The organism is Psychrosphaera haliotis (assembly GCF_039523615.1).
Taxonomy (GTDB): domain Bacteria; phylum Pseudomonadota; class Gammaproteobacteria; order Enterobacterales; family Alteromonadaceae; genus Psychrosphaera; species Psychrosphaera haliotis.
Window position 1 is genome coordinate 1 of the sequence record NZ_BAAAFQ010000001.1, and the last position, 115,343, is coordinate 115,343.

General features: G+C 39.0%; 98 protein-coding genes and 2 rRNA genes (1 of these 100 running past the window's edge). 54 read left to right on the forward strand and 46 right to left on the reverse strand.

Features of this window, described 5'->3' with window-relative positions; translation table 11 throughout:
* Both rrf (ABD009_RS00005) and rrf (ABD009_RS00010) read left to right on the forward strand, forming a co-directional pair.
* A 5S ribosomal RNA gene (gene rrf / locus ABD009_RS00005) occupies positions 1–106 on the forward strand; the annotation flags it as partial.
* A gap of 82 nt (positions 107–188) precedes the next feature.
* A 5S ribosomal RNA gene (gene rrf / locus ABD009_RS00010) occupies positions 189–303 on the forward strand.
* Positions 304–452: 149 nt separating this feature from the next.
* Here rrf (ABD009_RS00010) and sbcB read toward each other — a convergent pair.
* Entirely contained in the window at positions 453–1,886 is a 1,434-nt protein-coding gene (sbcB, locus tag ABD009_RS00015; protein ID WP_343821762.1) for an exodeoxyribonuclease I, read from the reverse strand.
* A gap of 13 nt (positions 1,887–1,899) precedes the next feature.
* Positions 1,900–2,625 carry a LysE family translocator gene (locus ABD009_RS00020; RefSeq protein WP_343821765.1) on the reverse strand — a complete coding sequence of 242 codons (726 nt, stop codon included), beginning with the start codon at positions 2,623–2,625 and terminating at the stop codon, positions 1,900–1,902.
* A gap of 86 nt (positions 2,626–2,711) precedes the next feature.
* Between ABD009_RS00020 and ABD009_RS00025 the strand changes: the two genes are divergently transcribed.
* Entirely contained in the window at positions 2,712–3,143 is a 432-nt protein-coding gene (locus ABD009_RS00025) for a CBS domain-containing protein (protein ID WP_155693590.1), read from the forward strand.
* A gap of 162 nt (positions 3,144–3,305) precedes the next feature.
* Positions 3,306–7,337: an ATP-dependent RNA helicase HrpA gene (gene hrpA, locus ABD009_RS00030; RefSeq protein WP_343821771.1), complete on the forward strand. Its 4,032-nt coding sequence runs from the start codon at positions 3,306–3,308 to the stop codon at positions 7,335–7,337.
* 87 nt (positions 7,338–7,424) lie between these two features.
* On the opposite strand, the gene ABD009_RS00035 is transcribed toward hrpA, so the two are convergent.
* Complete coding sequence (locus ABD009_RS00035; RefSeq protein WP_155693588.1) at positions 7,425–8,180, reverse strand: TIGR04219 family outer membrane beta-barrel protein; 756 nt, start codon at positions 8,178–8,180, stop codon at positions 7,425–7,427.
* Between the two features lie 188 nt (positions 8,181–8,368).
* On the opposite strand from ABD009_RS00035, the gene ABD009_RS00040 reads away from it, so the two are divergent.
* Both ABD009_RS00040 and ABD009_RS00045 read left to right on the forward strand, forming a co-directional pair.
* Positions 8,369–8,746 (forward strand): response regulator, encoded by a 378-nt coding sequence (locus ABD009_RS00040; protein ID WP_155693586.1) that lies wholly within the window; start codon positions 8,369–8,371, stop codon positions 8,744–8,746.
* A gap of 8 nt (positions 8,747–8,754) precedes the next feature.
* Positions 8,755–9,054 carry a PilZ domain-containing protein gene (locus ABD009_RS00045; protein WP_343821776.1) on the forward strand — a complete coding sequence of 100 codons (300 nt, stop codon included), beginning with the start codon at positions 8,755–8,757 and terminating at the stop codon, positions 9,052–9,054.
* Positions 9,055–9,102: 48 nt separating this feature from the next.
* On the opposite strand, the gene cspD is transcribed toward ABD009_RS00045, so the two are convergent.
* The gene (gene cspD, locus ABD009_RS00050; RefSeq protein ID WP_155693582.1) at positions 9,103–9,312 is read right to left on the reverse strand and encodes a cold shock domain-containing protein CspD; all 210 of its coding nucleotides are present in this window, start codon (positions 9,310–9,312) and stop codon (positions 9,103–9,105) included.
* Between the two features lie 189 nt (positions 9,313–9,501).
* Here cspD and clpS point away from each other — a divergent pair, with 189 nt between their 5' ends.
* Together clpS and clpA are read left to right on the forward strand one after the other, a co-directional pair.
* On the forward strand, positions 9,502–9,822 hold the full coding sequence (clpS, locus tag ABD009_RS00055) for an ATP-dependent Clp protease adapter ClpS (RefSeq protein ID WP_343821781.1): 321 nt from the start codon (positions 9,502–9,504) through the stop codon (positions 9,820–9,822).
* A gap of 26 nt (positions 9,823–9,848) precedes the next feature.
* Positions 9,849–12,119 (forward strand): ATP-dependent Clp protease ATP-binding subunit ClpA, encoded by a 2,271-nt coding sequence (gene clpA, locus ABD009_RS00060; protein ID WP_343821784.1) that lies wholly within the window; start codon positions 9,849–9,851, stop codon positions 12,117–12,119.
* Positions 12,120–12,189: 70 nt separating this feature from the next.
* Here clpA and infA read toward each other — a convergent pair whose 3' ends face one another.
* From infA to trxB, 4 genes are all read right to left on the reverse strand, one after another.
* Positions 12,190–12,408, reverse strand: a complete 219-nt coding sequence (gene infA, locus ABD009_RS00065; protein ID WP_105053115.1) for a translation initiation factor IF-1 — start codon at positions 12,406–12,408, stop codon at positions 12,190–12,192.
* A 95-nt stretch (positions 12,409–12,503) separates the two neighbouring features.
* Complete coding sequence (locus ABD009_RS00070) at positions 12,504–13,205, reverse strand: arginyltransferase (RefSeq protein ID WP_343821791.1); 702 nt, start codon at positions 13,203–13,205, stop codon at positions 12,504–12,506.
* 2 nt (positions 13,206–13,207) lie between these two features.
* The gene (aat, locus tag ABD009_RS00075; RefSeq protein ID WP_343821794.1) at positions 13,208–13,945 is read right to left on the reverse strand and encodes a leucyl/phenylalanyl-tRNA--protein transferase; all 738 of its coding nucleotides are present in this window, start codon (positions 13,943–13,945) and stop codon (positions 13,208–13,210) included.
* Positions 13,946–13,990: 45 nt separating this feature from the next.
* Positions 13,991–14,941, reverse strand: coding sequence for a thioredoxin-disulfide reductase (gene trxB / locus ABD009_RS00080; RefSeq protein ID WP_343821795.1), 951 nt, complete (start codon positions 14,939–14,941; stop codon positions 13,991–13,993).
* A gap of 168 nt (positions 14,942–15,109) precedes the next feature.
* Here trxB and ABD009_RS00085 point away from each other — a divergent pair, with 168 nt between their 5' ends.
* Positions 15,110–15,916 (forward strand): hypothetical protein, encoded by an 807-nt coding sequence (locus tag ABD009_RS00085; RefSeq protein WP_343821797.1) that lies wholly within the window; start codon positions 15,110–15,112, stop codon positions 15,914–15,916.
* A gap of 143 nt (positions 15,917–16,059) precedes the next feature.
* On the opposite strand, the gene ald is transcribed toward ABD009_RS00085, so the two are convergent.
* Positions 16,060–17,190, reverse strand: coding sequence for an alanine dehydrogenase (ald, locus tag ABD009_RS00090; RefSeq protein WP_343821799.1), 1,131 nt, complete (start codon positions 17,188–17,190; stop codon positions 16,060–16,062).
* 142 nt (positions 17,191–17,332) lie between these two features.
* Here ald and lrp point away from each other — a divergent pair, with 142 nt between their 5' ends.
* The 7 genes from lrp to ABD009_RS00125 all read left to right on the forward strand — a co-directional run bounded on the left by lrp (position 17,333) and on the right by ABD009_RS00125 (position 24,998).
* Complete coding sequence (lrp, locus tag ABD009_RS00095; protein ID WP_343821802.1) at positions 17,333–17,794, forward strand: leucine-responsive transcriptional regulator Lrp; 462 nt, start codon at positions 17,333–17,335, stop codon at positions 17,792–17,794.
* A gap of 123 nt (positions 17,795–17,917) precedes the next feature.
* Positions 17,918–20,785 carry a DNA translocase FtsK gene (locus tag ABD009_RS00100; protein ID WP_343821803.1) on the forward strand — a complete coding sequence of 956 codons (2,868 nt, stop codon included), beginning with the start codon at positions 17,918–17,920 and terminating at the stop codon, positions 20,783–20,785.
* Positions 20,786–21,472, forward strand: a complete 687-nt coding sequence (gene lolA / locus ABD009_RS00105; protein ID WP_343821806.1) for an outer membrane lipoprotein periplasmic chaperone LolA — start codon at positions 20,786–20,788, stop codon at positions 21,470–21,472. It begins immediately after the preceding gene.
* Positions 21,473–21,579: 107 nt separating this feature from the next.
* A complete protein-coding gene (locus tag ABD009_RS00110) occupies positions 21,580–22,893 on the forward strand; it encodes a replication-associated recombination protein A (protein WP_343822428.1) in 1,314 nt (437 codons plus the stop codon).
* Positions 22,894–22,896: 3 nt separating this feature from the next.
* Positions 22,897–23,271: a fluoride efflux transporter CrcB gene (gene crcB / locus ABD009_RS00115; RefSeq protein ID WP_155693564.1), complete on the forward strand. Its 375-nt coding sequence runs from the start codon at positions 22,897–22,899 to the stop codon at positions 23,269–23,271.
* A 43-nt stretch (positions 23,272–23,314) separates the two neighbouring features.
* A complete protein-coding gene (serS, locus tag ABD009_RS00120) occupies positions 23,315–24,628 on the forward strand; it encodes a serine--tRNA ligase (protein ID WP_343821809.1) in 1,314 nt (437 codons plus the stop codon).
* A gap of 76 nt (positions 24,629–24,704) precedes the next feature.
* Entirely contained in the window at positions 24,705–24,998 is a 294-nt protein-coding gene (locus ABD009_RS00125) for a DUF3301 domain-containing protein (RefSeq protein ID WP_155693561.1), read from the forward strand.
* Between the two features lie 162 nt (positions 24,999–25,160).
* Here ABD009_RS00125 and nadD read toward each other — a convergent pair whose 3' ends face one another.
* The 4 genes from nadD to leuS all read right to left on the reverse strand — a co-directional run bounded on the left by nadD (position 25,161) and on the right by leuS (position 30,023).
* Positions 25,161–25,784: a nicotinate (nicotinamide) nucleotide adenylyltransferase gene (gene nadD / locus ABD009_RS00130; protein ID WP_343821812.1), complete on the reverse strand. Its 624-nt coding sequence runs from the start codon at positions 25,782–25,784 to the stop codon at positions 25,161–25,163.
* A 2-nt stretch (positions 25,785–25,786) separates the two neighbouring features.
* A complete protein-coding gene (holA, locus tag ABD009_RS00135) occupies positions 25,787–26,839 on the reverse strand; it encodes a DNA polymerase III subunit delta (protein ID WP_343821815.1) in 1,053 nt (350 codons plus the stop codon).
* Positions 26,840–26,851: 12 nt separating this feature from the next.
* Positions 26,852–27,334 (reverse strand): LPS-assembly lipoprotein LptE, encoded by a 483-nt coding sequence (locus ABD009_RS00140; RefSeq protein ID WP_343821818.1) that lies wholly within the window; start codon positions 27,332–27,334, stop codon positions 26,852–26,854.
* A 100-nt stretch (positions 27,335–27,434) separates the two neighbouring features.
* Entirely contained in the window at positions 27,435–30,023 is a 2,589-nt protein-coding gene (leuS, locus tag ABD009_RS00145; protein WP_343821821.1) for a leucine--tRNA ligase, read from the reverse strand.
* 272 nt (positions 30,024–30,295) lie between these two features.
* Between leuS and ABD009_RS00150 the strand changes: the two genes are divergently transcribed.
* Complete coding sequence (locus ABD009_RS00150; RefSeq protein ID WP_343821823.1) at positions 30,296–32,728, forward strand: Lon protease family protein; 2,433 nt, start codon at positions 30,296–30,298, stop codon at positions 32,726–32,728.
* Between the two features lie 87 nt (positions 32,729–32,815).
* On the opposite strand, the gene ABD009_RS00155 is transcribed toward ABD009_RS00150, so the two are convergent.
* The 3 genes from ABD009_RS00155 to gloB all read right to left on the reverse strand — a co-directional run bounded on the left by ABD009_RS00155 (position 32,816) and on the right by gloB (position 35,983).
* Positions 32,816–33,421, reverse strand: coding sequence for a hypothetical protein (locus ABD009_RS00155; RefSeq protein WP_343821825.1), 606 nt, complete (start codon positions 33,419–33,421; stop codon positions 32,816–32,818).
* A gap of 55 nt (positions 33,422–33,476) precedes the next feature.
* Complete coding sequence (locus ABD009_RS00160) at positions 33,477–35,105, reverse strand: LysM peptidoglycan-binding domain-containing protein (protein ID WP_343821826.1); 1,629 nt, start codon at positions 35,103–35,105, stop codon at positions 33,477–33,479.
* A 104-nt stretch (positions 35,106–35,209) separates the two neighbouring features.
* Positions 35,210–35,983 (reverse strand): hydroxyacylglutathione hydrolase, encoded by a 774-nt coding sequence (gene gloB, locus ABD009_RS00165; protein ID WP_155693545.1) that lies wholly within the window; start codon positions 35,981–35,983, stop codon positions 35,210–35,212.
* Between the two features lie 69 nt (positions 35,984–36,052).
* On the opposite strand from gloB, the gene ABD009_RS00170 reads away from it, so the two are divergent.
* Positions 36,053–36,802, forward strand: a complete 750-nt coding sequence (locus ABD009_RS00170) for a class I SAM-dependent methyltransferase (RefSeq protein WP_343821830.1) — start codon at positions 36,053–36,055, stop codon at positions 36,800–36,802.
* A 65-nt stretch (positions 36,803–36,867) separates the two neighbouring features.
* Here ABD009_RS00170 and ABD009_RS00175 read toward each other — a convergent pair whose 3' ends face one another.
* Positions 36,868–37,338: an acyl-CoA thioesterase gene (locus ABD009_RS00175; protein WP_155693541.1), complete on the reverse strand. Its 471-nt coding sequence runs from the start codon at positions 37,336–37,338 to the stop codon at positions 36,868–36,870.
* A 236-nt stretch (positions 37,339–37,574) separates the two neighbouring features.
* Between ABD009_RS00175 and ABD009_RS00180 the strand changes: the two genes are divergently transcribed.
* Positions 37,575–38,327, forward strand: coding sequence for an electron transfer flavoprotein subunit beta/FixA family protein (locus ABD009_RS00180; protein ID WP_155693539.1), 753 nt, complete (start codon positions 37,575–37,577; stop codon positions 38,325–38,327).
* On the forward strand, positions 38,324–39,250 hold the full coding sequence (locus tag ABD009_RS00185) for an electron transfer flavoprotein subunit alpha/FixB family protein (RefSeq protein WP_343821835.1): 927 nt from the start codon (positions 38,324–38,326) through the stop codon (positions 39,248–39,250). Before ABD009_RS00180 ends, ABD009_RS00185 begins: the two co-directional genes overlap by 4 nt.
* 21 nt (positions 39,251–39,271) lie before the next feature.
* Here ABD009_RS00185 and ABD009_RS00190 read toward each other — a convergent pair whose 3' ends face one another.
* Both ABD009_RS00190 and ABD009_RS00195 read right to left on the reverse strand, forming a co-directional pair.
* A complete protein-coding gene (locus tag ABD009_RS00190; RefSeq protein WP_343821836.1) occupies positions 39,272–39,724 on the reverse strand; it encodes a GNAT family N-acetyltransferase in 453 nt (150 codons plus the stop codon).
* A complete protein-coding gene (locus tag ABD009_RS00195; RefSeq protein ID WP_343821838.1) occupies positions 39,718–40,479 on the reverse strand; it encodes a hypothetical protein in 762 nt (253 codons plus the stop codon). Before ABD009_RS00195 ends, ABD009_RS00190 begins: the two co-directional genes overlap by 7 nt.
* Positions 40,480–40,682: 203 nt before the next feature.
* On the opposite strand from ABD009_RS00195, the gene cysB reads away from it, so the two are divergent.
* A complete protein-coding gene (gene cysB, locus ABD009_RS00200) occupies positions 40,683–41,657 on the forward strand; it encodes an HTH-type transcriptional regulator CysB (RefSeq protein WP_343821841.1) in 975 nt (324 codons plus the stop codon).
* Between the two features lie 55 nt (positions 41,658–41,712).
* On the opposite strand, the gene ABD009_RS00205 is transcribed toward cysB, so the two are convergent.
* On the reverse strand, positions 41,713–42,936 hold the full coding sequence (locus ABD009_RS00205; protein WP_425543056.1) for a NupC/NupG family nucleoside CNT transporter: 1,224 nt from the start codon (positions 42,934–42,936) through the stop codon (positions 41,713–41,715).
* A 290-nt stretch (positions 42,937–43,226) separates the two neighbouring features.
* Between ABD009_RS00205 and ABD009_RS00210 the strand changes: the two genes are divergently transcribed.
* A complete protein-coding gene (locus ABD009_RS00210; RefSeq protein ID WP_343821844.1) occupies positions 43,227–45,494 on the forward strand; it encodes a TonB-dependent receptor in 2,268 nt (755 codons plus the stop codon).
* A gap of 96 nt (positions 45,495–45,590) precedes the next feature.
* Here the strand turns inward: ABD009_RS00210 and pyk are convergent, their stop codons facing one another.
* Together pyk and ABD009_RS00220 are read right to left on the reverse strand one after the other, a co-directional pair.
* On the reverse strand, positions 45,591–47,027 hold the full coding sequence (pyk, locus tag ABD009_RS00215) for a pyruvate kinase (protein ID WP_343821846.1): 1,437 nt from the start codon (positions 47,025–47,027) through the stop codon (positions 45,591–45,593).
* A gap of 310 nt (positions 47,028–47,337) precedes the next feature.
* Positions 47,338–48,186, reverse strand: coding sequence for a MurR/RpiR family transcriptional regulator (locus ABD009_RS00220; RefSeq protein ID WP_155693520.1), 849 nt, complete (start codon positions 48,184–48,186; stop codon positions 47,338–47,340).
* Between the two features lie 288 nt (positions 48,187–48,474).
* Between ABD009_RS00220 and zwf the strand changes: the two genes are divergently transcribed.
* From zwf to ABD009_RS00245, 5 genes are read left to right on the forward strand one after another with little or no spacing between them, the layout of a single operon-like run.
* On the forward strand, positions 48,475–49,944 hold the full coding sequence (gene zwf / locus ABD009_RS00225; protein WP_343821849.1) for a glucose-6-phosphate dehydrogenase: 1,470 nt from the start codon (positions 48,475–48,477) through the stop codon (positions 49,942–49,944).
* On the forward strand, positions 49,945–50,643 hold the full coding sequence (pgl, locus tag ABD009_RS00230) for a 6-phosphogluconolactonase (protein ID WP_343821852.1): 699 nt from the start codon (positions 49,945–49,947) through the stop codon (positions 50,641–50,643).
* A gap of 16 nt (positions 50,644–50,659) precedes the next feature.
* Positions 50,660–52,477 (forward strand): phosphogluconate dehydratase, encoded by a 1,818-nt coding sequence (edd, locus tag ABD009_RS00235; RefSeq protein WP_343821855.1) that lies wholly within the window; start codon positions 50,660–50,662, stop codon positions 52,475–52,477.
* A 7-nt stretch (positions 52,478–52,484) separates the two neighbouring features.
* On the forward strand, positions 52,485–53,438 hold the full coding sequence (locus ABD009_RS00240) for a glucokinase (protein WP_343821857.1): 954 nt from the start codon (positions 52,485–52,487) through the stop codon (positions 53,436–53,438).
* A 38-nt stretch (positions 53,439–53,476) separates the two neighbouring features.
* A complete protein-coding gene (locus ABD009_RS00245) occupies positions 53,477–54,118 on the forward strand; it encodes a bifunctional 4-hydroxy-2-oxoglutarate aldolase/2-dehydro-3-deoxy-phosphogluconate aldolase (protein WP_343821860.1) in 642 nt (213 codons plus the stop codon).
* A 68-nt stretch (positions 54,119–54,186) separates the two neighbouring features.
* Here the strand turns inward: ABD009_RS00245 and ABD009_RS00250 are convergent, their stop codons facing one another.
* Positions 54,187–55,062, reverse strand: a complete 876-nt coding sequence (locus tag ABD009_RS00250) for a D-hexose-6-phosphate mutarotase (RefSeq protein WP_343821862.1) — start codon at positions 55,060–55,062, stop codon at positions 54,187–54,189.
* A 121-nt stretch (positions 55,063–55,183) separates the two neighbouring features.
* The gene (gap, locus tag ABD009_RS00255; RefSeq protein ID WP_343821864.1) at positions 55,184–56,197 is read right to left on the reverse strand and encodes a type I glyceraldehyde-3-phosphate dehydrogenase; all 1,014 of its coding nucleotides are present in this window, start codon (positions 56,195–56,197) and stop codon (positions 55,184–55,186) included.
* A 227-nt stretch (positions 56,198–56,424) separates the two neighbouring features.
* Between gap and malQ the strand changes: the two genes are divergently transcribed.
* The 5 genes from malQ to ABD009_RS00280 all read left to right on the forward strand — a co-directional run bounded on the left by malQ (position 56,425) and on the right by ABD009_RS00280 (position 65,964).
* Positions 56,425–58,626, forward strand: coding sequence for a 4-alpha-glucanotransferase (malQ, locus tag ABD009_RS00260; RefSeq protein WP_343821867.1), 2,202 nt, complete (start codon positions 56,425–56,427; stop codon positions 58,624–58,626).
* A 76-nt stretch (positions 58,627–58,702) separates the two neighbouring features.
* On the forward strand, positions 58,703–60,919 hold the full coding sequence (glgB, locus tag ABD009_RS00265) for a 1,4-alpha-glucan branching protein GlgB (RefSeq protein ID WP_343821870.1): 2,217 nt from the start codon (positions 58,703–58,705) through the stop codon (positions 60,917–60,919).
* Positions 60,916–62,982, forward strand: coding sequence for a glycogen debranching protein GlgX (glgX, locus tag ABD009_RS00270; RefSeq protein WP_343821872.1), 2,067 nt, complete (start codon positions 60,916–60,918; stop codon positions 62,980–62,982). The genes glgB and glgX overlap by 4 nt, the downstream gene beginning before the upstream one ends.
* A 122-nt stretch (positions 62,983–63,104) precedes the next feature.
* Positions 63,105–64,631, forward strand: a complete 1,527-nt coding sequence (gndA, locus tag ABD009_RS00275) for an NADP-dependent phosphogluconate dehydrogenase (protein WP_343821874.1) — start codon at positions 63,105–63,107, stop codon at positions 64,629–64,631.
* A gap of 232 nt (positions 64,632–64,863) precedes the next feature.
* A complete protein-coding gene (locus ABD009_RS00280) occupies positions 64,864–65,964 on the forward strand; it encodes an NF038122 family metalloprotease (protein ID WP_343821877.1) in 1,101 nt (366 codons plus the stop codon).
* Positions 65,965–66,081: 117 nt separating this feature from the next.
* On the opposite strand, the gene ABD009_RS00285 is transcribed toward ABD009_RS00280, so the two are convergent.
* The 3 genes from ABD009_RS00285 to ABD009_RS00295 are packed head-to-tail and all read right to left on the reverse strand — an operon-like array spanning position 66,082 to position 71,424.
* Entirely contained in the window at positions 66,082–67,092 is a 1,011-nt protein-coding gene (locus ABD009_RS00285) for a zinc-binding dehydrogenase (RefSeq protein ID WP_343821879.1), read from the reverse strand.
* Between the two features lie 5 nt (positions 67,093–67,097).
* Complete coding sequence (locus tag ABD009_RS00290) at positions 67,098–70,241, reverse strand: efflux RND transporter permease subunit (RefSeq protein WP_343821881.1); 3,144 nt, start codon at positions 70,239–70,241, stop codon at positions 67,098–67,100.
* A 1-nt stretch (position 70,242) separates the two neighbouring features.
* Positions 70,243–71,424 (reverse strand): efflux RND transporter periplasmic adaptor subunit, encoded by a 1,182-nt coding sequence (locus ABD009_RS00295; RefSeq protein WP_343821882.1) that lies wholly within the window; start codon positions 71,422–71,424, stop codon positions 70,243–70,245.
* A gap of 102 nt (positions 71,425–71,526) precedes the next feature.
* Here ABD009_RS00295 and ABD009_RS00300 point away from each other — a divergent pair, with 102 nt between their 5' ends.
* The 3 genes from ABD009_RS00300 to ABD009_RS00310 all read left to right on the forward strand — a co-directional run bounded on the left by ABD009_RS00300 (position 71,527) and on the right by ABD009_RS00310 (position 74,577).
* Positions 71,527–72,498 (forward strand): LysR family transcriptional regulator, encoded by a 972-nt coding sequence (locus tag ABD009_RS00300; RefSeq protein WP_343821885.1) that lies wholly within the window; start codon positions 71,527–71,529, stop codon positions 72,496–72,498.
* 22 nt (positions 72,499–72,520) lie between these two features.
* On the forward strand, positions 72,521–72,910 hold the full coding sequence (msrB, locus tag ABD009_RS00305; protein WP_343821888.1) for a peptide-methionine (R)-S-oxide reductase MsrB: 390 nt from the start codon (positions 72,521–72,523) through the stop codon (positions 72,908–72,910).
* Between the two features lie 224 nt (positions 72,911–73,134).
* On the forward strand, positions 73,135–74,577 hold the full coding sequence (locus ABD009_RS00310; RefSeq protein ID WP_343821891.1) for a glyceraldehyde-3-phosphate dehydrogenase: 1,443 nt from the start codon (positions 73,135–73,137) through the stop codon (positions 74,575–74,577).
* Positions 74,578–74,657: 80 nt separating this feature from the next.
* On the opposite strand, the gene ABD009_RS00315 is transcribed toward ABD009_RS00310, so the two are convergent.
* Positions 74,658–75,788: an RNA polymerase sigma factor gene (locus tag ABD009_RS00315; RefSeq protein ID WP_343821894.1), complete on the reverse strand. Its 1,131-nt coding sequence runs from the start codon at positions 75,786–75,788 to the stop codon at positions 74,658–74,660.
* The gene (locus tag ABD009_RS00320; RefSeq protein WP_343821897.1) at positions 75,788–76,759 is read right to left on the reverse strand and encodes an alpha/beta fold hydrolase; all 972 of its coding nucleotides are present in this window, start codon (positions 76,757–76,759) and stop codon (positions 75,788–75,790) included. The genes ABD009_RS00315 and ABD009_RS00320 overlap by 1 nt, the downstream gene beginning before the upstream one ends.
* 137 nt (positions 76,760–76,896) lie before the next feature.
* Between ABD009_RS00320 and ABD009_RS00325 the strand changes: the two genes are divergently transcribed.
* From ABD009_RS00325 to ABD009_RS00350, 6 genes are all read left to right on the forward strand, one after another.
* Positions 76,897–77,388, forward strand: coding sequence for a TlpA family protein disulfide reductase (locus tag ABD009_RS00325; RefSeq protein ID WP_343821900.1), 492 nt, complete (start codon positions 76,897–76,899; stop codon positions 77,386–77,388).
* Between the two features lie 94 nt (positions 77,389–77,482).
* Complete coding sequence (locus ABD009_RS00330) at positions 77,483–78,610, forward strand: M14 family metallopeptidase (RefSeq protein WP_343821903.1); 1,128 nt, start codon at positions 77,483–77,485, stop codon at positions 78,608–78,610.
* A gap of 113 nt (positions 78,611–78,723) precedes the next feature.
* Positions 78,724–80,397 (forward strand): alanine/glycine:cation symporter family protein, encoded by a 1,674-nt coding sequence (locus tag ABD009_RS00335; protein ID WP_343821906.1) that lies wholly within the window; start codon positions 78,724–78,726, stop codon positions 80,395–80,397.
* Positions 80,398–80,550: 153 nt separating this feature from the next.
* Entirely contained in the window at positions 80,551–80,880 is a 330-nt protein-coding gene (locus ABD009_RS00340; protein ID WP_343821908.1) for a zinc ribbon domain-containing protein, read from the forward strand.
* An 11-nt stretch (positions 80,881–80,891) separates the two neighbouring features.
* Positions 80,892–81,173 carry a YeaC family protein gene (locus tag ABD009_RS00345; RefSeq protein ID WP_155693485.1) on the forward strand — a complete coding sequence of 94 codons (282 nt, stop codon included), beginning with the start codon at positions 80,892–80,894 and terminating at the stop codon, positions 81,171–81,173.
* A complete protein-coding gene (locus ABD009_RS00350) occupies positions 81,163–83,928 on the forward strand; it encodes a DUF349 domain-containing protein (protein WP_343821913.1) in 2,766 nt (921 codons plus the stop codon). The genes ABD009_RS00345 and ABD009_RS00350 overlap by 11 nt, the downstream gene beginning before the upstream one ends.
* Before the next feature lie 135 nt (positions 83,929–84,063).
* Here the strand turns inward: ABD009_RS00350 and ansA are convergent, their stop codons facing one another.
* Together ansA and sppA are read right to left on the reverse strand one after the other, a co-directional pair.
* Entirely contained in the window at positions 84,064–85,074 is a 1,011-nt protein-coding gene (gene ansA / locus ABD009_RS00355; RefSeq protein ID WP_343822430.1) for an asparaginase, read from the reverse strand.
* Positions 85,074–86,954, reverse strand: coding sequence for a signal peptide peptidase SppA (gene sppA / locus ABD009_RS00360; RefSeq protein ID WP_343821916.1), 1,881 nt, complete (start codon positions 86,952–86,954; stop codon positions 85,074–85,076). The genes ansA and sppA overlap by 1 nt, the downstream gene beginning before the upstream one ends.
* A 155-nt stretch (positions 86,955–87,109) precedes the next feature.
* Between sppA and ABD009_RS00365 the strand changes: the two genes are divergently transcribed.
* Both ABD009_RS00365 and ABD009_RS00370 read left to right on the forward strand, forming a co-directional pair.
* Positions 87,110–89,125 (forward strand): oxidoreductase, encoded by a 2,016-nt coding sequence (locus ABD009_RS00365; protein ID WP_343821919.1) that lies wholly within the window; start codon positions 87,110–87,112, stop codon positions 89,123–89,125.
* 1 nt (position 89,126) lies between these two features.
* Entirely contained in the window at positions 89,127–89,633 is a 507-nt protein-coding gene (locus ABD009_RS00370; RefSeq protein WP_155693477.1) for an RNA methyltransferase, read from the forward strand.
* On the opposite strand, the gene pssA is transcribed toward ABD009_RS00370, so the two are convergent.
* Genes pssA through asnS form a run of 5 tightly spaced genes read right to left on the reverse strand, consistent with a single transcriptional unit; the run spans position 89,634 to position 93,950 of the window.
* Positions 89,634–90,971, reverse strand: coding sequence for a CDP-diacylglycerol--serine O-phosphatidyltransferase (gene pssA / locus ABD009_RS00375; RefSeq protein ID WP_343821924.1), 1,338 nt, complete (start codon positions 90,969–90,971; stop codon positions 89,634–89,636).
* On the reverse strand, positions 90,968–91,699 hold the full coding sequence (gene pepE / locus ABD009_RS00380; RefSeq protein WP_343822431.1) for a dipeptidase PepE: 732 nt from the start codon (positions 91,697–91,699) through the stop codon (positions 90,968–90,970). The genes pssA and pepE overlap by 4 nt, the downstream gene beginning before the upstream one ends.
* Positions 91,696–92,061, reverse strand: coding sequence for a response regulator (locus tag ABD009_RS00385; RefSeq protein ID WP_343821927.1), 366 nt, complete (start codon positions 92,059–92,061; stop codon positions 91,696–91,698). Before ABD009_RS00385 ends, pepE begins: the two co-directional genes overlap by 4 nt.
* Before the next feature lie 9 nt (positions 92,062–92,070).
* Positions 92,071–92,499: a DUF3010 family protein gene (locus ABD009_RS00390; RefSeq protein WP_343821930.1), complete on the reverse strand. Its 429-nt coding sequence runs from the start codon at positions 92,497–92,499 to the stop codon at positions 92,071–92,073.
* Between the two features lie 53 nt (positions 92,500–92,552).
* Positions 92,553–93,950, reverse strand: a complete 1,398-nt coding sequence (asnS, locus tag ABD009_RS00395) for an asparagine--tRNA ligase (RefSeq protein WP_155693471.1) — start codon at positions 93,948–93,950, stop codon at positions 92,553–92,555.
* A gap of 157 nt (positions 93,951–94,107) precedes the next feature.
* Between asnS and ABD009_RS00400 the strand changes: the two genes are divergently transcribed.
* Positions 94,108–94,458 carry a hypothetical protein gene (locus ABD009_RS00400; RefSeq protein ID WP_155693470.1) on the forward strand — a complete coding sequence of 117 codons (351 nt, stop codon included), beginning with the start codon at positions 94,108–94,110 and terminating at the stop codon, positions 94,456–94,458.
* 100 nt (positions 94,459–94,558) lie between these two features.
* On the forward strand, positions 94,559–95,050 hold the full coding sequence (locus ABD009_RS00405; protein ID WP_343821934.1) for an AAA family ATPase: 492 nt from the start codon (positions 94,559–94,561) through the stop codon (positions 95,048–95,050).
* Here ABD009_RS00405 and bioA read toward each other — a convergent pair.
* On the reverse strand, positions 95,012–96,310 hold the full coding sequence (gene bioA / locus ABD009_RS00410) for an adenosylmethionine--8-amino-7-oxononanoate transaminase (RefSeq protein WP_343821937.1): 1,299 nt from the start codon (positions 96,308–96,310) through the stop codon (positions 95,012–95,014). The genes ABD009_RS00405 and bioA overlap by 39 nt on opposite strands.
* A gap of 124 nt (positions 96,311–96,434) precedes the next feature.
* On the opposite strand from bioA, the gene bioB reads away from it, so the two are divergent.
* From bioB to bioD, 4 genes are read left to right on the forward strand one after another with little or no spacing between them, the layout of a single operon-like run.
* Positions 96,435–97,481, forward strand: a complete 1,047-nt coding sequence (gene bioB / locus ABD009_RS00415; protein WP_155693466.1) for a biotin synthase BioB — start codon at positions 96,435–96,437, stop codon at positions 97,479–97,481.
* 5 nt (positions 97,482–97,486) lie between these two features.
* Positions 97,487–98,815, forward strand: a complete 1,329-nt coding sequence (locus ABD009_RS00420) for an aminotransferase class I/II-fold pyridoxal phosphate-dependent enzyme (protein ID WP_343821940.1) — start codon at positions 97,487–97,489, stop codon at positions 98,813–98,815.
* Positions 98,808–99,659, forward strand: coding sequence for a methyltransferase domain-containing protein (locus ABD009_RS00425; RefSeq protein WP_343821942.1), 852 nt, complete (start codon positions 98,808–98,810; stop codon positions 99,657–99,659). The genes ABD009_RS00420 and ABD009_RS00425 overlap by 8 nt, the downstream gene beginning before the upstream one ends.
* A gap of 35 nt (positions 99,660–99,694) precedes the next feature.
* A complete protein-coding gene (gene bioD, locus ABD009_RS00430) occupies positions 99,695–100,393 on the forward strand; it encodes a dethiobiotin synthase (protein ID WP_343821945.1) in 699 nt (232 codons plus the stop codon).
* Between the two features lie 28 nt (positions 100,394–100,421).
* Here the strand turns inward: bioD and ABD009_RS00435 are convergent, their stop codons facing one another.
* From ABD009_RS00435 to ABD009_RS00470, 8 genes are all read right to left on the reverse strand, one after another.
* Positions 100,422–100,598, reverse strand: a complete 177-nt coding sequence (locus tag ABD009_RS00435) for a DUF2897 family protein (RefSeq protein WP_155693458.1) — start codon at positions 100,596–100,598, stop codon at positions 100,422–100,424.
* A gap of 52 nt (positions 100,599–100,650) precedes the next feature.
* Entirely contained in the window at positions 100,651–101,322 is a 672-nt protein-coding gene (locus ABD009_RS00440; RefSeq protein WP_343821949.1) for a M15 family metallopeptidase, read from the reverse strand.
* Positions 101,319–102,455, reverse strand: a complete 1,137-nt coding sequence (gene dapE, locus ABD009_RS00445) for a succinyl-diaminopimelate desuccinylase (protein WP_343821951.1) — start codon at positions 102,453–102,455, stop codon at positions 101,319–101,321. The genes ABD009_RS00440 and dapE overlap by 4 nt, the downstream gene beginning before the upstream one ends.
* Positions 102,456–102,460: 5 nt before the next feature.
* A complete protein-coding gene (locus tag ABD009_RS00450) occupies positions 102,461–102,817 on the reverse strand; it encodes an ArsC family reductase (protein WP_155693452.1) in 357 nt (118 codons plus the stop codon).
* Positions 102,818–102,832: 15 nt separating this feature from the next.
* Positions 102,833–103,339 carry a PTS glucose transporter subunit IIA gene (locus ABD009_RS00455; protein ID WP_343821954.1) on the reverse strand — a complete coding sequence of 169 codons (507 nt, stop codon included), beginning with the start codon at positions 103,337–103,339 and terminating at the stop codon, positions 102,833–102,835.
* 23 nt (positions 103,340–103,362) lie between these two features.
* On the reverse strand, positions 103,363–103,749 hold the full coding sequence (locus ABD009_RS00460) for an ACT domain-containing protein (RefSeq protein WP_343821955.1): 387 nt from the start codon (positions 103,747–103,749) through the stop codon (positions 103,363–103,365).
* A 217-nt stretch (positions 103,750–103,966) separates the two neighbouring features.
* Positions 103,967–106,105 carry a phosphate acetyltransferase gene (gene pta, locus ABD009_RS00465; RefSeq protein WP_343821958.1) on the reverse strand — a complete coding sequence of 713 codons (2,139 nt, stop codon included), beginning with the start codon at positions 106,103–106,105 and terminating at the stop codon, positions 103,967–103,969.
* On the reverse strand, positions 106,105–107,322 hold the full coding sequence (locus ABD009_RS00470; protein WP_343821961.1) for an acetate kinase: 1,218 nt from the start codon (positions 107,320–107,322) through the stop codon (positions 106,105–106,107). Before ABD009_RS00470 ends, pta begins: the two co-directional genes overlap by 1 nt.
* A 134-nt stretch (positions 107,323–107,456) precedes the next feature.
* Here ABD009_RS00470 and ABD009_RS00475 point away from each other — a divergent pair, with 134 nt between their 5' ends.
* On the forward strand, positions 107,457–107,945 hold the full coding sequence (locus ABD009_RS00475; protein ID WP_343821963.1) for a DUF412 family protein: 489 nt from the start codon (positions 107,457–107,459) through the stop codon (positions 107,943–107,945).
* A 43-nt stretch (positions 107,946–107,988) separates the two neighbouring features.
* Here ABD009_RS00475 and xthA read toward each other — a convergent pair whose 3' ends face one another.
* The gene (xthA, locus tag ABD009_RS00480) at positions 107,989–108,807 is read right to left on the reverse strand and encodes an exodeoxyribonuclease III (RefSeq protein WP_343821966.1); all 819 of its coding nucleotides are present in this window, start codon (positions 108,805–108,807) and stop codon (positions 107,989–107,991) included.
* 139 nt (positions 108,808–108,946) lie between these two features.
* On the opposite strand from xthA, the gene ABD009_RS00485 reads away from it, so the two are divergent.
* The 4 genes from ABD009_RS00485 to recB form a co-directional block, all read left to right on the forward strand.
* Positions 108,947–109,261 carry a DUF6122 family protein gene (locus ABD009_RS00485; RefSeq protein ID WP_343822432.1) on the forward strand — a complete coding sequence of 105 codons (315 nt, stop codon included), beginning with the start codon at positions 108,947–108,949 and terminating at the stop codon, positions 109,259–109,261.
* Between the two features lie 157 nt (positions 109,262–109,418).
* Positions 109,419–109,745, forward strand: coding sequence for a hypothetical protein (locus ABD009_RS00490; protein ID WP_155693442.1), 327 nt, complete (start codon positions 109,419–109,421; stop codon positions 109,743–109,745).
* A gap of 22 nt (positions 109,746–109,767) precedes the next feature.
* Positions 109,768–113,307 (forward strand): exodeoxyribonuclease V subunit gamma, encoded by a 3,540-nt coding sequence (recC, locus tag ABD009_RS00495; RefSeq protein ID WP_343822433.1) that lies wholly within the window; start codon positions 109,768–109,770, stop codon positions 113,305–113,307.
* Positions 113,304–115,343 carry the 5' portion of an exodeoxyribonuclease V subunit beta gene (gene recB / locus ABD009_RS00500; RefSeq protein WP_343821968.1) on the forward strand. It continues 1,701 nt past the right edge of the window, so only the first 2,040 of its 3,741 coding nucleotides appear in the window; it begins with the start codon at positions 113,304–113,306; its stop codon lies beyond the right edge, outside the window. The genes recC and recB overlap by 4 nt, the downstream gene beginning before the upstream one ends.

Here is a 115,343-nt window from a genome sequence, read left to right on the forward strand (position 1 = left end):
AATAGCGCTGTGGACCCACCTGATTCCATTTCGAACTCAGAAGTGAAACGCAGCTGCGGCGATGGTAGTGTAGCATTTGCTATGCGAGAGTAGCTCACCGCCAGGCTCCCATACTAACCCCTTGCACATGGTGCGAGGGGTTTTATTTTGCTCTAATTTAGGCTTCAGCCCGAGCAAACAAGTTTATACTTGATGGCAATAGCGTTGTGGACCCACCTGATTCCATTTCGAACTCAGAAGTGAAACGCAACTGCGGCGATGGTAGTGTAGCATTTGCTATGCGAGAGTAGCTCACCGTCAAGTTCCCATAAAAAAAGCCCGCACTTGTGCGGGCTTTTTGCTTTTCAGGTCCTTTATATTTCCATCATCTCTATAGTTACTTTTAGTATTAAGAGCATTTTAATTATTAATAAACACACCTTAGAAAAGGTGTGTTTATTCGTAATATGCAACTATATTGACTGCACATATAAATATAACTCTTTCAAAATGGCCATGTTCTTTTCATTACCATCTTGTTTCATTGCACAAGACTCCAAAGCCAATTGAAATTCATCCATAGTAAGGTTTGGTTTATCTACGCCATGCATAAGTTTGTCAGTTCGGTATTGTTGCCACCAAGCTGAATCGGCTTGGGACAACATAGACGTAAAGTAACGAGCTTTATACAAACGCCACAATTGATTTAATTTTTGATCTTCAAAATTAACATTTAGTTTCCACTGTTCTGAAATAGAATGTTGATGGATCGTTTTTTTCTGGTGTTGGTCTGCTGTAGAGGTAAAACCTTCATATAAACGATATTCAGGGTTAGTCTCTGGTTCATATTCTTTTTCAAAGGTAAAAACATCATTTAGCGCAATTAACAGCTCAGGGTTAGCTTTTAATGTAGCTAGGTTTTTTAAACACGCTTCTCTATCTATCCCTAGCCTTTCAGCATTTTCAGGAAGAAGTGTTTTTGCAGGAGCTAAAACAGGGCACTTATTTAATTGAACCGTTTTTAAACCAATACGTTCTTCGCCATTAAGATCAACGGTTTTAGTGTACATTTTAGTTGCTAACTCTTCTGAGCCTAAACCAATTAACGGAGATGGGTCTTTGGTTAAATCATAAACAATGATCGAATTCTTATTTTTAGGATGAAAACCTATTGGTGCTATCCACGAAGTACAGCCTTGCCAAGCTGAAAACATACCAGATGTGTGTACTAATGGAGTTAAGCTATATACATCTATAAGTTCATTAAGCTTATTTTTATCTCTGTGCTCAAATAAAAAGTTATAAAGTTTCGGCTGTTTGTTCTTTATTAATTTCGCTAGCTCTATAGTTGCTATCACGTCAGAGAGAGCATCATGTGCAGAGCCATGTTCAATATTGTTTGCTTTAGTTAGAAGCTCAAGGCGAAAACTAGGTTTTCCCTCTGCATCTACAGGCCAATTAATTCCCTCTGGTCGTAATGCATAACATGCTCTGACCATATCAAGAATGTCCCAACGCGAATTATTATTTTGCCAACCGTAGGCGTATGGGTCATAGAAGTTTCGGTAAAGGCCATACCTGATCATCTCATCGTCAAAACGTATATTGTTATAACCAATACAAGTGGTATTTGGCTTTGCGATTTCGTTGTGAATCAGTTTAAAAAATTCAGGTTCAATTAAACCTTTTTGAAGTGTTTGCTGTGGAGTGATACCTGTAATTAAAGCAGCCTCTGGATGAGGTAAGTAATCATTCGGGATTTGGCAATACTCAACAAGTGGCTCGCCAATAATATTCAAGTCTAAGTCGGTGCGAATACCAGCAAATTGACTCGGTTTGTCTTTTTTAGGGCTTGTGCCCCAAGACTCAAAATCATACCAGTAAATAGTGGGTTCTATAGTAGACATATTAATCCGTAAACTAACGCCAAATTACGCTATTGGCAGCAATTAAAATAAAGATCAAAGCCTGGGTTCGTAATAACCAAACTTTAATTGTAGGGCTTGCAGTTAAACGACGCTTAGCTTGAATCGCTATCGAGACTACAAATAAATACCAAAATAAATCTATAAAAAATACTGTACTCAATAAAATAGATGCCAATGCAATAGTCATATTTTCGCTTGGTATGAATTGAGAAAAAAGAGCTAGAAAGAAAAATGCGAGCTTCGGGTTTAAGAAACCAATTAGAAAGGCTTCCGCTATAGCGCTCTTATAAGAGCCAGCCTGGTTATTTGTCGTATTCATTTCAGCATTAGACGTATGTTCGAATACTTCTGGCCTATCTATATTTAGCTTCTGGGCCGAAATAAGTATATTGACCGCTATGTACAATAAATAAAGTGCGCCTAAAATAATCAGAGTATTTGCTACAACCGGAAAAGCAACAAATAATTTAGACAGGCCTAAAATAGTACCTAGCGCGTATAAAAAAATAGCGAAGGCATGAGCAACGCTAGCCAATCTTCCTGCTACTGCATTTGTTTTGTATGTATGGCCTAAAATTACCGCTAAACTTGGTCCTGGTGTCGCTGCTCCTAAAAAACAGACTAATGCTAAGGACAACCACTCATATAAATTCATACTGACTCCTTTAAAATGGGATTTTCCCACAGAAACCAGCGCATATATAGTAAATACAGGCAAAAAATCTTCTAAAAGTATCAGAAAAACAACGCAAAATTCGAAAAAAGTTCTAGCATTATAAGTGTAATGCAATTTGAGGATCACAAATGGAATCAGTCAAAGTTAAAGACCATATGAATCACCGACCTGTTTGGTTTAAAGGTACTGAAACGGTAGTTGAAGCCGTTGAAAAACTACTTCAGTCAAAAAGTTCTGGAGGTGCTGTAGTAAATGAAAATAAACAAGTGGTTGGATTTCTATCTGAGCAAGACTGTCTCAAAGCCATGTTGTCTTCTACTTATCATAGTGGCGAAGCTTCTAAATGTGTTGCAGAAGTGATGTCAACAGAAACACAGCTAGTTAAGCCTTATGATAGTATCTTGGCTGTAGCGGAAGACATGCTTATAAACAAACCAAGGGTTTATCCAGTGGTGGATGACGATGGTCATCTTGTCGGAAGTTTAACCCGTACGTTAATTCTCAGCGCTTTAGATAAACATTTACATTCTATTTATGAAAAAGGTTCTCACTTTGTTTAGTGAGTCTACAAATAATGAAATAGAGAGACGTAAACAAATCAGTAGACGCTCTGTCTATCCCACTGAAAGCCTAAATTAGTTGGTACTGAATATGCTTTTTGGATTTGATTATCAATGTTAGAATTGAATTAATTTCCAGTAGTTAGATATTTTAGGCTTTTTGTGCAATCAAATCATTCACCAATTCTAAATGGCGTATTGCGCCAAGATTTCTTCAAATTAAAGTCTCGGCTACGTTCGTTAACAAAAGTTACAGACGAAAATAAAAAGAAGAATATTCAAGAGTCTATAACAGCAGCAATAGCAAAATCTCAGCAACTGCGCGATAAAAAAGAATCAAATATTCCAGCAATAAACTACCCTGAACAATTGCCCGTTAGTCAGAAAAAAGATGACATCAAAGAGGCAATTCTAAATAACCAAGTCGTTATTATTGCGGGTGAAACCGGGTCAGGTAAAACGACACAAATTCCCAAAATGTGTCTAGAACTAGGCCGGGGAATAGAAGGCAAGATTGGCCATACACAACCAAGACGATTAGCGGCTAGAAGTGTTGCTAATCGACTTTCTGATGAACTTGAAAGTGAACTAGGACAAGCGGTAGGTTACAAAGTTAGGTTTAATGACCAAGTGTCTGAGCACAGTTATATTAAGCTGATGACCGACGGCGTACTATTAGCCGAATTACAGCATGACAGGTATCTAAACCAATACGACACCTTAATTATTGATGAAGCTCATGAACGTAGTTTAAATATCGATTTTATTTTAGGTTTATTAAAAGAACTTTTACCAAAGCGTCCAGATTTAAAAGTTATAATTACATCAGCAACCATCGATCCTGAAAGATTTAGTAAGCATTTCTTTGACGCACCTATTATTTCGGTAAGCGGTAGAACCTTTCCAGTAGAAGTTAGATACCGGCCTTCAGAAGACGTAAGCATAGCGAGTGAATTAGCCGAAAAGTATCAAGATAGTGAACAAATCAACGCAATATTTGCAGCTGTTGAAGAGCTTGATAACGAAGCTCCAGGCGACATTCTATTGTTTATGAATGGTGAGCGAGAGATAAGAGATACTGCAGATGCACTCGTTAAGCGCAACTTTAGACAAACTGAAGTTTTACCCTTATTTGCAAGGCTTTCCGCAGCTGAACAAAATCGTATATTTGCACCACATTCCAAAAGAAGGATTGTTTTAGCGACTAACGTTGCAGAAACTTCTTTAACAGTTCCTGGCATTAAGTATGTTATTGATACTGGTACCGCTAGAATATCTAGGTACAGCTATAAAACAAAAGTACAGCGTTTACCTATAGAGGCTATTTCACAAGCCAGTGCCAATCAGCGTAAAGGACGATGTGGGCGAACAGAGCCTGGTATTTGTATCAGGCTATATAGCGAAGAAGACTTTGAATCTAGGCCGGAATTTACAGCACCTGAAATACTCAGAACTAATCTCGCGTCTGTAATTCTACAAATGTTGTCTTTGGATTTAGGCGATATTGAGTCTTTTCCATTTATACAGCAGCCTGATAGTCGGTTTATCTCCGATGGTATGCGACTATTAGAAGAGCTTGGTGCAGTTAAAAAAGGGATTGGTCAGTCAAAGTCACCTAGAAGTAAAAAACGTAAACCAATGACCATTCAGTTAACTCGTCTAGGTCAACAACTGAGCCGAGTACCTCTAGATCCTAGGCTTGCGGCTATGGTATTAAACGCTCAAAGTACTAACGCATTGCATGAAGTTGTTATTATAGCCACCGGCTTGAGTATACAAGATCCTAGAGAGCGTCCGTCTGAATTTAAACAAAAATCTGATGAAAGCCATGCTCGCTTCAAAGACAAAGAGTCGGATTTTGTGTCATTTTTGAATTTATGGGATTACCTCATTGCCTTGCAGGATTTAGATTCTAAATCTCAATTTAGAAAAAGGTGTAAACAAGAGTTTATAAGCTACCTAAGAGTAAGAGAGTGGCAGGATCTTGTATTTCAAATTGAGTCCACCTTGTCAGATTTAGGTATAAAGCTACCAACAAAAATGTCTAAATCTAATACTCAAGAACTAGAAGAAGAATTCATAGATAATCCTACTATGGAGAGAAATTATCGTGCCATTCACGTTCCAATTCTCACAGGGCTGTTAGGTCACATAGGCCAAAAACTAATTCGAGAAGAGAAAAAGCCTACCGATAAGAAGCCAAAAGCGCTTGGTTATCAAGGCGCAAGAAATACTAACTTTCATGTCTTTCCTGGCTCAAATTTATTTAAAAACACGCCTAAATGGATCATGGCCGCTGAACTCGTAGAGACATCTAAGCTCTATGCTCGCTATGCCGCCAAGATTGAACCTGACTGGATATCACCTTTAGCTCAACATTTGGTCTCAAGGACTCATGCAGAGCCATACTGGGATAAGAAGCAAGGCTGTGTCATGGCTTATGAAACACAAACCTTATTCGGTTTAACCATTGTAGCTAGGAAGCGTGTTAATTTTAGCAAAATTGATGCTGAACAAAGTCAGCATTTATTTATTCAGCAAGCGCTCGTTTATGGGGACCTTGGTAAACAACTACCATTTTTGACTAAGAATTTAGCGTTAATTGAAAGTATTAAAGAAATTGAAAACAAAACACGTCGCCGTGATGTGCTTCAAGACGAGCCTGAACTCGTTGAGTTTTATAAACAGCGTTTACCAGTCGCAGTTAACAACAGAGCTGAATTAGAAAAATGGCTTAAAATTAATAATACTGAATTACTAGAAGCAAAATTCAGTGACTTTTCTGTGACAGAAGACGGTAGCAAACTAGTTAAAAAATTCCCCGACTTTTGGCGTCAAGATGCATTAACTCTTCCAATTGAGTATGACTTTGAACCTGGTCAAGAATATGCAGATGGCGTTTCAGTTAGAATACCTCTAGCGTTACTTAATCAAGTACAAGTAAAAGGTTTTGATTGGGGGATTGTGCCCTATAGACATGAGTTGTTGGTCTCTTTGATCAAGTCGTTACCAAAAACATTGAGAAGGAATTTTGTTCCAGCACCTAATTTTGCCGATGCGATTTTACAAAGATTTGAAGAAAAAGCGGTGGATACCAATGAGCCGCTAATAGATGCAGTATCGCTTGGCTTGTTTCGAATGACAGGCGTAAAAATCGATAAAGATGCGTGGCAGTTAAACTCGATAGCGCCTCACTTAAAAATAAACTTTAGAGTAGTAGGGGAGTCCGGCCAAGTATTAGCTCAAGGCTTTGATTTATTAGAGTTGCAAAGTCAACTGCAAGGCAAAATAAAAGAAAGCCTGAAAAAAGCGGTGGATGACGATATTGAGCAAAAAAATGTAGAAGATTGGACCTTTGGTGAATTACCGATTAATTACGTTAAAAAACAAGCTGGATTTGAAGTGAAAGCATATCCGGCATTAGTAGTTCAAGACAATAAAATAAATGTTGAATTACTTGATAATGCAGAAAAAGCAGAGCACGAGCACTTAAAAGGGGTGGTTGCACTACTAATTAAAACACTACCTTCGCCGATTAAACATTTACAGAAAAAACTGCCTAACAAATCTAAGTTAGTTTTATATTTTAATCCTTTTGGCCAAATAGAAGCATTGATAAAAGACTGTGTTAAAACGGCTATTGAACAACAAGTTAAAAGCAAGCCGCCTAGAAACGAAGCTGAGTTCTTTCATTTACAAGAATCAATTGGCGTACAACTAAATGATTTGGTGTTTGATATAACTCAGAAAGTGGAAAAAGTTTTATTTATTGGACACCAAATTGCGAAAAAGCTGAAAGGGAAAGTATCACTAGATATGATTCAAGCTAATGCTTACATCAAAGCGCATTTGGAATCGTTGATATACAAAGACTTTGTAAGTGAAGTTGGTTATGAAAAATTAGATGACTTACTTCGATATGTAAAAGCCCTAGAAATAAGGCATGAAAAGCTAAAGTCGGATGCAGGAAAAGATAGACAAATTCAGATTGAATTAGACAAGGTTTATGAGAGTTATGATGGGCTGCTTAAACGGTTACCAAAAGGTTTCCCAATTCCAGTAGATGTAGAAGAAATATACTGGATGATAGAAGAGCTTAGAGTTTCTCTATTTGCACAGCAGTTGGGAACAAAATACCCAATATCGGCTAAAAGAGTTAAACAAGCTATAAATGAAGTGTTAAAAGCACTGTAGGTTTATAAGCCATATTTAGCACTGGTCAGTCATCGTGATAAAAAAAAAGGAAGCTTATGCTTCCTTTTTTTTATCGTGTTCTTTGTTTTAGAAGTGCAAAGACACACCAACAAATGCACCAGACATATCAATGTCGGCCATTAAATCATCTTCATCACCGTCAAAGTCCGTAGGATCTATATCAAGTTGAAATGAGCGGTAACCCGCTTCTAAATTAACATCTAAAAGTGGAATCATTGGTAAGGTGTAACGTAAAACAATTTGATAGTCAGTGTGGTTTGTATCACCGTAACCAACATAATTTGCTTCACCCATTAAGGCTAAACCGGTAAATGGTAATTCTGCACCTACTCTTGCAAACAACATTGGTACTGGAGCATCAAGTTCCGCGATTGCATCACCAATTTGCACAAAACCGTCAAATTTACGTACGTTAAGACCAAAATCCACGGTAGCAATTGGTAAAGGTAGGCCCCAGTATAGTGTGTAATCAGTATGAGTTAAGTCAGCTGCAGTATCTTGGCGGCCATTACCTGTAGTATCACCACCAAAGTTGTAGTTGTTGTCTAGCTGAGCAAAGCCCGTAGTATCTAGTGAAGTCTGTTTAATTTGAATATTCGGAATTAATGGAATTGGATGCTCAAACGCAGCCCATATTACATTATTCGTATTGTCATCAAAATTTAGGTCATCTTGTAGGTCTAAGCTGCTAGGGTTTGCAGACACAACACCTTCATATGTTGTATTCCAAGCATAAGCACCAGCCCATACATCTACAAGTGGAGCAGCTGAAACATTAGCTGAAGCCAATGCAAGTCCTAAAGCTGTAATTATTTTTTTCATTTTCCATTCCTAGGTTCAGACGATTGTCATGTCTCTATTTTCAATGGTTAGATAGTATAAAGTCAATTGTTAGATTAATTAATATTAACTAATACTAGATTTTTTTTTGATACTTGGTATTTTGGACATTGAGTTTATATAACACTGGTCTGCTAGTCAGATTGAACTTTTGTTATTTTGGGTGCTGAATGCATAAAATAAATGTTTTGCTGGTTGACGATGAATATTTCAATTTTGAAATGTTAGACATTACTTTGGGTGATTCATTTAATATATCTTACGCAAAATCAGGTCAATCCGCATTATCAAAAGTAGTATCTGACAAACCAGATGTATTGTTGCTTGATGTTTGTATGCCTGGTTTAGATGGTTATGACACGTGTCGATTGATAAAGAACACGCCAGAGACATCCAAAATACCAATTATAATGCTGTCTGGTTTAGAGAATACGGAAGATAAATCAGAGGCGTTTAAAAGTGGCTGTGATGATTATGTTACCAAGCCATTTGAGATAGAAGAGTTAAAAGAAAAGCTAATAACGTTTGCAAATCTAAATAAAGGATAGGAGGCTGCATGATTCGATATGATGATAATCGTAATTTTTTCCGAATGATGGTTAATACGAGTATAGAAGTAGAAATCACAGATGCAGATGCAGGAAGAAAGGTTGACGCGGTTTGTAGAGACTTAAGTGCAACTGGTATGGCTATTGAAACTGACGAGCATATTGAACCTGGGACAAACATTGTTTGTCGGGTTGACGGTACAAGCAATAACTTGCCTGCGCTTCACGCAAAAGCAACCGTGGTAAGATGTAATCAAGAGGATTCTGGCGCCTTTATGATAGGCGTAGAAATCAACGAACAACTTTGAATAAATGAAGTCCCGAAAAGCTAGACTTTTAGGGACTTTACAAATTCATTACTTTTCATCAAGTTTTATGTTGGTTGCATGCAGACCCTTAGGTCCTTCACTCAAATCAAACTCGACCTCTTGGCCTGCTTTCAGAGTTTTATAACCGTCCATAGTTATTGTTGAAAAGTGCGCAAAGATATCTTCTTCTTTGCCATCTTCACGAATAAATCCAAAACCTTTAGCGTTGTTGAACCATTTGACTTTGCCGACTGCCATACTTCTACTTCCTTATTTAGAATTAAACCAGTGATTAATCATTCCGTGAACAACTGGCTCACGTTTAATCAATGACTGTAGATAAATTAGTCAATTAAACTGATTTTTACAAGTACGAATTGTTAAATGTTATAAAAGTTTTTATATATACTAAATAAATAAGCAAATTTAATGGAGCAAAAGGGGCGTATGCCAAAATTAAGTAACAATGATCACAATTCTGATTTTGTAAAGGAAGCATCTAAGTCTAAACTTAAAAGACCACCAATGTACAAGGTGATCTTGAATAATGATGATTACACCCCCATGGACTTTGTAGTGGAAGTTTTACTGAAGTTTTTTGCGATGGATCTAGAAAAAGCCAATCATATAATGTTTCGTGTCCACAAAGAGGGTAAGGCTGTTGTTGGTACATATTCGTCAGAAATTGCTGAAACAAAAGTTGCACAAGTGAACCAGTATTCCAGAGCGAGTCAGCATCCGTTGTTATGTACAATGGAGCAAGAATAATCGTTAACATAAATAAGTAGGTGAATATGTTAAATAAAGCATTAGAAGTAACATTGAACGAAGCGTTCAGGTACGCCAAAATAAATCGCCACGAGTTTATGACAGTTGAGCACCTGCTAATGGCGCTGCTTGATAATCAAGATGCCAAAGTCGCATTAGAAGCCTGTTCAGCGGATCTAGATAAAATTCGATTAGAACTTACAGAATTTATAGCACAAACCACGCCGTATTTAGCCGAAGATGTTGATGCAGAAGAGCAAGATACGCAACCTACGTTGGGCTTCCAACGTGTATTACAACGGGCCGTATTCCACGTACAATCTTCAGGTCAGCAGGAAGTGTCAGGTGCAAATGTACTTGTCGCTATCTTTAGTGAACAAGAATCTCATGCTGTATATGTATTAAAAAGTTTTGATATCAGTCGACTAGATATTGTGAACTACATATCTCATGGCGTTGATAACGAAGGTAGTGAAGAGGACTCTGAGAGTGCCGAAGGAAACGAAGAGTCCAGTGCAGATAGTGAGAGCAGCTTAGATAGCTTATGCACAAACCTAAATGAGACGGCAAAAGCAGGCGGCATAGACCCTCTAATTGGCAGAGAGCAAGAGCTTGAGCGTTGTGTTCAAATATTATGTCGACGCAAAAAGAACAACCCACTTTTAATTGGTGAGGCAGGCGTTGGTAAAACTGCAATTGCTGAGGGTTTAGCTTATCAAATAGTTAATGGTCAAGTACCAGACGTAATAGCAGATGCCACCGTTTATTCATTAGACATGGGCGCATTGTTAGCAGGTACAAAGTACCGTGGCGATTTTGAAAAGCGTTTGAAAGGGCTCTTAAAGCAGCTACAAGCAAAAGAGCACGCAATACTATTCATTGATGAGATACATACAATAATCGGCGCCGGTGCAGCCTCTGGCGGCGTAATGGATGCATCTAACTTATTAAAACCATTATTGTCAGCTGGCAAATTACGCTGCATGGGTTCCACCACATATGGCGAATACCGAAATATATTTGAGAAAGATAAAGCTTTAGTAAGGCGTTTCCAGAAAATAGACGTGTTAGAGCCTAGTATTGAAGATACCACTAAGATTTTAATAGGCTTAAAAGATAAATACGAAAAGCATCATGGTGTTAAATACACAAATGCGGCACTTCGTTCGGCGGCTGAGCTATCAGCAAGGTATATTAATGAACGTCATCTACCTGACAAGGCGATTGACGTAATAGATGAAGCTGGTGCAAATCAGAAGGTACTGCCTAAGTCTAAACGTAAAAAACAAATCAACGTTTCAGTCATTGAGCAAATCATTGCCAAAATTGCACGTATTCCTGAAAAGTCTGTATCGCAATCAGATAAAGATGTTCTGAAAAATGTAGACAGGGACCTTAAACTAGCCGTATTTGGTCAGGACAAGGCGGTTGACTCACTTACATCAGCTATTAGGCTTGCAAGAGCTGGGCTTGGTAATGAAAATAAACCAGTAGGTAGTTTCTTATTCGCTGGCCCAACGGGTGTAGGTAAAACAGAGGTTACAAAACAGCTAAGTAAAGTATTGGGTATTGAGTTAGTTCGTTTTGACATGTCTGAATACATGGAGCCGCATGCCGTGAGCCGATTAATAGGCGCGCCTCCTGGTTATGTTGGTTTTGATCAAGGCGGCTTATTAACGGATGCTGTTTTAAAACATCCTCATTGTGTTGTTTTACTAGATGAAATTGAAAAAGCTCATTCAGATGTCTTTAATGTACTACTGCAAGTTATGGATCATGGTACGTTGACGGATAACAATGGTCGTAAAGCTGATTTCCGAAACGTTATTTTGGTTATGACGACTAACGCAGGTGTCCAAGAGACCACGAGAAAGTCTATCGGTTTTGCGCAGCAAGATAATAGTACTGATGCCATGGTTGAGATTAATAGAGTATTCTCACCTGAATTTAGAAACAGGCTTGATGACATAGTTTGGTTTAACCATTTAGATAAAAAAGTCATCGAAAGAGTGGTTGATAAGTTTATTGTTGAGTTGCAATCACAGTTAGATGCAAAACAAGTGGAGTTAAATGTAACAGATGAAGCTCGTCATTGGTTTGCTGAAAATGGCTATGACAAGGATATGGGCGCAAGACCTATGTCTCGTTTGATACAAGATAAGCTTAGAAAGCCGTTAGCGAATGAAGTTTTATTTGGTGATTTAGCTGAAGGCGGGAAAGTCGCTATAAGCGTAAAAGACAAAGAACTTTCTTTTGAATTTACAAGCAAAGCGAAATTAGTAAAAGAGCCGAGTTAAAAACGACTAGGCATAAAAAAACCGAGCAATGCTCGGTTTTTTAATATCCAACTCTAAATAAACTTAATTATTAACGAGCTCGGAATGTAATACGACCTTTTGATAAGTCATATGGTGTCATTTCAACAGTAACTTTGTCACCTGTTAAAATTCTAATGTAGTGCTTACGCATCTTTCCGGAAATGTGTGCTGTCACAACGTGACCATTTTCTAATTCAACACGGAACATAGTATTAGGCAGGGTATCTAAGATAGTACCTTGCATTTCAATAACGTCTTCTTTCGCCATTAAGCGTATAACCTCTGGGATTTCGTTAAGCGTATAAAAATAAGCGCAGATTTTGCCCAAAAAGCTCCATAAAGTAAAGGTAATATCACAATTAATTATAAGCTTTTTACTTCAACCCAATTTGTGTCGTGTAACACTTGGAAAGGTTTGAAGTTTGTTTTGTAGTTCATCTTAGCGCAAGCTTGAATATAATAGCCTAAGTAAAGCCATTGTTTATGTAACACTGATGCATAATCAATTTGTTTTAATACAATCAATGTTCCAAGAGAGTACTTGTCGTAGTCTGGGTCAAAAAAAGTATAAACCGCAGATAGCGCATCATTCGTCTCATCACCTATGCCTACCGCAATGATTTTGTCTCCATCATAAACTTCAACAAAATAAGGGGTTAGCCAATCACAATTAGTAAAACTATCTAATTGAGACGGTTCAGCGGGGTACATTGTACCATCTTCGTGCCTTTTATTAATGTATTTTTCAAAAAGTGGGTAATAGTTTTCAGATACCACATGGGAAATCCTTACATCAAAGTTTTTACACTTGTTTATTAACCGCTTTTGACTTTTTGAAGGTTGAAAAGAGTGTGTTGCTACTCTAATAGATTTACATTCGTTACAGTCATCGCAATGTGGTTTATAAGCCATACTTTCAGACCTGCGAAAGCCATTGGATTGTAAAATGCTATAAATCTCTGGGGATAATGGCAACTCGTCGGCATAAAAAAGCAATCTTTCTTGATGGTCAGGGAGATAGCTACAAGGAAATGTTTTTGAGAGAGCGAACTTTAATGAAGGCATTATTAATCTTTAAAATTTAAAAACGAGGCATTAGATGCCTGTTCTTCTAATAAGTTTGGAGACAGATTTTGCGCGCTAGCTGTGTTAAGCCTATCGATAAACCAACGTCTGGACACTGTTTTGGCTCCCATACTCATTAAATATGGATTAGCTATTTGACAATCTATAATCGCGTGCTTAATTGGAGCTAACATTTCCGCTAATCTAAGCAGTGCCACTTTAGAAGCATTTGGTTCTCTAGAAAACATAGACTCGCCACAGAAACAACTACCGATTAAAACACCGTATAAGCCACCAACTAAAACCTTTTTGTTATCTTTGTTTTGCCAAATTTCAATAGAATGTGCAACACCCGCTTTGTGCAATTCGGAATATGCGCGGATCATTTCTGGGAAAATCCAGGTGCCATCATCAGCCCTCGGCGCAGAACACTGCCGAATAACCTCTTCAAAAGATTGGTTCATGGTGATTTGATAGTCACAGCGCTTTAAGAACTTTTTTAACGACTTATTCACTCTTATTTGCGTAGGTTCAATTACTGCTCGAGGATCAGGAGACCACCACAATAGAGGCTCGCCCTCACTATACCAAGGAAAAATACCACTTTTATATGCGCTATGAAGCCGGTCAACTGATAAATCTCCACCTACTGCTAAAAGGCCGCCTGGCTCATCAAGAGCTTGTTGTACCGGCGGAAACCAGTTTTTGTCATCGGTTAAATAAGAAAGTGATTTAGTCATATATTAACAATAGTAAAAAGGGAGCAATATGCTCCCTAAATTTACTTACTTAGCGTCTAAGTATCGTTCAGCGTCCAATGCTGCCATACAGCCTGTACCTGCTGATGTTATTGCTTGGCGGTAAATATGGTCGCACACATCACCAGCAGCAAATACACCTTCAACACTGGTTTGTGTTGCGTTGCCGTCTAAGCCACTGTTGATTTTGATATAGCCATTATTCATGTTTAATTTGCCTTCAAACATGCCTGTGTTTGGTTTATGGCCGATGGCAATGAATACACCCATTACATCTAAATCTTCTTTGTTATCAGATTTTGTATCTTGAAGACGAACACCTGTAACACCCATGTCATCACCTAATACTTCATCTAAAGTACGATCGGTATGAAGGATGATGTTTCCGCTTTCAACTTTATCCATTAAACGTTTAATTAAAATCTTTTCCGCTCTAAAGGTATCTCGTCTGTGGACTAAGTGAACTTCTGATGCAATATTTGATAAATATAGTGCTTCTTCAACCGCGGTATTACCTCCGCCTACAACCGCTACTTTTTGATTTCTGTAAAAGAAACCATCGCAAGTAGCGCATGCAGAAACACCTTTACCCATAAATGCCTGTTCTGAATCAAGGCCTAAGTACTGAGCGGATGCGCCAGTACAAATAATTAATGCATCACAAGTATATGAGCTTGAGTCGCCTTTGAGCGTGTATGGTTTTTTAGAAAAATCAACTTCATTGATATGATCAAATAAAATTTCTGTTTCAAATTTTTCCGCGTGCTCTTTCATACGGTCCATTAATACAGGGCCCGTTAAGTCATTTGCATCGCCAGGCCAGTTTTCAACTTCAGTAGTCGTTGTTAATTGACCACCTTGTTGCAAGCCGGTAATTAAAACCGGTTTCAAATTTGCTCGTGCAGCATAAACCGCTGCCGTGTATCCAGCTGGCCCAGAACCTAAAATAATCAAATTGTGATGTTGTACAGCGCTCATGAAGTAACTCCGAAAAATAATATATAAACGTAATGGGGCAAATTTTATATGACATCAAGGTTAAATGTGAATTTAAATATAAAAAATAATAAAAACCTGCAAGTGTTGGTTTAAATTTGAGCAATTATGCATTAATCTCAATCAACGATTTAAATTTTGGTTATATGGATGTTAAAAAAAACTGCCCTTGTTAGTCTCTTAATATTCAGTTGCTTGTCCACCGCACAGGTAAGTGAAGCTTTATATTCATCTTCAAAAAATAACGCGGATGCTAACAACGAGTTAGAGCTTGTTGTTGGTGTTGAAGATGTTGCCTATTTCCCTTTGTTCGATTTTTTTACTGGCTCACCAACCTTTACCACTGAGCTTCTAGATGAGTTTGCATCACAAAACAACTATAAATTTATATATTACCCTATGCCTGTTAAACGCTTTGGCATGTGGTTATTTGAAAAAGACATCGATTTAAAATTCCCAGATAATTCCAGATGGAATGAATCAGAAGAGATCAATAAGTTAGCTAAAGATAAATTAACATATAGTGATACCGTACTTAATTTAGTGGCGGGCACAATAACGGTAGACCCAAGTGTTGATGATACCCAAGATATTAAAGTTCTAGGAACGTTATTGGGCTTTTTTCCGACATTGTGGATTGAGCATATTAGCAATAATTCAGTTAAGCTCTACGAAACCTCTTCTACGTTAATGTTGCTTCAGCAATTGGTTAGGGGACAACTTGATGCTGTGAACCTTGAGCCAAATGTAGTTAACCATTATTTAAGAAAGTTAAATAAACCTAGAGTAACCATTAATAAAAACTTCAAATATGAAATTTATTCCTATCACTTATCTACTCGACAACACCCAAGAGTGATTGCACAGTTCAATGAGTTTTTAAAAAATAATAAAAGCTTTGTTGAAGGTCTTAAGAAAAAATACCAAATCCTCGACCCTGAAGAGTATATTCGTTAACAGCTTAGTTATATTAAATGGTTAGTTACATTAAATGGGTAGATAACCTTTCCGATAGCGGCAGTAAGCGTCAATCGAACCCAAAGACAATAAAAAGCCAGCATAAGCTGGCTTCTCAAATGAATAACTAATTAAACGATACGTTACATTGCAAGCGCCGCTGTCGCGTCCATGTACTCTAAGTTTAGTTCTTCGCCCAATGCATCAACAACGGCTTTATAAGTCACTTTGCCTTTATGAACGTTCAAACCTGCTAGTAGATTTTTATCATCCAACATCGCTTTGGCCGGACCTTTGTTAGCCAATGCTAAACCAAATGGTAAAGTAGCATTGTTTAGGGCAATCGTAGATGTACGTGCTACACCACCAGGCATGTTTGCAACACAATAGTGAACAACATCGTCAATCACATAAGTTGGATCTTGGTGTGTAGTGGCTTTTGAAGTTTCAAAACAGCCGCCTTGGTCAATCGCAACGTCAACCAAAACAGATCCTGGTTTCATGTTTTTAATATGCTCTTTTGTAATTAACTTAGGTGCTGCTGCACCTGGAATTAATACAGCGCCAACAACTAAGTCAGCTTTTGCTGTGTAATCGTCCAAAGCATCAACAGTAGAATATACTGTTTTAACCGTACCACGGAAAATATCGTCTAATTGACGAAGGCGAGGTAATGAACGATCAAGAATAGTTACGTCAGCACCCATACCAACAGCCATTTTAGCTGCGTTTGTACCAACAACTCCACCACCAACAACAACTACTTTTGCTGGAGCTACACCAGGTACACCACCTAATAATGTGCCGCTACCGCCTTGTGCTTTTTCTAAATGATGCGCACCAGCTTGAATAGACATACGTCCAGCAACTTCACTCATAGGAGCTAGTAAAGGTAAACCGCCTGCATTATCAGTAACTGTTTCGTAGGCAATACAGGTAGCGCCAGATGCTACTAATAGTTCAGTTTGCGTTGGATCCGGAGCAAGGTGAAGGTAAGTATAAAGAGTTTGACCTTCACGAAGCATTTTACACTCGTTTGGTTGTGGCTCTTTTACTTTTACAATCATGTCAGCAGTCGCAAAAATCTCTTCTGCTGTATTAATGATTTCAGCACCGGCGTTAATATAGTCTTCGTTATAAAAACCAATTGACGCGCCTGCGTTTGTTTCAATAATTACTTTATGTCCATGGGCAACAAACTCTTTTGCAGCCGCTGGAGTCAAACCTACACGGTACTCGTGATTTTTAATCTCTTTAGGAACACCAACAATCATCTTATTTACCTTTTCTATTAGTAGATAGTTTGTCTATCAAATTTTGGCGACATTATATGGATGTAATATCAAAATTAATGACTGTTATTTCACTAAATACAGGATATTATTCTGATACATATTGTGCTGCCGAGATATTTAAATGCTGGATAGAATAGATAAGAAGATATTAGTCGAACTTCAAAAAAATGGTCGAATATCCAATATAGATTTGAGCAAAAAGATTGGACTTAGCCCAACCCCTTGTTTAGAAAGAGTAAGAAGATTAGAAAAGAAGGGCGTCATTGAAGGTTATCAAGCGGTTGTTAATGCTGAGGCTGTTGGTGCCAACATGCTTGTGTTTGTGGAAATTACTTTAGAAAAAACCGCACAAGACGTGTTTAGCGACTTTTCTAAAGCGGTAGAAACCTTCGACGAAATTTTAGAATGTCATTTAGTGTCAGGCAGTTTTGATTACCTGTTAAAGACCAGAGTTAAAAATATGTCTTCGTATCGTAAATTACTCGGCGATACGTTATTAAAATTACCAAGCGTGAGTGCGTCTAGAACCTATGTGGTAATGGAAGAAGTAAAGGCAAACAAGCCAATGCCTATATATATTTAACAATGAAAAATAACACTTTTTAGAATAAAAACGCGATGAAAAAGTGTGAATAATTTGATAGATTAGACAGGCTCTTATCAATAACACTTTTCAATAATAACAAAGAGCCTGGAGAAGTAAGTTTTGACTGACCAACAACCGTCTTTTTTGAATGGATTTCAACGCCTTTTAGAAGTTGGCCTTATCGTGATGGGTGCAATTTCCATCTATATTTTAATTACCTTGTTTTCCTATGACCCGGCTGACCCAAGTTGGACAAAAACCGGTAATTACGAATTTATTAAAAACGCTGGTGGCGCATTTGGTGCGTGGCTTTCAGATATTTTGCTGTTTACCTTTGGTTGGTTAGCGTTTTTTGTTCCGGTAATATTGTCGGTGATCGGTTGGTTATTTTTCCGTAAGTTTCACGACTTGGTGGAAGTTGACTATTTAGCGTTAGGTTTAAGGCTAATTGGCTTTGTACTGTTTATTGTCGGTTTCTCAGCCATCTGTAGCATGAACTTTGACGATGTGTATTACTACTCATCAGGCGGTATTATTGGCGATGTAATTTCATTCTTACTTTCTCCATTACTTGGCTTCACTGGGGCAACATTACTGTTTTTAGTTGCCGTAATGGTCGGCTTTACGCTAATGACTGGCATTTCGTGGCTTCAAGTTATCGACGGAATTGGCAAATATAGTTGGTTAGGCGGTGAAAAAGCGCTTGCACTTGCTAAGTCCATGTTGGGTTTAACAGACCAAGCAGCAAACACAAGAACAAACACAAGAACAAACACAAGAACAAACAATGACTCTGCAGAGCTGCAATCTAAAGTATCTACAAACTCAGATAATAATCAGATTGATGATGCTACCACTACCACTACCACGGCCACGGCCACTAAAGCAGATCCGTTAGACAAAAAACGTGATGACTCTCTATTAGCTAATTTTTTCTCAGCAGCAGACTCTGCCAATAAGCACTCAGAAGAGCACCAAACCACAGCGCAAAAGAGTTCGAAACAAGACTCTCAGCCAAATTTATCGACAGCATCAAATTCGAGAGCGGAGATTACATCTCAACAAAGTGAGGTAGTGCCTGAATCAACACTATCTTCCACCTCTAAATCAATACCTAACATGTTAAAGAAGGTGTTTGATAAATCATCTAAGCCTGCACCAACAGCAGAGCGAACAGATAACACCGACAATCAGCGAAAGGACGTTTCATTTGATGATGATATGCCTTTTGAATTTGGTGATGAGCCTATGTCAGCAAGCAAAGCAGATGATGATATTGAAAGCTCTGATATTGAAGGCATAGACACACCAATGAGCTATAGCTCTATTGATGATGATTTGTCGGACGATGATATATTGGGCGCACTAGAAGGAATGCAGACACATAATGATACGCCAGTACGTGATACGAATGCATCTCAACAAACTGCTGGTGTTATAGTTCCACCACCTCAAGAAGAGAAACCACCAATTACTTTGCCTTCGCTGGAATTATTAGATCGCCCAGACAAAGTGGAAAATCCAGTTTCACAAGAAGAGCTTGAAGCTGTGTCGCGACTTGTTGAAGCAAAATTATTGGACTTCAACATACAAGCAGAAGTTGTAGGTGTTTATCCTGGCCCTGTTATTACAAGGTTCGAACTTGATTTAGCGCCAGGCATTAAGGTGAGCAAAATTTCAGGTCTTTCTAAAGATTTGGCTCGTTCTTTATCGGCAATGAGTGTTCGAGTAGTTGAAGTTATTCCTGGTAAGTCATATATCGGTTTAGAGATACCAAACAAGCATCGTCAGATAGTTAGGCTGTCTGAGGTAATGAGCAGTGATGTATTTGATAAGGCATCTTCACCATTAACTATGGTTCTTGGAAAAGACATAGGTGGCAAGGCAGTTGTTGTTGATTTAGCAAAAATGCCTCACTTGTTAGTAGCAGGTACAACCGGCTCAGGTAAGTCTGTTGGTGTGAACACTATGATTTTAAGTTTGCTTTATAAATCAACGCCGGAAGAAGTTCGTTTAATCATGATAGATCCAAAAATGCTGGAACTTTCTGTCTACGAAGGAATCCCACACTTATTATCAGAAGTTGTTACTGATATGAAAGAAGCCGCTAATGCATTGAGATGGTGTGTAGGCGAAATGGAACGTCGATACAAACTAATGTCGTCGTTAGGGGTAAGAAACCTTAAAGGCTATAACGCAAAAATAGATCAAGCTAGACAAGATGGTAAGCCAATTAGAGATCCATTGTGGCGCAGCACGGACAACATGCTTGAGATGCCTCCGGAACTAGATAGATTACCAGCCATCGTTGTAGTGATTGATGAGTTTGCTGACATGATGATGATTGTTGGCAAAAAAGTAGAAGAGTTAATTGCGAGAATCGCGCAAAAGGCGAGGGCGGCGGGAATACATTTAGTATTGGCGACACAAAGACCATCAGTTGATGTTATTACAGGTCTTATAAAGGCGAATATACCAACAAGAATGGCGTTCCAAGTATCTTCGAAAATTGACTCTCGTACTATTTTGGATCAGCAAGGGGCCGAGAATCTTTTAGGTATGGGTGACATGTTGTACTTACCGCCAGGTTCAGGAGTTCCAACAAGGGTACACGGAGCATTTGTGGATGATCATGAGGTTCACGCCGTTGTTAATGACTGGAAATCAAAAGCAAAACCAAACTACATAAAAGAAATACTAGAAGGTGAGATGACAGACGAGAACATGTTGCCAGGCGAAGCGGCTGAAATGGCTGAAGGTGAAGAAGCGGATCCTGTATTTGATGAAGCCGTTGCTTTTGTTACCGAAACTCGCAAGGTATCTATTTCTAGTATTCAAAGAAAGTTAAGAATTGGCTATAACCGCTCTGCACGAATTGTAGAGCAAATGGAATCAATGGGCATTGTCAGTCGAGCAGCCAATAATGGTACTCGTGAAGTATTAGCGCCACCGCCAGTGAAAGGCGAAGACCAACAGGAATTACTATAAATGATTAGAATAATCGGGGCGGCAACAATGATTGTGGCCATGAGTTTTGGTAATGCGGTATACGCAAATACCAACGATACGACCCAAGCTGTAAATGAAGTTTCAGCTGCATCATTAGAGCTACAAAATAAATTAAACGTGTTTGATGGTTATCAAGCAAACTTTAAGCAAGTAGTTACGGACATTGAGGCAAATATTATCCATCAAGCCGATGGTAAGTTAGTTTTTAAACAGCCAGGAAAGTTCATTTGGGAAGTAACCGCACCAGAAGAAGAACTGCTTATATCTAATGGACAATATGTGTGGTGGTATAACCCTTTTGTTGAGCAAGTTAGTATATTTGACGTTCAACAAGCCGTAACACAAACACCTTTTGCATTATTAGTTTCTAAAGACCCTTCAATTTGGAAGCAGTTCAGCATTAGCAAAGAAAACAATATTTACGTGATAACGCCGGTAGATTTATCACAGGCACAAGTTATCAAGCTTACGCTTACAATTATCGATAATGATTTAGAGAAAATAGTCATTACAAGTCGAAGTCAGCAAGTGAGTGAATATACTTTGAGTAATCAATCTAAATTTAAACCGCAGGAAGACATGTTTGAATTTGAGATGCCAGCGGGCATTGATGTTGATGATCAACGTTCAAAAGCTGAGGTTATTGACGGTAATGTTTCATATTAAACTTGGGTTAGTCACTTTAGTTAAAATCAGTACCCTTATTAGAAGGTAACGTTGTGAGCGGACAAAATTCACTAGGCTTTGACATAGACACTGACAACGGCGTTGCAATGAACCAAAATCATGGTCCTTTAGCGTCGCGGTTACGTCCAACCAATTTGACAGAATATGTAGGGCAACGCCATTTAGTCTCTGAGGGTAAAGCCATTTGGAAAATGGTTGAAGCAGGTCATTGCCACTCAATGATATTGTGGGGACCTCCAGGTACTGGCAAAACGACACTAGCAGAGATAATTGCTAAAGCCGCCAACGCCGATGTAGAAAAACTGTCTGCGATCAGTGCTGGTGTTAAAGATATTCGTATGACCATTGAGCGCGCTGAACACAGGCGACAGCAAAGCGGTAAAAAAACTGTCTTGTTTGTTGATGAAGTTCATCGCTTTAATAAAAGTCAGCAAGATGCGTTTTTACCCTATATTGAAGATGGTACCGTTACTTTTATTGGTGCCACAACTGAAAATCCTTCGTTTGAACTTAATAACGCTATTTTGTCTAGAGCGAGAGTCTATGTATTAAAGCATATCGAAGAAGACGACTTACAGTTGTTAATTGACAGAGCTTTAAAAGATAAGGACAAAGGTTTAGGAAAGTTAAACCTACACGTCACGCCTGAAAATAGAAAGTTGCTTATTAACCTGTGCAGCGGAGATGGCCGAAGACTGTTAAATTTCTTGGAAATATCAGCGGACCTTGTTGAAAATGATGGTGTTATTACAGCAGAAATTATTGAGCAAGCTACCGGTAACCAAATGGCGACGTTTGATAAGGGCGGTGATCATTTTTACGATTTAATAAGTGCCTTTCATAAGTCGGTTCGCGGTTCTAACCCAGATGGTGCTTTGTATTGGTACGCTAGAATATTAGCTGGTGGAGGAGATCCACTATATGTTGCCAGACGTTTACTTGCCATCGCGTCAGAAGATATTGGTAATGCAGACCCTAGAGCATTGCAAATAGGACTTAATGCCTGGGATGTATATCATCGTGTTGGCCCTGCAGAAGGTGAACGCGCCATCGCGCAGGCAGCCATATTTATGGCGACAGCCGCTAAAAGCAATGCAACCTACGTCGCGTTTAAAGCGGCCAAAGCACTAGCCAAAGAGTCAGGTAATGTTGCTGTGCCAAATCATTTGGTGAATGCGCCTACTGATTTAATGAAGAATATGGGCAAAGGGGATAGCTACCGATACGCACATGATGAAGACAATGCATATGCTGCGGGTGAGACGTATTTACCAGAGGAATTAGCCGGCGTAGAACTATATCAACCGACTAATCGTGGTTTAGAACAAAAAATATCTGAGAAACTAGATTATTTGAAGTCTCTAGATGCTGCATCTAACAATAAGAGGGAGCTTGATTAGTGTATGCATAATATTGTTTTTGTTGCCATTGGTGGAGCAATTGGCGCGTCAATGCGCTTCGGTATAAACGGACTTGTAATGGGTTGGCTAGGGAAAGGTTTTCCGTACGGCACATTAGTTGTGAATGTGATTGGATCATTTTTTATGGGGCTCTTATTTAGCCTTTTAGAACATGGTATAGTTTCGGATATTGCTTGGCGCTCATTTTTGAGTATCGGCTTATTTGGTGCTTTTACAACGTTCTCAACGTTTTCACTAGATACATTATTATTGTTGCAACAAGGCTTTTGGCAAAAGGCTGTGCTCAATATAATGCTTAATGTTTTTGTATGTATTGCAGCCGCGTGGATAGGTATGCAGATAGTCGCGTCAAAATAAACGAATTTGAATATTAGAATTTATAAATAGGTAAAATAAAGACATGTTAGATCCAAAGTTTCTCAGAAATGAAATTCAAGAAACAGCAGCCCGTTTGGCTACTCGTGGTTTTAAGTTAGATGTAGCGCGTTTAGAGGAATTAGAAACTCGACGTAAAAACCTACAGACAGCAACGCAAGAGTTGCAAAATGAGCGTAATGCAAAGTCCAAAAATATTGGCCAAGCAAAAGCACGTGGTGAAGATATTAAACCACTTTTAGATAGTGTTGCTGATTTAGGCGATAAACTAGACGCTGCTAAGTCTGAGTTACAAGTGTTGCTTAATGAAATTGATAGCATCGCGTTAGCAATTCCAAATTTACCAGCTGATGACGTACCAAGTGGCGCATCGGAAGATGATAATGTTGAAGTACTAAAATGGGGCGAGCCAAAATCGTTTGATTTTGAACCTAAAGATCATGTTGATTTAGGCGAGTCGTTAGCAAACGGTTTAGACTTTGCAATGGGCACAAAACTCAGCGGCGCAAGATTTACCGTAATGCGTGGCAAAATAGCACGCATGAACCGTGCATTATCTCAGTTTATGTTAGATCAACACACAGAAGAGCATGGTTATACAGAAACTTATGTACCTTATCTTGTAAACAATGAAAGCTTGCAGGGCACAGGTCAATTACCAAAGTTTGCGGAAGACTTGTTCCATACTCAGCCATTAACTGGTCAGTCTGATAATTTAGACGAGCAAGATGCACGTAAATTATCATTAATACCGACAGCAGAAGTACCGTTAACAAACTTCGCTAGAGATGTAATTTATGATGAGTCTGAGTTGCCAGTTAAATTAACTGCCCATACACCATGTTTCCGCTCTGAAGCTGGCTCTTATGGCCGAGATACACGTGGTCTAATTCGTCAGCACCAGTTTGACAAGGTAGAGTTAGTTCAAATAGTAAAACCTGAAGATTCAGCGCAAGCACTAGAAGAGTTGACGGGTCATGCAGAAACTATTCTTCAAAAATTAGAATTACCATACCGAAAAGTAGTACTTTGTACTGGAGACATGGGATTTGGTGCCACTAAGACTTATGATTTAGAAGTATGGTTGCCGGCACAAAATACTTATCGCGAAATATCCTCGTGTAGCAGCATGGGGGATTTCCAGTCTCGCCGTATGCAAGCTCGTTACCGTGCAAAAGGCGCTAAAAAACCTGACTTAGTTCATACATTAAACGGTTCAGGTTTAGCGGTTGGTAGAACATTAGTAGCAGTTCTTGAAAACTACCAAAATGAAGATGGTAGTATTACGGTTCCAGCTGCTCTAGTTCCATATATGGGTGGTATAACAAAGATAGGCTAGTAAGCCTGCTTTAGTTTATTAATATGTTTAGTAGAAGCGTGGTTACTGTAATCACGCTTTTTTATTGGAGATTAAGGTGTTCGATTTACAAACTGTTTGGTTGTTAATGCTGGTGGCTGGTGTTTTTGCTTTGTTTTGGCAGAGCAGAAAAATTGCTGAACGAGCAAGAGTTGTTGGAACGCAATATTGTAAAACGCATCATTTACAGTTGTTGTCTATCGCCATGTCAGATTGGAGTGTTTCAGTTAAAACAGGCTTAAAATTTACAGTTATGTTCGACTTAAATTACAGTGCCGATGGCTTAAGCGCTAAAAAAGGGGAGATACAGATTGTGAATGGTAAAGTTGAACAAATTAGTCACTGGTCATAGCTCGTATCCAAATTTATTAACCGAATAAACAATAACTGGAAAACCAAAAACCAATTATTAAATAATAATTAAATCAGCTAACAAACCGATCTAACTAAAGTTTTGATTTTATTATCGAATTCCCTTTTGTGAGCTTTTTGAAGTACAAGGGTAGTGTCTGGGCTATTCAGAGCACTCTATAACATAGCGTTTTGTAGACTCAGGCAAAAACGCTTCAATAGTTTCAATAGGTGCTTTTCCATTAATCACTTCTCTAATCATAGTTGATGACACTGGTACATCTTCACAACTAATAGTAAATACTCGACGACCTATTTGCTCGGTAATTTCTGGTGCCAAGTTTGAATCGTTCAAATTGAATCCAGGCCTGGTCATGACAACTAAGTAACAATTTTCTAATATTTCCTGCCACTTATACCATTGAGTAAAGCTCAATAACGAGTCAAGCCCCATTAAAAAACCAAGGTCATTATCGGGATATACAGTTTTAAAATGTAGGATTGTTTTTAATGAGTAAGATGGCTCTATGCTTCCCAACTCAAAGTCACTCACTTTTACTGGGAAAGGGAAGTTCGTCTCTCTGATAGCATCTACAGTCATATTCAATCTTTGCGTAGCACTGAGCTTAGGCGCCTTTTTATGAGGCGGAATATGGCAAGGAATGTAAAGGAGTTCTTTTATCGAGATGCTTTTTTTAAGGCTAATAACAGGCTTAATATGACCAAAGTGAATGGGGTTAAACGTTCCTCCGTATAACAGGACTAAGGGATTGTTTAAAAGTACCATTGTTATGCAATTTCACTATTAAACGGCATTTCAAACGAGCTTAGTGTTTCATAGCCATTTAACAGCAAGCAGATATGCGCAAACAACGTATAAGGGCAGTTAATAGCATAAAACTTTAACGCTTTATCAATATCAGATAACTGACTTAGCGCCTGATTAACTAAAGTAGGGTTTAATCTTTGGGCAACATTTAAGTAAGTGTTTTGTTTGTTTTTCCAAACTCTTGCAGAGTCAAAAATCTCTTGAGTGCTTTCTGAAAATATTTTCGCATTTTGTAATTTAGCTATTAAGTTCAAGTCCTTGGCCAAAGACCATAAGATAATATTAGGCTCAAAGTCTTCTAGCTTGAGTCGACCTAAAATGGATAAACACTGCTCTGGTTTATTACCCCAAATTGCATCGGTAAGCTGAAATACCGTAAACCTCGATTGATCGGATACCTGTTGCTCTAATATTTCAAGTGTTAACGTTGGTGAATTAGGATGAGATAACTTTAGTTTATCTAACTCCTGGGAGCAGGCTAACAGGTTTCCTGCAGTAAAGGCCAATAAAAAAGATTGAGCATCAGGTGTTAAGTTTAAACCTTTAACCGTCAATTGTTGTTGTAACCAACGCTGCAAATGCGGGCCTTCTATTTCATAAATTGGAATATAACAACCAACACTAGAAAGTGACTTAAACCAGGCTGATTTTGTTTGTGCAGCCTCTAACTTTGAGCCAAAAATAACTAATACGGTATCGTCACCTAGACTTTCAGATACTCGCTTTAAAGTATCCGATCCAGTTTTTCCGATTTTGTTTGATGTAAGTTCAAGCTCAATTAATTTAGTACTTGAGAATAGTGACATTGATTGAGTGTGTTCAATTAGATCATCCCATTCAAATTGGTCATCATCAGCGAGGCGAATAAACTCTTCAAAACCGAGGTGTTTAGCTTTTGACTTGATTAAATCTCTAGCCTCATTTGTTTGAAAGGGTTCGTCTCCAAAAATTAGATAGCAACTAGCTAAACCTTTTTTTAACTCTTGAGGTAATTGATTCGCATATATCTTCACAAGGCGCTGCTCTTACTTAATCATTATAAGCTGAGATAAGATCCGATCACTGGCAATAACTCTTAACTCTGAAAGTATTAGAGCTCGCTCTCTTTCTTTCGCTAACGCATTGTTTGGATCGTCTTGAAACTCTCTACTTAACTCAACTGTAAAGCGTTGAGGCTTTTTGTTTGGTAAGGTTACTTGATAACTGGCAAGGTATATAAGTTCGTATTCAGCAACTTGGCCATTTGGAAACAAAGATAATGTGCGTCGTTGAAATGATTCTGGTAGCACATTTAATTGAGCTTTATTGTCACTCAATGAATCTAAAATAACGACTTGGTTTTGTCTTAATCGCTTTTCAAGTTGGGTGCGAAGCGGACTAAAACGCTTGTCGGAAGTTACATATATCGATTTAAGAGAGTCGGGCAGGTAATATTGACCTTTAAGCTTAAATCCACAAGCTGTAATCAAAGACGACACTAAAAGTAGAGAAAATAGCTTAAATTTCATAACAGTCCATTACATATTTTGTTTAATTAGCTTACACAAACACTCACTAAGTAAGAGGAGAAGGCGACAGTAATCTGAACGCCTTCTTTCTAACTAATGATTAATTGGCAACAATGTTAAGTAATTTACCTTTTACAAAAATTACTTTACGAATTGTCTTGCCGTCTGTGAATTTCTTAACATTCTCTTCTTCTTGACCTGCGGTTTTGATGAAGTCTTCTGTTGCATCAGCAGCCACAGTAATTTTTGAACGAACCTTGCCGTTAACTTGAATAACAATTAACTTTTCATCTTCAACCATTGCAGATTCATCGGCTACTGGCCACTGAGCTTGTTCAACGTTATCACCGTTGCCAAGCGATGCCCAAAGTTCGTGACAAACGTGAGGCGTTATTGGCGTTAGCATAATGACAACTGCTTTGACTGCTTCATACATTACGGCTTTGTCTAAATCTGTAACTAACGGCGCTTTGTTAAGCTTATTCGTTAATTCCATAATAGCGGCAATGGCCGTATTGAATGTATTTCTGCGATCCAAGTCATCGGTGACTTTTGCAATTGTTTTGTGCAACTCTCTACGCAATGATTTTTGGTCGCTATTCAATTCAGTGACAGAGAATTCTTTAACAAGACCGCCATCAATCACGTCTTGCGTTAGTTTCCATACACGTTTAATGAAACGATGTGCGCCATCAACGCCAGAGTCAGACCATTCTAATGTTTGCTCAGGAGGGGCAGTAAACATCATAAATAAACGAACAGTATCAGCTCCCAATGTTTGGATTACAGACTCTGGGTCAATACCGTTGTTCTTAGACTTAGACATTTTTGACATGCCAGAAGAGATAACAGGCTGGCCGTCTTCTCTATGCCATGCTTTTGTTACGCGGCCTTTGTCGTCACGCTCAACGTCAATATCGGTAGGCGAGAACCAAACTTTACCGCCATTGCTGTCTTCACGGTAATATGTTTCTGCTAATACCATTCCCTGACATAATAACTTCTTAAACGGCTCATCAGACTCAACGAGGCCTACATCACGCATTAACTTATGGAAAAAACGTGCGTATAAAAGATGAAGAATAGCGTGTTCAATACCACCAATATATTGATCCACTGGTAACCAGTAATTAGCCTGAGTAGGGTCTAACATTTGATCATCAGACTGAGGTGAGCAGTAACGTGCGTAGTACCAAGACGATTCCATAAAGGTATCAAATGTATCGGTTTCACGTGTAGCAGGCATGCCATTTATTACTGTTTTAGCCCATTCAGGATCTGACTTAATAGGTGAAGCAGCGCCATCCATAACAACATCTTCAGGCAATACAACTGGAAGATCTTGCTCTGGAACAGGAACTGATGTGCCATCTTCCAATGTAGCCATAGGAATTGGAGCTCCCCAATAACGTTGACGAGAAACGCCCCAGTCACGTAAGCGATAATTAACCGTTTTCTTGCCCGCACCATTTTTTTCTAACAAGGCAACAATTTTTTCAAAAGCTGCATCAAACTCTAATCCGTCAAATTCGCCAGAGTTGATGAGTGACCCGCGCTCTGTAAACGCAGATTCCTTTAAGTTTGCTACATGGTCTTGATCAATTGGTGCAATAACTTGTTGGATTGGTAAGTTATACTTAGTAGCAAATTCCCAGTCACGTTGGTCATGACCAGGAACAGACATTACCGCACCTGTACCGTAGTTCATTAATACAAAGTTAGCTGCCCATACAGGCACGATTTCACCTGTTAATGGATGTACCGCGCGAATACCCGTATCAACGCCAAGTTTATCCATCGTTGCCATGTCGGCTTCAGCCACTGACTGGCTCTTACACTCTTCTACAAATTCAGCTAGCTTGCTATTTGTTTTAGCGGCTTCTAAAGCCATAGGATGTTGAGCTGCAACAGCAAGGTAAGTGACACCATACAAAGTGTCTGGGCGAGTAGTATAAACTTCAATTTTGCTCTCTGAACCGTCAACTTTAAAAGATACTTCTGCACCTTCCGAGCGACCTATCCAGTTTTTTTGCATCGCTTTTACTTGTTCTGGCCAACCTTCTAGCGCATCTAAGTCACTAATTAACTCTTCAGCGTAGTCAGTGATCTTGATGAACCATTGTGGGATTTCTTTTTGTTCTACTAGGGCACCTGAACGCCAACCACGACCGTCAATAACTTGCTCATTTGCAAGTACCGTTTGGTCAACTGGATCCCAGTTAACGGTTGCCGTTTTTTTATACACTAGGCCTTTTTCGTACAATTTAGTGAAAAACCATTGTTCCCAGCGGTAATACTCTGGGGTACAGGTTGCGAACTCTCTATCCCAGTCATAACCAAAACCAAGACTAGTTAATTGGTTTTTCATGTAATCAATGTTTTCGTAGGTCCACTTTGCTGGTGCCGTTTTATTATTAATGGCAGCATTCTCAGCTGGTAAACCAAATGCATCCCAACCCATTGGCTGCATTACATTTTTGCCTTGAAGGCGCTGGAAACGAGAAATTACATCACCAATGGTGTAGTTTCTTACGTGTCCCATATGCAGACGACCACTTGGATATGGCAACATTGATAAACAATAAAACTTCTCTTTATCGCTATCTTCAGTAACTTTAAATGTTTGATTCTCTTGCCAAAGTTTTTGAACTTTTTGCTCAATGTCGCGGTGGTTATATTCAGCTTGCATGGACTGCTCTCAGTAAAAGGTAAACGCAATGGCCTTAATAAAAGGCTATGTTACGAAAGTAACTTTGAAGCTTTTTTAAACGCTTCAAAACACTATGAAATTATTTTAAAAATTAGTCGCTAAGGATAACTAATTCAGCAACAAGCAACAAGCAACTTAGTGGAAATTATAGACGCTTCGGCAATTATTTTTGATGTTAATTAAGCAATGCGTTTTTTGGGATTTCCATATAGACTTAAGGTATTAAAAGTATTTATAAAATAATTGGATTTATGATCAAAAATAAAACGTTTCGTTTAGCAGCTGATTCGCTTTCTCCTAGCTTTGAAAGCGATAAAATAAATAAGATATTAGCGTCTGATATAAACGCTGAAGTTAACTTTATAGGCCAAGAACGAGCTAAACAAGCGTTAGAATTTGGTTTAGACATGTCCATGAAAGGCTACAATTTATTTGTGATGGGCGAACCTGCAACAGGTCGACACACGCTTATAAATGATCACATTAAAACCGTAGCAAAAGACAAACAAACGCCAAGTGAGTGGTGTTACGTAAATAACTTCGAGGATAATCGCTCACCTAGTGTTATTCGTTTATCTCCCGGTGATGGTAAAAAGCTCAAAACCGAAATTGAAACACTGATTGATGTTATTTTAGACACGTTCCCGGCAGCCTTTGATAACCCATCTTTTCAACGTAAATGGCGTAACATCGACAAGCATTTTAATAAAAAGTATCAAGACGCAATTGATTTTGTTGAGCAAAAAGCGCAGGCACAAAACGTACTGCTTTTTGAAGAAAAGGGCACAGTCAGTTTTGCTCCGGTAGTCAATGAAAAACCACTAAATGATACTGAGTTTAGCCAGCTAGAAGAAACTACAAAGCTTCAATTTTACAAAGTAATTGATGATTTAGAAAACGTCTTATCTGAGACATTACTAGAGCTACCGCAATGGAAGCGAGAAATGTTTGAAGCTAGGCGTACATTAACAAAACAAACGATAGAAAATGCGCTTAAACCGATTTTAAAAGACGTGGAGCATAAGTACGCCGCTGAGATTGGTGTTGTAAAGTTTGTGCGAGACATGCGTGAAACTTTGGTGGAAATAATTGAAGAGTATTTGTCGTCAGAAGCTGAAACTGAGCAAGACAAAGATCGTGATGAAATTGATGTTAAAAAAGTATTAGAAGAGCAGCTTTTACCAAACAGTATTACAAAACAAGAGCCACACAATGGCGCCCCTATTATTTACGAAGCTAACCCTACGTTTCAAAATGTATTTGGAAAAATTGAATACAGCTCAGTGCAAGGTTCGGTTTATACAAGTTACCAAATGGTTAGAGCGGGGGCATTACACAAAGCAAACGGCGGATATTTACTTATTGAAGCGGACAAGTTAATTCACCAACCTGCTGTTTGGGAAGCGTTAAAGCTCGCCCTTAAAAGCCATGAAATTAAAATGGAATCACCTGCAGGTGAAGCTAATATTGTTAACGCTTCGAGTTTAAACCCGCAACCTATTCCATTAGATATAAAGATAATATTAATGGGAAGTCGAGAGCTTTATTATTTAATGCAAGAATATGATAACGAGTTTAATGAACTTTTTAGAGTATTGGCGGACTTTGAACACTATATCGCGCTAAACGATAAAGCTTTGTATAGCTTTATTCAAAAAATAAAAATGTTTGCTCATGATCACGAAATGGTTTTAACCGCCAGCGCTGTTGAGCAGTTATTGCATTTCAGCTTCCGTCAGGCGGAGCACCAACATAAACTATCGGCTAGGTTTGCAGATGTACTTGAGTTAATAGGTGAAGCTCAGTTTTTTGCTCGTAAAGCGATAAACAAAAGCGAATTTGAGTCAAATGTATCGTCAACTTTAGTTATAGATAAAGAACATGTTACGCAAGCATTAGACGCTAAAGTCATTCGTTCTGGCCAAATCAGTGAATCATTTTTAGAAGATATTCAAGAAGGGCAGATTTTAATAGACACCGATGGTTTTCAAGTGGGTAAGTTAAATGGACTTACGGTTTTAGAAATTGGTGATACTGTTTTTGGTACGCCGGCTCGTATATCGGCCACTGTGTACGCAGGCTCTACGGGTGTTGTTGATATTGAGAGAGAAGTAGAGCTTGGCAAAGCAATACACTCAAAAGGCGTGATGCTACTAAGCGGATACCTTGGTAATAAATACGCGCAGGGTTTTGCTCTCTCGTTTTCAGCAAATATAGCCTTAGAACAGAGTTACGGCCATATTGACGGAGACAGTGCCAGCTTAGGTGAAGTGTGCACCTTATTATCTGCGATAACTCAAATTCCATTAAATCAAGGGATTGCTATTACCGGTTCGATAAACCAGCACGGGCAAGTCCAGTCCATAGGTGGCGTAAACGAAAAGATTGAGGGCTTTTTTAAGCTGTGTGAAGCCCGAGGTTTAACGGGAGACCAAGGCGTTATTATCCCCAAGACGAATTGTATTAATTTAGTGTTATCGGAGTCGGTTCAGTCAGCGGTTAAAGCGGGAACCTTTGCAATATATGCTGTTGAGAACGTTGATGATGCTATTACTATATTAACGGGTAAACAAGCTGGCGTAATGTCGTCTCGAGGTCGTTATCCTAGGGATACAGTAAACGGATTGGCTGCTCAACGCTTGAGGCATATTGCTGATATTGTGAATCATGAGTTTGGTGAGTAAATAAAAGAGTTATTAACTCACCTACATTTGCTCGGAAAAAATTTATATTTATATGATTTCTAAATTAATACGGATACTGTCAGAGCATTAAGACTCAGGAGGTTTACATTTAGTCTCTTCAGAGTCTTTTTCTTCTTCATCGCTAGTATCCGATTCGCTGCCATCAGAGGGTTGTTCACACTTATCTTTAGCTCTATTAAGTCCTAAACTTGCGACCATTCCGCTAACATCAAAACTTTCTATGCCTTCATCGTTAAATATGAAGGTTATTTGGGCCAAGCGGTTGTTAAAAAAGTAGTCTTTGTCATCAATCGACAGGATGTAGTCACCCTTTACTGGTTTTCTTAATATTTCTTTATAAAGTGAAATTTTATGTTCACCAAGTTGCCATGTAAACGACTTTAGTGGTTTGCTGTGGAACTCTTGAACCCATACAAAGTTATTGTCTTGCAGTAAAATTGCAATGCTGTACTTCTCTGGTTTGCCTGGTACTTTGTATTGATTCTCTCCAATAGTGAACTTCTGCAAATTACCATCATCAGAAATCCCCATTGGCATATTTTTTTCGTGTGTTTTCTTGTAGGGGTCGATAACAACCAACTTACCTTCTAGAAGAAAGCCATTAGAACTTTTATCTTCAGCCAATGCTGCTATTGAGTTTAAAAGAACAACAAAAATAAATAAATATTTCAATACTAACTCCTCAGGAAACAGACCCTACAATGGGTAGAGCCGGTTTAAACTTAGTTTAACTTCTTGTAACGTCAACAAATAATTTGAGGGCCTGACCAGGCTGCAAGTACTTTTTAGTATCCAATTTGTTCCATTTTGCAATGTCTGTCACATTAACTTTAAATTTTTGAGCAATTCGAGCTAATGAGTCGCCATTTCGGACTTTATAAGTTACTTTTCGAACTACGCCGTTTTGTTTTTCTGAGGTAGGCGTTTTAGTCCATATCGCTAATTTTTTACCTGGCTTAAGCGGGTCTGTTGGTGCCATGCCGTTCCATTTAGCAAGGCTTCTTAAGTTAACCTTATAGGCTTTACTTATGTCCCATAGCGTATCACCGCTTTTTACAATATAAGTTTCTTTGGTGCTAGAACCACGCTTTTTATTCTGGGTTTTAACTAATCTATTGTCAGCTGTTAACTTATAATTATCAATAGCTTGTGACGAGGTTGGTACCATTAGAGCTTGTTTAACTCTAATCATATTACCTTTTATCTTATTTATATCTCTTAACGCGGCTATAGATACTTTGTGTTTTGCAGCAATGCCGCCTAACGTGTCACCAGATTTCACTACGTACCGAGTCCAAGCCATGCGCTCAGAGTCACTTAATGCATTTAAATTCGCTTTAAAGCTCTCTGCCTTATCGATTGGTACGATGAACTTATGTGGACCATTTGGGTCGGTAGCCCATTGATTGTAGCCCGGGTTCATTTTATGAAGCTCGTTAAGTTCCATATCTGCTAGCTCTGCAGCTTTAGCAATGTCGATTTGCTTTTTAGCATCTATTACTGAAATAGCAGGCTCATTAGCAATTGGATACCAACTCACCTTAAATTCTTCAGAACGTTTTAATAGATCAGATAGTGCCAATAGCTTAGGGACATATGCAGACGTTTCTCTTGGTAAATCAAGTGACCAGAAGTCAGTCGGTAAATGCCTTTTTCGGTTTCGTTTAATTGCTCTTAAAACTCGACCTTCACCGGAGTTGTAAGCTGCAATAGCATTTAGCCAATCACCATCTAGTGTCTTATGTAAAAAGGACAAATAGTCTAAAGCGGCTCTTGTTGAAGCTGCAACGTCACGGCGTCCGTCGTACCACCAAGTTTGTTTTAACTTAAAGCGATTACCAGTGCCAGGGATGAATTGCCATAAACCTGATGCTCTACCATGAGAGTATGCAAAAGGGTCAAAAGCACTTTCAACAATTGGAAGTAACGCAAGCTCTATTGGCATTTCTCTTTTTTCTATTTCTTCGACAATAAAATGAAGAAATGGTTCTGCTCGTTTAGCAACGCGAGTTATATAGCTCGGGTGTTTTGCATACCAGTTGCGTTCGGTGACTACTTGTCTATTTTGCGGAATTTCAATGGAAAGTTGGTAGCTGATTCGGTTCCAAACATCATCAAACTCCATAGGCTCTTCGTCTAAATCAATAGAACCTACTTCTGGTTGCAGTGCCGCCAGCGTTAATGCGTCTACAACTTCACTAGGGCTTGCTATTTTGCTCGGGCGGTTTGCGTTATTAAGGTTAGGGGCACTAACTACCATTTCCGTATCATTTGAAGCGATTGGTGTAGAGCTACAACCCGCAAGAGCAATTAACGCAGAGACTAAGATGACAATGTTATTTTTCTTTATATACATACAATTAAGGCACTTTTTAAATGGGGCGGCAAGGGTCGCACGCCGAAAATTACTGTTAATAATAACCTAAACCACTATGGGTAGCTAATGCATTGCTTATATTTCTAAAAATCGTCTTTCCATTTTCTCAAGTATGTGAAGGTTTCAAGTTCACTCGGTTGAAGTTGTAATTTATATTTATCTTTTATAGCGATTTGCAACTCATTGGTATGGCATAACAAAAATGGATTAATCGATTTCTCAACGGCAATAGTGGTTGGTACTGTTGGTTGGTTTTTCTCTCGCTTTAATTGAACACTGGTTTTAAATGTCTCTATGGCGCTGTTATTTGGCAAAACATGAGATGCAAACGTTGAATTAGCAAGTGTATATTCATGCGCGCAATAAACCTGCGAATTGTTTGGTAACTCACTAAGTTGTTTTAAAGAAGTTAACATTTGTTTGTGCGTACCTTCAAATAGCCTTCCACAGCCACTTGAAAAGAGCGTATCGCCGACAAAGATATTGGGTTTTGAATAATAGGCAATGTGGTCAATCGTATGCCCGGGCACTGAAATAACAGTAAAAGACATATCGCTAATAGATAGTTTTATTTCATCACCCTGTGTGCAAGGGTGGGTAACCATAGAAAATCTTTTAGTGTCTGGTCCAAATACCTTTGCGTCTGGGAAGTGTTCTAGAAGTTCCTGCACACCACCAATGTGGTCAGGGTGATGATGCGTCAGTAAAATTTCTTTAAGCTCTAGGTTTTGTTCTTGAAGCAGCTTTAAGACAGGTTTTGCATCACCGGGATCAACAATGGCCGCTAAATTCAATTCGTTTTTTAATAACCATAAATAGTTATCATTAAATGCAGGTATACGAACAACTGAATACATATTGGTTTCCTAGGCTTTTTTCGTTATAACTATATTAACTAATTGGAGTTCACAGTAGAAGAGGTACTTTTGAGGCCAGCATTAGACTATAAAACGTCGATTCTATTAGATGATTGGAGTTTAATCCCCAAGGGGCAATCATTACTGCATTCAGAACAAGCGATTATTGATGAGCGGTTAAACTACTGTTTTGGACAATACCTTTTAAAGATAGGGCCATTAAGTAGTGCAATAAAAACACAATCATGTGCAATCAATACTCAAATCAATATGTCATCAAAGCTTTCTACAAACCACAACACGGGAATTATAGGCGAATTAGAAGAGCTGCCTTTTTTAGAAAGCTCTATAGATGCTGTTGTGATGAATCATGTTATTGAGTTTACTTCCGATCCGCATCAAGTTTTACGTGAAATACATCGAGTTCTATTGCCAAATGGAAACTTAATCATAAGTGCGTTCAATCCAATTTCATTTTTAAGTGCTCACAAGCTGAATCCAAATAAACGATTTTTAGAATTTAAGCGTGGTCGTTTTTTCACAATTGGCCGGATAATAGATTGGTTACAGTTATTAGGCTTTGAAATAACGTTTGAAAAACGAACTTATTTTCCTTTTGAGTTTGCCTCAAACGATCAGTACGACCAAAGCTATTTAGCTGATTGGGCTCAACGGTTATTTCCCTGGTCTGGTGGTTCTTGTGTGCTAGTTGCGAAAAAACGAGAATGGCCACTTACACCAATAAGACCAAGAGTAAAGTATAAAACTGTCTTTAACCCAGCGGTTAGGACGGGTTCGTTTAACAACCGAAACTCCTGAAGCGCAGAACCAATAGCTGAAAATTAGGTTCTGTATGGGGTTTGGGCTTTACACTTATAAAACAGTTAACTGTTATTTAATTTAGCTTCCGCTTCAATTGATAAGTCGCGCATATTAATTGCGTATTGTTGTAAACGTTTATCGAGTTTTGTTTTTGGCTCCCAAGCCTCTACCAAAACCTTATCGCCATCCGCGTCAACGGCAATAAAGGTAATGATGCAATGATTTGTTTCTAACGGGTTGCTTAGCTTAGGATCAGTTGCCTTAACACTTACATAAATATGCATGCTGGAATTTCCAGTATGGACTACTTTAGCTTCTACGGTTACTAAGTTACCCACTAAAACGGGTCGAACAAACCTTATAGCGCCAACGGAAACGGTAATACAGTATTTACCGCTCCAGCCAGCTGCACAGGCATACGCCGCTTGGTCAATCCACTTCATTACAACCCCACCATGAACTTTACCGCCAAAATTGACGTCAGTAGGCTCAGCTAGAAAACGAAACTCAACCGCTCGACTTGGTTTATGCATATTTTTTCCCCTTAATTACCTTTAATTGTGGTCGCAAATTTAAAAATTGCTATATTTTTAAACAAATTAACGAGAGGGTTGTCGGATATACAATATTCTTTACAGAAAACCGCGTAATACTGTTTGGTTAAAGTTGACGTTTACGTTAACTGATATTAAATTGTCTGCCATAAAATAGATAATCAAACCTATACTATGAAAGCGACCACGCTACGGTATAAATTTTGGGAGAAGATATGAAGATCCTAGTGCCTATTAAAAGGGTAATCGATTACAACGTTAAAGCTCGTGTAAAAGCCGATAATTCGGACGTTGATCTAGCAAACGTAAAAATGGCAATGAATCCGTTTTGTGAAATTGCTGTTGAAGAAGCGGTTCGCTTAAAAGAGCAGGGCAAAGCTGAAGAAGTGATTGTTGTATCGATTGGTGACAAATCTTGCCAAGAGCAGTTGCGTACAGCATTAGCCCTAGGTGCTGATAGAGCCATTCAAATTGATTCTGATGCGAAACTTGGTTCTCTTCAGGTAGCGAAATTACTTAAAGAGCTAGTTGATAAAGAACAACCTAATTTAGTTATCTTAGGTAAACAATCAATAGATTCTGATAATAACCAAACAGGCCAAATGCTAGCTGCATTAACAAACTTACCTCAAGGTACGTTTGCTTCAAAGGTTGATTTAGAAGCTGATAAAGTGCAAGTAACAAGAGAAGTTGATGGCGGTTTACAAACGGTTTCTTTGAGCCTTCCTGCTATCGTAACTACTGATCTTCGCTTAAATGAACCTCGTTATGCATCATTACCTAACATCATGAAAGCTAAACGTAAACCATTAGAAGTTATACCTGCGGCTGATTTAGGCGTAGAACTAACGAGCAAAGTAAAAGTATTAAAAGTTGAAGAGCCTTCTCAACGTGGTGGCGGCGTTATTGTTGAATCAGTAGCTGAGCTTGTTGAAAAGTTAAAGAATGAAGCAAAGGTGATCGCATGAGCATTTTATTAGTTGCAGAACATGATAACAGTGAACTGAAAGTAGATACGCTAAAAGCTGTTAACGCAGCATCAAAAATTGGTGGTGATATTACTGTTTTAGTAGCAGGTCTAAACTGTTCAGGCGTAGCTGATGAAGCAAGTAAGATAGATGGCGTAAGCAAAGTATTGCTAGCTGACAATGCCGCTTATGAGCATAGCTTAGCAGAAAACTTAGGTGCCCTTGTTGTTGACTTGGCAAGTGACTATTCTCACATCCTAGCGCCTGCAACTACTACAGGTAAGAACTTTATGCCTCGCGTTGCTGCGTTGCTAGATGTTGAACAAATTTCTGACATTATTTCAGTTGAAGGTTCTGATACATTCACACGACCTATTTACGCAGGCAACGCAATTGCGACGGTTCAATCTGAATACGCTAAAAAAGTAATTACCATTCGTACTGCTGCTTTTGATAAAGCTACATTAACGGGAAGTGCTGAAGTTGTTTCAATTGGTTCTGAGCAAAACGCCGGTTTATCATCTTTTGTATCTCAAGAGTTAACAGAGTCTGAACGACCTGAGCTTACTGCGGCGAGTGTTGTTATCTCTGGTGGTCGAGGCATGCAAAACGGCGAAAACTTTAAGCTACTAGATGGTATTGCTGATAAGTTAGGTGCCGCTGTTGGTGCTTCTCGTGCTGCAGTAGATGCAGGCTTTGTACCTAACGATATGCAAGTTGGTCAAACGGGTAAAATTGTTGCACCAGACTTATACATAGCCGTTGGTATCTCAGGTGCTATTCAGCACTTGGCCGGTATGAAAGATTCAAAAGTAATTGTTGCTATTAATAAAGACCCAGAAGCGCCAATTTTTCAGGTTGCCGACTACGGTTTAGTGGCAGACTTATTTGAAGCGTTACCAGAATTAGAAACGTCAATCTAACGTTTAGGCATATAAAAATAATTAAAACCTAACCATAAGCGTTAGGTTTTTTTTTGCACTTAATTTGGCGAGCTCAGTCGGAATTTGATGGCAAATTTTGAAGTTTAAGGAACGATAGAACTCAATTAAGTTATCTTCACATAAAGTATAAAGAGGGAAGGTTGTTATAAGCTTTTCAGTATAAGACGTTATTAACCAACCTAACTTCTTTTGTCGGTATGCAGGGGCTACAAATAAACTACGGAATAAATAAAGGGGAGCTTGCTGAGCTCTTAAATTTCTAATAAGTGCAACACCAGCTATATGATGTAACGCCAAGGTATTATCACTCTTGGCGTTTTCAGTTGACCTCGCAATAACGATTAAGTCACTGGAGCAAGCGTTTACATTTTGTTTGTGCTTTTTATAAAACTGATTGATTGGCTTTTGAGACGCTTGATTATAAACCTCAATAACCTTACCGGAAGTTACCACTTTTTCTTAGGCGCAAATAAAGCATCTAAATCGTCATTTTCTTCTGACTGTTTTTTCTTAACATCATCAAGGTTTGCCGACTTTAAATCTTTAGCAATTTGAGAGAGCAACTCTTCAATTTCACCCAATCGGGTAATTATATATTCGTCTGCGTAGTTTTGTTTTTCTAAGGTTAATTTAGCTTTTTCAAAATATTGACGAGCTGAGCCGCTCATATTTTTGCCCATTGCAACCTTACCGCGACGCATTTGTGTTTCGATATTAATCTTTAGTTGTAACTTTTCGAATTTTTTATCTTCTTTAACAAAAATCTCACTGGAAATTCGGCCCTTACCATGCTCTGATCTAAGTATAATACGGAACTTCTTAATTCCTTGAATAATGCCTATCAGCTGTTTTTCATTTTCAGGAAGAGTCATTGTCTCTGCGTCACCCGCAGCAAAGTCACCAGAGTTGATTTTGGTTTGTACTTGTTGAATTCGGTTGCCAACTTCTTTATTACCGGGCGTTAACTCTTGCATACCTTTTAGGGCGCTAAGCTCACGATTGAGAAGGATGGCATAGCCTTCTTTTGACAATGGGATACCCGCCGCATTTTGCACAGCTTCTTCTGTTTCGTCGATAATTGCTCGAAACTTTATTACTTCCCTACGACGTTCTTCTTCTTGTTTTTTCTTCTGCTGTTGCATTGTGTTTGTAACTACAACGATAACAACTAAACCAAGAATCAAGCCAACGATGATGGCAAAAAGCATAAATAATCCTTAAATTGGCTGGCCACACTAAAAATTCATAACACTAACAAGTATCTATCTTAGACCAAATGTCACTATCTTTGCATAGTAAACAAATTTTTTACGTTAGGGTAGTGATATAACTTTGAACATGTATAAAAATTTATGGAATAAATGATACATTATGTATATATTTTTAGAATAAGTAACCTTGGAACTATTAAATGAAACTCCAGCAACTGAGATACATTGTAGAAGTGGAAAACCACAACTTAAACGTTTCTGCTACTGCCGAAAGTTTGTTCACATCGCAACCCGGTATAAGTAAGCAGGTGCGCATGCTAGAAGATGAGCTTGGCGTACAAGTATTTGGTAGAAGTGGCAAACACCTGACCCACGTTACACCTTCTGGTCGAGAAATCATTGAATTATCAAGAGATATTCTAAGTAAAGTAGAAAGTATAAAACAAGTCGCAAAAGAACATACATTACCAGATCAAGGTAAGTTGAACGTTGCCACAACTCATACTCAAGCAAGATACGCACTACCTAATGTAATACAGGGCTTTATGGATAAATACCCAAAAGTATCCTTACATATGCATCAAGGAACTCCATCGCAAATCAGCGAAGCGGCCGCGAAAGGTGATGCTGATTTTGCAATTGCTACCGAAGCTTTACATTTATACAATGATTTAGTCATGCTGCCTTGTTATCACTGGAACCGATCTATCGTAGTGAAAAAAGATCACCCTTTAGCTAAATTGAAAACAAAACTACAGTTAGAAGATATTGCTCAGTATTCATTGGTAACCTATGTATTTGGTTTTACTGGTCGTTCGGAATTAGACAAGGCTTTTGCGGAAGAGGGCTTACAGCCTAAAATTGTATTTACAGCGACGGATGCTGACGTAATCAAAACTTACGTACGATTAGGTGTCGGAATAGGTGTAATCGCGACAATGGCAATGGATGATACCGATACAGACCTAGTGACTATTGATGCTTCTCATATTTTTGAAGCTTCAACAACAAAGATTGGGTTCAGGAAAGGTAGCTTCCTGCGAGGTTATATGTATGACTTTATAGAACGGTTCGCGCCTCACTTGACAAAAGATCGTGTTGAAAAAGCATGTTTGTTGAAGAACCAAGATGAAGTCGATGAAATGTTTAAAACATTACCTCTGCCAATTAAGTAAAATTTAGATATAAAAAAAGGAGCCTAGGCTCCTTTTTTATTTTTAAGTAAATTTATTACGCGAGAGACACAAATAAACCAGCAATAGCTGCACTCATTAGGTTTGCTAACGTAGCCGCTAATACAGCTTTTAAGCCTAACTCTGCTAAGTCATGGCGTCTTGATGGCGCCATACTACCAACACCACCTATTAGTATTGCAATTGATGACAAGTTGGCAAAACCACACAAACCAAACGTCACAATAACTTGCGTCATTTCACTTAAATCGCTTTTGTAATTAAGGAAATCTAAGTAGGCAACAAATTCATTTAGTATAAGTTTCTGACCTAAGAATGAGCCGGCTATTTGCGCTTCAGACCATGGTACCCCAACAATAAATGCGATTGGGCTAAATAGGTAACCTAAAATCATTTGAAGTGTTAGCTCTGGGTAGCCTATCCAGCCACCAATTCCGCCAAGAATACCGTTCACTAGTCCAATCAAAGCAATAAATGCAATTAACATTGCTGCAATTGATATTGCGAATTTAACACCTTCGCCAGCGCCATCAGCAGCTGCATCTATTACGTTTACGTGACCAGAACTTTCTAGTTTTAGCTCAGCTAATTCGTTTTTAGGCTCTTCCGTTTCAGGTAAAATCATTTTAGCCATTAGTAATCCGCCAGGAGCAGCCATAAAGCTTGCTGCTATAAGGTACTTAAGCTCAATGCCAATACTTGCTAAACCAGCTATGATTGCGCCAGCAACTGTTGCCATGCCACCTACCATTACCGCAAAGAGTTCTGAGCGAGTCATGGTTTTTAAGAAAGGCTTTACTACTAGGGGTGCTTCAGCCTGTCCAACAACAATGTTGGCTGCAGCACACATAGACTCTGGTTTACTGGTGCCAGTAATTTTTCGTAATGCACCACCAAATACACTTACTAATTTACCCATAACACCTAGGTAATATAGAACGGCTATTAGAGAAGAGAAGAATACAATTACAGGTAGAATATGTACCGCAAAAATAAACCCTAATTCTTTTCCGCCAATCTTGTCACCAAACATAAAGACAATGCCGTCTGTTGCATAGTCAAAAACGGTAGAAAGTGTTTGAGATACATTTAGTAATATATCTTTACCAGGTTCCCAATATAAAACCATCGCACCTAACAAAAACTGCAATAAAAACGCACTTATAACGGTTCGTTTATTTATTGCTCGACGGTTAGTGGACAAAGCAAATGCTAATACCAACAGAACAGTGATCCCTAATAAACTTCTTATCCAATCAATATCCACAAACACTTGCTCCTAACAATTTAGATATTATTTTTCACGGTGCGTGATCATAGGGAGATTATGAAATGATTCAAGCGTTTTATTGGATTTTAGTGAAATTTATCACTATATATGTAACAGATATGAAAATTTTATGACAAACAAGATAAATAAACGCTAAACAAATATTACTAAATCACATACAATGCCCTTGCTTATATCTTGTATTAGTCATCTCATACGATGAGTTGTTTAAGTAATTGATTGATATAAAAGACATCTAACTAAATCTTCAGGATAAATTTATGAAAAAGGCTGCATTAGCACTTAGCATCCAAGCTGCATTACTAGCGTCGTTATCGTTTAACGCGAACGCTCAAGAAAATGCCCAAGAGCAAGATGATGCAAAACTTGAAAAGATCACTGTGACGGCTCTTAAGCGAACTCAGTCTATTCAAGATGTTCCAGTTTCAATTGCGACTATGTCAGGTGAACGTTTTGAAAATACGTTTTCATCAGGCGATGATATTTTATCATTAGCAGCGCGCGTTCCTGGTTTATACGCAGAGTCATCTAATGGACGAGTTGCTCCACGCTTTTATATGCGTGGCTTGGGTAACTCAGATTTTGATTTAGCAGCTTCACAACCAGTATCTATTATTATGGATGACGTGGTTATGGAGAATGTTGTATTAAAAAGTTTCCCATTATTTGACATTGACCAAGTAGAAGTTATTCGTGGTCCGCAAGGTTCTTTATTTGGACGCAATACCACAGCAGGTATTATCAAGTTTACAAGCCGTAAACCAACTTCTGATTTTGATGCCTATGTTAAAGCAGGTATGGGAAGTTTTGGACTGGTTAATTTAGAAGGTGCGGCTGGCGGTCAAATCGCTGAAGATCTTAATGCTCGTCTTTCTATCTTAGATCAATCTAAAGATGATTGGATTGATAATGCATTCACTGGTGAAAAAGATGCATTGGGCGGGCATGATGAATCTGCTTTTAGATTTCAACTAGCCTATAACCCAACTGAAGATTTAGACATTCTTTTTAATTATCATGATCGCTCTTTAAAAGGCACATCTTCTGTAATGAGAGCAAACATACTTACCACGGGTAGCAATGAGCTAAATGCTAATTACGACCGTGATAAAGTATTTTATGATGATGGCGATAACAACCCTCAAGAATACGATCAAGATGGTTGGAGCTTAAATGTAAATTATGATCTTGGCGCTTATATGCTGACTTCTATTACAGCAATGGAAAATGCAGATGGCCGCAGTAAAGGTGATATAGACGGCGGTTATATTTGTGCAGAAGGACAAATGAATAGCTTCTGTACTGCTGATAACCGTAATGGCCCAGGATTCATTCCATTTGGCGCTATTACAGAAGACAGACTTAACGATTTAGAACAGTTCACACAAGAGATTCGTATTGCAAGCAACGGCAATGATCAATTAACGTGGCAAACAGGTTTATTCTACTTTGACTCCTCGTTTGGTGTAGAGAGTGTAGATGGATTCTTCGGAGCTACTGAAGTATTCCATGAAAATACGACGTGGGCGGTATTTGGTCAGTCTACTTACGCAATTAACGATGATTTAACAATTATAGGTGGACTTCGCTATACCTATGATGAAAAGTCAATTAGTGTTGGTAAACAAAATGAAAACGGCTTCGCAGTAGTTATAGGTGCAGCCTCAATCCAAGATTATGAGCCATTAGACGTTGATGACGGTCAATGGTCGTGGGAAGCAATGGCTAACTATACTGTTGATAATAACATGAGTGTTTATGCTCGTTTATCAAATGGTTTCCGTGCTCAATCTATCCAAGGCCGTGACGTGGCGTTCGAAGGATTCCCATCAGTAGCTGAAGCTGAAACAATTATGTCTTATGAAGCTGGTTTCAAAACAGACTTGCTTGATAACACATTACGTTTAAATGGTGCTGTATTCCATTATGTTATTGATGACATTCAGTTAACTGCAGTTGGTGGTAATGGAAACAATGTTGGTTTAACTAATGCTGGTAAAGGCGTTGGTACTGGCTTTGAAATTGACTCAGAATACCGAGTTAATGAAAACCTAACTGTTACAGCTGGTTTCTCGTTCAATGACACGGAATTACAAGATAAGAATCTACTTATCTCTACCTGTGGTTCAGGTGCATGTACACCAACCGATCCTTTAAATGAAGATGGCGCAGCATATGTAGACGGAAACCCGTTCCCTAATGCTCCAAAAACTATCTTTACAGCAACAGCACGTTATTCAATGCCAATTGCTGATGAAGGAGAGTTGTTTATTTACTCTGATTACTCACATCAAGGCGACACAAATCTATTTATTTATGAAACAGAAGAGTACAAAACTGACGGTCAATTTGAGCTAGGTTTACGTATTGGTTATGTTCATTATGATTTAGATTTAGAAGTTGCTATTTTTGGTCGTAACATTACAGACGAAGATAACCTGAAAGCTGGAATCGATTTCAATAACAATACTGGTATTGTTAATGAGCCGATGAGCTGGGGTATCGAAGTTAAGAAGAACTTTTTCTAAGTCCTTTTAAACGAATAAAAAAGCCCAAACATTTGTTTGGGCTTTTTTGTATATGCTCAAAGAGTAACAACAATTAGGTTGTTACACCTTGTATTATTATACGGTCATGATTTTCATGGTGTTTGTTGCGCCAATCGTTTCCATTTTGTCGCCTTGAGTTAACATCACTAAATCACCTTTTTTAAGTCTACCTTCGGCAAGTAACTCTTTGAGGGCTTCTCTTGCATCGTCTTCAAACTGTGTAGAGTCAAAATTACAAGGGTAAACACCTCTGAACAATGCACAGCGATTCAATGTTTTTTCATGGCGTGACATTGCATAAATAGGTAAGCCTGAGCTGATACGAGATAACAATCTAGCCATACCGCCAGACTCGGTTAAAGCCACAATCGCTTTAATGCCTTTCATATGATTGGCCGCGTACATAGTTGCCATGGCAATAGTTTCTGAAACATTATCAAACTGAACGTCCATACGATGCTTGGAACTTAAAACACTCGGGTGCTTTTCTGCTCCTAGACATACGTTTGCCATCGCTTTAACGGTTTCTACTGGGAAGTCTCCCGCCGCTGTTTCAGCCGATAACATGACTGCGTCAGTGCCATCTAAAACAGCATTTGATACATCCATAACTTCAGCTCGTGTTGGCATTGGACTCGATATCATTGACTCCATCATCTGAGTCGCCGTGATAACTGCTTTGTTTAGCTGTCTAGAACGGGCAATTAGTTTTTTCTGAACGCCGACTAACTCAGCGTCACCTATTTCAACACCAAGATCACCTCGGGCAACCATAATTACGTCAGATGCTGAAATAATATCGTCAATAGCTTCATCAGTAGCGACGGTTTCTGCACGTTCAACTTTTGCGACAATTTTAGGCGCAAAACCAGCTTCTTTAGCTAATTTTCGTGCGTATTCTAAGTCGGCTCCGTTACGTGGAAAAGACACCGCTAAATATTCAACCCCAATTTCAGCTGCAGTTAATATGTCAGCTTTATCTTTGTCTGTTAGTGCAGGGGCGGTAAGGCCTCCACCTTTGCGGTTAATTCCTTTGTTATTTGACAAAGGCCCAGCAACGGTAACTTCAGTAAAAACTTTCTCGCCTTCTACAGACTCAACTTTTAACTGAACGCGACCATCATCAAGAAGTAATAAGTCACCTGGGATTACATCTTTAGGTAAGTCTTTGTAGTCTATAGAAACTTGGTTTTTGTCTCCATCATCTTTGCCCATTGAAGCATCAAGAACAAACTTATCGCCTACAGAAAGGTAAATTTTTCCTTCTTTAAAACGAGATACTCGTATTTTTGGACCTTGTAAGTCCCCTAAGATAGCAACATAAGTGTTTAATTTTTTTGCGACTTCACGAACACGCAAAGCACGATCTATATGATCTTGTGCAATGCCATGGGAAAAGTTAAGACGAACTGTATTTACGCCACTTGCGATGATTTGTTCTAACACGTCATCTTTATCAGTAGCGGGACCTAAAGTTGAAACGATCTTTGTTCTTCTCAATGCGTTGGTCATGTAATGGAAACTCCAAGGGTTGATATACAATTTTTATGTAATTTTATTACATTTTGAAAGAATAAAATAAAATTACAAGGGTTTATTCGCATCTTAGTGAATAAATATTACAAAATTACTAATAGTGAATTATAGAACATATAAAGACTTTAACGGCGAAGTTTTAAAGTAGGGCGACAAGAGTATGGTTTTGGCAGAAGATGATGCTAGAGAATCGTAGCATTTTGATTTATATGTATTTAGAGAATAAATAAAAAGGAAATTGCAGGTACTAATATATTTAGACCTGCATTGTGCTGAATAAAGTTGATCAGTCTCTCTTATCAAATCGTGATGGACGAAGTGAATCTTTTACTTTTTTCAGGTTATCTCTAAATTTTGGACCACGTCGCAACGTGAAGCCAGTAGCTAAAACGTCAATAATAACGAGTTGTGCAATTCTAGAAGCCATTGGCATATATAAGTCTGTGTCTTCAGGTACATCAGGACTTAGACAGATATTACATTCTTTTGCCAAAGGAGAGTCTTTTGACGTTACGCCAATAACCGTTGCGTCATTTTGACGAGCAATCTCTGCAATCTCAACGAGTTGTTTTGTTCTGCCGGTATGAGAGAACAACATAACCACATCACCCTCACTACTATTCATGCAGTTCATACGCTGCATTACAATATCTTCAAAACAGTTTACCGGGACATTAAAGCGGAAAAATTTGTTTAATGCATCTTGAGCTACAGAGGCTGAGGCACCTAACCCGAAGAACGAAATTTTCTTAGCTTGCGTTAGTATATCCACTGCTCGATTAACCTGTGAGATATCAATACTTTTGCGAGCGCTGTTTAAAGAGGCCATAGTAGATTCGAATATTTTAGCGGTATATTCTTCAGGACCATCGCTTTCATCAACGTGTCGGTTAACATAAGGTGTACCGTTGGCTAAGCCTTGAGCCAAGTGCAACTTAAAATCAGGAAATCCCTTTGTATCTAATCGACGACAGAAACGGTTGACTGTAGGTTCACTAACATCAGCTATTTTTGCAAGTGTCGCAATACTAGAATGTATCGCTTGCTCAGGGTTATCAATGATAACTTCGGCTACTTTACGTTCAGACTTACTAAAAGTAGTAATCTGTAAGTTTATCTTTTCAAGAATATTCATTCTTATTCCTTAAATCTTTACAAGCCTTTAATACACTATTGTTAGAAGTTAATAAAATCCTGCCACATTATGCAAAATACAGGTTAAAATTAGGTAGCAGTTTTAATAACTCGACTTTATGTAATGTATTAGAAATTAATTACCAATTAAAAACAACAAAATTAGTTAAAATTTCACTTTTATGTAAAAAAATTACAACTTTCGGGTTTACATTGCCTGCATTAGTTCGATAGCATTAGACCTATGTAGTTTAATTACAATAAACTGACCATCTTATTGGAGTTTCAAATGGCAAAAAAGCTAAGCCATAAGCCTTGTGATTTAGTTCTGTTCGGTACCAAAGGCGATCTTGCTCGTCGTAAATTAATTCCATCTTTATATAAGCTAGAGCGCTCCAACCTTCTTGCTGACAATACAAAAATTGTTGGTATTGCAAGGGATGAGTTGGATTTAGATGGTTACAAAAAGGTCGTATCAGACAGTTTAGAGCAGTTTTTAAAAGAGCCTGTAGACGAAGAGATTAAAGAGAAGTTTCTTGAAAGGCTTCAATATTGTCAGGTTGACATGACCGTAGCAGAAGACTTCAAAGGTATTAAAGACGTTGTAGACCAAGAAAATAGGACTATGGTGAATTACTTCTCTACACCACCGTCTGTGTTTGGGGCTATTTGTGAAGGGTTGGATACAGCCGGATTGATTAATAAAGAAACTCGAGTAGTGGTAGAAAAGCCAATTGGCCACTGCTTAGAGTCATCAAAAGTAATCAACGATAAAATTGCAGAACACTTTAACGAAGATCAAATATACCGAATTGACCACTATTTAGGAAAAGAGACGGTTTTAAACCTTCTTGTACTTCGTTTTGCTAATGCCATATTTACTAATAACTGGGACCATGAGTGTATTGATCATGTTCAAATATCGGTTGCCGAGTCAGTTGGCGTTGAAGGCCGTTGGGGCTATTACGATGACGCAGGTCAGATGCGTGACATGGTACAAAACCATCTATTACAAATATTGTCTCTGTTGGCCATGGAGCCGCCGGTAGATGTGAGTGCAGACAGCATTCGAAATGAAAAATTAAAAGTCCTTAAAGCTCTCAGACCAATTACGACTGATAACGCGGGTGATAAAACGGTTCGTGGCCAATACACCTCTGGTTTTGTTAATGGTCAAGCGGTACCTGGTTATTTGGAAGAAGAGGGTGCTAATACGGACAGCTCAACGGAAACCTTTGTATCCTTGCGAGTTGATATTGACAACTGGCGCTGGGCAGGCGTTCCATTCTACCTGCGTACTGGTAAACGTTTGCCGGTTAAAGGCACTGAAATTGTAATTCACTTTAAAGAACTACCTCACAACATCTTTAAAGAAACGTATAAAACACTTCCTGCTAATAAATTAACAATTCGCTTACAACCAGACGAAGGCGTGGAAATCCACTTAATGAATAAAGTGCCTGGTTTAGGTGAGAAGATGGAGCTTCAGCAAACTAAGCTTGATTTAAGTTTCTCGGATACGTTCAAAGATGATCGTATTGCGGATGCATATGAACGCTTAATGCTAGAAGCGATGTTAGGAAATCAGTCGTTATTCGTAAGGCGAGATGAAGTTGAAGCCGCTTGGTCTTGGGTAGACGGAATACTAGACGCTTGGGATAAATCTAATGAATCACCTAAATCCTATTCAGCTGGTTCTTGGGGCCCTGTGGCATCAATAGCAATGTTGGCAAAAGATGATAGAGAGTGGGACGAGTAAATGAACGCTACGATAAAGAAATTTGAAAACTCAGCTCAACTTAACGAACAGTTTGTCGCTGAAATAATAGAAAAACTAGCCAGTGGTATTAAAAATGACGGACGCGCTAGTTTATTAGTATCCGGTGGCAATACACCAAAACCTTTGTTTACGGCGCTAACCAGTACGAACATAGATTGGTCTAAAGTTGATATAGCCTTAGTTGACGATCGCTGGGTACCACTTACCGATTCAGCTTCAAATGAAACAATGGTCAAAGAGTTTTTATTAAAGGGCAATGTTGCTAATGCAAACTTTGTTGGTATGAAAACAACGCACTCTGAAGCGTTTGATGCTGTGGAAGAAGTGACTAGAAACCTAGCAAATATAAAAACACCTTTTGATGTTGTGATTTTAGGTATGGGCGAAGATGGTCATACAGCTTCTATTTTTCCATGTTGTGAACAGCTCGATGATGGCCTTACAACGTTAAAACCTATTCTTGCAACTCAACCTACAACCGCGCCTCATCAGCGTATGACCTTTAGTAAATCGGCGTTGTTAAATTCAAAACAACTATATTTACACTTGGTTGGTGGCAATAAAGAGCAGGTTCTAAATGCAGTTGCAGCAGAAGCTGACGTTCGCAAGGCACCAATAAGTGCATTTTTAAATCAAACTGACGTCCCTATGACGGTCATGTTAGCTAGCGCCAAGTAGGTAGTTAGGAGATATAATGAATAAAACAATTCAACAAGTTACAGATAGAATTATTGAGCGTAGCAAGGCAACACGAAAAGCTTATTTAGCAAAAATTGAGCGCGCTCGTGAGCATGGTCCACATCGAGGTGTGTTGTCATGTGGCAACTTAGCCCACGGTTTTGCAGCCTGTAATACATCACAAAAACAAGATCTTACTGCACTTACAAAAGCAAACGTTGGTATGGTTTCCGCGTACAACGATATGTTATCTGCCCACCAACCATATGAAGTTTATCCTGATAAAATCCGTAAAGCCGTTGAAAAAGTAGGTTCTGTAGCTCAGTTTGCCGGTGGTGTTCCAGCAATGTGTGATGGAGTCACACAAGGGCAGCCAGGTATGGACTTAAGCCTAATGAGTCGCGATGTTATCGCCATGAGTGCAGCGGTAGGGTTATCGCACAATATGTTCGATAGCGCCGTTATGATGGGTATCTGCGATAAAATTGTACCAGGCCTCGTAATGTCTGCTTTATCTTTTGGTCATTTACCATTTGTATTTATTCCTGCAGGTCCGATGGAGTCGGGTATTCCAAACAAAGAAAAAGCCCGTGTTCGTCAGTTATTTGCTCAAGGCAAAGTTGGAAGGGATGAATTACTAGAGTCTGAATCAAAGTCTTATCATTCTGCTGGCACTTGCACGTTCTACGGAACGGCAAACTCTAACCAGTTAGTTGTTGAAGTAATGGGTCTTCATTTACCAGGTTCTTCTTTTGTTAACCCTGGTACAGAGTTAAGAGAGGCTTTAACTGAAGCTGCCGCAATACAAGCGACTCGAATTACTGATCTTGGCACTGAATATATGCCAATTGGTCACATCGTTGACGAAAAGTCAGTGGTGAACGGCATTGTTGCTTTACTTGCAACAGGCGGCTCAACAAATCATACAATGCATTTGGTTGCTATGGCTAAAGCGGCCGGCATCATCGTTAATTGGGACGACTTTGATGCATTATCATCAGTAACCCCTTTGTTAACTAAAATATATCCAAATGGCCAGGCCGATATTAACCACTTCCAAGCAGCTGGCGGTATGGCACTATTAATCAAAGAGTTATTACGAGGTGGTTTCATCCACAATGACGTAAACACAATATGTGGACACGGTTTAGATAAGTACACTAAAGAACCAGCCATTCGTGATGGAAAACTAGTGTGGATAGACGCGCCTGAAAAATCGTTAGATCCGGACGTATTGTCAACTGTTGAAGCGCCATTCAAAGCAGACGGCGGATTAAGTGTCCTTGATGGTAATTTAGGTAGAGCCGTTATCAAAACTTCAGCACTTCGCGAAGGCCGAACAGTAGTAAAGGCACCTGCAGTTGTATTCGAAAGTCAGCATGATTTAGATGGTGCGTTTCAGGCAGGTGATTTAGATAAGGATTGCGTTGTTGTAGTTAGGTATCAAGGGCCAAGAGCGATAGGTATGCCTGAGCTACATAAATTAACGCCTCCACTAGGTGTACTGCAGGACAAAGGCTTTAAAGTTGCACTAGTGACAGATGGTCGAATGTCTGGCGCATCTGGTAAAGTACCAGCGGCTATTCATTTGTACCCTGAAGCGCTTGACGGTGGTTTGATTGCTAAGGTTAACAATGGCGATTTAATAGAAATTGATGCGGAAAACAATGTAATAAAATTGCATGTTTCAGAAGAAGAGTTAGCTAAACGAGTTGTAGTACCAAAGGATTTAAGTGCAGAGCGCGAAGGAATGGGTCGTGAAATGTTTAATGGCTTGAGGCAGATGTTAACTACATCTGAGGAAGGTGCTAGCTGTGTTTTTCACGAGGCTTAGAAATCAAATGTCATTTTATGCTTTAGTCGCAGATGTAGGCGGCACAAACATTCGCCTCGCGATTGCGAATTTAACAGATTTATCAATGGATCATGTGCAAACTTATCGTTGCGCAGATTTTGCGAAAATAGATGATGCTATTGAACAGTATCTATCGTTTATAGAAACAGAAATCCATTTTGCTTGTATCGACGTTGCCTGTCCGGTGACAGGTGATAAAGTTGACCTAACAAACAACCACTGGTGTTTTTCTCAAAAAAAGCTAGCTGAAAAGTTTGGTTTTGAAAAGCTTTACGTGATTAATGACTTTACGGCTATCGCTATGGCGATTCCGTCTTTAAGTGAAGAGCAGAAAACGAAAATTGGCGGTAAAGAGCCAGCAGAGCATAAGCCTATTGCTATTTATGGCGCTGGTACTGGTCTTGGGGTTGCCCATCTAGTCTACAGTGGTCAAAAGTGGATTGCATTAGGTGGCGAGGGTGGGCACGCTGATTTTGCCCCTACTGATGCCGAGCAAGTTGCTATTTTAGAGCACCTTCAACACAAGTATACAACGGTATCTGCGGAGCAATTGTTATCTGGTTTAGGCTTAGCGCAAATTTACCAAGCATTGTGTTCTATCAATAATCAACCAGAACAAAACTTCCAACCAGCTGACATAACAACGCACGGTATTAACAATACTGATGAAATGGCGGCGAGCGCAATGCGAGTGTTTTGTCGCATTTTAGGGAGTTTTGGTGGGAATTTGGCACTTACTATGGCGACATTTGGTGGCGTTTATATTGCCGGCGGTATTGTTCCTCGTTTTATTGAATATTTAAAAGTTAGCGAATTTAGAGCCAGTTTTGAAGCAAAAGGGCGTTTCCAACCTTACGTATCTGGAATTCCAGTATATGTAGTGACGGAACCGCAACCTGGCTTATTAGGCTGTGCTGCATATCTAAAGCAAGAGCTTTAAGCACAGTACTTTACTAAGATTTATTTTAAGGATTTATAATGACACAACGTAATTGGTTAATAGATTCGGCTGACGTATTTGCCGCTGGGCCAGTAGTGCCGGTTTTAGTAATTGACCGAGTAGAAGATGCGGTTCCTATTGCCAACGCTTTAGTTGCTGGCGGAATTAAGGTGTTAGAAGTTACCTTGAGAACGCCTGTTGCAATGGATGTTATTAGGGAAATAGCCACACATTGCCCGGAGGCCATTATAGGTGCTGGCACAGTGACTAATGCTGAACAATTAAAGCAAGTAACTGAAGCAGGTGCTAAATTTGCGATAAGCCCTGGTTTAACACCTGACTTACTTGATGCTGGCAACAATGGTTCAATTGCATTGATACCAGGAGTATCGTCAATATCGGAACTAATGGTGGGATTAGATAAAGGTTATAGCCACTTTAAGTTTTTCCCTGCAGAAGCATCAGGTGGTGTTCAATCGTTAAAATCTATTGGTGGGCCTTTCCCAGGTGTTAAGTTCTGTCCTACTGGTGGAATCAATCCTTCAAACTATCAAGACTATTTAGCTTTAGACAATGTTCTTTGTTGCGGTGGTTCTTGGTTATGCCCAGATTCAGTTGTTAAAGAGCAGAATTGGGACGAAATTACTCGCTTAGCGAAAACTGCAGTACTAGGGCAGTAATCACTATAGCATTAAGTAGAAGGTAACATTTGCCTTCTACTTATACCTTTTTTGTACATCTTTAAGTTTTAGTTTCGATCGATGACCTGAGTCAGGGTGTGAGATTCTCGGGGTTTTAACTTAACTTCTTTTGTATTCGCCATTTCGACGCAGACCATTTCGATGAATCCATCGTCATCAAAGTCGCTCATCTTTTTTGCTCCCTCTTTCCATGGATTCCAAATGACAACAGAGTCATGTCCAGAGCCGACTATTTTTAAGTTGTTTTTAGATGTTTTGTTATTCATAACCGTAATCAAATCATTATGACTGTTGTATATTTTATCTGTCCATTGTGTGATTTTTAGTTCGTTATCTTGCACCAAAGTTTGAGCATTCAGCTGGTCCAAGTATTGACGGTTAGACAAGCCAGTAATCGTGCTTTGTCTTATATCTTCTACCTTAAAATAACTGTGTATTGCCTGAGTAAAAGTAACGGTAGAATCTGAAGTGTTTTCGGTATGTAAATGAATTTTTAAAGATTTACCTAGATCAAGCTCTAAAAATAGCGATAAACCTTTTATGCTATTTGGAAACTGTTCGTCTTTTAATGAGCTTAAACTCTCAATGTTAAAGTTGGGCTGCATAGTGATCCGGACACCAGAGTCGTCCTCTTCAATGGAAACTATGTTCCATTTTACTAAGCGTGCATAACCATGTTGCGGTTGTTCTTGTGATAAAGCTGGACCAAACCAAGGCCAGCAAATTGGAATACCACCTCTGATAGGTTTGCTGCCATCTAGTACAGCTTGTTTAGACAGCCACAGCCAGTCATTACCAGTCTGATCTTGATAGGATAATAACTGCCCGCCAAACTCACTTAGCGTAGCCTTAAAAAGAGGGTGGCTGATCTTGTAGAGTTTTTGATTATCAACAAGTTGGGTGGATACATACGTCGTTCTCATGAAATTCCATAATGTAAATTTAAGTGGGTTTATCGTCCTAACAATTTGAAAATGACAAACATAAAAAAAGCGATGAAATCATCGCTCTTTAATTATAGTAAACAAAAATTATTTTATAAGTTTATTTGGCACTCATGAAGTGAACGGCGGTATCTAACATTCTGTTTGAAAAACCCCACTCATTATCATACCAACTCATCACTTTAATAAGGCGGCCGGTTACGCGAGTTTCAGTAGCATCAAAATTAGAAGAATAAGGGATATGGTTAAAGTCGATAGATACTAAAGGTTCCTCATTAACGCTTAATACTTCTGCTAATGGGCCGCCTTTTGCTACAGCATCTTTGATAGCTTTATTTATCTCTTCGACACTTGTGTCACGTTTAGCTATAAAAGTAAGGTCAACTAACGATACGTTGATAGTTGGAACACGCACCGCTAGACCATCTACCTTACCAGCTAATTCAGGCACTACCAAGCCAACAGCAGCGGCTGCACCCGTTTTAGTTGGGATCATAGACATTGCTGCAGCACGAGCTCTGCGTAAGTCCGTGTGGTAAACGTCGCTTAAACGTTGGTCATTTGTATAGGCATGAATGGTATTCATTAAACCGGATTCTATACCAACAGTATCGTTTAATACTTTAGCCATAGGTGCTAAACAGTTAGTTGTGCAAGACGCGTTTGAAATAACCGTCATATCAGATGTTAATACATCTTCATTCACACCATATACAACGGTTGCATCTACATTTTTACCAGGCGCTGAAATAATTACTTTTTTAGCGCCAGCGTCAACGTGCGCATTTGCTTGTTCTTTAGATGCAAATAAACCAGTGCACTCAAACACAACATCTACATTAATTGCTTTCCAAGGTAGTTCAGCTGGGTTACGAATACTCGTTACTGCTATCTCATCACCATTAACGGTAATGCTTGTATCGGTATTTTCGACTTTTGCACCAAAACGGCCGTGTGCCGTATCGTATTTTAAAAGGTGGGCATTAATACTGGCATCACCCAAATCATTAATGGCAACAATTTTCAAATCATATGCTTTTTCTGATTCATACAAAGCTCTAAGAATATTACGGCCGATGCGACCAAAACCATTAATTGCTACACGAATTGTCATAATTTTACCTGATTGGAATGAATTGTAATTTCAGAAGTGTAATAAAATTACATAAAAACGTGCCAAATGTAAAGCTCCCAGAGCTAGTATTTATAGGCTTCTGGCATTAAAATGCGCGTTTGCAAACGTATGTAGTAGTCAAAGAGAGTTAAACGACATTATAGTAAGCGCCCGTAATTCTGATTACTTATCGAATCATAGCCCTTTTTTCCAAGCAAGGAATTATCATGAACCAATCTCTAATCGAACAACTGGCAGAAGCCCGTGGTATCGAATCCAAGTATATTGATGCTTGGGGAAATCAAGCGACAATAGAGCCGTCGTCAAAAGCAAAGATCCTTGCGGCTATGGGATATTCAGTTGAAGACGAAGCTAAAATGCTGAACCAAATTGAAGAAGAATCAAAGCAGCAATGGTTAACAGTACTAGAGCCAGCAACGGTTGTTAGAACAAACACTCCGTCTACTTTCTTTTTAAAGTTACCAATTGACTTTGTTAACGATGAACTAACGCTAAACATTTACCAGAAAAATAAACAAGTTAAGCAAATAAGTATTACACCCGTTGATCACCAACTAGTGGCAACGGTTGAACTTGAAGAGTTTGAAATTCAGCAGTACGCGATTGAAATTAACTTCGAATTACCAATGGGTTACTACGAACTTGCATTATTGGAAGGTGGTAATGATGAGCCTTTAGGAAGCGGGCGCTTAATTGTTGCTCCTCAAAAGTGCTTTAAACAACCTGAAATTGAACAAGGTAAAAAACTTTGGGGCCCAAGCGTTCAGCTTTACTGTGTGAAAAGCAAGAACAACTGGGGCATAGGCGATTTCTCTGATTTAGCATATTTAATAGAGAAAGTTGCAGAGCGCGGTGCTGACTTTGTTGGCTTAAACCCAATCCATGCGTTATATCCAAATAACGGCAATGCATGTAGTCCGTATAGTCCTTCGTCGCGTCGCTGGTTGAACGTAATTTACATTGATGTTCAAAAGGTAATTGGCTTTACTGAAGATAAGGCAACGCAAGCCATCGTTCAGGATTCGAAGTTTGTTGAACAACTTGCAAAAGCAAGAGCGTCAGAACAGGTTGATTACGACTCAGTGATGGACTTAAAAGTTCGTGCATTAAAGCCTCTTTATGATTACTTCTTAAAACATCATATCGAGTCTAATACCAGTGAAGCAAAGGCATTTGAAGCATTTAAGAATGAAGGCGGCGAAAGTTTAGCTCAACTAGCTACCTTTGATGCAATTCAAGATAATTTTAGATCAGAAGGTCGTTATATCGGCGACAACTGGGGATGGCCAGTGTGGCCAGACGAATACAAAGATTATGGCTCAAGTGCTGTAAAAGCGTTTGCTAAACAACACGCAAAATTAGTCGATTTTTATGCTTACATTCAGTTTGTTGCGTTAAAGCAACTTGAACAAGCAAATGCTGTTAGTGCCAAAAAAGGTATGGCCATGGGTACATACCGTGATCTTGCGGTAGGTGTAAGTGAAGGCAGTACAGAGATTTGGGCTAACAAAGACTTATACTGCACCGATGCCTCTGTTGGTGCTCCACCCGACGTACTAGGACCTTTAGGTCAAAACTGGGGCCTGCCTCCAATGGATCCAGTAAAATTATACGAGCAGGGTTACCAACCAATTATAGATTTGTTCCGCTCTAATATGCATGCTTGTGGTGCTTTGCGTATTGACCACGTAATGGCTTTATTGAGATTGTGGTGGGTACCAAAAGGCGAATCAGCAAAAGCGGGCACCTACGTTTATTATCCAGTTGACGATTTATTAGCTATTTTAGCACTTGAAAGCCACTTGAATGAGTGTTCAATCATAGGCGAAGACTTAGGTACTGTTCCTGATGATATTGGCGGTAAATTACAAGCTAATGGTATTCATTCATATAAAGTATTTTTCTTTGAGCAAGCCGAAGACGGTGGCTTTTATTCACCAGAGCATTATGTAGAACAATCTATGGCGACATTGACGACTCATGATATGCCAACACTTATTGGGTATTGGCATTGTAAAGATCTTGAGTTAGGGCAGGAAATTGGTTTGTATACTGGTGACGAGTTAATGAAGTCACTTTATGCAGATAGAGTAAAAGCGAAACAATCGATTTTAGATAGTCTACATGGCCATAATAGTATCCCAAGCGATATTGGCAGGGATGCAAACTACGTTGGCATGACTCAAGAACTTAACTACGGTATGCAAATTCACATGGCTAAAGGATCTTCTGCGTTGTTAAGTTTACAGCTAGAAGACTGGTTGCAGATGGATATGCCAGTGAATATTCCCGGAACAAGTGAAGAGTATCCAAATTGGCGCCGTAAACTGAGCGTTGATCTAGAAGATATTTTTAATAAACCAGAAGTTAACCAGTTAACACAGGCATTAACAAAAGCCAGACAATAAGTCCAAATTAAACAGCACCTTGAGGTGCTGTTTTTTGTTGCTAAGCTTAATGTAATCCAATCGCAGGACAATAACCTTGACTACTACACCTACTAATTTTGCTTCTATCGTAAATCGCTTAAACTCGGCAAATGTGACATTTCCATTTGAACATTTGGGGCTTTTTAAAAAAGATCTACAACCTGGTTACGTTATTAGAGCGTGGTTTCCAGGAGCAAGTGCTGTTCAGCTATTAGAAGCAAAGCGAAATCGTGTATTAGCATCCTTTGAAATGGTGAGTGACCTAGGTTTTTTCATATGTGACCTGCCAAAAAGAAAAAAAGCTTTTCAATACCGGTTAAAAGTAACTATCAATGACGTTGAGTCACTAGCGTTAGACCCATACCAATTTAAAGAAGAAGCGTTTCACGCCGTTCATTTTGTTGATCAACAAGCCTCAAATGTATACAAACAATTAGGTGCTCAAGTACTAACGTTAACTAATGGCATTAAAGCAACTCGGTTTGCTGTTTATGCGCCGAATGCCTCAAGTTGCAGTTTGATTGGTGATTTTAATAATTGGGATGGACGCAGCCTACCAATGGAGAAAACCGCCTGTGGTCACTTTGTATTGGTGGTTCCTGACGCTAGTGTTGGTAGTCGTTATAAATATGAAATTAAGGATAGCCAAGGTCAATTGCTACCGCACAAAGCGGATCCGGTTGGTTTCTACCACGAGCAATATCCGTCATTCGCCAGTATTGTTTATGATAATAACCACTTTGATTGGACAGATAACGAGTGGGTTACAAAAGATAAGTCAGATCATTACCAGTCAGCTATGTCTATTTATGAAGTTCACTTAGGCTCCTGGCGAACAAAACTTGATGATCAGGGCACTGAAACACCATTAAATTACGACGAGTTGATTCGAGACTTAATTCCTTATGTGAAAGAGTTAGGGTATACGCATGTTGAAGTGCTACCTATATCTGAACATCCATTTACGGGTTCCTGGGGTTATCAACCAACAGGAATGTTTGCAGCAACTTCTCGCTTTGGCGATCCTGATGGTTTTAAATCGTTTGTTAATGAATGCCACAAGGCTGATATTGGTGTGATAGTTGATTGGGTTCCCGCTCATTTCCCTGAGGACGCACATGGTTTAGCTCAGTTTGATGGTACACATTTATACGACTACAGTGATCCTAAAAAAGGTTGGCACCCAGACTGGAATTCTTGCATTTATGATTATGGCCGAGATTCTGTTCGTCAGTTCTTAGTGGCGAGCGCTTTATACTGGTGTGAACATTTCCACATTGACGGTTTAAGAGTAGATGCAGTTGCGTCGATGTTATACCTCGATTATTCACGTGATGAAGGGGAATGGATCCCTAATGTTGACGGCGGAAATCATAATTATGAGGCTATTAGTTTATTAAAATGGGTAAATGAGGAAGTTAAAACTCATTTTCCTAATACCATGACCATTGCTGAGGAATCCACTTCGTTTGCTAAGGTTTCGCACCCAGTACACGAGGGCGGGTTAGGGTTTGACTATAAATGGAATATGGGCTGGATGCATGACAGTTTAGTTTATATCAACAAAGATCCTATGTATCGTCGGTACCACCATAAAGACATTACGTTTTCAATGGTATACAACAATACTGAACACTTTGTACTGCCAATTTCTCACGATGAGGTTGTACATGGCAAAGGCTCAATGATCAGAAAAATGCCAGGCGACGAATGGCAACAAGCTGCCAATTTAAGAGTCTTTAATGGCTTTATGTTTGCACATCCCGGTAAAAAGCTAAACTTTATGGGCAATGAATTTGGTCAGTATGAAGAATGGAATCACAATACACAATTAACGTGGAGCGCTCTAAACCACAGAAAAAATGAAGGTTTACAAACGTTAATAAAAGATCTTAATCGACTTTATAAAACGTACCCAGCGTTGCATGAACTAGACTATCAGGAACAAGGTTTTGAGTGGTTAGATAGCCACGATGAAGAACGAAGTATTGTTTCGTTTGCAAGACGCGACAGTCAAGGTAACGAAGTTATCGTTATTTGTAATTTTACGCCTATACCACGCGACGATTATAAAGTGGGTGTAAAGCATGACGGTGAATATGAACTGTTATTAAATACCGATAGTGAGTTTTACTGGGGCAGTAATTACAACGCTGGCTTTAATTTTAAGGCAGATAAACAGCCATGGCAGAATCAACCTTGTAGCTTAGTTTTAAACTTACCGCCATTAAGTGCGCTGTATCTAATTAATAAAACTGCGACATTAAAATGACCATTATTAAAGCCGAAGTATGTGGTACAGGCTCTCCAAATCCATTGGGTGTTACTTCAAATAATGAAAATTATAACGTAGCCGTATATGCACCGGATGCGAGCAAGGTTTTTATTCACTTTTTTACACCAGATACTGAAGAGTTTATTTGTAAAATTGAATTGAAAAACCGTACAGGTAAAGTCTTTCACAGCCTCATTAGTCATGTTTCTGAAAATTATGTTTATGCGCTTCAGGCCATTCAGAAAGATAAAAGAAAAGGGCACTGCGTTGACGAACGACTCTTCATTGATCCCTATGCTAAGTCTCTTAATAAATCGTTGGTTTGGAATGAAACACAATACCAACAACAAAGCGCATTTATGCTACCTAAAGCAAAACTATGCAAACAAGAGTTTGACTGGCAAGGCGTAACAAAACCTAATATAGCAAGACACGAAAGCGTTATTTACGAGCTTCACGTTAAAGGCTTTAGCGAACAAAACCCTAATGTAACTGAAGCGGTTCGTGGCAAATATCTAGGACTTGCGGAGCCTGGCAGCATTGACCATTTAAAAGGTTTAGGAATTACCGCTGTTCAAATCTTACCAATATTTAGCTTTATGTCTGAACCGAGATTAGAGCAAATAGGTCTAACAAACTATTGGGGTTATAACCCCATCAATTTTTTTGCACCAGATCAACGTTATGCCAATAACGATGCGGTAACCGAAGTGAAAACTATGGTTAGAGAGCTGCACCGTAATGGCATAGAAGTCATATTAGATGTGGTTTATAACCACACTGCGGAGTCAGGAGCGCAAGGGCCATCACTAAGCTTTAAAGGTTTAGTGGAAGGAGAGTTTTACTTACGGACAGATGATGACTACAGCTTTGATTATGCGAATTACTCTGGTTGTGGAAACACCGTAAATGCGGATAGCAATTTTGGTATAAAAATCATCATGGACTCAATGCGATACTGGTTAACAGAAATGCAAGTTGATGGTTTTAGGTTTGACTTGGCGGCAACGTTGGGACGCAATGGTGATCGCTTTAATCGCAAAGCTGCATTATTTAGAGCTATGTCTCAAGACCCTATTATTAGCCAAGCCAAGCTTATTGCTGAGCCTTGGGATATAGGTCCAGAAGGTTACCAGTTGGGTAATTTCCCTTCAGAATGGCTTGAGTGTAATGACAGATTTAGAGATACCGTTCGTCGCTTTTGGCGAGGAGAATTAGGACTAGTACCCGAACTCGCCAGTCGGATTTTAGGCTCCAGAGATATTTTTAAAAAAGGGCGCAGGAGTCACACCTCAAGCGTCAACTATGTTGCCTACCATGATGGTTATACTTTAAACGATCTTGTTAGTTATGAACAAAAGCATAATGAGGCGAACCTCGAAAATAACCGAGACGGACATGGCAGTAATTTCTCAAAGAATTACGGAGTAGAGGGCGAAACAACAAAATCTGAGGTGTTAGCGTTAAGGGCAAAACAAATAAGGAATATGCTTTCTACGGTGCTTTTCTCTCAAGGTGTTCCGCATTTGTTAGCGGGTGATGAAATAGGGCGAACACAAAAAGGAAACAACAATGCTTATTGTCAAGATAATGAGATTAGCTGGCTCAATTGGAATCTAGATAGGTCCAATACTGAACTTCTAGAGTTTACTAAATTGGTTATTAGTATTCGAAAGTCTTATCCACTGCTACAAAGGTGCTTTTTGGAAGATGATGACTATGAATATAGTGATTTTCACCACCATGTAAATTGGATAAAGCCCAGCGGCGAAAGCAAACAAATAGACGATTGGCAAAATAATGAGAATCAATGTTTAGGTTTAGTAGTGGCTGATGACGATAATGGCTATCAACTGGTTTTAATTTTAAATGCGTCAGAGCAATCGGTAACGTACAAAATAGTAGATAATCAACCGTTATCCGCCGTTCGAATATTAGATACAAACTTGATTAGCCAACAACTTGGCAGCCAGATTGATTGTCAATTTGATAGAAATCTAGATCACGAACAAGCGCCACAATCCTTGAGTTTATGGAAGCTTTTACCGTTACAACAATAAGTTATTACAAAAGAATGTCAGTTTGTTGCCATTTAATTATACCGGCTTATATAAAGTTAAGCGCTAGTTCTGTATAATCCGGCAAATTTTGAAAATAACGCTCACTCTAAAGAGAAGTTTATATGACAGATAAATCATCGTTATGTGATATTGGGTTTATTGGATTAGGTGTAATGGGCAAAAATTTAGCCTTAAACCTAGCCGATAATGGTTATAAGATTGCCGCTTTTGACTTAGATACGGAAAAAGTAGAGGCCGCCATTAAACAAGATGAGCTGGAGCGCAAAGACCAGCCACAACGCATCTTCCCTTGTACTTCTTACACCGAACTTCTCTCAAAACTTTCCTCTCCTCATTTAGTAATAATTTCTGTTCCTGCTGGTGGTCCTGTTGATGACGTATGTCATAAGCTAATTGACGCTGGCATTCAGGCTGATGACATTATTGTTGATACAGGTAATAGCCTTTGGACAGACACTGTAGAGCGTGAAAAGCGTTATGAAGGTAAGTTCCTATTCTTTACAACCGCTGTCTCTGGTGGCGAAGTCGGCGCTAGATTTGGTGCTTCTTTGATGCCAAGTGGTGATCGTTATGCTTGGACACGAATTGCGCCAATGTTCAAAGCTATTGCTGCTAAGGTAGATCCTGAAACAGGTAAGCCAATTGAACGTCATGAGCCTGGCAATCCTGTGTTAGAGGGTGAACCTTGTGCCACGTACATTGGCGAAGCAGGTTCTGGGCATTATGTAAAAATGGTTCACAATGGTATTGAGTATGCCGACATGCAGTTAATTTGTGAAGCGTACAACATCATGCGAACTGGTTTATCTATGACACCAGTTGAAATTGCTAAGGTATTTAGAGACTGGAATGAAGGCGAATTAAATAGTTACCTTATTGAAATTAGCGCTGAAGTTTTAGAGCAAGTAGATACCGAAACAAACCAGCCTCTTGTAGATATTATTCTTGATAAAGCGGGTCAAAAAGGCACAGGCCTTTGGACAGCAGTGAGCAGTCTACAAGTTGGCGCGCCATCACCAACTATCACCTCTGCAGTCTATGCTCGTGCACTATCGACATTAAAAGATGATAGGGTTGCGGCATCGAAAATTTTGAAAGGTCCTGATATTTCAGAGCTTGGTTTATCTAAAGATGAAGTGATTAGTCAATTACATGATGCACTTTATTGCTCTAAAATCTGTGCCTATGCGCAGGGCTTTCAGCTAATGAGTATGGCCGCTAAAGAGCACGGTTGGAATTTAGATTTCGCTGGAATCGCCAAGATATGGCGAGCAGGTTGTATTATCAGAGCAGTGTTCTTGCAGTCAATAACAGAAGCTTACGAAAAAGACGAAGAGCTTTCTAATTTATTAATTGACCCATTTTTTGCGGATCAAATCGCTAAATATCAAGGTAACTGGCGTCGCACGGTTGCGAACTCATCGATGATGGGAATACCTATTGGCGCGTTTTCATCTGCATTAGCGTATTACGACTCTTATAGAAGTGCCGTTTTACCAGCAAATTTACTGCAGGGCCAAAGAGATTATTTTGGTGCACATACATTTGCAAGAGTTGATAAGGCTAGCGGTAAGATGTATCACGTAGAGTGGTCGTCAAAAGAGCGCAACATAACAAAGATAAAATAGAAGCTGAAACTAACAGAACTTGATATCTAGCGTTTTTCTTAACTATTGAATCTATTAAAAGCCGCAATTATTGCGGTTTTTTTTGTCAGTTTTTTTTACAACTCATAGATGTTTTTAAATGTTGGTGATAAATGTAGCCTGTACCATTTTGATTTTGTTTATATTTTTATAGTTGCATGATTTTTGCTTAAAAGTACAGTGGTCTCAAAATAAAAATAAATAGGTATGACTTATGATAAAAAAAATTACAAAAAGAGTATCGTTAACAAGTATCGCAATATTGTCTATGTCGAATGCGATGGCAACAGACATTCAATTGAGTTACGACCCTACTGAATTTGCTAGTGCACAAGGGCAACAAGCTTTGCAAGGCTTTCAAGAAGCGGCAAGCTTTTGGTCTGAATTATTTAGCGATAATGTGACCGTTAACTTAGGTATAGGCTTTGACGCTTTAGACGCAGGAATTATTGGTTCAACAGGCTCTTCATCAGATGTTTATTATTATCAAGATGTTGCAAATGCAATGTTGCAAGATATTTCATCCGTGTTCGATAATGCCGCGGTAAGTAGCTTACCGTGTGAAGACCAAGGTAATGGCCTTTGCAACTTTAGCTTTTTAGATCAAGAAAACCCATCTTCTCCAGTAAGCCCTGAGCTAGATAATGATGGTTCTGGTGATAACTTGGCAATAGAATTAAATCAAGCAAATGCTAAAGCACTGGGGTTAGGTGTGGGTTTAAATGGTTGGCAAGCTCTAGACGGTGAAGTTACTTTTAGTAGCAACTTCGACTTTGACTTTGATCGAACAGACGGCATCAACGCAAACCAAATGGACTTCGTTGGTGTTGCTATTCATGAGATTGGACACGCTTTGGGTTTTGTAAGTGGTGTTGATATTTATGATATTGTATATAACTCTGGTTTGATTGATCCAAATATTGATTTGGATGGTTATGCTATGGCTAGCGCATTGGACCTATTCCGTTTTTCTGAAGAAAGTATTCTTTATGGAGTGGGTACTAGAGATTTAGTGCCGGGCTCAGATTCTTATTTCTCACTTGATGGTGGTGTAACTAATTTAGCTCCATTCTCAACCGGTGTATATGGTGGTGATACACGTCAAGCGAGTCACTTTAAGGATAACTTAGGTATCGGCATAATGGATCCAACGTTTGCACTGGGTGAGTTTGGCGATATCACAGCATTTGATGCTATTGCTTTTGACGTTATTGGTTGGGACTTGAGAATGAATAATGTTTCAGAGCCAGCAACAATCAGTATGTTTGCGTTGCTACTATTAGGCGCGTTGAGACGCAAACAAAACAAACTATAAAATACCTAAAGCTTAGGTATAGAGTAATGTATTAAATCGATGTTCAAGCTTTATAGATAATAAAAAGGGCGATGTTTTCACATGGCCCTTTTTTATTTATTAAACATCAAGGTTTAATTATTTTAAACTTACGACCTGCTTGCCTTTAATCAAACCAGCCATCTGCTGCTTAAGACCGTTTTCTATTTCACTGGGATCAAACTTAACGGGTACTACCGTTGGAGTTTTTAACTTTCCGCTAGCAACACAGTTAAAGAGTTTTTGTCCAATGAACGCCATTTTTAATTGGCCGCACATATCATCAGCCAACCAAGCTCCGTTAAGAGATATGGCGATAATCGTCGGTGCTTTGGTAAACATTCTCGCATTATCTATTGCATCAAAAGGTGCTAAACAGGCGATGGAACCAGCAAAACGCAGTGAGTCTAAGTCGCTAGCAGTAGACTTGCCACCAATGGTATCGACAATTGCATCGACCCCACGTTCACAGGTGATCTCAAGTATCGATTTTTTGATATCAGTCTCGTTGTAATCAATGACGTGCTCTGCGCCTAACTGCCTTAACCAAGCACTGTTCTCGCTTTTAGCCGTGGTGATTACTCGATAGCCAATATTATTTGCAAGCTGAATGGCAAATTGACCAACGGTACTTGCGCCACCCTTTATTAGGATAGTTTGATCTTCATGTAGGTTTAATCGTTCCAAGGTCAGGTAGGCTGTCATGCCGGCGCAGGGAACCGTTGCTGCTACCTCAGGTGTAACGGACTTGGGTACCTCTATCAGCGCGTGACTTGGAACACATACATATTCCGAAAGAACACCTTGTTCTTTAAGGTTATGATGCCAAGCCACTCTCGTACCAATGGCTGGTGCTGAGCCTAATGAGTTTTCTACAACTATGCCAACGGCATCTAAGCCCAAAACGTGCGGGTAGTTCCAAGCGTCTATTCCACACTGTGCTAGTTTGCCATCAATTTGATTTAAACCAACACATTCGATCTTAACCAAGTGATACCCTTCGTTAACCTCAGGAATATCAAGAGATACCTCAACTAACTTAAAGTCATTGCACACGTTGTTAACGGCAATTGCTTTCATGGTTTTGTTTTTAGATGTCGTTTTAGTCATATCAGTTACTGCTCTGATTCATTCTTTGCTTTTTTACTCACCAGCATATAAAAAACTGGAGTAAACAACAAACCAAATACAGTAACACCTATCATGCCAGAGAACACGGCAATACCCATAGTCTCACGCATTTCTGCGCCGGCACCGGAAGCAAGAACTAGAGGTATTACACCCGCTGTGAAAGCAATCGACGTCATTAATATAGGACGCAAACGCAATCTACAAGCATCTATGATGGCATCAAAAGTAGAAGCCCCTGCATCGGCTTTCTCTTTTGCAAATTCAACCATTAATATGGCATTTTTGCAGGCGAGGGCGACTAAAACAATAAGTGCTATCTGAGTAAAGATGTTGTTATCGCCAGAGACAAGCCAAACGCCAATCAATGCAGATAAAATGGTCATAGGAACTATCAAAATAATCGCAAGTGGTAGACGAAGGCTTTCGTATTGTGATGCAAGTACCATGAATACCAGCAAAACGACTAATGGGAATACGTATACCATAGTATTACCAGCTAAAATTTGCTGATAAGTTACTTCCGTCCACTCATATGCCATGCCATCCGGTAAGTTTGCAGCCAGTACTCTTTCAATCGCAGCTTGAGCTTGAGCAGAAGAGTAGCCAGGAGCAGGCGAACCATTTACTTCAGCAGAAGGGTAGCCATTGTAGTGCATTACTCGGTCTGGGCCCGTCGTTGGTGTAACGGTTAAGATACTTCCAAGCGGGATCATATTACCTTTTGCATTACGTACTTTGTACTGCAGAATTTGTTCAGGGTCGGCTCTAAACTCAGCGTCAGCTTGTGCATTAACTTGGTACGTTCGGCCAAACAAGTTGAAATCATTTACATAAACAGAGCCTAAGTAAATCTGTAGCGCATCAAATACATCACTTAACGGAATGCCTTGCAACAGTGCTTGCTCTCGGTCTATTTCAATATCCATCTGTGGAACTTGAATTCTAAACGTTGAGTAAATTCCCGTTAATGCAGGCTCTTTGTAAGCCGCTTGAATTACAGTTTGAAGGTTATTAAATAACGCCTCGTAACCTAAGTTTGCTCTGTCTTCAATTTGAAGCTTAAAACCACCAGTGGTACCTAAACCTAGTATTGGCGGTGGCGGGAATATAGCGACAAAAGCCTCGTCAATTCCATAGAACGCGCCATTTAGCTGTCCAGCAATTGCCATAGCTGACAGGTTAGGAGTAGTTCTGTTTTCGAAGTGATCTAACGTAACAAAAACAATGGCACTATTTGAACTATTAGAGAAACCATTAACCGATAGACCTGGAAACGAAACCGTATGTGCAACACCCGGAGTAGCTAAAGCGATAGATTCCATTTCTTTAACCACTTCTTCCGTGCGGTCTAAACTTGCTGCATCAGGTAACTGTGCCATCGCTACTAAGTATTGTTTGTCTTGAGCTGGAATAAAACCGCCAGGAATAGAGGTAAATACTTTTCCTGTTAAACCCAATAAACCAATGTATAAAACAATGACAATTGTTGCATATCGAATTAACTTTTTAACTAATGTTACATAGCCGTTAGACGCTTTATCAAACATACGGTTGAACGGCGCAAATAACCATTTCCCAAAGGTTTTATCTAAAGCGCGAGTTAACCAGTCTGGTTTTGCGCCATGTGGCTTTAATAATAATGCCGATAGTGCAGGGGACAAGGTTAACGAGTTGAACGCTGAGATTAATGTAGAAATAGTAATTGTTAACGCAAACTGCTTATAAAACTGACCTGTTAAGCCTGTAATAAATGCAGTTGGAATAAATACCGCACATAAAACCAAAGCAATCGCGATTATAGGGCCGGTAACTTCCGTCATGGCTTTTTTTGTTGCTTCAAATGGCGTTAAGCCGTCACCAATGTTTCGCTCTACATTTTCTACAACAACTATCGCATCATCTACAACAATACCAATGGCTAAAACTAAACCAAATAGCGACAAAGTGTTGATTGAAACGCCTAACCATTGCATGGCTGCAAAAGTACCAACTAATGAAACAGGTACCGCGATAAGCGGAATAATAGACGCTCGCCAAGTTTGTAAGAACAGAATAACGACAATAACAACTAGTAATATTGCTTCAAACAAAGTAGCTATAACGGCGTCAATCGAGCCACGAACGAATACAGTAGGGTCGTAAACAATGTCATATTCAACGCCTTGAGGGAATCGAGTAGACAAGTCTTTCATTACTGAACGCACGCTATCGGATAGATCGATTGCATTAGAGCCTGGACGTTGGAAAATAGGTAATGCAACAGCTGGTTGGCTGTCTAGCATAGCGCGTAATGAATAAGTGTTTTGGCCTAACTCAATACGACCAACGTCTTTTAAGCGCGTAACAGCACCGTTATCACCTACGCGAATGACAATGTCATTAAACTCTTCAACACTGCCCATGCGTCCTTTTACATTAAGTAAAATTTGGAACTGTGTGTCAGATGACGTCGGTTGAGCACCTAATGTACCAGCTGCGACTTGTCTATTTTGAGATCGCACTGCATTAACAACGTCAGTAGCCGTTAGCTTTTGCTCAGCTAATTGTTCCGGGTTTAACCAAATTCTAAGTGCATATTGGCCGCCACCAAATACACGTACATCGCCTACAGAGTCTAAGCGAGTAATTTGGTCTTTTACAAAAATGTCAGCATAGTTTGATAAATAACTAATGTCGTGAGTACGTTCCGGAGAATATAAGTGAACAACCATTGCCAAGTCTGGCGAAGACTTTTCTGCAATAACACCAAGTCTTTGAACTTCTTCAGGCAATCTAGGTACAGCGCTATTTACTCTGCTTTGAACCTGTTGTTGTGCTTTGTCTAAATCAGTCCCTAAAGCAAAAGTTACCGTTAATGAAAGACGCCCATCACTCGTTGCTTGTGAGAACATATAAAGCATATTCTCAACACCGTTAATTTGTTGTTCTAACGGCGTTGCAACTGTTTCAGCGATTACTTTAGGGTTTGCACCTGGGTAACTCGCATTAACAACAACGGTTGGCGGTACGACTTCTGGGTACTCACTGACTGGCAACTGCATTAACGAAATTGCACCAGCAATAAATATTATAAGAGAAAGCATGACCGCAAAGATTGGCCGGCTTATAAAAAAGTGTGAAAATTTCATATTATTTCGCGCCCATTACACTAGACGTGTTGTTTAAGTGAGATAAGAAGTCACTAACTAAAAGGTTTTTAGGTAATTCGATAGAGACGTCACGAGGAGTGATTGGCATACCAGGACCTACTTTAGCAGGGCCATTTGCTGCAATCTTTTCACCAACTTCTAGGCCTTCAGTGACAATTCTAAAGCTACCAATTCGTTTACCTACTTTAATAGGGCGATAAGTTAATTGGTTGTCTTTATTTACCACTAAAATAAACTTGTTTTTTAAGTCTGTACCAATTGCTCGTTCTGGAACAATGATTTGCTGTGAGAAGTCCGTAGGTGCGATGCTTACACGAGCGAATGAACCCGGAAGTAGTTTCCCATCTTTATTATCGAACTCTGCTCGAACTTTAATAGTACCTGTGCTTGGATTAATCGCATTGTCGATAAAGTTAATTTTACCGAAAATAGCGTTTGCTGCGCCAGTTAGCTCTAGTCTTACAGGTAGGCCAATTAACGAATCAATAGATGCAAATTTTGTATTCCACGTACGTTCATCAATTTCAAAGTAGGTTTCAATGGTATCTGTTGCAACTATTGTTGTTAATACTGTTTCCGTTGCTCTAACTGTGTTACCAGCCGTATGGAAGGCAAGTGATACTTTACCCGCGATAGGTGCTTTTATATCGCTGAAATCAACGTTTAATTTTGCAATATTAATAGATGAAGCAATTGAATCAACGTCAGCGGTTCTTTGATCAAAAATAGCGCGCCTTGCTTCTAGCTGTTCAACCGATATTGCTTTTGAATCTGATAAAGAAACACCACGGTCATATTCACTTTTAGCTTGGCGTAAAGCTGCTTTACTTCGACTAAGTTGAGCTTCTAAGTTTTTAACTTCAGCATCGTATGCTCTTTTGTCCAAAGAAAACAAAACGTCTCCTTTGTTTACATATGAGCCTTCAGTAAATTTGACGGTTTCAATAATGCCAGTAACTCGAGGAGTCAATTGAACCTGTTCAGGTGCAACGGTGCGAGTTGTGAAAGTATGCCAGTCTGTAAATTCCATAGAAGAAATTGTTGCTACGTCAATAGCTGGTGGCGGTGGCGCTGAATTTGCTTGTGCAGGACCAGCTTCTGAGCAACCAATTACTGTTGCAAGTGCTAGACTAATGATTCCAAGTTTAAACGATGTGTTCATAATATTCTCCTAAGTTATGGCCAATTATAGTCTTGTATTTACATTCTAAAAATGCTCGAATTAGCACTTTATTAATGCCTTTAATGCACCAATGGTGAAAAAATGGACTTAGCTAGCAAGTTATTACTTTTATTAGATGTTGCTGAATTAGGCACTTTTGCCAAAGCGTCGGAACATCGGCATGTTGATAGGTCTGTGATTTCTAAGCAAATTGCTAAGCTTGAGCAAGAGCTTGGAGTGAGGGTATTGAACCGAACCACTCGGTCATTATCGCTAACAGCGGCAGGAACAGAGATTGTTCAGCAAGCAAAGTTGCTTCGTGAATTGTTAAATGAAACTAAACGAAGGGCACAAAATTATCACTCGGAACCACAAGGTCGCTTAAAAATTACTAGCTCTACACATTTTGGGCGCCGTTATGTACAAAATGCGGTTATAGAGTTTCAACGACGTTTTCCGCAAATAGATGTAGAGCTAAGACTAGAAGATCGGCTGGTTGATATTGTAGGTGAAGGATACGATATAGGTTTCCGATTTGGTGAGCCTAAAGATTCCAGTTTGATCGCTAGGAAATTAGCCCGAAATCGATTAGCAATTGTAGCGTCGGAAAGCTTTTTTAAGCGCTATAAAAGACCTGAAACAATACAAGATTTGAAGACACTCCCTTGTGCCATATATTCATCATCCGGTTTTGAAGTGGATAGAGTGAATGTAATAAATGAGCTAGGCTTAGAAGAATCTATTAAATTAAACGCTGCGTATAGAGTAAATGATGTAGAAATGTTGGTAAGAACCGCCGAGTCTGGAAATATGTTTGCGGTGGTATCAGCGCAAATGTTAGAGAATGAGGTGATAAGTGGTGCGCTTATACCCGTTATGACCGACTTAACGCTATTGGACTTTGGTGCGCTATATGCGGTTTATCCACACCGTGACTCACCTGTTAAGACACGTTTGTTTATAGATACAATCAAAGAGCTAATTGGTAGCAACATTCCAGATTGGGAGTCTAGTATTCCGGGTTTTGACTCTATGTATGGGCATAAAAAAGAAGCAACTGGATTTGAGATTTAACTTAAAGAGAGGTTCATCAAAAATGAGCAAAGTAACTAAAACTGACGCGCAATGGCAAGCGGAGCTAACACCAGAGCAATATCAAGTTACCAGGTTAAAAGGTACAGAACGTCCATTTACGGGGGAACTCATAGAGGAAACTCGTGCCGGGGTATACAGTTGCGTGTGCTGTGATCAGAAACTCTTTTATTCATCTCAAAAGTTCGAGTCTCATTGTGGTTGGCCATCGTTTGATGAGTGTGAAGAGGGCACAATTGCCTATATAAAAGATAATAGCCATGGCATGACACGCACGGAAATTGTTTGTGCTAATTGTGATGGGCATATTGGTCACGTTTTTGACGATGGACCAACGCAAACTGGTAAGCGTTACTGTGTTAATTCTGTTGCGCTTTCATTTTCACCAAGTTAATTCCACAAGTATTTCAATCCTCATAGCTTTTAAGCCTGTTTTGAGGTGTTTACTGACTTAAAAGTGGGCCTTCGTAAATTAAAATTAACAATCCATTTTATAAAAATGAAAGTCTTTTTGTAATATTACATTTAAACTTTCATTTCTTTCATTTACAATGCCGCCAGTTTTGATTGAACAGGATTCAATCGCGTTTTAATTCTATTAAGCTAAAGGTAGACGTAATGACACTAACTCCAGAACAGCAGTACCAACAAAGTTGGTTAGAAAGACAAGACTATGCAGACCGCATGCAACCTATTATTGGTAGCCTTTACCGCAACCACGGTATAGAAATCTGTATCTATGGTCGTCCTTTAGTTTCTGCGTCTACTATCGAAATTATCAAAGCACATAAAACTGTAACTAAATATGAAGGCCAGAAATTACGCCTTCGTGAAAGTTTTGAGTTTTTAGAAATCATTTCAAAAATGAACCTTAAACCAGCAAAAATAGATTTAGGTAAGCTTGCTTTCCGTAATCTTTACAAGTCATCTGGTGAAGGTTTATCAAAAGAAGATTACCTTAAACAAGAACTAGCAAGCATTATTGATGGCGAAGGTATTGAGCCTCAAGATGTTGTTTTATACGGCTTTGGTCGTATTGGTCGTTTATTAGCAAGATTGCTTATTGAGAGAAACGGTCCAAATGCTAACTTGAGACTTCGTGCAATTGTTGTGCGTGGCGGTAAAGATGGTGATTTAGAAAAGCGTGCAAGTTTATTACGTCGGGACTCTGTTCATGGTCCATTTAATGGCAGCATTACCGTTGACAATGAAAGTAACGTAATTAAAGCAAATGGTACTTATATTCAAGTTATCTATGCAAACTCTCCAGATAGCATTGATTACACAGATTACGGTATTAAAGATGCGTTAATCGTTGATAACACAGGTATCTGGAAAGATGAAGACGGACTTGGTTTACACCTTAAATCTAAAGGCACTTCAAAAGTTCTTCTTACCGCGCCAGCTGGCGGTCAGATTAAAAACATCGTTTATGGCGTTAATGAAAAAGACATTAAACCTGAAGACAATATTGTATGTGCAGCTAGCTGTACAACAAACGCAATAACACCGGTTCTTAAGGCGATGAACGACAAGTTTGGTATCAAGAATGGCCACGTTGAAACGGTTCACTCTTATACAAATGATCAAAACTTAATTGATAACTTCCATAAAGCGGAGCGTCGTGGTCGTTCAGCTGCATTAAACATGGTATTAACATCTACCGGTGCTGCTAAAGCAGTATCTAAAGCACTGCCTGAATTACACGGTAAGTTAACAGGTAACGCGATTCGCGTACCAACACCAAACGTTTCAATGGCGATTATGAATTTAAACTTAGACAAGAGCACGTCTCGTGAAGAGTTAAATGATTACTTGCTAGATGTTGCACTTCACTCTGACTTAAAAGACCAAATTGACTTCACAAGTTCAACTGAGATTGTATCTACTGACTTAGTTGGCAGTCGTTACGCGGGTGTTGTTGACTCGCAAGCAACGATCGTAGATGGCGATAGAGCAGTTCTATACGTTTGGTATGATAACGAGTTTGGCTATAGCTGTCAGGTTGTGCGTGTAATGCAAGAAATGGCAGGAATTGAATACCCAACGCTGCCTAAATAAATATCATTTAGAGCGATTCAATTTAGTCAAAAAAAAGCCGAGCTTAGAGCTCGGCTTTTTTGTATCAAAATTTAGAATATTTACAGTAAGCTATTAAACCGCCCATCGTTAATTAATCCCAAAATTAGACCTAACCCACCACCAAAAAGGCCACCAAATAACCCCAAATAACAACCAATGAGACTTAAGTTAATTGTGTAACCAGCCAGGTTGATTATTCTTGGTTGAACAAATTCTGTTGTTACAACAAGAACCGCTTTAGTTGAACGATATAATCCCAACCAGAATAAAACAAAGCCGATAGTAACGATAAGCCAACCTGAAGTATAAATATAACCTACCGCCATTACTGAGGCCGCACCTATCATCCAAAAGGTTGTTTGCTTACGAAGTTGCCTGAGAGCGTTTTTAGCATTTGTGTTATGGACGTTTTTAATGACCATCGCCATTGATAGGTGGTTCGCGGTCAAAGCTAGTAATAGCGGTAATAAAAGACCGATTATACCCATTAGAACAGGAGATTTTACTCCCAACTTCAAACCGGTAGCACTCGCACCAGATAAACCACCCATGGCCGTTGGAGCTAAAACGGCTAACACAATCGCCACTAAGCTAGCAGGTGTAGAGCTATAAATAACGTTGCCATAAGTGTTTAATATCTCAGGTTTCAGTTGCTCTCTTGCCCGTTGTAGTTTTTTTCGAACTAAAGCGGGGCTTATATCTAACAATTGAGCGACAGCGTTGCTGTTTTGTTGTTCCCTGTAATATAGAAGCACTATTTCACGAGTTTCCGCCTCAAGTTGATCCAACAAATGACTTATCAGTTCAGATTGCTGCTGTTTGATCAAACTAACATCTGCTGGCACGTCATTATTTGATAGCGTAGCTAAAAGGCTGTCGTAATCAGCGCAAGGGGAGGTTACACCTGCACTTTGTGTTTTTATGTAATTTAATGCAGTGTACCTGGTAATCTGACGTATCCAAGGTAAAAAGCTCTGACCATTTTTAAGCTGATTAATATCCTTCCATGCTTTGATATAAGTTTGCTGAGCGACGTCTTCGCTTGCGTCTAAGTCTTTCGTTATCGATAAAGCAATACTGGTAATGGCATTTTGTGAAGCATCGATCAGCCGTTCAAACGCCTTTATTTCGCCTTGCTGGGCTAATGTAACGTTTTCGCTTATGTCTAAGTGAGATATTGTTGTAGACATTATTCAGCCCCCAATGTGTTTAGTAACTGGTCTGTAAGCCATTCACCATCGTCAAACATAATAAAGTGCTTAGCGTTTGTATTCATAATAAGCGAAGCGTCCTTTTTATCACTTAATTGCTCTTTGTATAAGTTTCTAATAAATGTATGTTCCGGTTCGCTGTTAAAGCCACCAGATGCTCCTATTAATAATAACGATGCTGATATTTTATGCAATTGCTTGCGTAAGTCGGTTGTCATTACATCGTAAATTGCGTCACCAAGCACGATGCTATTTGATTGTTTTGCCATCTCTAATATCTGCTGTTTAGCCGCACTGTCGTTAGTTTGAAACTGCATCCCTTGCTGCGTCATAAACGTTATTTGTTCAGGCGTCGCATTTTTATACATTGTTCGCATTTGATTTGCCTGATAAGAAATATCAGAAACGGTTGTTGCATTTGAACGAGTATATACTGGGCCTATAAAAGGCAGGCCATCAATGGCAACAATATGCTTAAAATTAGTTGGTTGTTGAATTGCTACATTCATCGCAATTAAACCTCCCATACTATGGCCAATAACACTAACCTCATTTAACTGGTTATTTTCAATGTAAGTTAATATCTGTTCTGTAACTTCATTTAGATATTTTCCGTTATAGTTGCAAGTGACTGTTCCAGCAAAACCACTCAGTGATAATGAGTGTACTTGGTACCCTTCCTTGAGTGCTTTTTCTTGTTCCAGCCACACTCTATTGTCGTTGGAAAAACCAGGAATTAAAATAACGGGCTTTCCAGTGCCTTGTACTGAGGCTTTAAAACATTTGTTTGAGTCCACTAGATCTCGCGCGTCATTGCTGTTGCTGTAAGAGCTGTTATTTCCTTCGGTTCCTGTGAACTTTGTATTTTGGGTACCGTTTGTATTAATCGCTGTATTAGCATTTACGGCCGCACTAAAAACTAAACTTGTAAGTATTGATTTTATTAACATGATGTTGTCCTTTATTATCTATTCATATACCAAGGCAACGCCAATCAAAAAAGTGTGACAAGTTTTGTAATTTAATTTTATTCCTACGGGTCTTTTATTCCGTAGTTATAAACACAAATAATAATAGATGGGGATTTATGTTAAAAAATATTGCGGGTCAGGCACTGGCTTTTTTCTTGTTATTTCAACTGATTAGTTGGATAAGAGAGATCCCTTTGTTAGACACCGACAGCCAAGTGCCTGCTTTTCAACTCTCAACTATTAACGGCAACTCTATTAATACCAATGATTTAGAAGGTAAACCAACCATTCTATTTTTTTGGGCACCTTGGTGTTCAGTTTGCAAAGTCAGCATGCCAAACCTTCAGAGCTTTTATGAAGACAATCATGAGAAAGTCAACGTGGTGAGCATAGCTTTAAGTTATGAAAGTAAAGATGAGCTTGAACAAATTATTGCCGATAAAGCACTTACGTTTACTACGGCACTTGGTAACGATACAACTGCAAAAGACTTCAAAATCCAAGGTTTTCCCACTTATTATGTATTAGATGGTGAGGGCAAAGTACATGCGAAATCTATGGGTTATTCCTCTGAACTCGGTATGGCTGTAAGAACGCTTACTTTATGAGCATAGATCATTGATCCAAACTATAAATAGTGGCTAGAGCCGCTTTTTATATGTTAACCTTGGTTAGATTTTACAGTTCACGGATCAAATAAGAATGAGAATAACCAGTAACTTCGATAGCGGGAATATTAATGTTGTTGATATTTCAGATGCAAAAAATATCCAACTTTCTATTAATAAAGATCATCAATCAGATTTTTATCAGTGGTTTCACTTTAAATTAGAAACGACAGCCGGCGAAGAGCACATCCTTCGTATTACTAACGCAAAAGATGCAGCGTACCCAGAGGGCTGGGAAAACTATCAAGCAATGGCTTCTTATGACCGTGAAACTTGGTTTAGAGTGAACTCAGAGTACAAAGATGGTGAATTGGTTATTAATCACATTCCTGACTTTGACAATGTCTTTTATGCCTACTTTGTTCCTTACTCTTATGAAAGACACCTAGACCTTATTCATCAATCTCAATTGAACCCTGATACTCAGCTTATTACCTTAGGCGAGACATTAGACGGTAGAGACATGTCTTTACTGCAAATAGGTGTTCCGAAGCCGGGTAAAAAATCTATTTGGATTACGGCGCGTCAACATCCAGGCGAATCTATGGCTGAATGGTATGTTGAAGGGCTATTAGATAGATTGTTTGATGCTGATGACGCAACTTCTAGACTATTGTTAGATAAAGCTGTGTTTTATGTTGTTCCAAACATGAACCCAGATGGCTCTGCTCGTGGTCATTTGCGAACTAACGCAGTTGGAACTAATTTAAACCGTGAGTGGCTAGAGCCGAGCATGGATAAAAGTCCTGAAGTGTATTTGGTGACTGAAAAGATGAAAGAAGTAGGTGTTGACCTATTTTTAGATATTCACGGCGATGAGGCTATTCCATATAACTTTGTTGCGGGTTGTGAAGGCATTAAGAGCTATGACGCTCGTCATCAAATGTTAGAAGAAAGCTTTAAAGCAGCGTATGCAGCTGCAACACCAGAGTTCCAAGATGTACATGGTTACTCAAAAGATAAGCCTGGTGAAGCTAACCCTACAGTAGGGGCGGCATGGGTAGGAGAGCAGTTCAAATGTTTGTCTTACACAGTGGAAATGCCATTTAAAGATCACAACGATGCTCCTGACGCTGTTTATGGCTGGAATGATGTACGATCGGCGAAGTTTGGCGCGGACGCATTAACGGCCGTTTACGCAGTTATTGATCAGTTAAGATAAAAAAGAAGGGCTATTTAGCCCTTTTTTGCTATAAAAGTATTCAAGATAAGATTTAACCATTAAAACAATAAATAAAAATAATAATTTTATATAACTTTAAAAAGGAATAACCAGTGAACGCATTTAACGATTTACTCTTGTTTCTTGATGGCATATTAGGAAGCTCACCGTGGTTTCCATATGTGCTGTTAGGCGTGGGTATATTTTTCACCATCTATCTTAAATTTCCACAAATTCGCTACTTCAAACATGCTTGGAAAGTAGTGACCGGAAAATACGACAAAAAAGGTGCGGAAGGTGATACTAACCATTTCCAAGCTTTGTCTACAGCTTTATCTGGTACGGTAGGTACAGGTAACATCGGTGGTGTTGCACTAGCATTATCAATCGGTGGCCCAGCAGCTTTATTCTGGATGTGGATGACGGCTTTCTTCGGTATGACAACAAAGTTTGTTGAAGTTACCTTATCGCATAAATACCGCGTAAAAACTGAAGATGGCACGATGGCCGGTGGCCCAATGTACTACATGGATCGTCGCTTAAACATGAAGTGGTTAGCGGTTTTATTCGCTATTGCTACAGTTGTAAGTTCATTTGGTACAGGTAGTTTGCCTCAAATCAATAACATTGCTCAGTCAATGAATGATTCATTTGGTTTTGATCACATGTTAACTGGTGGTGTATTAGCTATTTTGTTAGCACTAGTTATTCTAGGTGGCATTAAACGTATTGCTTATATCACGTCTCGTGTTGTACCAGTAATGGCTACTCTATATGTAATTGGTGCGCTTAGCGTAATTTTCTATAATTTAGAAAACCTTGGTCCATCATTTATCTCTGTATTCCAAGATGCGTTTACCGGCTCTGCCGCTACCGGTGGTTTTGTTGGTGCTGCATTTGCTTACGCATTCACTAAAGGCGTTAACCGTGGACTGTTTTCTAACGAAGCTGGTCAAGGTTCTGCGCCTATCGCGCACGCTGCAGCTAAAGCTGACGAGCCAGTATCTGAAGGTATGGTTTCTATTTTAGAACCATTTATCGATACGATTATCATTTGTACATTAACGGGTATGGTAATCCTGTCGTCGGGAGCTTGGCATGAGAAGCATGAAAATGACTTCCAACGTTCAGATATGCTTATTTTGGCTGGCGAATACAGTCAAAAAAATGAAACAGATTTAACGTCAGTATCGGCTTACCTAAATGAAATTGGTTCGGATGTAAAACCGTACCAAGGTGAAATTATGGTTAAAGAAGGTAAGGCCGTTAGTGGTGGTTTTACAATTCTTAACTCTCGTTCGTTTGCTGAAGATGTTGTGTTCCTTTTACCAGGTGAACACGTATACAACGGTAAACTAAATGTTATTGATGGTTTGTTGAAAAATAAAGAGATTATCGTTCGCGGTAATTCACTTATCCATTCAGCATCATTAACCACAGAGGCATTTACCCGAGGGTTCTTTGGTGAATCTGGTAAGTACATAGTAACCATTGGTCTATTACTATTTGCGTTCTCAACGGCAATTGCTTGGTCTTACTACGGTGATCGTGCAATGACCTACTTGTTAGGTGCTCGTTCAGTAATGCCATATCGTGTTATTTATGTTGCTGGTTTCTTCTGGGCTTCATTTGCAGATACTTCATTGATCTGGAACTTGGCCGCCGTAGCTATCGTGGTAATGACGCTACCTAACTTGTTAGGTATTTTCTTACTTCGTAAAGAAATGAAAGAAACAGTAGATGACTATTGGGTTAAATTTAACGACGAGCATAAGAAAGATAGTTAATGCCAACCGTTATATTTGAACAATAATCAAATAGACCATAAAAGCATCTTAGGGAACTAAGGTGCTTTTGTTTGTTTAAAAGCTTAAAGTTTTATGTAAGATAACGTTAATAAAGATGTTTTTAATTAGACGTTTAGTTAGAAGGAATGTTAAATGGCTATTATGAAATGCCCACAGTGTGGCAAGTCAATTTCTGATAAACAAAAAGTTTGTCCTCATTGCGAATTAGACATGACAAACCTGACGGAAGAAAAAATTCACAGTTTGAGTAAAATTAAATCGCTTAAATACAATCAATCTCTTCAAACTCATCAGTTTATAGCTACCTTATTGTTTTTAGCGGGTTGTTTTTCGTATTACAACATTGAAGATAAAGCCTCACCACAGTTTGTTGCGGCTCAAGCCAGTATTTTGGTTGGTTTTATTTGGTATGTTGTTAATAGATTTAGAATTATTTGGGCAAAACGAAGCCTTAAAAAGTAGTAGAGAACGGTATGAACCTTGATCAAATGTTAGCGGCGGTAACGCCAGAAGTTTATGAAAACTTAAAATATGCTGTAGAAACAGGAAAATGGCAAAATGGCCAAAAGTTAACAGAAAAACAAAGAGAAGATTCTTTGCAGTTGGTAATGGCTTATCAAAGTAAAGTCGCTAAATCTGACGAGCATTTTACTGTTGGACCAAATGGTGAAATGGTTATGAAATCAAAACGAGAGCTTAAAAAAGATTTTCTTTCCGATATGGACATTGCAAGGTTTGATCAAGATGATATTTAAAAAGTTATTTAGTAAGAAGAAATGGCAAAGCAACAAAATCAGTGACCGAATTAGCTCAATTAGCGAGTTGGAAACGTCAAACTCAGAGCAAAAAAGTATTCTTCATGAGTTAGCCTTCAATGACGCAGACAAAACTGTTCGCAGAGCAGCGCTGGAAAAGTTAAACGACTTTTCATTGTTTTGGCAAGCTGCAAAAAAAGAAGCAGATGAAGACGTAAATCGCTTTGCGTTAAATCAAATTAAGAAAGCGCTAACGTCAAATTCGAATGACTTAGCCAGTGACTCTGAAAAATTAAACTTCATTAAAGAGTGCAGCAATAGCCAATTAATAAACGATATAAAATATCAGCTACCTACCACTGAATTAATAGAAGCTGCACTACAAAGAATAAACAAACAAGAGTCGTTTATCGAAGCGCTTATTCTTGGGCATTTATCAGATCAAACATCGCTTAAAACAATTCAAATGTTAGATGATGCAAATGTACTGAAAAAGCTACAGAAAAAACTAAAGGGCACTAACCTTGCTGAAGTGGAATCTAAATTAGCGGTTATTCAACAGCATGCTGAAGCGCTTTCACAAGCTGATAAAAAAGCACGGTTAACCTTAGCTCAGTTAAATGCCTTAAAAGACAAAAGTGATTTTGTAGAAATATCCAGTCAATATAGCGAATTAACAATAACTTGGAATGAATTAAGTCCTTTAGTTTTAGAGTTAGACTCGCATATAAGTACGGAATTAACTGGTAAGTTTCAGAAGCTAGACGAAGCATTAAAAATAAAGCTGTCGACGTTAGAGTCAGCTTATTTAGATATTAAAGAGCGTAGTCAAAAAGAGGAATCAAAAAAACGTGTGACCGAAGAGCTCACAAGTGATTTAGAAAACTTTGAACGCAACTTGAACAATCTAGTTGAGAACGATGGTGAAATTGAACTTGGTATGACTCAAACGTTAGAAGAAATTTCTAACCGCGTAGAGCAAGCCGAAATTAATGAAGCGAGTAAATCTCTAATAACAACTAGAGTTGAAAAGCTGCAAAGAAACTTAATCGACTTACCAAAAATCAAAGCAGCTCAAAATCAAGCTCAAGAGTTAATTAAACAGCTCCAAGAAATGACACCTCCAGACTCTGTATTGGCACTGAATGATTTTAATCCGCAGTTTAAATCTGTTAGATCTCAGTGGGCAGAGTTAGAGTCAAAAGCGTTATTAAACAGCGAAAAGCGTAGAGAGTTTAAAGAGTTAGTTTCAAATTTAACGAGCGCCGTGAAAAAGTTGGAAACAGAACAAAACAAAAAGTTTTCATCTTTTAAACGTAAGCAAAGTGAATTGAGTCAATTAATAACAGACGGCAAGTATAGAGAGGCGTTTGGTTTATTTTATAAACTTGAGTCTTGGTACGCAGAACTGAATGACTACCAGCAGTCAAAGATAGAAAAGTCGTGGCAAGAAAGCGCTGCTGAAGTAGGTAAATTAAAAGATCTTGAACAGTCAATTGCAGCGCCTAAACGTCAAGAGTTGCTAACTCAAATAGAGCAACTAGCAAGCAAACCATTGGTTGACCCATCTGAGCAGGCACACAGAGTTAAGGTGCTACGAAGTGACTGGTTATCATTAGGTCGTCTAGAAAAAGACGATCCTCTTAATGAGCAATTTAACCTTGCTTCTGAAAAAGCTTTTGAGGTTTGTCGAGCGTTTTACTCGGAGCTTGAAGCAGAACGAGATAAGGCTTATCAAGCAAAGATTTTGATTATTGAGCAATTGGAAATGTTAGCTCAGAAATTACAAAGTGAAGCCGTTTCAAGTTGGAAAGATGTTGAGCAACTGAACAACAAGCTGACTAAGTTATGGTTTGATACGGGCTTAATAGATAAGTCTAAAGTAGCTGAGACAAATAAGCGTTTTAGTGAAAGTAGTAAACTGATCAAAGCTAAAATTGCTGAACAGCATAAAAATAACCGCGCTTTAAAGTCTACTCTTTTAGAAAAAGCGACTGAAATTGCAAAGTCAGAACAAACGTTAGCAGACAAAGCGAATCATCTGAAAAAGCTTCAAGCCGACTGGAAACTTATAGGTTTTGCAGGACGTAAAGTGGATGATCAACTTTGGACAGACTTTAGAAAAGTAAATAATGCGGTGTTCGATGATTTAGGTGCGTCGAGAAACGAGTCTCGAGATAAGTCTACTGAGCTTCGCAAAGGGTTGTTGGAAGCGATTCAAGGTTATCAAGATAAGTTGACAACGATTGATAACAATAAAGCTCTTAGAGAGCTAGAAGCAGAAGCTAAGTCGCTAAGAATCGAACGCTCAGAGTTAGAACGTTCTGATTTTGAGAAGGTTTCTAAAGCTCAAAAAGCGTTACTGGATAAATTATCTAACAGTGAACTTGAGATTAGAGATGCGAATCGAGTTAATCAATACAAACAACTATTTGATGGCTTAGAAGATTTAGCAAATGGAAATACTATTGATAACTCTGTATTAAAAACGTCATGGGCAAATGCCCTTAATGCAAATACAAAGGTCGATAGGTTGGAGACGACAATTAAGCTAGAAATCATGTCGGATATAGAAAGTCCAGAGCGGGATAATAACACTCGTAAAGCGGTACAAATGTCGATGATGACGGATAAGTTAGAATCAGGTGTAACGTATAATCAAGAAGAGTTATTAGAAGACTGGTTATCGGCCGGTGCTGTTTCTAAAGAGGATGTTGATTTAGTAAACAGGATCAGAAAAGTATTCTTAAAGTGAGTAAACTAATCTGATTAGTGACCCGTCCTAAATAAGTGTCAACGTTATTTAGGAAGGGTCATGTTAATGCAAAAAAGCCGATTTTAAATCGGCTTTTTTGATCATTATAAATAAAGTCTTATGTACGAAAATTTATTAACTTCGTTCGCCCTTTAAGTTTTCAATAAATAAAGTGCGTCTTTGATCATAAGATAAATCTTGGCTTAATAAGTAGTGCAATTTAGTCAAGCAAGCTTCTAACGTCATGTCTGCTGCTGAAAGGGCACCTGCGTCTTTTAATACATGCCCAGTCGCATAACCATCCATGTTTACTTGACCTCGGAAACATTGAGTACGGTTGACTATCAATATTTCTCGTTCATGAGCATTTCTAAGTTCAGCAATAAGCGCACTATCCTGAGGCGCATTACCCACGCCATAACTTTGCACAATAAGTGCGTTTACCGGTTGTGCAAGCACATTGGCAATTACAGTATGACTAATGCCTGGGTAAAGCGTCACTACGCCGATAGGCTGACCACTAATCGTCACTACTTTTAGAGGCTCAGTACTCGAAGGCGAAACGACTTCGCCTGCCTCAATTTTTATTTGAATGCCTGCCGTCGCGAGAGGTTCAAAGTTAGGACTATCAAATGCATTAAAACCAGTTGAGTCTGCTTTAGTTGAGCGGTTACCTCTGAGCAATTTATTGTTAAAAAATAAACTGACTTCAGGAATAGGGTAGTTCGCAGCCAGATAAAGAGCATTTAATAAGTTTGTTTGGCCATCGGAGCGAATTTCTGACAAGGGTATTTGGCTACCAGTTACTATGACTGGTTTGCTGAGGTTCTCTAACATAAACGACAGCGCCGAGGCGGTATAAGCCATTGTATCGGTGCCATGCAATACAACAAAACCGTCAAACTCGTCATAGTTTGTTGCAATGTCATTAGCAATAACCTGCCAGTCATTTGGAGACATATTGCTTGAGTCGATTACAGGGCTGTACTCGTTAATAACAAACTCAGGCATTTCGTCGCGAAATAATTCAGGTAGGCTATTAACAACGTCGGTAATGTAACCCTCCACAGGAATATAACCCTGCGGAGACTTTTTCATACCTATGGTTCCACCTGTATAGGCGATGTATATTTTCTTTTTCTGCATCATTGGGTTAATGCTTCACACTCTAAACAATAAATGTACATGTGCTTAGGGTCGTTGAGCTTCATCCAGCCTGTAGCATCGTCCCACATTTTATTTACTAACAATGTGAATGGATTTAAACGTTGGCTTGTTGTTTCTATCGCCAATGATGGAACATACACTTTAGCCATACCTAAAAATTGTTGAATTATCTTGTCAAAGCCTAGCACAGGCTCTTGAATCGTGATCACTGAATAGTCTTCTAAACTAGCTAGTTCAGCAGCGCCTTTAATTGCATCATCAAAAAAGCCCAGTTCATCAACTAAGCCGAGAGCCTTAGCCGTTTGGCCTGACCAAACACGACCTTGGGCAATATTATCAACTTCTTTAATGCTCATGTCCCTTTCTGTAGCAACTAGGTTAAGGAATTGACGATAACCATTCTCTACAGAGAGCTGTAAAATATCTTCCATACCTTTTGGTAACTTACGAGCTGCTGACAAACCAGCTAATTCTGTTGTTCCGACGCCGTCTGTATACACCCCAAGTTTAGCAAGGGTTTCTTCATAGGTAAGGAACATACCAAAAATCCCTATAGAGCCGGTAATCGTACTTGGAGAAGCCCAAATTTTATCAGTTGAAGCTGCAATCCAATATCCGCCTGACGCCGCCAGTGAGCTCATAGAAGTCACGATAGGTTTACCTGACTCTTTTATCGCTTCAATTTCATTTCTGATAATTTCAGAAGCAAATGCACTGCCACCTGGGGAATCAACACGGAGTACAATCGCTTTAACAGTGTCATCAAGTCTAGCGTCTCGTAAAAGCTTCGCTGTTGAATGTCCGCCTATTTCACCAGGCTTTGCATTACCATCATAAATGGTGCCGCTAGCAACAACTACAGCCACTTTATTGGCAGCTAATATAGGATACGATTGGTCAACAAAGTCTAGGTATTTGTTCAGAGTGATGTAGTTAACGTCTTCTGAATTCATTTCTTGTTGTAAATACGCATTAAACTCTTGATGCGTCATTACCATGTCAATCCAGTTATTTGTTAACGCTAGGTCTGAAAAGTCACCGTCAACGGATTTAAACTTTTCATAAAATGCAGATAGTTTTTCGTCAAATTGGGTGTTTTCTAATTTTCGTTGTGAAGCAACATCCGTTTTATACATGCTCCATAGTTCATTCAGCCACTGATTATTTGCTTCTTTAGCCTCTGCAGACATGTCATCTCGAATATAAGGTTCAATAGCTGACTTGAATGTGCCAACACGAAAGATGTGAGAGTTAACTTCTAGTTTGTCTAGCGCACTTTTATAATAAGTATTATAACGGCCAAAACCATCCAGAATGATAGAGCCCATTGGGTGTAAAATCACAGTGTCAGCATGTGCTGCTAAATAGTATTGACCTTGTGTGTAAAAGTCACCGTATGCAACTATGGGTTTTCCGCTCGTTTCTTTAAAACGTTGTAGCGCATTACCTATTTCCTGTAATTTACTCAAGCCTGCATTTTGTAGGCTATGTAAATCCAGTTTTAGCATAGATATTTTGTTATCTTTAGCGGCAAAATCGATTGCATTTAAAATATCTGTTAGTAACAACTCTTTTCGAGAGTCGGCACCGCCTAATGCATCATTCATGACTTCAGCGTAAGGGTCAACTACCGCTTTTTCTTCAACGATGTCGCCAACTAGTTTTAACTCAAGGATAGAATTTTCAGCAAAAATTATGGGCTTTTCGGTGTTACTAGAAGAGAGGCCTGCAAATATCGCGATCGCGATGAAAATAAAAATAATATTTAGTACAGCCTTACGGGTAAAGTTTAAAACACCCCAACAAGCTCGTATTAAATCGAAAAACCAATTCTTATTGGTAGAAATTTCATTAGACATAAAGTGTCCCAAAATGAGTTAAAATTCTTCTGATATTGTTGATTAATTAGCAAACCTTTACCAGAATTGATATGTAACAAAATTAAACTATTGATGTCCGACCAGTAGTCAGTTAAAGTTTTGCCTAGTTTAAACAGCTTACGTTGGTTTGCAACATGTCATATCCTCATTTATTTCAACCACTAGACCTTGGTTTTACTACGTTAAAGAACCGAGTTTTAATGGGATCGATGCACATTGGGTTAGAAGAAGAGCGAAACGGCTTTGACCGATTAGCCCAATTTTATAAAGAACGCGCCGAAGGTGGTGTGGGCTTAATCGTGACTGGCGGTATCGCGCCTAACTTTGCGGGGCGAGTAGAACCTCGTGGTGCGCAGTTGAGTCATTTTTGGCATGTTGGTAAGCACCGCAAGATCACCAAAGCTGTGCATGATGCCGATGGCAAAATATGTTTACAAATATTACATACTGGTCGGTATGCTTATCACCCATTTAGTGTATCTGCGTCGGCTATTAAAGCTCCAATATCACCATTTAAGCCAAAAGCCTTGTCTGCTCGTGGAATAAGAAAGACAATTAATGACTTTGCTAACTGCGCAAAACTTGCCAGAAAAGCAGGTTATGACGGTGTTGAAGTGATGGGTTCAGAGGGTTATTTGATTAATCAGTTTATTGCGCCTAAAACCAATAAACGAACTGACCAATATGGTGGAAGCTTCGAAAATAGAACTCGAATTGCTATTGATATTGTTAGAGCAATTAGAGAACAAGTTGGCAGTGACTTTATCATTATCTTCAGATTATCCATGCTCGACTTAGTTGATAACGGAAGTACATTTGAAGAAGTCGTTGCGCTAGCAAAAATGTTAGAAGAAGCGGGTGTAACATTACTTAATACAGGTATTGGTTGGCACGAAGCTAGGATCCCAACAATAGTGACATCAGTTCCTCGTAAAGCATTTACGTGGATCAGTGAAAAGATCAAAAGTGAAGTGTCTATTCCAGTTATTACTACTAACCGAATTAACACGCCGGAAATAGCAGAGTCTATTTTATCTGATGGCCAAGCAGATGTGGTATCCATGGCACGGCCTTTACTCGCAGATGAAAACTTTGTTAACAAAGCACAAGCAGGTCAAGCTGACAGGATCAATACTTGTATTGCTTGTAACCAAGCTTGTTTAGACCACGTGTTTAAACGCCAACAAGCAAGTTGTTTAGTTAATCCAAGAGCGGGTTATGAAACTGAGTTGGTCTTTAAAACTGTGGTTAATAAGAAAAAACTCGCGGTTATTGGTGCAGGTCCAGCCGGAATGGCGTTCTCTAGCTATGCAGCAGAGCGTGGCCATGAAGTTCATTTGTTTGATCAGGCGACAGAAATTGGCGGCCAATTTAATATTGCTAAAACGATTCCTGGTAAAGAAGAGTTTTACGAGACAATTCGTTACTTTAACAATCGTTTAAAAGACGCTGGAGTCCACTTACACTTAGGTGAGCGACAAACAGCTGAAGGGTTAAAGTCTCAAGGTTTTGATCAGGTGATTGTTGCTACCGGTATATCTCCAAGAGAATTAAAATTACCAGGTTTTGATGATGATCGCGTTCTAAGTTATTTAGACGTATTAAGAGATAAAAAAGAAGTTGGTAAAAAAGTAGCGGTAATTGGCGCTGGCGGCATCGGCTTTGATGTGTCAGCTGCGTTAACACAACCAAAATCGCACTCTTTAGATCTAGAAGCTTGGTTAGCGTATTGGGGTGTTGATACTGACTATAAGAATCGCGGCGCGATTAAACCAATGAAAGACGATCCTCCTGTTCGTGAAGTGACTCTAATGCAGCGAAAAAATACTAAAGTAGGTGCTGGTCTTGGTAAAACGTCAGGTTGGGTTCACCGCGCAGAATTAAAACGTGCTGGTGTAACTATGCTAAATGGCGTCGAATATCGTTCTTTTTCTGACAAAGGATTAGAAATTGCGATAGATGGTCAGGTACAATATCTAGATGTAGATAACGTGGTTGTTTGCGCAGGACAATTATCCAATAATGTTTTAGCTGAAGAGTTAACGGCGTTAGGCCAGTCAGTGGAAATTATTGGTGGGGCATCTGTTGCTGCTGAATTGGATGCAAAAAGAGCCATTCGCCAAGGGGCTGAGTTAGCCGCCAAAATTTAAAATGAAAAATAATGAAGTAACGATTTGTTTAACAAATCCAAAAAGCCCCAGTAATGTTGGGGCTATTTTACGAGCCGCGGGTTGCTATCAAATTCCAGAACTGCTTTATACAGGTAATCGCTACAACAAAGCTAAAAAGCACGCTACTGATACTCAAAATGTGGGTAGTGACATAGCTGTACGCCATGTTGAGTCTTTTTTAGACGAAAAGCCTAAAGACGTAAAGCTTGTTTGCATTGATTTTGTTGAAGGGGCGACGCCGTTGCCTACTTTTGAACACCCGGAAAAGGCGTATTATGTTTTTGGGCCAGAAGACGGCTCATTAAAACAAGACATAATTAATGAAGCTGACTATGTCGTTTACATGCCAACGATAGGAAGTTTGAATTTAGCCGCAGCCGCAAATGTCGTTTTATACGACCGCGCGGCAAAGTCTTTTACAGAACACAGCGATGAGCTGATTCGTGAAAGCCGAGATGTGAACAATAGATTAAAAGTGCCTGCTTAATTAAAGCAGGCGTTTTAAAATTCTATCTATTTGAGTCATTCGTATTCTGTTTAACAACTTTTGAGGTTTAGCAGGGTAGTCTTTTATTCCATCAAGCTGTTTGTAACTTTCAACAATGGTTGTGTGTTTATAAATAGCATCAATCTCTGGCTGTACCTTAGGCATCAATGACTTAGTAGCATCATCAATTAACAATCCATTTTCTAAATCTAATGTCCAGGCTCTTGGGTTTATATTACTGCCTGTTACCAAATGATATCTAGAATCTACAATGATCCCTTTTAAGTGATAACTATTTTGTTCATGTTTCCACAAGCGAATAACCAATTGACCACTGTCGATGTACTTTTTCCATCGTTTAGCAAAACGAACTAATAGAATTTCATAAACGTAAGGCACAATACCTATAGTGCTAAACTTTTCGTCGTCGTGAATGAAAAAGTCATTTGCGGTTTTATCACCAACAGTAATCTCAATTTTCACACCGCGTTTTAACGCCTTAGCAACATCTCGAGTTAGTACCTTTGGCAAGTTAAAGTAGGGCGTAAAAATAACAACAGAACGCTCGCTTTTTTGAATGAGCTTTCTTATTTTATTGTTCAGGCTATTACGTCGTTTACCAAAACCCACTAAAGGTTCAACTTTTAGTTCAGCTGCACTTGGCGATTCATCAGGCACTTTATATTCAACATTAGACAAATAATGTTTTAATTGCAGAATGAGTTTTTTCAGCTCAGGTAAGGTTGGAAACTCACCTTTGTTTAAGCGTGGGGCTAATTCAGAATGGACAAACACTTGATTAAGATACTTTACAAAACTATCCGCTAGGCCAGAATTGTTAAACTGATAATATCTATCTAGTCGATACTTTTGTTGTTGATGTAAATAGATGTCATTAATACTGGCACCAGTAAAAAAGAGAATGTTATCAAACACCATGCCTTTAAGGTGTAATACCCCAAAGAGCTCTTTGTTTTTAACCGCTACACCATAAACTTCTATTTCTACACCAAACTCTTTTGCTTTTTGAAGATAAAAAGCGCGATTGCCTTCTTGTTCTTTTGCGCCAATCAGGCCACGTCTTGCTCGGTGAGCATCAACAAAAATTTTAATATCTAAATCTGGATGATTTTGTTTTGCTTTATAGAGTGCATCCATAATTTCACGGCCTGCATCATCATCTTGTAAGTACAAAGCCGTAATATAAATTCGTGAAGTCGCGTTTGTAATAAGCTCAAGCAATCTAGATTTATACTCTTTGGCAGAATATAAAATGTCTAAATCTTTACTGTCCATATCAATAGAATTGTTAAGATCCATTAAGCCAAAATCTATCATAGGTTGTTGCCTAATAAGTGGTTAAAGCTGTGATGAGGTTCAACTTCAGTTTTCATTCCTGCTTTAAACTCGAACGCCACTTTTTTGCCTAACAAACATAAGCCATTTGAGGATAACCTTAATGCACTGCCTTCTTGAATTCCAACAATGGTTGTATCTGGATTTACAACCATAAACTCTTGAAGGCGCATTTCTCTAGTTTCGCCATTATGTCCAGGGGCTTGGTATTCCGTATAGTGTGGATTCAACTGAAAAGGAACAATGTTTAATGCATCAAAACTTTGAGGCTCTACAATTGGCATGTCGTTTGTTGTCTTAATGCTTGCGCCGGCAATATTAGAACCTGCACTCCAACCGATATAAGCTTTACCAGATTGAACTTTTGTAGAGATATATTCCACTAAGTCTGCTTTATAAAGTCGGTCTAATAATGCAAATGTATTTCCGCCGCCAACAAAGATTACATCTGCTTTGTCAATGGCTTGCTTCTCGTTATCATGTTGATGAATAGAGCTAAAGTTGATGTTCAAATCTGCTAAGGCGTTATGCACCATCTCATGGTACTGATCAAACGTAACGCTCACGCCAGCATAGGGAATAAAAAGGACATTTGGTGTAGTGGCCAAATTTAATGACTCTAAAAATTCTTTAATTAACGGGATTGCATGTTCAAGATAACCCGTTTCGCCTTCACGAGAGGCACTTAAGAGTAGGGCATTAGGCATTATATAATTCCAATTCGCTGCAGTAGGTTTTGCAATTTAACTCGGTCGATAGGCTTAGATAAGAAACCCTTAGCGCCCATTTCCCAGGTGAGTTGTACATTGTCTACTGAGTTATAAGATGAGCACATTACAACTGGTACGTTGATGTTTTCAACATTAATTCGATCTAATACTTTTTTACCGTTTATATCCGGTAACTCGATATCCAAAATAACCAGATCAAAAGGTTGTGCTTTTAGTAAGTCGATAGCTGCGCCACCGGTACTTATGCAAGTTACAGAGCTTAAGCCGAGGTCTGACAAAAGCTCCTTAAATAAAGCTAAAATATCATCAGCGTCGTCAATGACTAGAATATTCTTAGACATAAAACGGGATTAGTCGTTTCTTAACGCAAAGCTATAAGCTGTATTAAACGCACTTTCTTGGAACTGACGAAGCTCTAAGTCTTTCATCGTGTACTCAAGAGGGTTTTGCTTTAGCGTTTCTTTAATCTCTTTATTATTTACCATTTCAACTCTTACATTTTCAATAAGTTGAATAGCAGCTTCCATTTTAAAGCTATTTGCACTGCCAGAAAACTTGCCACGCATCGGGCGTTGTTTAATCGCAATAGTATCGACCTTGTAGTCTTCTACCATTTTCTTAAATATAGAAAAGAACGCTTGAATACCCGGTGCATTTTCTGCATCACGAAGCTCAATACCTCGAGTACGAGTTTCTTTAACATTAAACATTCCGCCTTCACTGTTCATTAAAACAAAAACGGCTTCTTTGTTATTAAGTTCTACGCCTAATAAGTTCATTTGTACCCTTTAAAAATCGAAAAAATTGCACTTACTGAAAAGTGCAATTTGGGTTAATAGTTTGCTGTACCTGGTGCACGAGGGAACGCAATAACATCACGAACATTCTGCATACCTGTTACATAAGCAACTAAGCGCTCAAAACCTAAGCCAAAACCTGAATGAGGCACTGAACCGTAACGGCGTAAGTCTCTGTACCAGCTATAGTCGTCTTTGCTTAAGCCCATTTCTTCTAAACGAGCATCAAATACTTCTAAACGCTCTTCTCGTTGTGAACCACCAATGATTTCACCAATGCCTGGTGCTAATACATCCATTGCGGCAACGGTTTTACCATCGTCGTTTTGGCGCATATAAAACGCCTTAATATCACGAGGGTAATTTTGCATAATAATTGGTGCGCCAACGTGTTCTTCAGCCAAGTAACGCTCATGTTCAGAAGATAAATCGATTCCCCATTCTACTGGGAATTCAAACTTCTTACCTGACTTAAGTAGAATATCAATTGCGTCAGTGTAATCCATTCTTACAAAGCTAGAATCTATTACTTGTTGTAAGCGTGAGATGGCTGTTTTTTCAACACGTTGTTCAAAGAACTTCATGTCATCTGGTAATTCAGCCAGTACAGCTTTAAATACGTATTTTAGTAAATCTTCAGAAAGTTGCGCAATATCGCTTAGATCTGCAAACGCTACTTCTGGCTCAATCATCCAAAACTCAGCCAAGTGGCGACTCGTATTTGAATTTTCAGCACGGAAAGTAGGACCAAATGTATAGATTTTGCTTAGCGCGCATGCGTAAGTTTCACCGTTTAACTGGCCTGATACTGTAAGAAACGCTTCTTTACCAAAAAAGTCTTGGCTGTAATCAACGTCGCCTTTTTCCGTCATTGGCGTATTTACCATGTCTAGAGTAGACACACGGAAAAGCTCACCAGCACCTTCTGCATCAGAAGCGGTAATAATAGGAGTACTTACCCAATAATAACCTTGCTCATGGAAAAAGCGGTGAATAGCTTGTGATAAACAGTTACGTACACGGGCAACGGCACCGATAATATTAGTACGAGGGCGCAAGTGTGCATGTTCTCGCAGATATTCAATAGAATGACGTTTTGCTGCCATTGGATAAGTGTCTGGATTTTCAACCCAACCAACTACCTCTACAGATTCTGCTTGAATCTCTAAAGACTGACCTTGACCTTCAGACTGAACTAGAACACCTGTAACTGAAACTGAACAGCTTGTTGTTAGTTTGGTTACGTCTTCATAATTGTCTAAATTACTAGGCACAACCGCTTGAATTGGATCGAAGCATGAGCCGTCATGAACAGCTAAAAAAGAAATGCCAGCTTTAGAGTCACGTTTAGTGCGTATCCAGCCTTTTACTGTTACGATTTCGCCAGCTTTAATATCGCCAGCTAATAAAGATTTTACTGAGTTATGTGCCATGTTTATTCGGTCTTTTCTTTAAATCGGGTTAAAAATAAATAGAGTGTAATCTTACTTAGTTGTCATTTAGATACAAGTGATATTAGGGTATGGTTAGCAGTTAATTAGCTAATTGTTTTATAATGGTTGTTATTTCGTCAATTTGGAGTGGTACGAAGTGTGGGATGGGTTAGAAAGACGAAAAGGACCAGACCTTTTAAGTCAAATTATAAATGTACTTAATGTTCTTTCTTGGTTTGTATTTGTCATCGCGTTAGCGTTGTTTCATTACGCTCGGCCGGAATTAAATAATATTATTTTGCAGTATCATAATATTCCAATAAGGGAGTATTGGTTAGGCACGCTTAAAGGGTACTTATATATTAGTTTATACATGAGCGTTATTTTCAGTGCGATTTCACTTATTGCAAATCAAGTTAGAAACAAAAGAAAAACAGACTATCAAAAGTATAACTTAGTATTCCTTATTATTGTGTTACTTGCATTTATTGGGGTTATTAGTGTTTAAAAAGCAGTTAAATGATCTTAAAAGCGAAAGTGTGAGCATAAGCAGCAGTGTGAGCATTGGTAATAGTTTGAGTTTAAGTGGCAAGAGAACATAATTAGCAATGAGTAAAGCAACACTAAATAAACAAGTGGTAACAAATAAACAAGTCATACTGTTACGTGGATTACCTGGTGCAGGTAAGTCCACATTTATTAAGTCAATTCTCAAAAACAGCAATCAACTGAGCGATAATATTGTCATTCATAGTACTGATCATTTTTTTATGACATCAGAAGGTTATCAATTTGATCCTCAAAAGCTGCCTATAAATCACCAAAAGAACCAGCAAGCTTTTAGCGACTCTTTAAAAAAGGGCATTCCGCTTGTTATTTGTGACAATACAAACATTGAGTATTGGCAAATGAAACCTTACCTAGAAGCCGCACATTATTACGGCTACTCGGTAGAAGTTATTTCAGTAGGGCTGTTTAAAAATAGCGATAAACGGCAACAGTATGTATTAAGAAATAGTCATAATATTGAGCAAGAAGTCGTTGAGTCAATGGCTAAAAAATCACAACGATTTAACTACCTTAAGCATGCCGTGAATTAGTTGTTTTAGCTCGTTGTTTGTAATAACAAATGGCGGCATGACATATATCAACTTACCAAACGGGCGAACCCAAACGCCATTGGCAACAAACTGCTTTTGAATACTAGGAACATCTACGTTCTCTGACATTTCTATCACGCCAATAGCACCAAACACTCGCACGTCGGTAACGCGTTGCCAATTACTTGCAGGCTTAAGTTCTTGTTTTAAAATGAGTTCAATGTTTTTTACTTGATCTTCCCATTGTCCGGTTTTTAAAAGCTCCATACTGGCATTAGCGGCTGCGCAGGCGAGCGGGTTTCCCATAAAAGTAGGACCGTGCATTAATACACCAGCTCGACTTTCACTGATTGTAGTTGCTACATGACTCGTACAAATTGTTGCAGCTAAAGTCATATAACCACCGGTAATAGCTTTACCAATACATAAAATGTCGGGGGTAATTTCTGCATGTTCACAGGCAAACATTTTACCTGTTCTACCAAAACCGGTTGCTATCTCATCGGCAATTAGTAAAACGTCATACTTTTCGCAAATTAACTTAGCCCCTTTCAAAAACTCAGGGTGATAAAAGCGCATTCCACCAGCACCTTGCACTATGGGTTCTAGTATAAATGCCGCAATGGTATCGCCTCGGCACGCCAAAGTGTCTTCTAATTCCTCAAGTTCTTTTGGATTAAACTCATCATTTGGTGTTGAAACGGGGGCTTCAATAAAGAAGTTTTCAGGCATCATACCCGCATATAAACTATGCATTGAGTTCACTGGATCACATACAGCCATGGCCCCAAAAGTATCACCATGATATCCGTTTTTAATAGTTACAAACTTGTTTTTACCAAGATGTCCTTTGCCAAGTTGGTATTGAATTGCCATTTTTAAGGCAACCTCAACAGAGACTGAGCCGCTATCCGCTAGAAAAACTCTATCCAAACCTTCAGGTGTTAAGTCAACGAGGTGTTTGGCCAAGTTTATGGCTGGCTCATGTGTTAACCCGCCAAACATGACATGACTCATTTTTTTAAGCTGTAACTCAATTGCGTTATTAATTTTAGCATTGTTATAACCGTGTATAACGGACCACCAAGAGGACATTCCATCAATGAGTTCAGAGCCATCTTCTAGTTTTATATACACACCATTTGCTGATTGCACTGGATAACAAGGCAAAGGTTCTTTTAAAGAAGTGTATGGATGCCAAAGGTGATTTTTATCAAATTCAGTATCGATAGTGGTATGAGGAGTGTTATTTTTGTTCATATTATGACCGTTAGTAAACTTTAAAGCTAAAGCTAAATTGACAAGGCAAGGGCGGAGGATAGACTAACGGGCATATTAAAAACAATAAAAATATTAAAGAGAATACTCTTAATCAAGGCACTTTATGAAAGCAGAAATCAGGCACAATTGGACCCACAGCGAAGTTAAAGCATTATTTGATATGCCTTTTAATGACTTAATGTTTAAAGCTCAAACTATTCATCGTGAGCATTTCGATCCTAATTATGTTCAAGTCAGCACATTGTTATCTATTAAAACGGGTGCATGCCCCGAAGACTGCAAGTATTGCCCGCAAAGTGCTCGGTACTCTACCGGACTTGAAAAAGAACGCTTAATGGAAGTAGAAAAAGTATTGTTACGAGCTAAGGAAGCGAAAGAAATTGGTTCTTCTCGTTTCTGCATGGGCGCAGCTTGGAGAAACCCAAAAGATAGAGACATGCCTTATGTAATTGAAATGATCAAAGGTGTAAAAAAGCTAGGGTTAGAAACCTGTATGACGCTTGGTATGTTAAGCAAAGAACAAGCATTGGCGTTAAAGGAAGCTGGGTTAGATTACTATAATCACAACTTAGATACTTCTCCTGAGTACTATGGTGACATTATTACCACGCGTACTTATGAAGACAGGTTGTCCACGCTTGATAATGTTCGCTCTGCGGGCATGAATGTATGCTCTGGTGGTATTGTGGGTTTAGGCGAAAGTGAGAAAGACAGACATGGCTTGCTGATGGCCTTGGCGAACTTACCGCATCATCCAGAAAGTGTTCCTATTAATATGCTGGTTAAAGTAAAAGGCACACCGCTTGATAATGTTGAAGACTTAGACTCTTTTGAATTTATAAGAACTATAGCCGTTGCACGTATTTTAATGCCGAAGTCCTTTGTTCGTTTGTCAGCGGGCAGAGAAGGGATGAATGAACAGATGCAAGCTATGTGCTTTATGGCTGGCGCCAATTCAATTTTTTATGGCTGTAAACTATTAACCACTTCAAACCCAGATGAACATTTTGATAAAAAGCTATTTGCTAAACTTGGTTTAAATTCAGAGCAGACAAAAGACTATTCGGATGAAACAAAAGAAGCGGCGTTGTTTGAGCAATTAAAAGATCAGCAACAGCCAGAAAAAGAACTGTTTTTTGAAGCTAAGTAGCAAGCATGACAGGCTTTGAATCGTTTGTCTCTGAGGCATTAGCAAAGCAGGGCAATTCAAACTTGTTGCGTGTTAGTAATGAGTTTGAACAAGTATCTGCTACAAAACTTGTGTTCGATGGTAAGTCTTATATCAATTTCTCTAGTAATGACTATTTAGGTCTTGCTAGTGACTTTGATATTACTGAATTCACTAATTGGCTTAGTGGCGGGCAAAGTCACGCTAAGCCTGTTGTTAGTAGCGGCGCAATGGCTAGTCCTTTAGTAACAGGCAATAGTCAGCATCACAAACAGTTGATTAATGATCTACTAAAAGCAATTGATGCACCTAGTTCATTTAGCGGCATACTGTTTGGCTCTGGGTTTAGCGCAAATCAAGGCGTTCTTAACGCTTTGTTTAAACATAAATCGAAGGAGCAGTTTGTTTATCAGGACAAACTAAATCATGCTTCATTATTAGATGCAGGCACAAAACTTCAAGCTGCCGGCCATTTAGTCCAAAAGCGTTTTAAACATAATGATGTCAAACATCTTAGCCAACTGATTAAACCAGATCCAAGTTTAAATCAACTTGTAGTAACAGAAAGTGTTTTCAGTATGGATGGTGATAAGTCGCCGATTAAAGACTTGTCTGCGCTAGCAAGGCAGGCTGGGTCGTTGTTCATGGTTGATGATGCGCATGGATTTGGTTTATCAGCGTTAGCAAAGGGCGTAACTGATATTGATTTAAATGACGTTGATATATACCTAGTGACCTTTGGGAAAGCATTGGGAGCCCAAGGAGCTGCGTTATTTGCTTGCCGTTCGATAATTGATTTCCTTACTAACTTCAGTAAAGAGTACATATACTCTACTCATCTTTCACCCATTCAATGTGAAACCGTGAGATTCAATTTATCTAAGCTGGTTGCTGCAAAATCAGAACAATTTTCTGAGCAAGGTTTAGAAGGTAATGAGCAGATTAAGCCAAAAAGTTGTTGTCTTCAGTTAGCTAACAATATTGCTTATTTTAGAAAAATAGCAAAGGCAAATGATCTTCCTTTATTCTCAAGTGACACTGCAATTCAGCCAATTATGATAGGTGATGCACAAACCACAATTGAAGTAGCGAATGATTTAAAAGCTCGTGGGTTTTGGGTGTCTGCCATCAGGCCTCCAACGGTTAAAAAAGGTCAATCAAGGTTACGTGTTACTATTACTTCTAAACATACACTCAATGAAATCAATGAGTTGGTGGTGATTTTAAATTCGGCATTGCAAAACAGATTATTAAACTTAGGTTTGGAAAATAGCATAAAAAGAACGAGCGAAACGGTGAGTTTAAATCATGAATAAACTAAAGTTGGACTTAACTAACTCTAGTTTGAATGCTGAGAGTGTTAAGCAAACAAACCAAAGCGCAGTGAAACGTTTTGAACAGTCGGCATCAACGTACAAGCAAAAAGCTAGACTACAGAAAGACACCGGGCGATTACTATTAAAGCTAATTGATGAAGCACTAGTTAAATCCCAAGACTCAAAACCCTTTCCTTTGTTAATGCCAGATTTTGGTTTAGATTTAGGGTGCGGACCTGGTTTGTTTACCAATGAACTAGCAAAAAGGTGTCATTACCTTACAAGCTCTGATTTAAGTATGGCCATGCTTCATAGTAATGATAACGACGCGGGAAAAGTGTGCTCAGACAGTCATTCTTTGCCGTTTCAAACAAATTCAATCGACTGGTGTTATTCAAGTTTAATGGTTCAGTGGTGTGATTTTGAATCTGTAGTAAGGGAAGCGCTAAGAGTAGTCAAACCAGGTGGGGTTGTTGCTATTGCCACATTGTTACCAGGTAGTCTTTTTGAGTTAGAGTCTGCATGGAAAGAAGTAGATAGTGACCAACATATTCACCAGTATCAAACCGAGTTTGAATTAAAACAGACGTTAAGTAGCCTAGATTTTAATAAGCTCTCAACGTCAAAAAAAGACTTTATATATTGGTATAAAGATGCAATGGCATTAGCGAAAGAGCTTAAGTCATTGGGCGCAAATTTTGTGAAGCAACGCTCTAATAAAGGGTTGGTTAGTTTAAACAAATGGCGAGATATGGAATGTAACTATAAGCGTCTTTTCTTTAATTCAGAAAAGCAGGCACTGCCCGCAACATATTGTGTGCAAACCATTGTCATCACTAAATAACTATCTTGTTAAGTCGCAGTAAATTCGGAAGTTAAATGAGTAAACTAGTTAAAAATATACAGAACCTAACCGAATACGAATCTCTATTTATCACGGGCACCGACACGGAAATAGGGAAAACGTATTGCACCTCTTTGTTATTGAGGTTCATGATGAAAATGGACATAGATGTAAATCCATTTAAACCTATTGCTGCAGGTACGGAAGCTCATCTGCTGGATGATGAGGGTAATTCGGTAAATGAAGACACTTTTCGCCTCTGGCAGGCAAGTAATAAGCGGTTTACCATGAACCAAATTAATCCAATTTTATATGATCAACCTATAGCACCGCATATTGCTGCAGACTTAGAATGCGACGAGTTAAGTCAAAAAAGGCTAGATGCACTTTTACCTGAAGCTTTAAATCTAGCTGAACTGACCTTAATTGAAGGTGCAGGAGGGTGGCATTTACCGCTTAATAATGAAGAGTTGTTGTCGCAGTGGGTAGCCAAACATAAAATTCCAGTGATAATGGTGGTTGGTGTTAGGTTAGGTTGTTTAAATCATGCCCTATTAACTGCTCAAGCGATTACATCAACGGGTTGTGAAATTGTTGGATGGGTAGCAAATTACATTGAAGGTAAAAATGACATCCATATAAAAAATGTAGACTACTTAAAACAAAAGTTACTAGTTAACTACGGCGCTGAATGCCTGTTTGAAGTAGATAAAAACCAAACATCTCTAGGCTAAAATAAAGCTTCTAAGTAACTGAATATTTCTAGGTGTCTGATTTGTCTTGGACGCCTTCACGTGTTTTGAGAGTCTCTTTTGCTTTCTCTATTGGATCTTGATTAACATTTTTAAGTGACATTTTTGCCGAGTACTTTAATAACATGATGTTGCTCACGATAACGCCAAGTACAACAACAATAATAAACAGTGCAGTCCAGTTCATTAAGATTTTCCATTTTTAGGTTAAGTTTAAAATATACGCTTTGGTAGAGGCTTTACAAAGCGTTAAATACGTATTTGGATAGTATCGAATCTAAATTGTGCGCAACCTCTTCAGCGCCTAACACTTGCTGTTCTTTAAGAATATTAGCAAAGGCGGCTGGGACTATCGTAGTTAATCTATTTTGAAACGAAACGGCTACTTTGCTATGAGAAAGATGCCAAGGTTCTCTAGCTATGCCGCCATTGTATACCGCATAAGGAGCGTCAAAACCAAACTGATTCATATTCTGTTTGAGCCATTCAGATAAGCCAGAGCAGGGACCGTTATTAATATACTCATGTTCTTCCAGCTTTAACTGATAGTTTTCTGGAAGGCCTGCTGCGTCATAAAAATCAAAGTCGGTACCCCAATGGTGTCGGCTAAGACCGGGCAAGGCAGAGAAGGTTAAAATCGATATTATTTTTTCTTCATTTGTTAAAGCATCAATATCAATGATGTTGCCAGAGAGATCTAAAACAGGGCGTTGACCACTGAACTTGTTGTTCCAGATCATTTTCTGTCTTGTGAAATCCCTAAAGCCTGAAGCGACCTGCAAATCGAATCCCGCGGCGGTCGCAGCCCTTTGCATCGCTTCAAAGTCACTAATTATATCTTTGTGTAGGCGCTGGCCTGAGGGCAAAACAGCTAAGTGTCGTTCCGTCAGGCCGAGTAACTCTTCTATCACGTTAAACAACCAATAAGTGTGTTGTAATACATATCCGTTAAAAGTTCTAAATCACGCATTTTTATGCATTCATTCACTTTATGGATAGTGGCATTGCACGGACCTAGTTCAATAACTTGGGCGCCAGTTGGTGCTATAAATCGGCCGTCAGACGTACCACCAGATGTAGAAAGAACGGCAGGCTTGCCAACTACCTTAGTAATCGCTTCATTAACAGAATCAAGCAAGGTGCCTTCATCGGTTAAAAACGGCTGACCATTATGTATCCATTCAATATCATACTCAAAGTCGTGTTCGCTTAGCATTTTCTCGACTTCCGCTATGAGAAACATATCCGTGACTTCCGTTGAGTAACGAAAGTTAAATTGAACTGTCATTGTTCTGGGTACAACATTACCAGCACCGGTGCCGCCATTAATATTGGAAATCTGCATAGAAGTGGGAGGGAAAAACTCGTTGCCTTCATCCCATGTTGCTTGAGCCAATTCGGCTAAAAACGGAGCGGCAGCGTGAATTGGATTATTTGCTAGGTGAGGGTAGGCAACGTGACCTTGTATGCCTTTTACCGTTAACGTTCCGGTCAAAGATCCTCTGCGACCATTTTTAACAATATCACCCACTTCATTGGTGCTTGATGGTTCACCAACAATACAGTAATCAATTTTTTCGTTGCGAGCTTCTAAAGTATCAATAACTCTAGTTGTGCCATTTATGAACGGGCCTTCTTCATCGCTGGTAATCAAAAAGGCAATACTACCTTTGTGTTCTGGATAGTCTTTAACAAAGCGATGAGTTGCTACAAGCATAGCCGCTAAGCTACCTTTCATATCTGCAGCACCTCGGCCATGAAGAAACCCATCAATTTCTGTCGGCTCAAAAGGAGGCGTTTGCCAGTGACTTACATCACCCGTTGGCACAACATCAGTATGACCGGCAAAACAAAATACTGGGCTTTGATTACCTTTACGCGCCCACATGTTCTGGGTATCAACAAAAAAGAGTGATTCAATATCAAACCCTAAAGGTGACAAATACTCAGACATAAGTGTTTGGCAACCCTCATCGTGAGGCGTTACTGACGGACGAGATATTAACTCTTTAGCCAATCGAATAGTTTCATGTTCTATTGTCATTGTTACTAAGCCTTAAAAACGTCTTGGTACTGTGCGTCTTTAAAACCCAAGTGATAATGTTGGCCGTCTATAATAACAATAGGGCGTTTAATCATTGCAGGTTGTTCCACCATTTTGTCGATGGCTAGCGATTTAGTAAGGTTATTTTTAACTTCGTCTTCAAGTTGACGATATGTGGTGCCACGTTTGTTTAACACCAATTCCCAATCTAAATGTTCAACAACAGACTCTAACCATGGCTTATCAATACCATCTACTCTGTAGTCGTGAAAGGTATAGTTAATATTGTTAGCTTCTAACCATTTTTTTGCTTTTTTAATGGTGTCACAGTTTTTTATGCCGTACATAATGACATTGTTCATAATGGTATCTACTTCTTATTTTTTAGGAAGTGGCACAAGACTAAAAATGATGTCTTGGTTTACTTCAACGGATTTATGTGGAACTTGTATACGCCCAAATGGGCTACTATCAAGCAACACAAACTGTAAAATGATTGGTTTTAAATGTTGTTGTATTTTATACAGGTCAAGGTTCAGTAATGTATCGCCAATGTTAATACGGTCACCTACTTTTACCTGACAGCCAATACCAATGCCGAGCTGCTCTATATAACAGGTTGGCAACTGAAGCAGAAATTTTAACTTGTTTTTGGCTTGTAGTATGATTTTCCCGTGGCTCGGTTGAGTGTCTAAAACTAAACCATTGATTGGACTTACTACTTGATGACTCGAAACCGATATTTCAACACCTTCACCTAATGCGGAAAGTATTGGGTCTGACAACAATTCTACTTTACCTGATGCAGGTGTCGGGATCTTTATCCCTTTTATCTTTTCTGGGCTAGACGCTCGTGTAATTGGATTAAATCGAGTATGTGACATTATAGATCCGTGATTCAATTAGCTTAATCAGTTAACACTTTATAACCATTTTTACGCAGTGCTTTTATAGCTTCATTTATATGCAAGGCCTTGACCATAATGTAATCGGTTTCAAACGTCGATACTGCAAATATACTTATATTGGCGTTGGCCAATACGCCAGAAATGTTGGATAAAATACCAGTTAAAGAAAATCCTAACGGGCCCAATACTTCAAGTGCTTGCCATCCCGGTTCAGCTTCTTCACTATCTATATCTATTTCAGACAAACAAACGATGGATACTTCATCGGCTGTTTTACCAATAAAAAACAGCTCAGAATCAAGCACTTGAGAGGGTATAGACTGCTCGGGTGGTAGGCTGTGAATCGTCAACTGAGCATCAAGTAATTGTAACGTTTGTTTAGGCATAAATAGTCTATCTCTTTAACGCAATGTCAGGTCAATCTGTTGTTACAGATACTACTATGAATATTTAAAAAGATCAGTTAGTTAAGCTCATGTTACTCACAATATCTGTGGATAACTATGTTGGTTACTCGGTTTAACTTTCGTTAAGCCTTGAAATATAAGCACTTCAGCCTTTGGGTTAAAAAAGAACCAGCGCTTATATTTTAACTATTTGATCTTAAATTTGTGATGATTGGATCGCCGTTAAGGCGATTGTATAAACAATATCATCAACCAAAGCACCACGAGATAAATCGTTAACTGGCTTTCGCATTCCTTGTAGCATAGGTCCAATGCTAACTACATCCGCACTACGTTGAACCGCTTTGTAAGTTGTATTACCGGTATTTAAGTCAGGGAATACGAATACCGTTGCTTGACCTGCTACTGGGCTGTTTGGTGCCTTTTTACGTGCCACATTTTCCATTACTGCCGCATCATATTGTAATGGACCATCTATGATTAAGTCTGGACGTTTTTGTTTCGCTATTTCAGTTGCCTGCCTTACTTTATCTACATCGGCGCCGGTACCTGAAGTACCCGTCGAGTAACTGATCATTGCAACTTTTGGCTCTATACCAAAGGCCTTTGCTGAATCCGCAGATTGAATGGCAATGTCTGCAAGTTGATCCGCGCTCGGGTCTGGGTTAATGGCACAATCGCCATAAACCAAAACTTGATCAGGCAGTAACATGAAAAATATCGAAGAGACGAGTGACGCGCCTTCTGCAGTTTTAATTAACTGTAGAGGAGGTCGAATGGTATTTGCCGTTGTATGCACTGCACCAGATACTAACCCATCTACTTCATCTTGAGCCAACATAACCGTTGCAAGTACAACGTTATCCTCAAGCTGTTCTTCAGCTACCACTTCCGTTAGGCCTTTGTGTTTTCTGAGTTCAACCATAGGGGCAATGTAACGATGACGTATTTTATCTGGATTTTTAATAATAACATTGTCGTTTAACTCAACACCTTGTTGTTCAGCAACCAACATTATTTCTTCTGGGTCGCCCAGCAAAACACATTTGGCGATGCCTCGTTTACCACAAATAGCAGCCGCCTTTATAGTTCTTGGTTCATTGCCTTCCGGCAGAACTATTGTTTTGTTCGCTTTTCGAGCTTTGTCAGTCAAATTATACCTAAACGCAGCAGGGGACAACTTCCTAATCTTAGCTACGTTTTTAGTTAGGCTTTCAATCCAGCTTTCACTTATATGTGTTGCAGTGTGATCTTTAACACGCTCAATACGTTGTTCGTCATCGATGGGAACTTCCATATTAAATCTTTGCAATAATAAAGCGGTGTCCCAGGTATCACTTTTGGTGGATAAAACCGGTAGGCCTTTTTCAAAGGCTTGTTTACATAGCTCTAAAATAGAAGGTTCCGGTTGGAAACCTCCCGTTAGCAATATAGCGCCTAGTTTCGTACCGTTCATTGCAGATAATGAAGCTGCGACTAACACATCTGAACGATCACCAGGCGTCACTAAAAGTACACCCGGTCGAACTCTACCTAAGATATTGCCAACGGTTCTTGCACATACTGTGATTGATCTTAATCGACGGAACTCTAGGTCACCTTCGTTAATTACTTTTGCATCTAAGTATTCCGCCAAATCTTTTACTCGCGGCGCTATGAGGTCTGAATTCCATGGAACGCAGCCTAATAAACTGAAGCTTTTGTTAAAGATAGATAGCTTTTTGTAATTGACTGAATCATCTTTGCTCGCGTTCTCTAAAAGTACTTCAGAAAAGTCGTTAGCTAAGTTGCCTTTTAAATCTCTAGGAGCATTTACTTTATTAAATATAGTGCCAATAACATGTTCGCTTTTAAAACCGCCATAGTTATTTGCGGCAATTTCTAGCTGATCTTCTAATGCAGTTAATGTGGTATTTCCTGGCGCAATAACAAAAACGACATCAGCCCCTAAGGCTGTTGCAATTTGACGGTTGATTTTGTTGACGTAAGCCTGATCTTTAGTAGGGACTAGGCCTTCTATAATAACGGCTTCATCATCTTTAATATGAGATTCAAAACGTTCTACTATTTCTTCTAACAAAATATCAACATTATCATCACCGATTAACGTTTCGGCATAGTTGAGTGAGAAGGGCTCTGGCGGATCGATGTGACTTAAATTCCGTAAAATTTGCGTCGTTTTTTCAGGCCCTTTATCACCACTTATTGGCTGTGAAATAGGTTTAAAAAAGTTTACTTTTACCGCTTTGTGCTCAAGTGCTCTAAATAGACCTAAGGTCACAGAAGTAAGTCCTACTCCTGAGCCAACCGGCACTAACATAATTCTATGGGCCATTACTTAACTCCTTTGGTTAGCTTTGCAGCATCTTGGGCAATTACCCATTCTTCATTGGTAGGAATAACTAACACGGGTGTTCGTGATGTTGGGTCATTGATTGCGCCTGCTTGGCCAAATCGAGCTTGTTGATTTTTACAATCGTCAATAGTTAGACCTAGTAGTCCAAGGTGTTTAACCACTATATCTCTTATATAATTAGAGTTTTCACCAATTCCACCGGTAAAAACAACGGCATCAAGGTGGGTAAGGGCGCAGGTGTAACCAGCAATATATTTGGCTACTCGATAACTATAAACTTCAAGGGTTAATTGCGCGGCAAGTCTTTTCTCATTGTCCGCATCATTTAACGCGTCTTCTAATGTTCTGCAGTCGTTTGATAGTTGACTTAGGCCTAACATGCCGCTTTGTTTGTTTAAGAAGTCATCAATCTGGTTGGCGTCATATTTATAACGCTTCATTAAATACATAATAACACCAGGGTCGATATCACCACTGCGAGTGCCCATCATCAGCCCTTCAAGTGGAGTCATGCCCATTGAAGTATCTACACTTTTGCCGTCGCTGATAGCACACACTGAACAACCATTACCTAAATGAACCGTTATAACAGAGGTGGTTTCAAATGATTTGTTGAGCCACTCTGCTGCTTTTTGGGCAACAAAAAAGTGGCTTGTTCCATGAAAGCCGTAACGACGTATGCCTTTTTCTTTATAATGGTCTTTGTCTATTGCGTACATGTAGGCTTTTTCTGGCATGGTCTGGTGAAATGCCGTGTCAAATACTGCCACTTGTGGAATGCCTGGGAAGGCTAGTTGGGCGGCTTTAATACCAATTAGATTAGCGTGATTATGAAGAGGTGCTAGAGCTGAAACCGCTTCGATTGCAGTTATAACATCATCGTCTATGACAGCAGATTTAGTAAACATCTCTCCGCCGTGCACCACTCTGTGGCCAATTGCACCAATATTTGTATCTAAACCGAGTTCTTGAAGCGTTGAAACTAAGACTTTAATTGCGTCAACGTGTTGATTATTTTTACCAAGCTCTAATCTATTTTTTTCATTTTCTCGTTTAATCGTTATGGATGCATCATCGTGGCCAAGCTTTTCTGCTAGGCCATGTAATATTTGATGACCTGTTGCGCTGTCTATTAATGCAAACTTAAATGAAGAACTGCCACAGTTTAAAACAAGAACATGGGAGTTAGAGCTCATAATTTCCTTACGCTGAAAAGCTTTATATTAGTATCTACCTCACTTAAAATAATGGCATTAAATGGAGCAGAAAGTTTTCAAAATTCACGGTTTAGGTTATCTTTACAGTATAACGTTTAATTATAAATGGGGGCATGACTATTTTAAAAAATACTTTTTGTAAAGGTTACTTGTTTAGTCAAACTTGGCCAAAGCACGAACCCTATCTATTGATGTTTGAACAAACTAAAGCGATTAGATTGACTGATATGTCGTTAACAGCTGCGCCTGCTATCGCGTTAATTACTATTTGGCTGCAAATCTATTATTTTGGTGTTGACTCTCTTCACAGCGCCGTTGCAATGTCGATCATGCTGTTATCTATTCCAGCGCATGGGTTTTATCAACTTGGTCAACAAGCTGATACAAGGCTGCCTATTAGTCTTCAAAATTGGTACCGAGAAATTGAACACAAAGTTCAAGCTCAGCATCAAGCGGATCTCAGCTATTTCTCAAAAGAGGACAAAAACCAGCCATCTGAAGGGTGGGTTACAAATAACAAAGTAAACAGTCGTTTAACGTTTATGGATTTAGCGCTACTGTTAAATAGGTTATTTGGTGGGAATAACAAAAAGAAACAATAAAAGAAAAAAAGCTTCCCGTGAGAAGCTTTTATGTTCGGTTTTATCAAATATCAAAGGTTGACCAAATAGGGGCGTGATCTGATGGTTTTTCAATGCCACGTAATTCGTAGTCTATTCCAGCGTCAGTAACCTTACTGTTTAAAGACTCCGTTGCTAAAACCACGTCAATTCTTAAACCTCGGTTGTCGTCAAAACCTCTAGAGCGATAGTCAAACCATGAGTACTGTTCACCTTTGGTTGGGTGAAGTGTGCGGAAAGTATCTTTGAATCCCCAGTTTAATAGTGTTGCTAACCACTCGCGTTCTTCAGGTTGGAATGAACATTTACCCGTTTTTAACCAACGCTTTTTGTTTGGCTCGCCAATACCAATGTCTAAATCCGTTGGAGAAATATTGATATCACCCATTACAATCACAGCTTCTTTAGGGTCTTTGTGTTCCGTTAAGTAAGACATCAAATCTTGATAAAACGCACGTTTGTACGGAAATTTAATCTCATGATCAATGCTTTCGCCTTGCGGAAAGTAACCATTTAACACAGAAACAGACTGGCCATTGTAATCAAACGTCACCATAACCATTCGTTTTTGGTGCTCCTCATTATCAGTGGGGAAACCTTTTTGTACGTTAGTAATATTCTCAGCAACGTCATTTCTAACTAACATAGCAACGCCGTAGTGCGCTTTCTGACCATGGAAAAATACCTGGTAACCCATTGCAGTAACGGCTTCTTCTGGAAAGGCTTCATCATGCACTTTAGTTTCTTGCAGACCAATGACATCTGGATTGTGCTTAGCGATAAGGGCTTCTAACTGATGTAAACGTGCTCTTAAGCCGTTTATATTAAAAGAAATGACTTTCATAATGCTCACTTTTAATTTTGATATTTAAATAATAATATACTTGCGATCATGCCTTACCGAATTTGTTATCGCAACGGCTTAATCAAGCTATGTTTAAAAACTACTTCTTTTATAAGAATGACAAAATAGGAACGACAAAATCTTTCATTTATTTTTACACGTATTAGTGCCGGCCGTTATTGCGCTCTCATTTTTTAAATCAAAATGGCGCCTAGCATTTATCGTAATGATGCTGACCATGGTAATAGATATCGACCACTTATTAGCGACACCAATATATGATCCCCTAAGATGCAGCATGGGCTTTCATCCCCTACACACTTGGCCATTTGTTATTTTGTATGGTGCGTTGGCTGTCTATCCTAAGACACGAATAGTCGGTGTTGGACTATTAATACACATGGCACTGGATAGTATCGATTGCAAAGTAAACCTTGGCATTTGGATGATGTAGTTGAACGAAAATTGACTACAATCTATGTAAGCGAATTTAGAATTGCCATTTAAGCAGCAACTCAGTAGTATTTTGAGATAAGAAGCTAAGTGGTTTAAAAATAATAATTTCTTCTTTTATTTAATGTTAATGCTCCAACCAAACATAAGGTGGCCATATGCCAGGCGATACTAAGTTGTCAGTGCTAGTGAGAGTTGAACCCGGTTCATTGGGCCCTGATGGTTTAGATCATGTTGAAGGGTACTGTGTAGTCGCAAATAAGTATTTCCAAAAACTCTACCCACAACTTATTGAATGGCAAATTGTGCCTCGTTATGACAAATCATTACCTGAAATAGATTTCTGTTTAAATAAAAAGCGATTAACACTCGAGCAAACAAACAAGATGTTAGAACTCATAGACCAAAATGAAGAAGATTTTGAGTCAGAGACAATGGAACATATTTCTAATTTAATTGATAAATATTTAGGACATCAATATTAACAATCAATCCAATTCATCAAACATTACGGTTTATCAATCAAACCGATTAGAAGCCTTAGTTACAGTACTTAGCCAGCAAATTAAAAGTAATTCCGGTCAAAATCCATTTACCGCTGAAACGATATTAGTGCATAGTCCAGGCATGTCAGAGTGGTTAAAAATACAAATTGCTCAACAACTTGGTATTGCCGCTAATCTAAAATTCCCATTACCGAGTAGCTTTATATGGTCGTTGTACCAGCAACTAATACCAAATGTCCCAAGTACTAGTGCATACAATAAAGACCGTTTGCGTTGGAAGATTTATCATTTATTACCCGGTTTTTTAGACGATGCTAATTTTGCAGCGATAAAAGAGTATCTATCAACAGATGAACGACATTCATCAACTGAATATACCGACTTACGACGTTTCCAATTAAGTGAAAAAATTGCAGATGCCTATGATAACTATTTAGTTTACCGGCCTGAATGGCTATTACATTGGCAAAACGGCAACAATGATTTACCAGATAACGACGATATTGGGCGACATGAGTGGCAAGCTATTTTATGGCGCGGTATCTATCAAAACGTAGAGCAGCTAGAGCAAAGCCAGTTCCACCGTGCGTCTTTGCATCAAGTTTTATTGGAAAAAATAAGTACCATTGAACCAGAAGCATTATTGAAACTTATTCCTAATCGCTTATTTGTGTTCGGGATTTCTAGTTTACCTTCTCATCAAATAGACGTATTGATGGCGTTGAGTCAGCATATTGAAGTTAACATACTTTGGTTTAATCCATGCAGTATGTACTGGGGCGATATCTTAAGTGAAAAAACACTAGCTAGGCTCAATCAACAACAAAGTAAAATTGCGTTGACGAATAATGAGCAAAAACAAAACTACTTCATTACAGGTAATCCGCTACTCGCCAGTTGGGGCAAAGTAGGGCGAGACTATTTAGATAGTTTGTCTCAGCGTGACATTGAGTTCCAAGATATTTTTCTGGCGGATCCTAGAGGTGAGCACAACAAAACGTTACTGGGAAAAGTACAACAGGATATTTTAGAACTGGAGTATAGGGGCAGTGCCGAGCCTTTATCTATAGAAGCGCTTAATGATGAGACTGGTAAAGTTCCACTAATGATTAACAAAGGTAAAGTTGACGATACGATTCAAATACATAGTTGTCATAGTCGCTTTCGTGAACTTGAAGTTTTAAAAGACAAACTGTTAGGCTGGTTAGAATCAAATACTATTTTACCTAAAGATATTCTTGTCATGGTGCCAGATATTAATGACTATGCACCGTTTATTGATGCGGTTTTTGCAAGAGACCCTCAACAACCTGAACAGTCAATTCCATACAGTATTTCAGATAGAAGCTCTTTGTCGGAAAATCCTATATTAAACACATTCGTATCCTTATTAGGGTTACCTACGTCTAGGTTTACCGTAAGTGAAGTATTAGATTGGTTAGAAGTGCCGCTAATAATGACGGCATTTAATATTGATTCTGCAGAGCTTGAGTTATTAAAAGAATGGATTGTGGAGTGCGAAATTAAATGGGCACTCGATGGCGAACACAAAGCCAATTGGAATATGCCAAAAGAAGACATTAACACTTGGTTATACGGCTTGAAACGCATGGTACTTGGTTTCAGTTTAGGGCAAGAGTCTGTTTGGCATGGCACTGCAAGTTACACGAGTATTGAAGGCCTCAATGTAAACGTGATGGCTAAGCTAGTAACTTTTATTAGCTATCTAGCCGACTTAAAAGCTCGCTTTACCGACGCTACAAGTCCAGAAATGTGGTACTTGCGGGTAGACCAGTTAATTACAAACCTCTTCAACCCAGAAGAAATTATCGACGCCGACTTCATCTCAGTGAATAAATTGCGAGAAGCAAATAAAACGTTATTAGAATATCAGCATAATAACGACGCAATGGTAGATGTGAACAACTTAATCGTTCAGCACTTTTTTAGACAAAATTTAAACGAAACTGGAGTATCGCAACGCTTCCTAGCTGGCAGAGTAAACTTTTGTACGCTGATGCCGATGCGTTCAGTCCCGTTTGATATTGTATGTGTATTGGGCTTAAACGATGGAGAGTTTCCAAGGCACGTTGAGCCATTAAGTTTTGACTTAGTTGGATTGAATAAACCAAGGAAAGGGGATAGGGCGAGAAAGCTCGATGAACGTTATTTGTTTTTAGAAGCAGTGTGTTCGGCTCGTCAAAAATTACATCTCAGTTATTTAGGACAGTCGAGTAAAAATAATCAAGAACTTATGCCATCGGTATTACTTAGTGAATTGGTAGATTATTTACAAGAAAGTTTCATTGTCGACAATCCTGAAGGGCGAACGCAAACAAGAAAAGTGAAGGATCAAATCGTGATCAAGCACGCTTTGCAACCTTTTAACGAACGCTATTTTGTCGACAATCAATCTTTTCCAGGCATTAAATCTTATAATAAACAATGGTTTGGGTCTTTTGTGTCTGGCTTGAGAAGGCAGTCTGAGAGTACAAAAAACAATGAGGTGTTAGATGTTGAAAGCACTTTTGATCCTTTTTCATGTCACGATATACAGGCTAAATTACAGGCGGTCGACAATCAGGTTATTGTTGAATTAGATGATTTAATTACCTTTGCCAAGAACCCACTCAAACATTTTTATAAACAACAATTGGGCGTTAATTTAGCGCTGAACGATCACAATTTATCAGACGTAGAGGCATTTGAGCACGACGGTTTACAGCGTTATAAGCATGTACAGTCATTGGTAAACTTTCAGCAAGAGATAGAGCCAAAAATCAAACAGTCATGGTTAGCATCGGGTTCGTTTCCACCAAAAGCGTGGGGCGAAGATTTGTTGTTTGATTACCAACAAACGGTACACAAACTAGATGCGACTTTAGAGGCGTTAAAGGTCGGTTATTCAGACGCGGCTAAGTCGGTATCGAGTCGAAGCGTCAAAGCGTCTATCGAATTTCAAATAGCTAATATTGAGGTTTCACTTAGAGGTAGTTTTAATATTGAAAGTGGCTTGTCACTGGTAAAACGTTTGTCCAAAAACGTGAGAGCAGACGATAGAATTGAAGCATGGCTGATTCATTTAATGCGTAGCTTGTCAGACAAACCTGGTCCCACATTCTTATTGTCTCACAACACCAATGACTTCATTACATTCAGTTCAATAGAACAAGATTTTGCGCTAGCCGAACTAAAAAAATGGTTACAGCTTTATTTAATGAGTACGCAATGCTCAGAGCCCATAATGTGGTACGGACGTTTTGCTTATAATGCGGCGGTTGATATGGCCAAAGATAAACCAAGCAGTGCATTGTTAAAAAGTATTCAAGGCATTATCGAAAGTGCGATTGAAGATGAGCGATCGCCTATTGATGATCACGTAGTCCGTCATTTTGGGCCTGACAAACCATTACCAAAAGACTTTTTAGTATTAACTCGAACTTTACTTTTGCCTTTGGTGCAGTGTCAGGTGGAAGGTAAAATGAAAAAAATAATGGAATTTATGGAAGAGTATGTTGCTGCTGTTGGAGTAAGTCGATGAAAGAACTTAATCCGTTAACATTACCATTGAATCAGAATGCGTTAATTGAAGCCAGTGCAGGAACCGGCAAAACGTATACGATCACAACATTGTATTTAAGAGCTGTGTTGGGTCTACGTAATACCGATATGAGCTTAACACCGCTTTCGATAGACCAAATTTTAGTGGTAACGTTTACAGAAGCTGCTACTCAAGAGTTAAGAGACAGAATACGTAATAAACTTAAAGAAGCTCAGAAGGCATTACTAGCCACTTTATCGGAACAGGCTAACCTAGTTGTAGATAAGACATTAAAGTCTGTCATAAGCGATTACAGTGAGGCATATAAAGCTCATAATCCACAAGCAACGAATCAAGATACTATTCTGGCGGCTTATCATCGTATACAAGATGCAATTACCCTAATAGACGAAGCGGCGATTTTTACAATTCATGGCTTTTGCCAACGTTGTTTAAACCAATTTGCGTTTGAAACCAAAATGGCTTTTGAGCAAAGCTTTGAAATGGATAATCAGCCTTATATCAAACAAGCGCTTTATGATTTTTGGCGACAGTACGTACTTGACCTTACTGGCGTTGAGTACAAGCTTTTTCGGAAAGCTTGGACAAACCCCAATCAATTATTGGCGAGTTTAAATGATATTCTGAACAAGCAAGTGGTTATAGAACCGAGTATAGAACAAGCAGAGTATACGTCATTAATTAAGCGCTACGGCGATGCCTTAGAGTCATTAAAAGTAAAATTAAGAACGTCAGATTTTATTTCAACTATTAGAGAGTCGGGCGTTAATGGTAAAAAACCACTGTTGACAAAATTATCGCTAATAGAAGGTTTTATTGAGCCAACAAATAACAGTGAAATGTTATCGCTAGATGAAATTGCTATTTTCACGACAAGTAATGTTAGCGACGCAAGTAATTACAAAAAAAATTATGCTCCTGTTAGTCACCCAGTAACCCATGCTTTTGATGATTTGCATGCCATTGCCGCTCAACTTTTAGACAGTCAGTTTGAAGGGTATTGGTTAACAACGGCCAAGGAAAAAATTGAAGAAGGGGCGTTAGGCATAAAAGCTGATCAGCAACTTTTAACGCCTGATGACCTACTTTTGCAACTTCGTAGCGCATTGTTTAATCAAGAAGGCGCAGAAGGCCTGATAGAGTCTATTCAAACTCGCTATCCGTTGGCTTTTATTGATGAATTCCAAGATACAGACCCTGTTCAGTACGAGATATTCAGCTGCATTTACAATTCAACGATTGATGATGAAACTGACTCTGTGAATATGATCATGATTGGCGATCCGAAGCAGGCTATTTACCGTTTTAGGGGCGCCGATATATTCACGTATATAACAGCTAAAGGCCACCTTGACCATGAGCAACATTACACGCTTTCGACCAATTGGCGCTCTCATCAAGATCTTATAACGGGTATAAACCACATTTTTGAGACAAGCCCGCTTAAATTTGAACACGAACAAATACCGTTTATTTCCGTTGGTTCAGGGAAATTAGATAGTCCTGAGTTAATACAACATGAAAAAACACTTCCTAAGTTGGAAGTTTTACACTTTTCGTCACTTGACCAAGACCCACCATTAAATGGCTTTTCACTACCGGAAATTCAAAAAGTGATTGCTAGGCAATGTGCTATGGAAATAGCGAACTTGTTAAAGGACTCAGAGAACGGCGCTGCCTTTTTACAGAGTCCCTCAGTAACGCCAAAATCAGTATCAGCAAATGATATTGCCATATTAGTTAGAAATAGAAACCAAGCTAAGTTACTAAAGCGAACTCTAATAGAGTTAGGTGTGCGATCCGTTTATATCAACCGAGACAGTGTATTTAGGAGCGCATTAGCAAAGGATATGTTGCGTTTGATAGAAGCCATTCATTCACCAATTAATGAGCGTAAAGTAAAGGCTGCAGTCGCTACCGACTTCTTTGCCTATTCTTTGTTAGAGCTGTCTGCGCTGCAACAAAACCCAAAAGCATGGCACCAACATCTTGTTTGTTTTCACCAAGCTCACCAA

Coding starts and splice junctions, on each gene's coding strand:
- nadD (WP_343821812.1), bottom strand. CDS start 25,784: ATGGTACTTTTAAACAATCCCTTAGTCCTGTTATACGGAGGAACGTTT.
- ABD009_RS00490 (WP_155693442.1), top strand. CDS start 109,419: ATGCCAGGCGATACTAAGTTGTCAGTGCTAGTGAGAGTTGAACCCGGT.
- ABD009_RS00370 (WP_155693477.1), top strand. CDS start 89,127: ATGAAAAATAATGAAGTAACGATTTGTTTAACAAATCCAAAAAGCCCC.
- gloB (WP_155693545.1), bottom strand. CDS start 35,983: ATGTATTCAGTTGTTCGTATACCTGCATTTAATGATAACTATTTATGG.
- ABD009_RS00180 (WP_155693539.1), top strand. CDS start 37,575: ATGAAGATCCTAGTGCCTATTAAAAGGGTAATCGATTACAACGTTAAA.
- ABD009_RS00310 (WP_343821891.1), top strand. CDS start 73,135: ATGACACTAACTCCAGAACAGCAGTACCAACAAAGTTGGTTAGAAAGA.
- ABD009_RS00390 (WP_343821930.1), bottom strand. CDS start 92,499: ATGAACTTATTAGGCGTAGAACTTAATAACAAAGAAGCCGTTTTTGTT.
- gap (WP_343821864.1), bottom strand. CDS start 56,197: ATGACAATTCGTGTAGCAATTAATGGTTTTGGTCGCATCGGCCGTAAT.
- ABD009_RS00210 (WP_343821844.1), top strand. CDS start 43,227: ATGAAAAAGGCTGCATTAGCACTTAGCATCCAAGCTGCATTACTAGCG.
- ald (WP_343821799.1), bottom strand. CDS start 17,190: ATGATTGTTGGTGTTCCTAAAGAGATTAAAAATCACGAGTACCGTGTA.
- ABD009_RS00290 (WP_343821881.1), bottom strand. CDS start 70,241: ATGAAATTTTCACACTTTTTTATAAGCCGGCCAATCTTTGCGGTCATG.
- clpS (WP_343821781.1), top strand. CDS start 9,502: ATGCCAAAATTAAGTAACAATGATCACAATTCTGATTTTGTAAAGGAA.
- dapE (WP_343821951.1), bottom strand. CDS start 102,455: ATGACAATAGAACATGAAACTATTCGATTGGCTAAAGAGTTAATATCT.
- ABD009_RS00325 (WP_343821900.1), top strand. CDS start 76,897: ATGTTAAAAAATATTGCGGGTCAGGCACTGGCTTTTTTCTTGTTATTT.
- ABD009_RS00350 (WP_343821913.1), top strand. CDS start 81,163: ATGATATTTAAAAAGTTATTTAGTAAGAAGAAATGGCAAAGCAACAAA.
- ABD009_RS00330 (WP_343821903.1), top strand. CDS start 77,483: ATGAGAATAACCAGTAACTTCGATAGCGGGAATATTAATGTTGTTGAT.
- ABD009_RS00110 (WP_343822428.1), top strand. CDS start 21,580: ATGAACCAAAATCATGGTCCTTTAGCGTCGCGGTTACGTCCAACCAAT.
- serS (WP_343821809.1), top strand. CDS start 23,315: ATGTTAGATCCAAAGTTTCTCAGAAATGAAATTCAAGAAACAGCAGCC.
- ABD009_RS00035 (WP_155693588.1), bottom strand. CDS start 8,180: ATGAAAAAAATAATTACAGCTTTAGGACTTGCATTGGCTTCAGCTAAT.
- bioA (WP_343821937.1), bottom strand. CDS start 96,310: ATGAACAAAAATAACACTCCTCATACCACTATCGATACTGAATTTGAT.
- ABD009_RS00405 (WP_343821934.1), top strand. CDS start 94,559: ATGAGTAAAGCAACACTAAATAAACAAGTGGTAACAAATAAACAAGTC.
- lrp (WP_343821802.1), top strand. CDS start 17,333: ATGCTGGATAGAATAGATAAGAAGATATTAGTCGAACTTCAAAAAAAT.
- trxB (WP_343821795.1), bottom strand. CDS start 14,941: ATGAGCGCTGTACAACATCACAATTTGATTATTTTAGGTTCTGGGCCA.
- ABD009_RS00245 (WP_343821860.1), top strand. CDS start 53,477: ATGACACAACGTAATTGGTTAATAGATTCGGCTGACGTATTTGCCGCT.
- leuS (WP_343821821.1), bottom strand. CDS start 30,023: ATGCAAGCTGAATATAACCACCGCGACATTGAGCAAAAAGTTCAAAAA.
- ABD009_RS00425 (WP_343821942.1), top strand. CDS start 98,808: ATGAATAAACTAAAGTTGGACTTAACTAACTCTAGTTTGAATGCTGAG.
- cspD (WP_155693582.1), bottom strand. CDS start 9,312: ATGGCAGTCGGCAAAGTCAAATGGTTCAACAACGCTAAAGGTTTTGGA.
- ABD009_RS00435 (WP_155693458.1), bottom strand. CDS start 100,598: ATGAACTGGACTGCACTGTTTATTATTGTTGTTGTACTTGGCGTTATC.
- ABD009_RS00070 (WP_343821791.1), bottom strand. CDS start 13,205: ATGCCTTCATTAAAGTTCGCTCTCTCAAAAACATTTCCTTGTAGCTAT.
- ABD009_RS00250 (WP_343821862.1), bottom strand. CDS start 55,062: ATGAGAACGACGTATGTATCCACCCAACTTGTTGATAATCAAAAACTC.
- ABD009_RS00160 (WP_343821826.1), bottom strand. CDS start 35,105: ATGTATATAAAGAAAAATAACATTGTCATCTTAGTCTCTGCGTTAATT.
- ABD009_RS00365 (WP_343821919.1), top strand. CDS start 87,110: ATGTCATATCCTCATTTATTTCAACCACTAGACCTTGGTTTTACTACG.
- ABD009_RS00280 (WP_343821877.1), top strand. CDS start 64,864: ATGATAAAAAAAATTACAAAAAGAGTATCGTTAACAAGTATCGCAATA.
- xthA (WP_343821966.1), bottom strand. CDS start 108,807: ATGAAAGTCATTTCTTTTAATATAAACGGCTTAAGAGCACGTTTACAT.
- ABD009_RS00300 (WP_343821885.1), top strand. CDS start 71,527: ATGGACTTAGCTAGCAAGTTATTACTTTTATTAGATGTTGCTGAATTA.
- aat (WP_343821794.1), bottom strand. CDS start 13,945: ATGACTAAATCACTTTCTTATTTAACCGATGACAAAAACTGGTTTCCG.
- ABD009_RS00315 (WP_343821894.1), bottom strand. CDS start 75,788: ATGTCTACAACAATATCTCACTTAGACATAAGCGAAAACGTTACATTA.
- infA (WP_105053115.1), bottom strand. CDS start 12,408: ATGGCGAAAGAAGACGTTATTGAAATGCAAGGTACTATCTTAGATACC.
- ABD009_RS00185 (WP_343821835.1), top strand. CDS start 38,324: ATGAGCATTTTATTAGTTGCAGAACATGATAACAGTGAACTGAAAGTA.
- pgl (WP_343821852.1), top strand. CDS start 49,945: ATGAACGCTACGATAAAGAAATTTGAAAACTCAGCTCAACTTAACGAA.
- gndA (WP_343821874.1), top strand. CDS start 63,105: ATGACAGATAAATCATCGTTATGTGATATTGGGTTTATTGGATTAGGT.
- sppA (WP_343821916.1), bottom strand. CDS start 86,954: ATGTCTAATGAAATTTCTACCAATAAGAATTGGTTTTTCGATTTAATA.
- ABD009_RS00240 (WP_343821857.1), top strand. CDS start 52,485: ATGTCATTTTATGCTTTAGTCGCAGATGTAGGCGGCACAAACATTCGC.
- ansA (WP_343822430.1), bottom strand. CDS start 85,074: ATGCAGAAAAAGAAAATATACATCGCCTATACAGGTGGAACCATAGGT.
- cysB (WP_343821841.1), top strand. CDS start 40,683: ATGAAACTCCAGCAACTGAGATACATTGTAGAAGTGGAAAACCACAAC.
- ABD009_RS00140 (WP_343821818.1), bottom strand. CDS start 27,334: ATGAAATTTAAGCTATTTTCTCTACTTTTAGTGTCGTCTTTGATTACA.
- ABD009_RS00340 (WP_343821908.1), top strand. CDS start 80,551: ATGGCTATTATGAAATGCCCACAGTGTGGCAAGTCAATTTCTGATAAA.
- ABD009_RS00450 (WP_155693452.1), bottom strand. CDS start 102,817: ATGAACAATGTCATTATGTACGGCATAAAAAACTGTGACACCATTAAA.
- ABD009_RS00420 (WP_343821940.1), top strand. CDS start 97,487: ATGACAGGCTTTGAATCGTTTGTCTCTGAGGCATTAGCAAAGCAGGGC.
- ABD009_RS00285 (WP_343821879.1), bottom strand. CDS start 67,092: ATGACTAAAACGACATCTAAAAACAAAACCATGAAAGCAATTGCCGTT.
- bioD (WP_343821945.1), top strand. CDS start 99,695: ATGAGTAAACTAGTTAAAAATATACAGAACCTAACCGAATACGAATCT.
- edd (WP_343821855.1), top strand. CDS start 50,660: ATGAATAAAACAATTCAACAAGTTACAGATAGAATTATTGAGCGTAGC.
- ABD009_RS00040 (WP_155693586.1), top strand. CDS start 8,369: ATGCATAAAATAAATGTTTTGCTGGTTGACGATGAATATTTCAATTTT.
- ABD009_RS00150 (WP_343821823.1), top strand. CDS start 30,296: ATGATCAAAAATAAAACGTTTCGTTTAGCAGCTGATTCGCTTTCTCCT.
- ABD009_RS00470 (WP_343821961.1), bottom strand. CDS start 107,322: ATGAGCTCTAACTCCCATGTTCTTGTTTTAAACTGTGGCAGTTCTTCA.
- ABD009_RS00345 (WP_155693485.1), top strand. CDS start 80,892: ATGAACCTTGATCAAATGTTAGCGGCGGTAACGCCAGAAGTTTATGAA.
- pyk (WP_343821846.1), bottom strand. CDS start 47,027: ATGACCAACGCATTGAGAAGAACAAAGATCGTTTCAACTTTAGGTCCC.
- ABD009_RS00085 (WP_343821797.1), top strand. CDS start 15,110: ATGTTAAAAAAAACTGCCCTTGTTAGTCTCTTAATATTCAGTTGCTTG.
- ABD009_RS00195 (WP_343821838.1), bottom strand. CDS start 40,479: ATGCTTTTTGCCATCATCGTTGGCTTGATTCTTGGTTTAGTTGTTATC.
- bioB (WP_155693466.1), top strand. CDS start 96,435: ATGAAAGCAGAAATCAGGCACAATTGGACCCACAGCGAAGTTAAAGCA.
- malQ (WP_343821867.1), top strand. CDS start 56,425: ATGAACCAATCTCTAATCGAACAACTGGCAGAAGCCCGTGGTATCGAA.
- lolA (WP_343821806.1), top strand. CDS start 20,786: ATGATTAGAATAATCGGGGCGGCAACAATGATTGTGGCCATGAGTTTT.
- pta (WP_343821958.1), bottom strand. CDS start 106,105: ATGGCCCATAGAATTATGTTAGTGCCGGTTGGCTCAGGAGTAGGACTT.
- ABD009_RS00320 (WP_343821897.1), bottom strand. CDS start 76,759: ATGTTAATAAAATCAATACTTACAAGTTTAGTTTTTAGTGCGGCCGTA.
- ABD009_RS00455 (WP_343821954.1), bottom strand. CDS start 103,339: ATGTCACATACTCGATTTAATCCAATTACACGAGCGTCTAGCCCAGAA.
- ABD009_RS00475 (WP_343821963.1), top strand. CDS start 107,457: ATGACTATTTTAAAAAATACTTTTTGTAAAGGTTACTTGTTTAGTCAA.
- clpA (WP_343821784.1), top strand. CDS start 9,849: ATGTTAAATAAAGCATTAGAAGTAACATTGAACGAAGCGTTCAGGTAC.
- ABD009_RS00220 (WP_155693520.1), bottom strand. CDS start 48,186: ATGAATATTCTTGAAAAGATAAACTTACAGATTACTACTTTTAGTAAG.
- pssA (WP_343821924.1), bottom strand. CDS start 90,971: ATGATAGATTTTGGCTTAATGGATCTTAACAATTCTATTGATATGGAC.
- ABD009_RS00045 (WP_343821776.1), top strand. CDS start 8,755: ATGATTCGATATGATGATAATCGTAATTTTTTCCGAATGATGGTTAAT.
- ABD009_RS00025 (WP_155693590.1), top strand. CDS start 2,712: ATGGAATCAGTCAAAGTTAAAGACCATATGAATCACCGACCTGTTTGG.
- asnS (WP_155693471.1), bottom strand. CDS start 93,950: ATGGCACATAACTCAGTAAAATCTTTATTAGCTGGCGATATTAAAGCT.
- ABD009_RS00460 (WP_343821955.1), bottom strand. CDS start 103,749: ATGCCTAAACAAACGTTACAATTACTTGATGCTCAGTTGACGATTCAC.
- glgX (WP_343821872.1), top strand. CDS start 60,916: ATGACCATTATTAAAGCCGAAGTATGTGGTACAGGCTCTCCAAATCCA.
- crcB (WP_155693564.1), top strand. CDS start 22,897: ATGCATAATATTGTTTTTGTTGCCATTGGTGGAGCAATTGGCGCGTCA.
- zwf (WP_343821849.1), top strand. CDS start 48,475: ATGGCAAAAAAGCTAAGCCATAAGCCTTGTGATTTAGTTCTGTTCGGT.
- msrB (WP_343821888.1), top strand. CDS start 72,521: ATGAGCAAAGTAACTAAAACTGACGCGCAATGGCAAGCGGAGCTAACA.
- ABD009_RS00385 (WP_343821927.1), bottom strand. CDS start 92,061: ATGTCTAAGAATATTCTAGTCATTGACGACGCTGATGATATTTTAGCT.
- sbcB (WP_343821762.1), bottom strand. CDS start 1,886: ATGTCTACTATAGAACCCACTATTTACTGGTATGATTTTGAGTCTTGG.
- ABD009_RS00175 (WP_155693541.1), bottom strand. CDS start 37,338: ATGCATAAACCAAGTCGAGCGGTTGAGTTTCGTTTTCTAGCTGAGCCT.
- ABD009_RS00295 (WP_343821882.1), bottom strand. CDS start 71,424: ATGAACACATCGTTTAAACTTGGAATCATTAGTCTAGCACTTGCAACA.